We start from the raw sequence: 115343 nt of genomic DNA, 5'->3' as shown, positions 1-115343 counted from the left end.
CCGCGCTGTCGTTCATCACGCTTTCCAACTCGAACGGCAACATCACCCAGGGATACGGGCACGCCGGTACGGGTGAATAGACGTTTGACGATTGTCTAACTACAACTACCTTTCGAAAGCCTTCAGGTCGTGTGCCTGGAGGCTTTTTTATGGTTGGTTTGCCGCAGAAGGGTGAACAAAACCTCACTACGGCGCACGGGCACGCGTGCAGAAAAGCAAAACAGCGTTAGTTTTGCGGCGTGCTTCGTCGTTTGCAAAAAAGTACGTGGATTCGGGTGGTCTGGGGACTGATGGGTGTGTACCTGCTCAACCTCAGTGTCGATGCGCCTGACACAACGCCCGCCTACCTGCCCGAAGATCTGTCCATCAACGACCAGGAAAGCTTGGTGGAACTGATTCTTGAGCAGGTCCTGGGCTTCGAGGATGCGATTGCCGAATACGACGACCACGACACGGAAGACTACCAAAAGAAAAGTACGGACACGCTAGACCCTGCGGTGCTCTACCGGAGCGAGTGGTGCCTGGGCGCCGCCGAACCGTCACGCCGACGGCCGTATCCCACGTACAACGATTTTCTGACCCCGGGGCATCCCCAACGGACCACGCCGCCCCCGAAAAGCTGATTTGTTTTTGCTGCCTGTTTTCACCCCCGACGTCACCCGACGCCTCGGGAGGGCTTTTTAGTAATCATTCGTAAAAACAAATCATGAACGTCAAATCAGTTTTGATGCTGACCGCGCTGTTGGCATCGTCCTACACGTATGCGCAAACCACGAACAACCAGCGCGATAGTCTCTACATTCAGGAGGTAGAAGACAGCCGCAGCCCCGACAAAGTGCTGCACGCCGAGCCGCTGTACATCGACCTGATCCGTGACCTGGGCGCGCGCAAAGGAGAGAAGGAGTGGAACATCGGCCTGGGCCTGACCGACAACCTGCGATTCGATTCGTACGAAGCGCTGATCGAGTACGAGTGGGCCCCCGTAGACCGGCTGGGGTTGGAAGTGGAGCTGCCCTTTACGTTCTATTCCCCACTGAACGGTACGCCGCAGGATTCCATTCCTGCCCATCGGCTGAATAGCCTGAAGGTCGCGGCGCAATGGTCTTTTCTGGTCGACGAGCCCCGGGCCACTTCGATGGCCATTGGCTACATCAACGCGTTCGAACTATCGGACTTCAGGAAGTTCGGCGCGCCGCTGGTCCGGGCCAACCGTTACAATCCGTTTCTGATCGTAGCGAAACGCTGGGGGCAAAACTTCCATTCGTTGCTGTACACGGGCCCGCTGATCGAACAGCACTTTCAGACCCGCGACGTGCACGTCAGCTACGATATCAATACCAGTGTGCACTACATGATTACCGGGACGCGGAACTTCCTCGGAGTCGAGTTCAACAAAACGCTGGACCGTGGGCATTTCGACATGACCCTGCGGCCGCAGATGCGCCTTGGGGTGGCAGACCATCTTCTGGTGGGCATTGTGGCCGGCATACCCGTGAACCGGTCTCAGGAGCGCGTCAGCTCTTTTGTGCGGTTGATCTGGGAACCCGGATTCAGGAGGCATCGGGCAACGTCCACCTGACGTGCGCCCTGCCGGTCGGTAGCGAGTTCCGTTCGTCAGTGAGGGGGCCATCTGCCGGCCGTTTGAGCTAATAAGCAAAAGCGTCTCGACCTACCCAGGAGGTCGAGACGCTTTTTTGTGTGTGAACGTACGGAGCGTACTACAGCAGAATACGGACCGGATCTTCCAGCAGGTTTTTCAACGTCAGAAGGAACTCGGAACCGACGGCACCGTCGACCGTGCGGTGGTCGCACGACAGCGTCACCTTCATGACCCGTCCCGGGCGCATCTCGCCGTTTTCTACGATAACGGTTTCTTTAATGCCCCCTACGGCCAGAATGCACGAGTTCGGCGGGTTGATGATGGCCGTAAACTCGTCGATGCCGTACATGCCCAGGTTCGAGATGGTAAAGGTGCTGCCTTCCATTTCGTTCGGCTGGAGCTTCTTGCTCCGGGCTTTGCCGCCCAGGTCTTTCGCCAGCGCCGAGATCTGCGACAGCGAGAGCGTGTCGGCAAACCGGATGACGGGCACCAGCAGACCCTCGTCGACCGCCACGGCCATGCCGACGTGCACGTGCTGGTTGTAACGGATCTTGTCGTCGAGCCACGCCGAGTTGACTTTCGGATGGCGGCGCAGCGCTACACCCACGGCTTTGATCACCATGTCGTTGAACGAGATTTTGCCCGGAGCGGCAAACTCGTTGATGCGCTTGCGGGCTTCCCACGCCTGATCCATGTTGATCTCCATGGTCAGGTAAAAGTGCGGTGCCGTAAAGAGGCTCTCCGACAAACGACGGGCGATGGTTTTGCGCATTTGCGAGATTTTCACCTCCTCGAAACGCTCTTCGCCCACGGCCTGCGGAATGACCGGTGCCGGTGCGGCAGCCGCTTTTTCCTGAGGTGCCGCTTCTGCCGCTTTGGCCGGGGCGGGGGCCGCCGACGGTTTGAAGTTTTCCACGTCGCGCTTCACGATGCGTCCGCCTTCGCCCGAACCTTCAATTTTGGCAATGTCGAACCCTTTGTCTTCCGCCATTTTGCGGGCCAGCGGCGAGATTTTCACGCGGCCGTTTTCGGCACCGTTTACGCTCGTGGCGGCCTGCGCAGCGGGCTCGGGCGAAGCCGACGTAGCGTCCGTAGCCGCTTTGGGTTGGGTATCGCCTTCGGCTTCGGTTTCTTCAACAACTTCCTCGTCGCCTTCGCTGCCTTCGGCATCGAGCAGCGCCTGGTAGTCGGCCCCTTCATCGCCTACAATGGCCAGCACGCCGTTGACCGCTACTGATTCGCCCTCTTTGGCGCCGATGTACAGGAGGGTGCCTTCGTCGTAAGATTCGTAGTCCATGGTGGCCTTGTCGGTCTCCACTTCCGCCATCAGATCACCGGCCTCTACCTTATCACCTATTTTCTTATGCCAGGCTGCGATCACGCCTTCCTCCATCGTGTCGCTCATCTTCGGCATGCGTACGATTTTGGCCGGAATGCTGGAAACGTCCACCTTTTTCTTCGCCGCTTTTTTCTCGGCTTTGGGGGCCTCTTCTTTCGGCGCTTCCGCGTTGCTTTCCGCCGGTTCGGCACCGTTGCCGGCACCGCCGCTTTCTACGTCTTTCAGCAGTCCGCTGATGTCTTCGCCCTCTTCTCCCAGGATGGCCAGCACCCCGTCGACGGGAATCGATTCGCCTTCTTCCGCACCGATGTACAGGAGGGTGCCTTCGTCGTAAGATTCGTAGTCCATGGTGGCCTTGTCGGTCTCCACTTCCGCCATCAGATCACCGGCCTCTACCTTATCACCTATTTTCTTATGCCAGGCTGCGATCACGCCTTCTTCCATCGTGTCGCTCATCTTCGGCATTTTTACTATTTGCGCCATGCTTAAAAGGGTTCGAATGTTTTTTTGGAGGGTTAAAATTAGCCCGTTTCCCTTTTCGAACAAACGAATGCGGCGATTCTAGGGAGATTCCGGGGCTACTTGGGTAGAGGGGACGTCTGGGGGCCCTATACTCATTCTTTTCTTACTACTGTTTTCAACCGAGGTTCGTTTCTACCCGTGCGATATTTTTATGGAAAAGGAACGGGAACGGGTTCGCGGCGTGCGTATTTTCGGGCTATGAAGAAACACGAGTACCGCATTGCGACCCGCTGGACGGGCAACCCGGGCACCGGCACGTCCGACTACCGCACTTACCGACGCGACCACACCGTTTCGGTCGAAGCCAAACCCGACCTCTTGTTGTCGTCCGATCCTGCCTTCCGGGGCGATCCGACGCGCCATAACCCTGAAGAATTGCTGGTCGCTTCTCTGTCGTCGTGCCATATGCTCTGGTTCCTGCACCTGTGTGCGGTAGCCGGCGTGGTGGTGGTCGACTACACGGACGAAGCGACGGGCTCGCTGCGGGAAGAGAAAGACGGTAGCGGGCGCTTCGAGGAGGTGATTCTGCGGCCGCGTGTGGTCGTGACGCACCCCGACATGGTGAAACGCGCCCAGACCACCCATGCCAAAGCGCACAAGATGTGTTTCATCGCCAATTCCTGCAACTTTCCCATTTATCACGATCCGGTATGCGTCGTGCAAGGGGAGGAATAGCGCTATAACTTTTTTAAAGAGCGGCACGCAACTCAAGCACCTGGCGCTAAGCGGATCAGCCTGTAACTAATTCACCACAAAGCCAATGCGGAGCAGTTCCGGCGCGATTTCGAGGTGATGATTTTTGAGTGCCTGGGTGTTGACCTCAAACTTCAGCGTGGCGTTTTCCATCACAATGAAATTCAGATCGGCTCCTTTCTGGGCCATGCCGCCGCGTTCGGCCAGAATCAGAATGGGGTGCGTGCCGACGGTGGTCAGCACGTCGCGCAGTTCGCGACTCTTGGCGGCAGTCAGGTAAAGGAGGTGCAAGTCCTGGAGTTGCTCCAGCCGGTCGACGGGCCGCACCACAATGTCGCGTCCGTTGCCCGCTTTTTTGAGGGCCGCCATCACTTCCAGCTCGCGCAGAATGGGAGAATTGCCGTAAATGCCGATCACAAAGTCGCCGGTCTGGGCCGAGTCGGGCCAGGTGATGTACTTCGAAAAGTTGTAGATAAAGAGCGACTGCGCCCGGTAGTCGCTGCCCTGCGCCCAGCCCATGCCGCTGCGCAGCAGCCACAGCAAGGCCACCACGCCGAGGCGCTTTTTCCATCGGAACTGATATGACCGGCGACAGAAGCTCAACGGAACGGGGTTTAGTTGCGGATGCGGGCGTTTTTCCGGGGGCGAAAGGCGAAGTCGTACGAAAGTTTAACGACCCACTCGCGGGAGGGGCCGGGCAGGGCGGGTTGCAGCCCGAAGTAGGGTTGCAGAAACTGGTTATCGCCGTCGAACGCATTGTAAACTCCCGCGCCGAGCGTCAGCCCCTGGGTGAACAGGTGTTGGTAACGGACGTAAAAGTTAACCAGCATGGTGGACGGGAGCTGCTCCAGTTGCCCCGTCAGCGACATCGGGTCGTCCGGATCGGCCAGCACCGGCAAGTACGTGTAGCGGCGGCCCAGCAGCGTGCCGGTCAGGTTGAGCGAAAGGTCGGGCGTGAGGTAATAAAGCGCATTCAGGTTGAGTTTGTGAGCCGGAAAGCCCAGCAACAGGGAGCTGCTGCGCGAATCGCGTAACTGCGGGTCCAGGTCGAACTCCCCGACGCGGTAGGCATCGATGGTCTTTTTGCCGAAGGCCGTATAAAACGAATAGTTCAGGTTGACGTACCCCCAGTCGTCTTTCGTGCGGACTTCCAACTCCAGGCCCGAGGTGCCCGAGCGGTCGTAATTCTGATACGCATCGTAGCCCGTCGTCACGTCGAAGACGCGGCGGATGTCTTCGTCCGAAATCGTATTGAACACAATCGGGTTGCGGGTGTGGACGGTGAAGACGTTGGCGGTGGCGTATACCTTCGGGTTAACCTGATAGCCGAACTCCCCTTCCACCACCAGGGTCTCTTCGGCCTTCAGGGGCTTGAGGCCCAGGTTGGTGATGCCGAGGGTATCCTGCGGATTGTCGGGATTGACGACCCAGTCGTAAGTGCCGTCGTACGCCTGCGCCACGTTCCCGATGGTCGGTGCCCGAAAGGCATCGCTGGCCATCAGCTTGAAGTGAAATCGGTCGAAAGTGCGTGTCATGGCCACGCGCGGTACAAAGTTGGTGCCGAAAGCAGAGTTGCGCTCGAAACGGGCGCCGATCAGGAAATTCAGGATGGGCAGCCGGTAGATGGTCTGCCCGAACAGCGCCAGGTTGGTGTAGTGCTGATCGTCGTCACCGATCTGATATACTGCCTGGTACGTGGCGTCGGCGTAATCGGCAAAGAAATCGACGCCGCCGATCAGGTTGATGCGGTGCGTAAAATCGTATTGCGTAGTGACATTGGCGCGCAGCCGGTAAATGGCATTTTTGTCATCGTTGTCATTCGGCGGATCTGACACCGGAAACTGCCCGATGAAGTTGAGCCGGGGCGTGATGGAAAGCTGGGTGGTAGGGCGATAAACGTACTTGAATTCGGTGTACGACGTACGCACGCCCACGCGCGCCTCGGGAGCACCCGCCGAATCGGTGAACGAGACGTCGTCGTACTGGTAAAAGTCAGAGATGTTGCGGAAGCTGAAGCCGCCGCGCTGGATCGACAAGTTGCTGAAGCTGGGCTGCAGGTGCGACTGCCCCGCCAGGGCATGGTAGCCGCCCAGCGTGCCGGTCTGTGCAATGGCTTCGTCGGTGTAGAACGAAAAGTGGGGCTGATCGCTCCGGTTGCCATCCCCTCCGAAAAACGACCAGTTGACTTTCCATTTCTTCCACTGCTGGCCGGCGTAGAGGTTGAGCGTCGCGCGGCCCAGGCTCCGGGCCATGGCCCCGACGTTGACGCTTGCCGCCACGCCCCGGAAGGTGTCGGCATTGCGCGTGACGATGTCGATGACGCCGAATTCGGCAAACCCGCCGTAAATGGCCGAGCCCGGTCCGCGCTGAATTTCGATCCGCTCGATCTGGTCGACAGGGTAGTGGTTGCCCAGCAGAATGCCAGCCGTATAGATATCGTTGATTTCCTGCCCGTCGATGCGCATCAGCACTTTGCCTTCGTTGGCCCAGTTGCCCCGGATGCCGATGCCGACGCGCCCGTCGCGGTCGAACGCAATGTGAAACCCCGGCACCAGTTGCAACACGTCGATCAGGTCGCGTGCGCCGGAATTCTGGATTTCTTCCCGGGTGATGAGTGTGACCACGCCGGGGGTGTTGCGGGCAGAAAACGATTTTTGCGAAGCGACCGAAATCAGGGTGTTCAGGTACGCCTCCATCTCGGTCGAAAGGTGCTGCGAAGCTCGAATGGAGTCGAGTTCTTCAATCGACATCTCGTAAAAATGCAGTAGATCGAGCGAATCGGTTTGAGCCCGAACGCCGGACAGACTACCCAAGAGGCAAAAGAAGAAGACGGCGGCTTTTTTCATTCGTCAGCGTAGAGGAAGGCCAAGCTACCCAAACTAACAAAGAAAATCCGGGACAGACGCCATTCAAGGGGTTGAAGGACGGAAAATAGGGGTTGAAGTTCCGAATGCGCCCGAACGCGCGGTGAGCCACCGCGGCGAACGTACCCAACCGGACGGGAGTATCAGGACGCGCGTGGGCTTACAGGCGGCCGCGCTCTTTACGACGCTCGTTGTCTTTGCCCTGAAGCCAGAAGCCGATTACGGCAGAAACGCCCAACAGTGCTGCGAAAAAAGAAATACCTAAGATGCCCATGTCAACGTAAATAGAGCGGGCATGTCGCCCGGTTTCTGGTGAAATTTTGAACTGTGCGCAAAAGAACGATATTTAGGTCGGATATGAAAGCGTCTTTTTTCGAAAAACCTCCCGCCGGGTTTTGCGGTACATATAAGAAAGCAATTTTCAGAAAAAAGTCATTCTCTATGGATAGCGATTGTCGAACCGAACCGAAACTTCGTTGGCGTCCCTTCCACTTCGTGTGGATGCTGGTCGGCTTGTTCAGCGCGATGTTGCTGGCGGGATGCCAGTCAGAAACCTCCGCGCAAGAAGAAGGCCCGGAGCCTTACCAGCAGGAAGGAACGGCCTCTTATTATGCCAACATGCTGCAGGGCAACGCCATGTCGAACGGCGAACCGTACCGAAAAGACAGCCTGACCGCGGCCCACATGCTTTTGCCATTGGGCACCAAAGTGGCCGTCACCAACCTGGAAAACGACAGCACCGTAACGGTAGAAATCACCGACCGGGGACCGTACCATTCCCAGCGCATTCTGGACCTGTCGAAAGCGGCCGCCCGCCAACTGGACATGATCGATGATGGAACGGCGTCCATTCGCCTGGAGGTAATCGAACCCGCTGCGGGTTACACCGTGGCCGATTCGGTCGCTGAAGACCGGGTCGATAAGCTAACGAGCAATTAAGGACGAGGTCCCGAATACTTCCCGAAAACGCATAGAAAAGCCTTCCGTGTTCGTCGCGGAAGGCTTTCTGCATAGTAAGGCACCTGACCTTATGGCAGGCTGTTCTTCAATTCCTGGTACGTGGGCGGGTCCTGCAATTCCGTGCTGCATTTCAACTCGGTGGCTTTGGCCTGGATGGCCTCGATGCGGTTTTCCGGGTTGGGGTGCGTGCTCAGAAATTCCGGAGGGTTGGCGTTGCCTTCTTCTTCCAGCTTGATGAAGAACCCGGCCGCGCCGTCGCACTCGTATTGCGGCGTTTGCGACAGGTACACGACCGACGCGTCGTCGGCCTCGCGCTCGTAGTCACGGCTGTAGCGCAGGCTGTTCAAACTGCGGGCAATCTGGGCCAGCGTGTTGTTGGCTTGCTCGCCCAGCACGATCTGCAACAGCACATCGATGCCGTACTCTTTCGTCAGGTTCCGCGACGTATGCCGCAGGGCCGCATGCCCGATTTCGTGGCTCAGCACCCCGGCGAGCTGGTCTTCGGCGTCGAGGTACTTGATCAGCCCCGTGTATACATAAATGTAACCGCCCGGCGTTGCGAAGGCATTGAGCGTGGTATCATCGCGAATAAGGGTCACCTTCCAGGCAAATTCTTCCTGATAGGGGACCTGCCCCGAGTTCAGAATGTTGTTCGTAATCCGGCGGATGTGCTGGTACGCTTCCGGATAGTCGTTCTCGGAAAGGATTTTATAGTCGCCGCTGGTCTGGATTTCTTCATCGAGCTGAGCCCCCAACTGCTTGTCGTCCTCGACCGAGAGGATGTTCAGGTTACCGTTCCGGTCGCAGCCGGTCAGGGCCAGCGAAACGGTCAGCACGCAGCCCAGTACATAGGTTATGGTTTTTTGCATGGATTCTCTAATCTTCTAACATGATTCTCCTGTTTTAACGCAGAACACAACGCCGGGTTAGTCGGGTTTCGTATGCCGAATCACGATGGGCGGTTCGATCAGCTCGTGCCGCAGGGGCGCTTTGGGCGTGAACCACGACTGGCGGGTGCCCGGATGGTACTCCCACTGGCGTGGCACACACGGTACCTTGATCGGGTAGAGCGTGAGTCGCTCGGGGGTCAGGTGGAGGCGCAGAAAGCATTTGTGATCCTGATCGCGCAGCGACGAAAAGGCTTCGGTTTCGTGCGTGTGCAATACCAGCGTGCAGAACAACAGGTACAGGCCCATCAGCAAACTGCCGAAAAAACCGCCGACCACCGTCAACAGCAGCACGAACAGGAACGGCGCGTAGGCCCCGGGCATGCCCATGGTCACGGACGTATGGGTGATGTACTGCGCCATCCAGACGCCCACCAGCACCTGTAGGCCCTGCAACAAGCCGTGAAACAGGCCCGTCAGTTGCGCCGGAAGCTTCCGTTGCTGGCTACGGTCCGAGAAAAAGTAGACCGCCAGCAGCAGCCCGACCAGCATCAGCATAAGGATGGGATTTTTCAGCAGCGCCTGTCCGTAAATCGTAAAAATGTGCCAGATCGCCGAGGTCTCGGCCAGGTCGCCCAAGGGCGTGTGGCGGATGATTTCGTTGACCTCCGGGTCGTAGAGCACCGTGCCCGAGGCGGTAGCCAGCACCCACGAGAAAATCAGGCAAAAGGCCGACATCATCAGGCTGAAGCGCCAGTTGATCAGCGGGAACAATAGGTTGCGCCACGCCAGCCGCCGGCTCTGTGCTTTGCTGGGAAAGAACGTCTGCGCCCGGTAGGGTACCTGCGCGAGCGGGTCGGCCGCGGTTTCGGAGGCGGCGTGCCCTTCGGGTAAGGTGAGTTGATCGGGAAACGGGTGGGTCGGGTGCGTAAACGCGCCCCCACCGCCCACCGTGAATTTCCAGCGGAACGGCGGCTGTTCGGTGCGGTAGCTGGCGTAATGGTGCAGGTCGCCCGAGAGGGTAATCACCGGTCGGCGGTGCGGCCCCAGGCATTTGTCACAAAAGAATTCCAGGTTTTCGTGCGATTTCGTGGTGCCTTTGTAGGCCTGGAAAATCCACGAGGGCTCGGCCGTGCAGAGCATCACGCGGTCGTCCGGTCCCAGCTTCCGGCCAATCTCCTGAAAATAGTCGAGCTGTGGTTTGTCGATGTCGGCATTCAGCTGGATGTCGATGCCCCAGAGCCACCAGTGGTGCGGCAGTTCGACGGCGAAGTAACTGCGCGACTGTTGCGTGCGCCACGCTCCGATGGAACGTTGCTGACAGAAGAGCTTTAGAAAGGCCGTGAGGCCATCGTACCAGTCGTGGTTGCCCGGAATGGCGAAGAGCGCCGGGTTGGCCGAGGCGTGCGGCAGGGCCGCGTGGTACGGCCCCACCAGGCGATCCTGATACTCTTCCCAGGTGGCCGTCGGGTACACCTGGTCGCCGCCCATCACCAGCACGTCGCCGCGGCGGGTGGTCTGCGTCGTGCCGTCGGGCGCCACAAGCGTCAGCTCCGGCTGCGCGAGCGTGTAGGCCATGGCGTAGGTAGGATTCCAGCCGGAACCCAGGTCGGCCACAAAATCGACCACCAGTTCGTTGTGCTGAGCAAAGTCACGGCACGTAGATGGCGGAGCCAGCGACGACTGAATTTCGCGCCGGTCGATGTAGGCACCGAAGGTAGAGGAAATAAGAGCACGCAAGCCCGTTTGGGCCAGTTGCCGCGGATCGTACCAGTCGACCATCGGACGACGGCGGAAGCCCAGCTGGGCCGGATCGGGGCGGGGCGGAGAGACTTTCGGGGTAGTATGCACGAGCGATCAAAACTACACAACGGGCGGCTGTTGTGGAATGTTAAACGCCGGTAGGCAGTAAGCGACTGGATGCGGCGGTTCGTCGGTCGGATGCCCCAGATGGCCGATTGGGCAGGAAGCGAGGAAACGTTGCCGTCGCGCGGCGCGTTTGCACCATACGAACCCACTTTTTCAACTTGTTTACTTTTTCAACTAGAGAAAAGCCGTGCCTATGCTACGGCTTTTTTTGTGCTTTCCGTGTGCGTTTTTTGCTCGAAATACACCGCTTTTTCGGCCCAATCGGCACTTTTCGCCGATTGACCGGAGCGTACAACGATCCATTTCGCAATTTCGCCGGGTTCTTTGCTCAGATGGCCGATTCGGACAAACGTTTATCAAAATAAGCGCGTCTTTACAATACGAACCCACTTTTTCGACTGTAAGAAATTTTTTCAGCTTGAATAAGAAGCCGTACTTCCAGTGCGGCTTTTTTCATGCCTGACCGGCAACAAAAAAAGGCCGACGAAACCGCGGCCTTTTGGAAAGAAGTCTTTTGTTTTTATACCTCCTGAATCTTGCGCGACGACGCCACGCTGTCGCGCAGGGGCATGGTCCCGAAGACCCAGTCCCACAACGGCGACGAGACCCCGAAGGCGCGTTCGTCGTCTTTGTAATGGTGGATGCTGTGATGAATCCACAGATACCGGAACAGGTTGTTCGGTGGCCGGTAGGTGTGTACCGTGTAGTGCACCGTAAGGTACAGGCCGTAGCCCAACGTGAAGCCCGCCGTCCAGGCGAAGGCATAGGCACCGACCAGCCACCAGGAAAGTCCCACCAGCACCGCAGACAGAATCAGCACGAGCGGTAGGGGCAGGGCCAGCCGCTCTTTGTCGCGGGGCGTGACGTGATGGGCACCGTGCAATACGAACTGAACCTGTTCGTGGCGGGGCGTAGGCGTGGGAATATGGTACAGGTAGCGGTGCATCAGGTATTCGGCCAGGGTGAACGAGAGCCACCCGAACAAGAATAATCCCAGCGTCGCCAGCACCGAAATCTGGAGAAAGCTGTAGACCAGAAGCGCCAGAGCAATAACAAACACGACGGAAATGACCAGTGGCGCGTTCACTTTGGTGAAATCGCGTAAGAAGGTCATGAACGGACCGCGCTGCGTCGTAGAATTATACAGGTCTTGTTTCATGAGAGGGAAGAGGTTTTGCGCTAGTAGGGGTAAAGTTGAGTAGATTCGCTCTATCACACGAATATACTGTTGAAAAAGTTTTGCGGTGTTCTGTCGGGAACAGTTGGTGCAAATATGCTCCGAATCCCCGACATAACCAGAACAAAACTGCCACACGCTTCTGCCAAAAGGCGCTGCGCCTCTCCTGACGGATTAACACATTGATAATGTAAGGGTAACGTTTCTGCAAGGTCGGATCCCAATCTTTGTCGCACTAACCCTATTGCGTCATGTATTCTGCCTTTTCTATGCTTCAACCCTTACCTGCGCTTTGCCCCAAAGCAGGCTGGCGCGCCACGGCACTGTCGGCGTTGCTGGGCCTGTTGCCCCTCCACACGTCCCACGCCCAGGCACCCGTCGCCGTCGCCGCCGATTCCGTTGGGCTTCAGCTGCAACTGCTGAGCACCTACCAAACGGGAGTGTTTAACGAAGGAGCCGCCGAAATTGCCGCGTACGATGCCGGCTCGCAACTGCTATTCGTGATCAACGCGGGAGGTGCTACCGTCGACGTGCTCAACGTGGCGGACCCGACCAATCCGACCAAAGCTACGTCGGTCGACATCGCGGCACTGACCGGGGGCGGATCGCCCAACAGCATTGCGGTGGCCAACGGCCTGGTGGCCGTCGCCGTAGAAGCCGATCCTGCCACTGACCCGGGCGTCGTGTTGATTGGCGACGTGCTGACGGTCGCCCTGACGGGCCAGTTCACGACCGTGCCCGTCGGCGCTTTGCCCGACATGTTGACGTTCACGCCCAACGGGGCGAAAATCCTGGTGGCCAACGAAGGCGAGCCGGGCGAAGAAGTAGACCCGGAAGGATCGGTCACCATCATCGACCTGAGCAATGGGTACACCAACCCCACCGCCACCACGGTTTCGTTCGCGGCGTACAACGGTCGCGAAATGGAACTGCGCAGCCGGGGCGTACGCCTCTTCACCGAAATTGCGGCCGCCAACGATTTTGAGCCGGAGTACATCGCTGTTTCGCCCGATGGCACCACCGCGTTTGTCACCTTACAGGAGGCCAACGCCTTTGCAGTGATCGACATCGCCACTGCTGCGCTGCTCGACATCTACCCGCTGGGCTGGAAGCTCCACGACCGTGGCCGACCCGAGCTGACGGAATACACGTTCAACGAACCTGTGTTGGGACAAGACCAGCTGGGCAATGACGTGCTGTTCGGCGGCCTGTCGGGGCTCTTCTTTGAGGCGGAAGTTGATGGGAAATACCAGTTTCTGACCGTGCCGGACCGCGGCCCCAACGGCGCCGAAACCGACACCGGACGCGTTTTTCTGTTGCCGGATTACGAAGCGAAACTCTACCGCTTTACGATGGACCCCGCCACGGGCCTCATCGACGTAGTCGACACCGTTATGCTCTATCGTCCTTCGGGCGATTCTACGTTGCCCATTACGGGTTTTCCCAACCTGCCGGGCGTAGACGAAAAACCCATCGACGGTCTGGGCAATGTCCTGCCGTACGATCCGTACGGGGCCGACCTGGAAGGCATTGTAAAAGCGCCTGACGGTTCGTTCTGGATGGTCGACGAGTACCGGCCATCCCTTTATCACTTCTCGGCCGAAGGCGAACTGATCAACCGCTTTGTGCCGGAAGGCACCGCCGCGCTGGTCAACGAAGAGGCAGGCACGTTTGGTGACGAGACTCTGCCCGCCGTCTACGCAACGCGCCGCTCGAACCGGGGGTTTGAAGGCATGGCGCTCGATACCGACAACAACATCCTCTACGCGTTTATCCAAACGCCGCTGCAAAATCCCGATCGCGCTGCGTCTGATGACTCTCAGGTGATTCGCATTCTGGGCATTGATCCGACCACCGGTAGCCCCGTCGCCGAATACGTCTATCTGCTCGAAAAACCGGAACGTCGGAAGTCGCTGGTCGATAAAATCGGCGATGCCGCCTGGGACGCCTCGACTGGTCGAATCTATGTCATTGAGCGTGACTCGGACGTTTCGAGCGCCGCGAAGAAATACATTTTTGAAATCGACTTGCGGGGAGCCACGAACCTGCTCGCTAGGGAGGCACCTGAGCTGCTGGCGAACGGGGCGCTTGAGCAGTACACGCCCGATCAGCTTGATTCGCTGGGCATTCGCCCCGTGTTCAAGGCCAAGGTGCTGAACCTGCCGTCGGTGGGTTACCTGCCGAGTGACAAAGCCGAGGGCGTAACCGTGTTGCCCGACGGCTCACTGGCGGTAATCAACGACAACGACTTTGGACTGGAAGGCTCGAGCGACGTGTCGCTGGGCGTAATCCGCTTTACGGGAGGGAACGGCCTGGATGCCAGCGACGACGACGAAGCGATCAACATTCAGAACTGGCCGGTATACGGCATGTTTATGCCGGACGGCATTGCCTCGTTCGAAGCCAACGGTGAGACCTACTACATCACCGCGAACGAAGGCGACGACCGCGGCGAAGACGAACGGGTGGAAGACCTGGAGCTGGATGAAGTGGCGTTTCCCGAGGCCGCTACCTTGCAGGAAGCAACCCACCTGGGACGTCTGGGCGTCTCCAGCATCGACGGTGACCTGGATGCCGACGGCGACTACGACCGCCTGTTTGCCTACGGTGCCCGTTCCCTGACCATTTGGGATGCGTACGGAAACCTGGTATGGGACAGTGGTGACGCGATTGAGCAGGTGACGGCCGCGACCTATCCTGACGATTTCAACTCCACCAACGACGAAAACGGCTCGTTCGATAGCCGCAGCGACGCCAAAGGCCCCGAACCCGAAGGCGTTACGACCGGTGTGATCAACGGGCGCACCTATGCCTTTGTCGGACTGGAGCGCATCGGCGGCGTCATGGTCTACGACGTGACCAACCCGACGATGCCGCAGTATGCTGCTTACGTCAACAACCGTGATTTTTCGGGCGATGCGGAAGCCGGCACTGCCGGCGATCTGGGGCCGGAAGGGCTGGTCTTCATCCCGGCCGAAAGCAGCCCCAACGGCGAGCCCATGCTGGTCGTCGCGAACGAAATCAGTGGCTCTACATCGCTCTACGGCATCAAAGTCGATACACTGACAACGGCCGCCGAAGAATTGCTCAGCGCCGCGTCGGTGCAGGTATATCCCGTGCCGTTTGCGCACGAACTGCACGTACGTTTCCGCGAGCAGGCACCGCAAGAAGCCGGTGTTCTGCTCTTCAATACGCTGGGGGCCGTGGTGCTGAAAACACAGCAGCCCGTCCGGAACGGCGAAGTGCAGATCGCGACGGCCAACCTGCCGCATGGTGTGTACTTTGTGCAGCTCCACGATGCACAGACTGGCCGCCTGTTGCGCAGCGTTCGGGTCGTCAAGTAGTCTGAAAAGCTGCGTTCTTTCAAGGAGCGCCTCAACCTTAAAAAAAGAGCCCGCCCTTCATTGCTGAAGGACGGGCTTCTCTGCTTCCTCTCTTACTTAACTTATCGTAGCGTGATCGGTGCTTTGCCGATCTCCTGATCGTCGCAATACAGCTTTACCGTGTAGTCACCGGCGGCTAACCGGGCGCTGGGGGTCCACTGCATCGTGACTTCCTGAGCGTGTTGCTCGTAGCGGATCGTCTGACGGGTTTCCGTTTCGCTGGTGACTTCTTTGCCCCGGGCATCGACCAGTTGGGCGCGGAGCGTCCGGTTTCCGGCGGGCGCCAGCACGTTTTCGGCCAGCGTGAAGGTCACCTGAATGCGGTGGGTACGTTTGGCCCGCAGGGTCGGGAAATAGCGGTCGTTGCGGCGCTGGCGTTGGGGAAGAGCCTGAATGGAATGAGCCTGGAGTCGGGTTGCCTTTTTGATGCGCCGTAGCAAATCGTCGCGTTCGGCACGAAGCGCCTCGATTTCGCGCAGCAGGCGGGTGTTGTCGGCCTGTAGTTTGCTCATGTCGCGCTGCAGTTGCGTGCCGCGCTGTTCCAGCTGGTTTTGCAGGGCCATGGCCTCGGCCAGTTTCCGTTCGTGGGCGGCGCGCTGCGCGGCTTTTTCCTGCGATGCCCGCGCCAGTTGCGATTGTTGGTTTTTCACTTCGTTGCGAGCGCTGGCCAGCAGGCCGTTCACCTGGTTCAGCTCGCCGTTGAGGCGCGAAAGCTGTTCTTGCGTAGTGGTCAGGTCCCGGTGGGTGGCCAGCTCGGCCGCGAACAGGGAGTCGCCCCTCAGGAGCGCCGCATCGCGTAATTCGGTGAGGTTGTTGTTGCGCTGGGTGAGGCGAATGTTCATGACCGACAACGCAATCAGCATCAGCAGCGCAAAACCGGCGGCCATCAGTAACGTGCGACGTGAGGGAACGGTGGCGAAATCTTTGTCCGAGAGGGCCGTAACCGTCGGGCGGAAAATAAGTGGGTTTTTCATGTTCGTAACGGGCTTTGGACGCGCATTGGGGCATCCGTGATGTTTTCGTTACGAAGATCCTGGCCCCACATTAAAGCGGGTTTAAGACCGGATTAAAAAGAAATTAAAACAATATTTACCCTGGGTTTGCGCTGGCTATGAGCGCATTTGTGGCGGAAGTCCCCACCCCGACTGCCCTCGGCAAAGTCACGGTAAACACAGAGCCCTGCCCCTCGGACGAATGCAGTGCGAGCGTGCCCTGGTGCAACTGCACAATGCGCTGTGTCAGCGAAAGCCCAATGCCGTGTCCGGCCACCCGCTGGGTGTGGTTAGCCCGGAAAAAGGGTTCGAAGATGCGCGCCTGTTCAGCCAGCGGAATGCCCGGACCTTTGTCGATGATGCGGACGCAGAGGGCCGTCGCTGTGGTGCTCAATTCAACGCCCACCCAATGTGGGTCCGAATATTTACAGGCGTTTTCCATCAGGTTAAAAAACGCTGTTTGCAGTAGCTGCTCGTTGCCTTCGCCTTCCAGATCGCCCTCGTCGACCGTACCGAACCAGAGGTCCACGCTGTAGGCCGGGTGTTGTTGCAACAGACGTTCGCGCGTTTGCCACAGAAGTTCGTCGATGCTGACGGGGCGCAGGGGGAGCGACGCCGTGGCGCCACTGACCTGGGCCAGCGCCAGCAGGTTGTTGACCAGGCGAATCATTTGTTTGTTGTCGTCCTGCACCGATTGCAACACCTCCTGGTACTCTTCGACCGAGCGCTCCTGCAGTAAGGCAACGTCGATTTCGCCCGCCATGGCGGTCAGCGGCGTACGCAACTCGTGCGATGCATTCGCCACAAAACTACGCTGGGTCTCAAACGCGGCCTGCAGGCGCGACAGCATCTGGTTGAACGTCTGGGCCAGTTGCGCAATTTCGTCTTGTCCGTTGCCCTCATTAACGCGCGCGTCCAGGTTCGAGGCCGAGATCCGCGCGACCTGATCGACCACGCGGGTCATCGGGTGCAGCACCCCCCGGGCAAAGAAAAAACCTGCGCCGATCACTACCCCCACGCACGCCAGCCACCCCAGGGCCAGAATCAGGGCGAGGTTCCGCAGTTTCCCCCGGCCGTACTGGTCGAACGCCGACGCCACCACCACAAACCGGTTTTCCGGATCGGTGTATTTGACGGCCACGACTTCGCGATTGCCCGCCCGGTAGGCGTATTCTCCTTCCAGACGCGCCTGGTTCAACACTTCCGTCGGCACAAACAGCGTGTCGGTTCCGCTCTTGTAAAGGATGTGATTCTGGTAGTCGTAAATGATGACCTCCTCGTTCGGCAACGAAGTGAGGTTGTTATGGTCGATAATTTTCAGCAGCGTTTCGTCGATCTCCTGCACGTCGATCAGCAGACGACCGGTGGTAAACGCCTTTTCGCGCAGCCGGGTCTGGAACGCCTGCAGGCTGTATTGCGCCGAAAAGAAGTAAATGGCGAGGGAAAAAACCAGTAAGATAGAAGCGGTGATGCAGGCGAAGAGGTAGCTGATTTTTTCGCGGATGGTCATGACGCACGCAGGACGTAACCCATGCCCACCACCGTATGAATCAACTTGGGTGAGAAGTCGCGGTCGATCTTCTTCCGCAGAAAGTTGACGTACACCTCAATTACGTTCGTGCCCGTATCGAACGACACGTCCCAGACCCGCTCGGCAATGTCGATGCGCGACACCACGCGGTTGCGGTTGCGCAACAGGTATTCCAACAGGGCAAACTCGCGGGCGGTCAGTTGGATGGACGTGTCGCCACGGCGCACCGTCTTTTCTTCCAGGTTCAGTTCCAGGTCGGCGACGCGCAGCACGTTCGTGTCGCGGGGCGTATACTGGGTGCGTTTGTACAGGGCGCGGGCGCGGACCAGCAGCTCCCGGAACTCGAACGGTTTTACCAGATAATCGTCGGCTCCTACATCGAAGCCCATCACCTTGTCGTCCATCGTCCCGAAGGCGGTCAGCATCAGGACCGGCACCTTGGCATCGTGCTGTCGAATGGCGCGGCACACCTCGTATCCGTTCACCTGCGGCAGGTTTACGTCCAGTACAATCAGGTCGTACGGGCGATCCAGTGCCATGCGCCGTCCCAGAAAGCCGTCGTAGGCTACCTCCACTTCGTAAGATTGCTCCTCGAGCCCTTTTTTGATAAACTGAGCCACTTTGGGCTCGTCTTCTACCAGCAGTATTTTCATAAGAATAGGACCCCAAGATAGGGGAGTGGGGCCTTTCCCCGAGAAACGAAGCTATCAAATCTCGTGCCTGTGTAAGGTTTTTGCGAAGATAAAGTTGGAAAAAAGCAAGAGCGTACGAGGGCAATGGCAAAAGCCGGGGAATTGCTTCGGCGAATCAATAAAAAGCTTCTTTCGTCCATGTGCGGAAGCGAGCCGAAACACACAATTCTTCCAGGTTAGTAATCGAAACGATACAGCAAGGCCACGTGGGAGAGGTTCAGCCGGTTCGTGCGTTCCCAGCCCACCGGGGCCAGAAGCGGGGTGCGCGGCATGTGCGCTTGTTGTGAAAGGTCGAGTTGCGTGGATGGCGCCATCATCGAACGAAGATCAGGGCATGCTTTCCGAACAGGACGTTTGCTAAAAGGATGCATCGCTTTTGAGCAAGTCACAGGCCCCTTTCAGAAATAGCGAGCAAGACACCGGTAGGAAAAGGAGTGATCGGAAATACGAGGAGAATCACCATTTGCAGGCGTAATGCTGTCTTGCGCCTGAGGTGGGTAGCGTTCCCGAAGCGAAGTCTGCCACCTGGCCGACGGGACTTTACCATGCCACCTTGGGACCTTCGTCAGGCAGAAAACCAGCGTTCCGGCACCGCTGGGCTATGGTATTCCCAAAACTTATCGACAAATTGACCCGCAGGCTGTCTGCCGGTAACGCTCCGCCGCCGCCAGCCCCCGCTGCAAAAGCCTGCACCCGCCTCGTGAGCGTTTGCAGCGGATCTTAATCGAACATCGTAATGAAGCCAGCCACCCAATACACAAAAAGTGGTCGTATCAACATTGCTTACCAGGTATTCGGCTCCGGACCGATCGACCTGGTGTACATTCCCGGATGGGTGTCGAACATCGACTGGATGTGGGCCTGTCCGGAACTGGTGCGCTTCTTACAGGAACTGGGGACCCTTGCCCGGGTCATTCTGTTCGACAAGCGGGGGACGGGGCTGTCCGACCGCGTGGTGGAGCTCTCGACCCTCGAAGAACGGATGGACGACATACGGGCCGTAATGGATGCGGTGGGGTCAGAAAAGGCCGTGTTGTTCGGGCATTCCGAGGGCGGGTCGGTGTCGGCCCTGTTTGCCGCGACGTATCCCAACCGCACCATGGCCCTCATCACCTTCGGGGTGTTTGCCAAACGACGCTACACCCCCGAGTATCCGTGGGCTCCGACCGACGACGAGCGACAGAAGGTGTACGACATGATCGAAAACAGCTGGGGAAGCGGTGACATGGGGCTGGAATCGCTGGCGCCTTCCAAAGTCGACGACAAGTCTTTTCTGGATTGGCTGGCCAGTTACTTCCGTTCGGGGGCCAGTCCGAGTGCGGCGCTGGTGCTGACCAAAATGAATACCCAGGTAGATATCATCGACATTCTGGGTTCCATCGAAGTGCCCACGTTGCTGATGCAGCGTACGCACGACATCGACGTGAAAATTGAAGAGGGACGTTTCATCTCCCAGCGCATCCGGGGCGCTAAGTTCGTGGAGCTAGAGGGGAGCGATCACCTGTTCTGGGTAGGCAATACGGCGGCGGTCATGGCCGAAATGAAAGCCTTTATTCGGGACGTGAAGCCCAACCGGAAGTACGACAAACACCTGCTGACCATTGTAGTAGGACGCCTCTCGCCGTCCGAGCCTACCGGACTGCAGCCGCGGGCGATTGTAGATCGCCTGGTGGAGCAATACCGGGGCCACGTGGTGCAGGACCACCTGCACACCTTCGTGGCCACGTTCGAAGGCCCCAGCAAAGCGGTCCATTGCTGTATCGATTTGCGCGATACGTTGCAGGGCACCAACGTACAACTGACCGTAGGGATGCACATCGGCGAGTGTGTGGTCGAGGGCGTCAATTTTTTGGGTGGAGAGGCCGTGGAGACCGTGGCTGCGATTGCGAGGCAGGCCAGCCCCTACCAGATCGTCGTGACGCAGACCGTCAAGTACCTGTTATCGGGCGCGGGCCTCAATTTCGCCCCGCATACAACTCTTTTCGAGGCTACCTCTGCCGAACCGCTGGCCCTGTTTCTGGTGATGGACCAGCTGCGCTCGCACCTGCCCTGGCACGGCAATGCGCAGCAACCTCTGCCGCAGAACGGCTCGCTTCTCGAAGATGTCTTGCAGAGTATCGACCACCATCTGGCCGACGAAGCGTTCGGCATCGAAGTGCTTTGCCAGGAAGTGGGCATCAGCGAGCGGCAACTGCAGCGTAAAATCAAATCGATCACCAACAAGTCGCCCAACCAGTTGATTCGCTCTGTACGCCTGCACCGGGCCAAGGAGCTGCTCCTGAGCCAGCAGGACAACATTGTGGAAATCGCGTTTCAAACGGGTTTTCCCAGCCCCTCCTATTTCTCCAAGTGTTTTAAGCAGGAGTTTGGCCGTAGTCCGTCGGCCTTGTTGCAGGAAAGCGTCTGAGGCTCAGGGATGTCGGAAATGTGCTAGCCTTGTCGGATTTATTATGGCGCGGTGTCGGAAATGTGATTTGATTTGCCGGGTTTGTTCTATCGGGCAGGGCCTTTGTGTGTGCATTTTTGCAGTGTAATCAGAAACACTTGCTCACTCAAGTAAACACTCATGCAAACCAGCACCTGGCTCCTTACCTTGTTCATTGTCTCTTTCTCAACTACTCTACAGGGATGGCCTCTCCATCCCATCGCTACGCGTGATCTGCGCTTAACGCCTGTGTACTCCACGAACGAGGTTACTGAGGTTACTAAAATGACCAAGCGGTCTTCACTCAAAGGGCCTAAGGCTAAAAATGCTACGCCTGTTCAGTACATGCCCGACTCTAAAATTGTTGTGACTCATCCGGTATCTGAGCGAGCCATTACCGGCCCTAATGCTAAGAACAGACCCTTGATAGTGGTAAAAGAGCATACGGTAGTAGGGGTGGGTCAATCCAACGCACAGCCAACCGGCCCCCGCGCTAAAAACCAGCGTTTCTGATAAGGCGGATCGCATCAGCAAAATCGGTCTTCAGCGAATTACAGCGCCTGTATGCTGAACTTAGCACAAATGCTTCCGGCTTGGCTTGCTCTACTCAGTACTACTAACCGTTGGCTGCATAAGACCTGCGCACGTGGCGAGGGGGGCGCTCACCCTTCGTTGCGTGGCAGCAGGCGGCCCACCTCGACCGGTAGTGGGAGGGTACCACTAAAATGTAGTTTTCGATCGCGCTAATGGTAGCGCACCACTGGTTCGAATTTTTCTGATAAAAGCCTTCTCTACGGCGTAAAACGGCCCCGCTATCAGGTGGGTTGAGGCTTCGTGCCCGTAGCAATGCTCTTTCATACTTCATTTGCGAAGTCGGTCTGTTTAGGACCTGATTTCGCGCTCCTTCACATGCTCATTTCAAATCAAATTCAATAACTCATGAACTCTTCTCTCAATTATCTCAAACCGTTGTTTAGGGCCGCTTTGGTGCTCGGCATGCTGGCCAGTTGTGAAAAGGAAGACCTGGAGGACGACCGACTCAAAATCCAGGTCGTCGGGACTAATGTGCTGGCCGACCAGAACCAGCAGTCGTTGTATTTCTTTGCAGGCGATGTAACCGGCGAAAGCACTTGCAACGGTCGTTGTGCGGAAATATGGCCGCCGCTGTTGGGCGAAGTTTACGACCTGAAACTCGGCGCGGGGCTGTCTAAAAGCGACTTTGCTACCATCACGCGCGAAGATGGCCAAAAGCAACTCACGTACAAAGGGTGGCCTCTATATTACTTCTCTCCCGAAGGCGATGGGGTGCTGGAAGCGCCCGCCGAAACTCTGGGCGACGGGCGCAACGGAGTATTTCACGTCGCCAAACCCGACTACACGGTGTTGGTAGGGCGGCAATCGGTCGCCGAAGGCGAAGATCCGGTGGTGTACCTGACGGACGACCGGGGCGTGAGCTTGTACCACACGACCGGCGACGAAGAAGGCATCAGCAACTGCAAGGGCGGCTGTGCCACCGTATGGCCGCCGTTCAAAGCGGTAGAAAACCCGGTCATTCCGTCTTCCTTAAAAGCCAGCGACTTCACGGTCGTGACGCGGGAAGATGACCTGGGACCTCAACTGGCTTACCAGGGTAGTCCGTTGTACTTCTTCTCGAACGACAACAAGGTACGGGGCAGTGTGCTCGGCCAGGGCGGCGGACCGGCTAAAAACTTCTTCGTCGCAGCAACCGGAAACTAAGTTTTCGCCTCGACAGCACATTGATTATGAAAGCAAAGATCTGGATCGCGCTGGTCGTGGTGATGAGCGTAAGCGCTTGTGGTGTGCGGTACTGCCCCACCTACTCCAAGCAAACGCAGGAGGTCCCCGAAACGAAAACAGCTAAACCGCGCGTGTAACGTGCAACCCGTTGCCGAAAGAGGCGGTGCAACGTGTGCTGCCTCTTCCGGGCAACTTTTCAGAAAACGGCCCTCGGACGCGTTACGTGAGGTAGAATCACGCCGACGATGATCAGACGAACAGACGGCCCGCCGCCTGCATTCCTCCGAAACCCGGGGCGCGGTCAGGAGGCAGCGTTAAGTAACGTGCGGCAAGCATGCCGATTCGGGAAAACGGCGGGAACTGCCTCGCCAGAGCTTCCGACGACCAAATCGGCCGCAAGCAACAGGACGACCTCTGCAGACCGCCCGGGTGGCCAGCGCAAGTTGCATGATAAGGGGTTGCATAAACCGATGGAAGAAATGACCGAACTCACACAAAACCAGTCTGCCATTGTGATTGGTGCCAGCATCGCCGGCTTAGTTACTGCCCGGGTGCTCTCCGACCACTTTACAAAAGTCTACCTGATTGAGCGCGATTCGCTCTCTGCCCTGCCTCAGTCGCGCAAAGGGCAACCCCAGGCGAACCATGCGCATATTTTGCTGGCCCGAGGGCTGGAATTGCTGCAACGCTATTTCCCCGGGTTGTCGGCCGAACTCAACGCCGAAGGTGCTACGGTCGGCGACCCGGGACACGCGATGATCTGGCACACGTACGGCGGCTATCGGGCTCCGTTTAGCTTAGGAAAGCAGGTGCTGTTTGCCAGCCGTCCTTTTCTGGAGTGGAAAGTCCGGGAGCGGGTACTGCCGTTGAAAAACCTGGAAGTGCTGAGCGGTTATTCAGCAGAGCGACTGGTGCCAGACCTCTTGCAGCAACAGGTGATGGGCGTACGGGTGACGTCACCCAGCGGCGAGACGTTCACGTGGAAGGCCGATCTGATCGTAGATGCCTCCGGACGAGGTTCCCGTTCAGGAAAATGGCTCGAACAGATAGGGTACGCGGCGCCACAGGAGGTGAAGGTGCGCTGTGGAACAGGCTATACGACCCGTGTGTACCGACGTCAGCCTAAAACATCAGGGTTGCCGAGCTGGATCGCAAGTACCCCCCATGCACCGGTCGAGCGGCGCGGAGGGGCCGCGTTTCCGGTAGAGGGCGACCGGTGGATCGTATCCCTCTTTGGCTGGCACGGCGACCACGCTCCCTGCCAGGAGGAGGCGTTTAGGGCGTTTGCCAGAAACTTGCCGACGCCGGAGCTGTACAGTCTGGTGAGTCGGTGTGAGCCGCTTTCCGACTTCTTTACCCACAAATTTCCGTACAGCCTCCGTCGTCATTACGAAAAGTTCGACAGCTTTCCGCAGGGCTATCTGGTGCTGGGCGATGCCGTCTGCAGTTTCAATCCCATCTATGGGCAAGGCATGACTTCCGCCCTGTTGCAGGCGGCTACGCTGGATGAACTGCTGCAGGAGCGGCAGGGGGATCTCTGGAATATCGCAGAACCTTATTTCCAACGTATCGCGAAGCTCATTGATATCCCCTGGCAAACGGCCGTCGGAGAAGATTTTCGCTATCCTCAGGCAACCGGTCCCCGGCGTTGGGGAACTGGCCTGATCAATGCCTACCTCTCGTGGGTACACCGTGCTACCCACACCGATCCCCTGGTCAGCAAAACCTTGGCAGAAGTCCTGAATTTGCTGGCCCCTCCGGCACGTCTGTTAACGCCCCGGATGGTGGGGCGCGTCTTGCGCAACCTGATGCGGCCCGCCCGCCTTCGGCCCAGTGCTCATCGTTCTACCCTACCCACGCTTGAACCAATCTCCCACTCCTCACTCGTAAAAGCGTAGTTCTCCCCGAACATAATCCTCCCAAGGAGGGTAGAACCAGGGTGGCTCTTAGAGTCACCCTTTTGCTTTTTGCGGGAGGTCGTATCCTACACGGAAGGGGGCGGCCATGCAAGATTAAAGGGCGCGAAGGCATAGAATAACACCAGACATCCTCGGCAGATTTCCGTTCGGAGTCCCGTTGTCGGGCGGGCCGTTCGGTAGAAGCGCGGTACGCTTCAGAACCCGAGCCTGTACCTTTTTAGGCCTAATTTTGCGCCTTTAAGCCTTTTTTAATTTGTCATTTATGTCCCTTTAATACTGCGGTGTGTGCTTTGCCAGTGAAATCATTCAACCATGAACTGGCAATTTCTTTTTCTTCTTTGTGCAGGCCTCACCGGGAGTGTGCTCCGGGCGCAGGAAACCGGAACGGCGCGTGTGCCGGAGCCGATCACCCTGGCGCAGGCCGAGCAACTGTTTCAGACCAACAACCTGATGCTCCTGGCCGGGCATTACCAGATCGAAGCGGCGCGTGCGCAGGTCGTCCAGCAGAAACTGTGGGACAACCCGCAGCTTTCCCTCGAACACAACCTCTACAACCCCACCACCGGACGGGTGCTGGAAGTTAACTCGCCGACCGCCACACAGCAGGCCGTGCAACTTCAGCAGCTGATTCCGCTGGCGGGCAAGCGGGGCTACCGGGTGCGTGTGGCCGAACTGAGCGCCCGCCAAACCGAATACGAACTCTACGACCTGTTGCGTTCGCTACGCTACGCACTGCGGCAAACGTTTTTTGAACTCCATTTCACGCAGGCCTCGCTGGCGCTGTACAACGATCAGATCGGTTCGTTGCGCCATACGGTCGCGCTGATGGAGGTGCAACAGAAAAAAGGCAACCTCTCGCTCAAGGAGTTCACGCGCGTCAAAGCGTTTCTCTTTCAACTGGAAAACGAGCGGACCGAAACGCTCAACCAACTGGCCGATTTGCAGCGCGACTTCCGGACTCTGCTGGGGCGCGGCGGCGAAACCGACTTCCGTCCGGTGGTCGATACCGACCGGTACCGCATCGCCAAACGGGGGGCTGCCGCGCAGTCGCTGGCGTTTTGCATGGAAACCGCGTCGGAATACCGCTACGACCTGAAAGGGCAGGCCACGCTGGTGGAGCTGCGACAGGCCGACCATGCGCTGCAACGCGCCATGGCGGTGCCCGACCTGACCACGGGGCTGGTCTACGACCGCATCGGGAGCGCCTTCCCGCACTACACCGGCGTAACGCTGGGGATTACGTTACCCCTCTGGAACCGCAATCAGGGCAACATCCGCATGGCGCGAGCGCTGACTGCCGCCGAACAGGGCCGCCTGGAACACCACCAGCTTACCCTCGAAAACGAAGTGGTGGCCGCCTACCAGAAGGTACACCAGACCGAAGCGCGCTACCAGAACATCGATCCCTCGTTTGCCGACGACTTCGACCGGCTGCAGGAGGGCGTGTTGCAAAACTTCGAGAAGCGCAACGTCACGCTCCTGGAATTCCTCGATTTCTACGAAAGCTACAAGGAGAGTATTCTCCAACTCTACCGCCTGGAAAACGACCGCATCCGGGCCTACGAAGAACTGAACTACGTGGTCGGTAAAACCCTCTTCAACGATGAAACGACTAAGTAATGGATTGTTTGCCGACCTGATGCGTCAGGTCGCTACCGAGCGCCTCTTTGCCGAAGAACCGCTGGTGTATCCTCATTCCGCACCCCGCACCCCGGCCTATCCCCGGCGCACCCGCCGCGCCCTCCGGTTTACCTACGGGGTGCTGGGGGCGCTGACCCTGGCGGTGGCGTTGACTTCCTGCCACAAGGAAATTACGGCGGATGGCCGCAGGGACGACCAGTTTTGCCTGACCGATACGCTGATGAAGCACCTGGAAGTGAGCCCGGTGCAACTGACTGCGCTACCCGGCGAACTGCGGCTGACGGCCCGCATCGAGCCGGACGAAAGCCGGGTGATCGACGTGTTTCCGCTGGTGGGGGGCTACGTGCAGGAAGTGAACGTGCAACTGGGCGACTACGTGGAAAAGGGCCAGACGCTGGCGGTGATCAAGAGCGGGGAGATTGCCGAATACGAGCAGCAGCTGATCGCGGCGCAGTCGAACCTGCTGATCGCGCAGAAAAACCTCGACGTGGCCGAAGACCTCTACCAGGGGCAGCTCTCGTCCGAACGCGAACTGATCACGGCCCGCCGCGAATTCGAGAAGGCCGAGGGCGAAGTGAATCGCCTGAAAGAAGTCTTTAAGATCTACACCATCGGCAAGCGCTCCGACTACGTGCTGAAAGCGCCCATCGCTGGGTTTGTGGTGGAGAAAAACGTGAACCACGACATGCAGATCCGCTCCGACAAGGCCGACAAGCTGTTCACCATCGCGCAACTCAACGAAGTGTGGGTGGTGGCCAACGTGTACGAAACCGACATCGCGCGGGTGCGCGAGGGCTTCGAAGCACGCGTGGTGATGCTGAGCTACCCCGATCAGGTCCTGACGGGCAAAGTCGATAAGGTCTACAACGTGCTCGATCCGCTGACGCGCACCATGAAAGTCCGCATCCGTCTGCCGAACCCCGACTACCGTCTGAAGCCCGACATGTTTGCCAACGTAACGATCCGCTACGCCGAAAACCGGGAGTTACCGACCATTCCGGGGCAGGCCGTCATCTTCGACAAAAGCCGCTCGTTCGTGATGCTGTACCGCGACCGTTGCCAGGTAGAAACCCGCGAGGTGGAAGTAGACCGCACCCTCGACGGACAGGCGTTCGTACGGCGCGGCCTCAGCCCCGGTGAACAGGTCATCTCCCGGTACCAACTCATGATCTACGACGCCCTCAATGATTAGCGCCAGCCGTACCACGTTGACAAGTGCATCGCCCAACGAAACGGGGTACGTCGCTCCAGCCACGCGCGGCCGCATCATGCTCCGACGCTAACACGCGGGTTCATAACTCCGCTCACTCCCTGAAATCAATTTGTAGTTTGCCATTTGACAATCAGATGCATAAGCTCATTCAAAACATCATCGGGTTTTCGCTGAAGAACCGATTCTTTACCTTCTTCCTGACGGGCCTGCTGGTCGTCGGGGGCATCTTCAGTTACCTGCATACGCCGCTGGAAGCGTTTCCGGACGTAACCAACACGCAGATCATCGTTGTGACCGAGTGGACCGGCCGCAGTGCCGAAGAGGTCGAACGCTTCGTGACAATGCCCATCGAGGTCGCCATGAACGCCGTGCAACGGAAAACCAACGTCCGCTCCTCGACCATGTTCGGCCTGTCGGTTATCAAAATCATTTTTGAAGACGATGTGGACGACTTTTTTGCGCGCCAGCAGGTCAACAACATGCTGCGCAACGTGGGGCTGCCCGACGGAGCCGAACCCGACGTGCAGCCGCCCTACGGCCCGACCGGCGAAATTTTCCGCTATACGCTGGAAAGCCCCGACCGCGACACGCGGGAATTGCTGACGTTCCAGAACTGGGTGATCGACCGGCAGTTGCGCAGCGTGGCCGGCGTGGCCGACGTGGTGGCGTTCGGGGGGCAGGAAAAGATCTACGAGATCCGTATCAACCCCGCGCGTTTGCAGAAGTACGACATCACACCGCTGGAAGTCTACCAGGCCGTGGCGCGCAGCAACGTGAACGTGGGCGGCGACGTGATCGAGAAAAACGGTCAGGCGTACGTGGTGCGTGGGTTGGGACTGCTGAACAACATCCCGGAGATCGAGAACGTGATCATCGAGAACCTGGACGGCACGCCCATTCTGGTGCGGCACGTGGCCGACGTCTGGGAAAGTAGCGCGCCGCGCGTGGGGCAGGTAGGGCAGGACGACAACGACGACGTGGTGGAAGGCATTGTGGTAATGCGCAAGGGCGAAAATCCGAGCGAAGTGCTGGCACGCGTCAAAGCGAAGGTGACGGAACTGAACGAGCAGGTGCTGCCCTCCGACGTGAAGATGGTGACGTTCTACGACCGCGACAACCTGATGGCGTATTGCACCCACACCGTGCTGGGCAACCTGACCGAAGGCATTCTGTTCGTGACCGTCATCGTGTTTCTGTTCATGGCCGACTGGCGCACCACCGTCATTGTGGCCATCATCATTCCGCTGGCGCTGTTGTTTGCCTTCATCTGCCTGCGCCTGCGCGGCATGTCGGCCAACCTCCTCTCCATGGGAGCCATCGACTTCGGGATCATCATCGACGGGGCGGTGGTGATGGTGGAAGGGTTGTTTGTGGCCCTCGACCACAAGGCCCACCAGGAAGGGATGGCGCGTTTCAACCGCCTGACCAAGTTGGGGCTGATCCGCAAAACCGGGACGGAAATGGGGAAAGCCGTGTTCTTCTCGAAGCTGATCATCATCACCGCGCTGCTGCCCATTTTCGCCTTTCAGAAAGTAGAGGGCAAAATGTTCTCACCCCTGGCCTGGACCCTCGGCTTTGCCCTGTTGGGAGCCTTGTTCTTCACGCTGACGCTGGTGCCCGTGCTGGTGTCGATCCTGCTGAAGCGAAACGTAAAAGAAAAACACAATCCGTTTGTGATATGGCTGAACCGCGTCACCATGCGCGCCTTCGAATTTTGCTTCCGGTACCGCACGGCGAGTCTGGTCGCGGCGCTGGCATTGCTGGTGCTGACGGGCTTTTCGGCCAAATTCCTGGGCACGGAGTTTCTGCCGCAACTGAACGAAGGGGCGCTGTGGGTAGAAGCAAAACTGCCGATGAGTAGCTCCCTGCGCGAAACCACCGAAATGGTCCGCATTCTGCGCCGGGAACTGAATTCGTTCGACGAAGTGAACGGCGTGCTGTCGCAGACCGGACGCTCCAACGACGGCACCGACCCCTCGGGCTTCTACTACGTGCAGTGTCAGGTGAACCTGAAGCCGAAAAAAGAGTGGCAGCGCGACATCTCGGTCGACGCACTGATCGAAGAAATGGACGCCAAGCTGCGGCAGTATCCCGGCATCGTCTACAACTACTCGCAGCCCATCATCGACAACGTGGCCGAAGCTGTGGCGGGCATCAACGCCTCCAACGCGGTCAAGATTTTCGGGCCTGATCTGGGTACGCTCGATGCGCTTGCCAACGACGTGATTGCGCAGATCAAAGACGTGGAGGGCATCAAAGACGTGGGCATTTTGCGCAACGTGGGGCAACCGGAGCTTTCCATCTTACTCGATCAACAGAAAATGGCGGTTTACGGTGTGGCCACGGCCGATGCGCAGGCGGTCATCGAAATGGCCATCGGCGGCAAAACCGCGACCCAGCTCTACGAAGGAGAACGGAAATTCGACATTCGGGTGCGCTACCAGGAAGACTACCGCCGCTCCGAAGACGCCATTGCCCGCTTGATGGTCCCCACGCTGAAAGGCACCAAAATTCCGCTCAAGGAAATTGCGGAGATCCGCACCGCGACCGGTCCGGCGTTCATCTACCGGGACAACAACCAGCGGTTCATCGGGGTGAAGTTTTCGGTCCGGGAGCGCGACCTGGGCAGTACCATTCAGGATGCCAAAGAGCGCGTCACCCAGGCCGTAAAATTGCCCAAAGGTTACGGCGTTCAGTGGACCGGCGAATTCGAAAACCAGGTACGGGCTACGCAACGCCTCACCGAAGTGGTGCCCATCAGCCTGATCGCCATCTTCTTCTGGCTGTTCATCACCTTCGGTACGGCCCGCGACGCAGGACTGGTGCTCCTCAACGTGCCGTTCGCCATGATCGGCGGCATTCTGGCCCTGCACGTGACCGGCACCATTTTCGGCATCTCGGCCGGCGTCGGCTTCATTGCCCTGTTCGGCATCTGCGTGCAAAACGGCGTGATCCTGATTTCGGTCTTCAAGAAAAACCTGGCCCTGCACATGCCGCTCGAAGAGGCCATTCGCGCCGGGGTGGAGAGCCGCGTGCGCCCCGTGGTGATGACGGCGACCATGGCGGCCATCGGGCTGTTGCCCGCCGCGCTTTCGACCGGCATTGGCTCCGAAACCCAGAAACCGCTGGCCATCGTCGTCATCGGCGGACTGATCACGGCCACGGTGCTGACGCTGCTCGTCTTCCCGATCATTTTCAGGAGAATCTACCTGCCGCTGGAGGCCAAAAGATGGGCGAAGGCCTTTGCCTGACCGGAGGCGTTGGAAAATATACGAAAACAGGAAAATTCTGTGATTTGCCCGTAAGGCATCATCCCGCTGATTTTATTTTAAATGACCATGTTACACGTGCAGGTAGTTGATTTTCTGTACATTACATCCGCTGGATATTACTTGATCTGCGCTGAGGCTTTTGTATTATCTGAACGGTATCGTTGGCTTTTAAGTAATTTCAATGCGCTGAAACCCAAGGAGGTATGCTTTGCGGGCCAGGCTTTTTCCACGCTCGTATTTGGCATGAAAATTCGCCCTCATTTGTCGCAGGCGCACCGTTTGCTGTTGCCTACGGCACTCGCAGCCCTGTGCTTTATTATCGTGATGGACGTCCTCCGTACCGTGGCCCGCGGCATGTGGACAGACGGGCAATGGTGGGATATGTACTCCTTCATAGCATCGTTCGTCAAGGACCTGGGGTATCTGTCGGTTTTTTACTTCCTGGCCCATCGGCTGGTAACACGCCTGGTGAAGCTGCAATTCCGTCTGGAAGAGTCGAACCGGAGCCTGGAGCGTACCAAGCAGGACCTGGAACAGTTCCTGTACCGTGCTACCCACGATTTGCGTGCGCCCCTGTCGTCGTTGCGGGGGCTGATGGCGCTGATCCGGCCCGTGCCTGCCCCGGAACCGCACCAGACGTACCTGGGGATGATCGACAAAACCACGCTGAAGATGGACCAGCTCCTGACCGAACTGCTGAGCCTGATCAGCGTGCGCCACAAAGACTTGCAGCCCGACCTGATCGACCTGGGAGCGCTGCTGGAAGACGTGCGTTTGTCGCTCGAGGCCGCCATCTACCTCGAAGGAGTGGACGTCACACTCAAAGGCGAACAGAAGCATCCGTTCTATTCCGATGCGTTTCACCTGCGGACCATCGCCCGCAACCTGATGTCCAACGCCCTGAAATACCAGGATCGGAACAAAAACACGCACCTGTTGAAAATCGGGTACCACACCACGCCGGAAGAAGCGGTCATCACGTTTACGGACAACGGCATCGGGATTCGGACGGAAGATCAGGAGCGCATCTTCAAGATGTTTTACCGCGCCACCGGCCAGGCGCAGGGCGTAGGGCTGGGGTTACATCTGGTCTCCACGTCGCTGGAGGGCGTTAGTGGGCAGATTCAGGTACATTCGAACTTCGGGAAAGGAACCACCTTTACCGTCATCATCCCGAATGCGACCATGGCGACAACGGGTGGCGGCCCGGCGGATGCAAAACTGTCGCCCTATGCGCTGTTTACCGAGTAGCCGAGCGGGCGTCTGAATTTGTCCGGGGAGTGTAGTCGGACGAGAGATTTGCGCTATTTTTACCTGCCTTCTTACCCAAGGCTCATTCGCACACCTCTCATCTCACTCCACCATGAACAAACCTTTATTGCTCGTTGCGCTGCTGGTCCTTTGGCTGTCCGGATGCGCCTCGGAGCGTGAACGCCACTGGGAAGCCATCGATACCCAAAACCTGCCGGACGTTCGCAGCGAAAATGCTTTTGCGCGGGTCGGCGACCGCTTCTACCTGCTGGGCGGGCGGGGCGACAAGGTGGTGGAGATGTACGATCCGGCTACCAACCGCTGGGAGAAGAAAGCGGCGATGCCCATCGAAATGCACCACTTTCAGGCCTTGACCTACGGTGACGAAATTTACGTGGTCGGGGCGTTGACCGGGCCGTATCCGCACGAAGACCCCGTGCCCAACATCTACATTTACAATCCCGAACAGGACCAGTGGCGGCAGGGCGCAGCCGTGCCCGAAGGACGTCGGCGCGGCGCCGCGGCCGCGACGGTCTACAACGACAAGATCTACGTGATCTGCGGCATTCAGGACGGACACTGGGACGGGCACGTCGCCTGGATGGACGAGTACGACCCGCAAACCAACACGTGGGAGCGGCTCGCCGATGCCCCCCGTCCGCGCGACCACGTACAGGCCGCCGTGATTGGCGATCAGTTGGTGCTGGCCGGGGGCAGAAACTCCACCGCACGTACCGGTCACGTACTCGACACCACCATCCCCGAAGTCGACGTCTACGATTTCGGAGCGGGCGAATGGCGCACGCTCCCGGCTACGGCCAACATCCCGACGCAGCGGGCAGGTTGCACCGCCGTTCCTCTCGATGGGCGGGCGGTCATCATCGGGGGCGAAAGCCCGCAGAAGCTGGCCCACAGCCAGACCGAAGCGCTCGACCTGCAAACCGAAACGTGGCTGACCCTCGACTCGCTGACCACCGGCCGGCACGGCACACAAGCCGTGCTTTACAAGGGCGATGTGTACATCGCGGCAGGCTCGGCCAACCAGGGGGGCGGTCCCGAACTCAACACCATCGAAGTGATGAAATAACCGGCCGGTTTCTGAAAACCGTGCGGCGGCAGCGCATCACCAGAACGTTTCATGCTCGTATACCTCTTCGCCTGATACCATGCATACCATCCTCGGGGCGGGCGGCACCATCGCCGTGCCCTTGGCCAAAGAACTGAGCCGCTACACCGACAAGATTCGGTTGGTGAGCCGCAATCCGCAGAAAATCAATCCGACCGACGAACTGTTCCCGGCCGACCTGTCGAAACCGGGCGCGGTCGCCAGCGCGGTCGAAGGATCGGACGTGGTGTATTTGTTGGTGGGGTTCGACTACAACATCGACGTGTGGCGCGAGAAATGGCCGCGCCTGATGCGCAGCGTGATCGACGCCTGCGAAGAGTACGACGCCAAACTGGTGTTTTTCGACAACGTCTACATGTACGACCGCGATTCGCTCGGTCGCATGACGGAAGAGACGCCGCACCGACCCACAAGTAAAAAGGGGGAAGTCCGTGCCCGGCTGCACAAGATGATTTTCGATGCCGTAGAGGCGGGCGCCCTCACCGCGATGATTGTCCGCGCGGCCGACTTTTACGGCCCGCAGAACGACAAAAGCGTTCTGGTCGAGACGGTCTACAAAGGGCTTTTGCAACGCAAGCGGGCGACCTGGTTCGGGCCGCTGGACAAGAAGCATACGTTTACCTACACGCCCGATGCCGCCAAAGCCACCGCGCTGCTGGCCACGACGCCCGACGCCTACAACCAGGTGTGGCACGTGCCCACGAGCCGCGAGGCCCTGACGGGCAAACAGTGGGTCGACCTTTTTGCGAAGGAGATGGGGCTACGCCCGAAAGTGCTGGCCCTGCCGGTCTGGCTCATCGGGGTGATGGGCTGGTTTGTGCCGTTTATGCGAGAGATGCACGAGATGATGTACCAGTACGACCGCGACTACATTTTCGACAGCAGCAAATTCGAACAGCGATTCCACAGTACGCCCACTTCACCGGCCGAAGGCGTGAAACAGACGGTCCACGCGTCGGCAGAGTAACAGGACTTACGCCCTGGCCTGCCGAACCTGTTCGTGCAGTTGTTGGGCGCGTTCTGTCAGCAACGCAAAGTTGCCTTCCGCGATGGCCTTCGGGTCGGTAAGTGTACTCCCCACGCCCAGCGCGCAGGCCCCCGCCCGAATCCATGCCCCGGCGTTTTCGACCGTGACTCCTCCGGTGGGCATTAGCCGCAGGTGGGGCAGGGGTGCCCGCACGGCCTTCAGGTACGCGGGACCGAACATCTCGGCCGGGAACACCTTGACCACATCGGCGCCCCATTCGTGCGCGGCCTGAATCTCGCCCGGCGTGAACGCTCCGGAAAAGACCGGCACGTCATGGTGATGGGCGCGTGCAATGACCTCCTGTTTCGAAACGGGCGTAACGATGAACCGGGCACCGGCCCGAACGGCCGCGTCGACCGTTGCGGCGTCAATGACCGAACCGACGCCGACACAGAAGCGGGCTTGCGCAGCCAGTTGTTCGATGAGCCGGAGGGCCTGTGGCGTTCCGATGGTTACCTCAATGGTGTGCACTCCCCCCGCGAAAAGCGCGTCGGCGATGGGCAGCACGGGGTCGGGGCGAGGTTGCCGGATGATAGCGACGATGCCTTCGTCCAGAATGGTTTGCAGGGTACGGTGACGTGACATGACTTAGCGTTTAACGCGCCCGGAGTGATCGCCTTCCGCGACTTCCAGCACTTCGTTTTCTGAAAACAAACTTAAATCGCCGGGAATGGTGTGCTTCAGCGCCGACGCGGCTGTCGCAAATTCGATGGTTTTGGCGTGGTCCCACCCGCGGCAGAGCCCGTGCAGTACTCCCGCCGTGAAGGCATCGCCGCCCCCGATGCGGTCTACAATGTGGAAGTGGTACTTCCGGCTTTCGTAGAACCGGTTGCCGTCGTACAGAAGGCCCGCCCAGCCGTTTTCTGAGGCCGACAGGTGTTCGCGTACGGTCAGGGCGATAAGCGGAAAAGGCTGCGTCCGGTAGAGTGCTTCGGCCGCGGCCCGCGTGGCTTCCACCTGCCCCTGCCAGTCGGCCGGGAGGTCGCCGCCAATGGCGAATACGTCGGCCACCGAGCCGGTGTTGGCAAACAGCACATCGATGTGTTCCATCAGCGGTAGCAAAACGGCCCGCCCTTCATCCTGCGTCCAGAGGCTTCGGCGGAAGTTTAGGTCAAAACTCACCTGCACCCCCAGCGATTTTGCGGTACGGATGGCCTGCGTTGTGGCGGTAGCACACGCCGCCGAAAGGGCGGGCGTAATGCCCGTGGTGTGGAAGTAGTCCTTGCCCTGAAGAATCTGGTACCAGTCGTACGCTTCGGGAGGGGCCAGCGCCATGGCCGAATTTTCCCGGTCGTAGATGATGCGGCTGGCGCGCATGGCCGCTCCGTGTTCGATGTAGTACGTGCCGATCCGTTTGCCCGCGCGCCGTGCCAGCCGTGTGTCGACCCCAAACTCGCGGAGGGAGTTGATGGCTCCGTCGCCCAGTGCGTGGTCGGGGAGGGTCGTCACAAACCAGGTGTCCTGTCCCAGGCAACTCAGCGCCACCGTGACGTTCGATTCGGCGCCGGCGTAGGCTTTTTGCAGGGCGTTGGTCTGGACCAGGCGTTCGTTCAGGTGGAACGGGGTGAGGCGGAGCATGATCTCTCCAAATCCGACGATTTTCTTAGGCATGCAATGGGGGTTGTTTTGTGGAGATAAACCGGACCGTATACGGTATAATGTCTAAAGAGAGCGTTTACGGCTTATAGAACGGGTGATGCTTCCTGAAGCAAACATCGACCCTGACCTGATGCGATGCGCCTTCTGTCTCATTTTGCCAGCGCCGTGGGCGTATTTTCGTCTACTTCGGAGCCGGGCGGATGCAGGCGTCGGCCCCAGTAAACCACTTGAGCCAGCAAAAGAAGGGTGATGAACGAAAGCCCCAGGGCGGTCCAGAGAAGGCGTTCGTAGCGGCGGTGACGCCGGGTAATGGCCGCGTAGGCAAGCAGCGAAAACCCACCGCTCAGCCAAACGGCCCATAGGAGTGTCCGGGCGGCGGTGACGTGATGGCTGACCAATTCGGGCGAGATGCTGTAATGCACCCGCGGTTGGCTAATCTGCCCGCCCGTGAGCCACGCCAGCACCACGGCGACCGCCGCAAAAGCCAGCGCGAGTAGCCCCACCTTCGTGTACCCGACGTGCCCGCGGCCCTGCCCCCAGAACAGCAGCACGAAGCCGAGCACAATGCCGACAAACGGAAGGTAGCCCAGCACGAGGTGGAAATAGGACATAGAGCAACGGGGTTGCGGGCAAGTTACACTGAATCTGACGATTGGCTAGCGACCCGCGGCCGGCAGCCCGGCCTTCGCGACCTTCCACCAGTCGGTGCGCATGGCATCGGCCTGCACCTGGGTGTAGACCCAGATCGTACGCGGTTTGTTTTCGGGCGGAGTCTGAACCTGTCGTTCCGTCGCGAGCGCCGGTCGGGCTACGGCTTCGACCAGAGCCAGGTCCCAGAAAACACGCTCGTCGGTATCGGGGCCGTTCGAAAGCCAGCGGGCCGCCAGGTAGTCGGCGACCGGACCATGCCCGGCCAGCTGGTCGAGCGTCGACTGCAACTGAAAGGTGAACCCAAACAGCACATTGATGGGCATAAGGTGCAGCTCCAGCCCGTCCAGATTGAACAGATAATTCATGGCATTCAGGTCGTTGCGCACGTTGAACTCGTCCTTGTCCCATACGTTCCGGTCGGCGTAATAGCGACCGCCCAGCGCATACACCGTGATGTTCGGCACGATGTCGGGGGCCAGCGCCAGAGCCGATGCCAGGTTAGTAACCGCCCCGAGGCAGAGGATCGTCAGCTTTTGCGAAGCGGGCAGGGCGCGTGCCAGGCGGATCATCAGGTGCGCCGCGGGCGAGTCGCTGGGTTCGGTGCCGCCCCACGGTTTGCCCATGATCATCTCGGCGCCCAGCGGGGCGGGGATGTCGGTACGTTGCATCAGCCGCAGCAGGTCGTCGTTGATGCGTTGGCTTTCCTGCACGGTGTTCGGAGGGGAGAGGCGGTGGTTCCATTGGGCCGACGCCAGCCCCCGGACGTCGAAGTCAGGCTCCAGCAGCGCCCGTACAATGGCATACAGGTCGTCTACTTCGTTGGCGGTGTCGGCATCGATCAGGACCGTGCGGCGTCCCGGCGGCCGCTGTGCTGGGGCGTCGAAAGGAAAAGCGGTGAGCAACGGCAGCGAGGCGGCCACTCCGGCGTGCTTCAGAAACGAACGGCGGTGCATAGGCAGAAATCAGGTTTGCGGCGAAGATAACTCCTTTGACTTCGTCGCAAAACCAGGCTGATCGGGGAACTGCGCGCTCCTGCGCGTAACACTGACGAGCTGACGCCGCGCCTGCCTCTCCGACACAAGTTTTTTGCGACGGGCGAGCGGGTCGAAAGGATCGACAAAAAAAGTTGATTTGTAGATGCGGCTTGCGCAGAAAAGGCCGCCTTTCGGGTATGTTTAACTATTTTGACGTAGTTGCGTTAAGTTTAGGATATTGCAAGAATAGAGCAAGCGTTTGCTCTGGCAGCTTACGCCCCTTTGTGGGGTTCCCACCACCCATTTCCGTTGTCCTATGCCTTTGGTAGGAGTCATTGCCCCGGTCTGTCAGCGGAGCGATGGCGTTGATCCGACCCAGGGCTGGGAAGCGATGACTCACACCGGAATGGAGCTGCCTTCAGACACCAGAGTCAGGCTTTACCGCTTTTGTCCATGACAAGTACTACCGTAGAAGGAGAACGGCTGGCGCAATCGGCCGATAATAAAAATTGGAAAATCTGGGGCCCTTACCTGTCGGACCGGCAGTGGGGCACCGTTCGTGAAGATTACAGCCCCCACGGCGACGCCTGGAACTGCGTGCCCCACGACCACGCCCGGAGCAACGCCTACCGCTGGGGCGAAGAGGGCATCGCCGGGTTTTGCGACAACCGGCAGATTCTGTGCCTGGCCCCGGCCTTCTGGAACGGGCGCGACCCCATTCTGAAAGAGCGCCTTTTTGGGTTGACCAACGGGCAGGGAAACCACGGCGAGGACGTGAAAGAACTTTACTTCCACCTCGATTCCACGCCGACGCATTCGTACTGCAAGTTTCTCTACAAGTATCCGCAACGCGAATTTCCCTACAACGAACTGGTGGAGAAGAACCGCCGCAGTCGTTACGAAGTGGAGTACGAACTGCTGGATACGCAAGCCTTCGACGAAAACCGTTACTTCGATTGCTTTGTAGAGTATGCCAAAGGAGGCATCAACGACATTCTGATGAAGATCACGGTGGTGAACCGCGGGCCCGATCCGGCGACGATCCACGTGCTGCCGCACCTCTGGTTTCGCAACTACTGGCGGCACAATTCCCGCTATACGGCTCCGTACATGCGGGCGTATTCCGACCAGATCATCCAGGCCTCGTCGAAGCGAAACGGCCAGTTTTTTCTGCACCATGAAGGCGGCGAGCAGTTGTTCTGCGAAAACGAAACCAACGGGCAGCGGCTGTACGGCGTGCCCAACCAGTTTCCCTACGTCAAAGACGGCATCAACGACTACGTCGTACAAGGGATACCCGCCGTCAACCCCGAGAAGGTAGGCACCAAGTCGGCCGTGTGGATGAAGGCTACGGTGCGGGCCGGCGGCACGCGTACGTTCCGGGTGCGCCTGAACCGCGACCGCAAGGGCAATCCCTGGGCGGATTTCGACGCCGTGTTTGCGCAGCGCCAGGAAGAGGCCGATGCCTATTACGAAGCACTTTCGCCCGCGTCGCTTTCGCCCGTGCGGAAAAAACTGCTCCGCAGCACCATGGCGGGTCTGTTGTGGACCAAGCAGTTTTACTACCTCGACGTGTACAAGTGGCTGAACGGCGAACCGGGACAGGAGCCGCCGTTCCGGCACTGGAAACGCAACAACGACTGGCAACACCTGACCAACCGGAACATCATTTCCATGCCCGACAAGTGGGAGTATCCCTGGTATGCGGCGTGGGATCTGGCCTTCCACGCGACCTCGTTCGTACACGTCGATCCGGATTTCGCCAAGCATCAGCTCCTCCTGATGCTGCGGGAGTATTACATGCACCCGAACGGCCAAATCCCGGCCTACGAGTGGAACTTCAGCGACGTGAATCCGCCCGTCCACGCCTGGGCGGTCTGGCAGGTTTACGCGATGGACAAACAGAAAACCGGCGTGCCCGACTGGGATTTTCTGGAGCGGGCGTTTCAGAAACTGCTGATGAACTTCACGTGGTGGGTCAACCAGAAAGACGTCAACGGCACCGACCTGTTCGAAGGAGGCTTCCTGGGGCTGGACAACATCGGGGTGTTTGACCGCAGCCGCATGCTGCCCGGCATCCGGAAGATGCAACAGGCCGACGCCACGAGCTGGATGGCCATGTTTTCGCTGAACATGCTGGTGATGTCGCTGGAGCTGGCACACCGCAACCCCGCTTACGAAGAAGCGGCCTCTAAATTCTTCCGCCACTTCCTGAACATCGCCTGGGCCATGCACCACATCGGGAAGAAGGACATCTCACTCTGGGACGACAAAGACAACTTCTATTACGATGCCGTGCAACTGGAAGACGGCAGCTCGCACCGCCTGCGCATCCGTTCCCTGGTGGGCATCATTCCGCTCCTGGCGGTGGACATCATCCATTCCGACACCTTCGAGCAGATGCGGGAGTTCCGCAACCGGGCCATCAGCATCATCCGGACGCGTCCCGATCTGGCGGAGCTGATCTCGCACATCGATCAGAAAAACGAAACCGGCGACCACCTGTTCTCCATCATGCGGGGCTTCCGGCTCGAGCACCTTCTCAAGCGGATGCTCGACGAAGCGGAGTTTTTGTCGGACTACGGGGTCCGCTCGCTTTCCAAAATTCACCTGGAGCAGCCCTACACGTTCGAGTTCAACGGCACCAGCCACGTGATCCATTACGAACCGGGCGAAAGCACCACCTCGATGTTCGGCGGCAACTCCAACTGGCGCGGTCCCATCTGGTTCCCGCTCAATTACATCATCATCAAATCCCTGCTGAAGTACTACCGATTCTACGGCCCGACGTACATCTACGAATTTCCGGCCGGTTCTGGTAACAAACTGAACCTGAAGCAGATTGCCCGTGAGTTGACCCTCCGTCTCCTGAAGATTTTCGAGCCGGACCAACAGGGGCATTACCCCTACCACGCGCCCTACAAGCAGTTTCTCGAAGATCCGCACTTCCGCGACCATTACCTCTTCTACGAGTTTTTCCACGGCGACTCGGGACAGGGCCTCGGGGCTTCGCACCAAACGGGCTGGACGGCCCTCATTGCCAACCTCCTTCTGGAAATCGATCTGGAAGGCAAGAAGGAGCCTAAAAAGCGCAAGGCCAAAGCCAAGCCTAAGAAAAAGAAGGTGGTGAAGAAGACGTAGAGGTTAACGCTCTTCTTGTAGAATCTCTCTGATTTTGCGAACGAGGATGATTCCAAAAACACCCATCAGCGGCAGGGCCGTACGCTGATCCTTTTCCCAGGCCTGGGAAATCAGGATACCAAAGAGCATCGGAAGCAGGTAGTCAAAAATTTTTGCCACTATGCGATACCGCCGCTTTGCGGAGGGAGACTGCCACACGCCGGACTTTTGAACAACCGGACCCAAGACGACTTCAAGTATACGGAGAGCAATCAGAAACAAGCCGAGGCCGCTGAGAGAGACGAGCCACCACCTTTCACTGCCGTGCTCTGTTAGGGCGTGGAGCAGAAACGCTCCGACATAACAGGCCGCGGTCAGCAGCAAAAGCGAAAAGATGAGGTAGCGCGCTATAACGCCTAAAAACGTTTTTCTGTCCATGCTGCACTAGGCTGTGTCTGATGAATCGATAAGAGCCATCGAGACGTAGACTGGTATATGAGACGCTATGAATTGACAGACGAACAGTGGGCGCAAATCTCAAAATTCTTTCCGCAGAATGAAGGGCAACGGGGTGGACAGTGGCGTGACCATCGACAAGTGTTAAATGGGATGTTATGGATCTTAAGTACTGGTGCTCCTTGGCGGGATCTGCCCGAACGATATGGCCCCTGGAAAACGGTATATGATAGATTCCGTCGCTATCGCATCAGTGGCTTGTTGGATGAGATTGTAGAGTACTTGCAGATCCAACTTGATGAAGAAGGTTATATCGATTGGGAACTTTGGATGGCGGCCGCCGCTGCGGTGGACTCAACGGTAATCAGAGCACATAAATCAGCGGCAGGCGCCAGTAAAAAGGGGGCACGTGCCAACGTTATGGCGATTCCAATGAACCCTTAGATCATGCTTTAGGACGCTCCAGAGGTGGATTTTCCACGAAAATTCATTTGGTAACCGATCAGTACCACCATCCTCTATCGGTGACGTTAAGTGCCGGTCAAGCCCATGATGTCAATTATTTGGAAGAGGCACTTGACCAGGTCCGCATTCCACAAGCAAGAGGTCGCCCTAGAACACGACCTGTGGAAGTAGTAGCTGACAGGAGTTATGATGCAGCTAGAGTCCGAAAGGCACTACGGGGCCGAGGCATCCGAGCCATGATCCCAGAAAAGCGGTTAGCCAAAGGGAGAAAACGAAGGAAAAAAGGCCCTCACCATCGATTTGACCGACAGGCCTACAAGAAGCGAGGGGGGATTGAGCAAAGCATCGGATGGCTGAAAGAAAACCGGCGAGTAGCCACACGCTACGACAAGACTGCAGTTAGTTTCAAGGCGATGATTCAGTTAGCAATCATCAAATTTTTCCTCAAAAGGTATTCATCAGACACAGCCTAGCGTAGAAACTGACTTACTCGCCCAGGGCAACGGCCTCTTCGGGAGCGGCGGCGTTTTCCTGCCGGATCAGGTCGTCGTAAATCTGGTAGCGTTTGAAGATGTCTTCTACGTAATTGTGGGGCTCTTCGCCACGACAGTACCCGTGTTTGACCACCGGATCGGAGTAATGTTTCTTCTGGGCCTTCAGCAGGATGCAGTCGGCCACGTTGCCGGTCCAGACGTTCGGGTCTTTGCCCAGCTTTTCGGCGAGGCGGCGGGCGTCGCTAACGTGACCGGGCCCGGCGTTGTAGGTGGCCAGCACAAACTTGATGCGTTCCAGCGAGTCGGGCACGTCTTCGTAAAGCTTCGCCAGTTTCTTCAGGTAGGTCACGCCCGCCTCGATCGACTCGCCCGGGTGCGTGAGGTCGTAGTCGCCGAGTTCCTGCGCCGTTGACGGCATCAGTTGCATGAGGCCAGTCGCTCCCGCCCACGACGTGGAGCTGGGGTCGAAATGGGACTCCTGGTAAATCTGGGACGCCAGCAGCTTCCAGTCCCAGCCGAGCTGCCCCGCTCCCCGCTGGATGAGGTCGTCGTAAGCAGAAATTTTACCGCCCGTCAGCGAGAAGTATTCGCTGTTGACCCGCCGCCGGAAGCGTTTCCGGTTTTTGTAATACTTGTTGTAGATGGCGTAGAAATCCACGCCCTTCTTTTCTTCCGCCAGCCAGGCGTTGACCGCCTTGCGCAGCTGGGGCGAGGTTTTGCGCACCATCCAGGCCTGCCGTTGTGGAAAGCTGACGGCCGTCCCGACGTCCAGGTCCTGGTAGTAAGTGGCGTTGATCTTCGCGAGGCTCTCGTCCGCCACGGTGTAGTCGATTTCGCCTTCGGCTACTTTGCGGATGATCTCGTTGGTTTCCAAGTTGCCTTCGATCGGTTCGATCAGTACGTCGCCGCCCATTTCCTGCGAGAGGTTGTAGAGCCGCCGGTAGTAGGCGCTGTTTTTGCGTACGTGCACCTCTTTTCCAATCAGGTCGAGCGGATCGCGGATCAGCACCTTCTCGATTTCGTGACGCTTCATCTGCCGCCATCCCTCCGGCTTGCGCTGCACCAGCACCTGCCGCGTCACGGAATAATGGTCGGTGAAGTCGACGTGTTTTTTGCGAGGTTTGGTGATGCTGAGGCTGTGCGCGACCAGATCGCCCTCGCCCGTGTTGAGCATTTCGATGAAGTTGTCGAGGTTGTAGGCGATCCTGATTTCCAGGTCCAGGTCCAGGTAGTCGGCCAGGCGTTCGAGAAGTTCGTACTCGTAGCCCATCGGCTCGCCGCGGTACAGGAAATAGCTCGTTGGGCTGTAGCTCGTGATCGCCACCAGCTTGCCCCGCTTGCGGATCTCCGGCAGGTCTACCGCCACGGGCGGGCTGTACACGACTTCGTCGGGGCCGTCGTCGTGTGTGCGTTGGGCCTCGTCGTCGGACGAAGCACACGCCACCAGCAGCGCGAGGGAAACGTAGGACAGGTACCGCGGGAAAGGTCGACGTAGCATCTGGATTAACATGTGGTGGACATACGTACCGGGGACGTTGCTCAATAAAACATAGGAATATAAGGAAGGATGGACAGAAATGCTAACGCATGCGGCAGGTGCCTTCCGGAATAGGATTATGTGCTTCTGAAAGGCACGTAATGCTTGCCGAATAAAAAATAGGGACAGCAAAGCCAAGGTGCTGAAGTTCAGTTTGCTACTTTCGGGGGGAAGGGGCGCCTGGCCCGAAACCGGCCGCTGCCTTGTGTTTTTCCACGACAAACTTGCGCGTTTGCAATGCGTATAATTTTCGATGTTCAAAATACGTGTGATCCAGAGTAGCTCCTTCCCGGCCTCGAAAGAGCGGCTCGACCAGGTACAGGAAATTTTCCGCCAGAGTTTCCCCTCGCTGACCTATTATGCCGACCGGCTGCCGTCGTTACTGAACGATCCGGTATACCACGGTTACAACAGCGTGCTGTTCGTGGCCGAACGCCCCCTGGGACGTCTCGACGCCTTTGCGCTGTTTCTCTACTTTCCCGAAATCAAGTTCGCGTTTCTCGATTTTATCGCCGTACGGCCGGGCATCCGGGGGGCGGGGTTGGGCGGCGCGCTCTACGAAGCCGTCCGCGAGTACTGCCACCGGATCGGGGCGAAGGGGTTGTTTATGGAAGTGCAGCCGGACGACCCCGAGCTGACGCCCGAGCCGCAGCAACTGAAGGAAAGCCAGCAGCGCATTCGTTTTTACGAGGCCTACGGCGTGCGGCCGGTCTGGAACACGGAATACGACTACCCGGTGGGCGACCCGCCGACGCACGCGTATCTGCTCTACGACAGCCTGGGGAAGGAGAAACCCCTGCACCGCGCCGACGCGCAACAGGCGGTGCGGATGATCCTGACGAAGCGCTTCGGCCATGTGGTAACCACGAAAGAGGTCGACCGCATTGTGGCCTCGTTCCGCGACGATCCGGTTCAGTTGCGCCCCGCGCGTTACCGCAAGCAGTCGCCACCGGCCGCGGAGGTGCGTTCGCATCGGCTCGACAACCCGTACGCGCTGGTGCACTCCGAAACGCACAAGGTGCATCACGTGCCGGAACGGGGGTACGTGGAGCGCCCCATCCGGGTGGAGGCGCTGCTGGAAGTGCTGCAACCGCTCCCGTTTTTTACGACCCTGAAAACCAAGCATTACGGCGAAAAGCCCATTCTGGCCGTGCACGACCGCGACTTGGTCCACTACCTCCAGACGGTCTGCGCCAAACTGAAAGAAGGGCGTCCGGTCTATCCCGACACGTTTCCGATCCGCCTGCCCGAACGCAAGCCGAAAGAGCTGGCCGTACAGGCGGGGTACTACTGCATCGATTCGGGTACACCGCTCTACAAAAAAGGCTACGTGGCCGCCATCAGCGCGGTCGACACGGCCCTCACCGCGGCCGACGAGATTCTGGCCGGTCGGCGCATGGCCTACGCGCTGTGCCGCCCGCCGGGGCACCACGCCGGGCGGAAATATTTCGGCGGCTTCTGTTACTTCAACAACGCAGCCATCGCGGCGCAGCACCTCAGCCGGCACGCCAAAGTCGCGGTACTCGACATCGACTACCACCACGGCAACGGCACCCAGGACATCTTCTACGACCGCGCCGACGTATTTACCGTCTCCATTCACGGCCATCCCGACTACGCTTACCCGTACTTCACCGGGTTTGAGGAAGAAACAGGCACCGGGGCGGGCCTGGGGCACAACCTGAACCTGACCGGCAAGCCCGGCACCGGCGAAGAGGCGTACCTGAAGCTTTTCCAGCGGGCGCTGGACCGCGTTCTGAAGGCGGGTACCGAAATTCTGATCGTCGGGCTGGGGTACGACATCCTGAAGGGCGACCCGACCGGCCTGTTCGCCCTAAAACCGGAGACGTTGCGCAAAATGGGGCAGTTGCTGACCAGTCTCAATTTGCCGCTGTTGGTGGTGCAGGAGGGAGGCTACAACATCCTCAACATCCGCCGGGGCTCCGTTGCGTTCTTCAAGGGCATAGCCGAAGGGCTGGCCGTACGCTAAACGGCGGCTCTTCCTCTTTTTGATAAAAACTTCGCAGGGTGTACATTGACGAGGCTCAGGTTAGTTCCGGAGCATGAAGCAAGCGTGAAAACGTTGCTCCAACCCCGGTTAATTACGCGCACAGGCCACTGGCAGTAGAGTAAAATAATCCTCAGCAAACAAAATAACTCCTATGGCAACAACCCCTAAACACGATGAGCGGATCGCCACCATGACCTTTGCCTCCGTGTATCCTCATTACCTGACGAAGGTGGAGAAGAAAGGTCGGACGAGAGAAGAATTGCTGCAAGTGATCGAATGGTTAACGGGCTTCGATGAGCATAAGCTGCAAGAACTCATCGAGCAGAACGTGACTTTTCAGGAATTCTTTCAACAGGCGAAGCTAAACCCGAACGCGCAACTGATTACAGGAGTGATCTGCGGTTACCGGGTAGAAGAAATCGAAAATCCGTTGACACAACAGGTGCGGTATTTGGACAAGTTGGTGGATGAATTGGCGAAGGGCAGGAAGATGGAAAAGATAGTAAGAGCGTGAATGAAAAGGGATGCCGCTACCTCTAAAACGAAGCCCTGTTAAGTCTAGATTTAGAGAGAAGGAAACTACTTTTCGATTTAATAAAAACCACTAAAACACAGGGGCTTTTCGGTAGCGTGATTTTGTAGAAAGCGTATGGGTTTCTTTCTAAGCTCAGCGCGTTCTTGTCCGATTCCTGTTGTTGACCTGCATCTGGTCGGTTACTACCGTGCGTCCCGATAAAAACGGCGGCTGGTCGGGTATCTCGTGTGGCGCAGGGGGCCTTCGTCGCTCAGGAGCGGATGCCAGTCCGAACGGAGCACACGCCTGACGGTGGTGGGTTTGCCATCGACCCACACGCGGCGCTGGAGCAGCCGGATGCCGTGACTGTAATCGACCCAGTCGGGGCGGTGGCCGTTGTAGAGGGGTTGGATCGCCTTCCCGTTTGGCCGGTGCCAGCCGTAAATCACTACCCTTACGTTTCCCCGTGCATTGACCATACGGTCGGAGAGCACTACGTCTTTTTTGTGACCCGCCACCAGCTGGCCGAGTGGCGCCTGTCGCAGACTTGAGTCGCGTTGCGCTTGCACCATCGCGTTGTGTTGTACCAGCACCGTCACCGACGTCATCGTGTCCGAAGGCGGGATGGGTTGCGGCCGGAGTCGCAGGGCGGCCTCCTGGTACAGCCGGTCGGATACGCGGCGCGTCACCAGGCGGCACTTCAACCGATTCGCGACGCGCTGGGCCAGCATGCACGTCATGGGACAGTACACGTAATCGTCGTTGGAACCAAGGGCCAGAAAATCGGGCAGAACAAAGTAGCGGATCTGGTGCCGTTCGCCTGCCACCGTGGCGGTGTCGGTCACTTCTACCAGTTGCCGGTAAAAGTCGGGGACATTTCCGGAACGGATCTCGCGGAACATGCGCCGTTCCCGCTCCCGTAACGAGAGGGACGTGTCTTGGAGGGACGCCATGAAGGCGGTGCCGGAAAGGGCATTCGGTTGGCGAGAGCGCAGGTGCAACGTCTGTGCCTGGAGAGGAGCCGCTGCCAGAAGCCACAGAACAACAAGGTACTTCACCCGACGAAACTACGGCAAAGCGCTAAAAGCCGGGTGAGGGGAGGGGCGCTTATAACAATAGATAGCAATGTGGTAAGGCCCGCGCTGCGCGCCGGGAAAACCCCTGTGAAACGTCGTTGGAGGCGATTTTTACGCACCATGCCGTGGATGCCCGCAAGCGGGAACGTAATTTTAATTTTCTTTTAATTTTCCTGATTCTTCTAATCCCAAACGCTATTCTTATGTTTGGGGAATGATTCACAAAGGCCTGGCAATGCGGCAGACGAAACACGAGAAAAAAGGGCGTTGTGAGATGTAGTTGGCTGTTTCTGAGGAGTTTATGCGGTCAATCCATTCAACTTCAAAAACACCAAACGTCACCTGATTTTGTTACCGGTTACTTTGCATTATTCGTAGATCGCCGGCGGGTCAGGCAGCGCTTACCATCCTACCACCACCTAGTAAATGCACACGTACGTAGTTAACTACTCTGCATGCTCGTAACGATTCGCAGTGCTTCTGTGCCATTGACGTGAACTAATTCGGATAAAGACGATGAAATTCGTAGTGAGATGTATTCTGGTAACGTTTGTTCTCCTGTTGAGCGGGTTCGGCTACATAGCCGCTCAATCCGTACAGGAGGAGAATGGGCCTGCCCCAGAAGCCGGTCTTGCCACGGCAGCCGCCGTCGAAACAACCCTGCCCGCACACCCGCACTCGCTTGTCCTGACGCCGGTAGCGTCGGCTTTGAAAAAAGGTATTCCGAGCCTGGAAGTGCGGGAGAGCGAAGACAAAGAAGACGAATCAATTTCGGTCAAAAAATACCTGAAGGGCAGTGCTTACCTGGTAGCGCTTTTTTGCGCGCTGACCCTCAGTTCCCTCTTTCGTTACCTGCATACGTGTGTCGCTTCCCGCACCCACGTGGCCTCCTTCTCCTTCGGCAGACGGTACCTCCTGCTCCGGGTCATCCGGGTATGAGTGGAGGCCGGGTAGCCCCTGCGCTGCCGTTCTTCCTGCCTTTTCCTCCCACCACCCTGTTGTTTTGCATTCAGTAGCGCATCGCCGGCGCAGACCGGGCCGATGCTTCGCGTAGCGTCTTGCGTTTTAAAAATCAATAAGAAAAATCGTATTGCTGTGCCGTAGTGGTACTCACGACATTGTTGCCTGCGCGCTTGCCTGGCAAGCCGGGGCCTCCGATCGGCAACGGGCCGGAGCTGATCCGCCCACCTTACGGACCTTACCCTTACCACCCCACTACCAACAAAAGCAAAATTGTTAATTGTTATGAAAAGAGTTGTGATGCTCATGGGTTTGGGCGCCGCCCTGGCGAGCCAGACAAGCTGTGAAACGAAAAGTGAAGCCAAGGAGATGGAAACCAAGTTTTTGGTGACCAGCCCGGTGAGAATGGATACGTCCATCACGGACGAGTACGTGTGTCAGATCCGTTCCATCAACCACATTGAGCTGCGGGCCCTGGAAAAAGGTTACCTGGAGAAAATCTACGTCGACGAAGGGCAGTTCGTGAAAAAAGGCCAGTTGCTGTTCAAAATCATGCCCGTGCTCTACGAGGCAGAGCTGCAACGCGCAAAAGCCGAAACCAGCTTCGCCGAAATCGAATACCAGAACACCAAAAACCTGGCCGACAGCAACATCGTAGCGCCAAACGAACTGGCGATGGCGAAAGCCAAATACGACAAAGCCAGGGCCGAACAGGCGCTGGCGCAGGTGCACCTGGGCTTCACCGAAATCCGGGCGCCCTTCGACGGCATCATCGACCGCTTTCACGTGCGGCTGGGGAGTCTGGTGGACGAAGGCGAGTTGCTGACCAACCTGTCGGACAACAGCAAAATGTGGGTCTACTACAACGTACCCGAAGCCGAATACCTGGATTACAAATCGCAGGTGGGGACCGACACCGGGCGCACGCAGGTGCAGTTGCTGATGGCCAACCACAAGCTGTTTCAACATTCCGGCATGGTAGAAACCATCGAAGCCGACTTCAACAACGAAACCGGTAACATTCCCTTCCGGGCAACTTTCCCGAATCCTAGCGGCCTGTTGCGCCACGGTGAAACCGGCAGCATCGAGATGAAGGTGCCGCTCGAGAATGCGCTGATCATCCCTCAGAAAGCCACCTTCGAAGTGCTGGAGAAGAAATATGTATTTGTGATAGACGACGAAGGCGTGGTGAAATCGCGCGAGATCACCATCGGAGAAGAAATGCCCCACCTGTATGTCGTGAAAAGCGGTCTGGACGAAAACGACAAGATTCTGCTGGAAGGTCTGCGCCTTGTCAGGGAGAACGAAGAGATAGAAACGGAGTTCCTGGAGCCCGATTCCGTCATTACGCATCTGGACCTGTATGCGGAATAAGTTAAGTACTGTAAAACACGAACAATGTTTAAAAACATCATTCATAGGCCGGTCTTTGCCATTGTCATTTCGGTCCTAATTGTCTTTGTCGGTTCGCTGGCCATCAAGCAGCTGCCGATCTCTCAGTTCCCCGACATTGCCCCCACCACTGTTAACATCTTCATTGCGTACCCTGGTGCAAGCGCCGATGTGCTGGTAAAATCGACGCTCATCACCCTGGAAAACGCCATCAACGGCGTGCAGGACATGCGCTACCTGGCGACCGACGCCACCAGCGCGGGGGAAGCCACCCTGCGGGTGATTTTCGAGCCGGGCACCGACCCCAACCAGGCGGTCATCAGGGTGAAGACCAGGGTAGACCAGGTCATGCCCCTACTGCCGGAACTGGTGCAGCGTGAGGGGGTCATCATCACGCCGATTCAGCCCAGTATGTTGATGTACGTCAACCTGTATGCGAAAGACACCACGATGGACGAGAAGTTCCTGTACAACTACGCGAACGTCCAGATGGTGCCGGAAATCAGCCGGATTCACGGCGTGGCCAGTGCACAGATCCTGGGGAGCCGCCGGTACGCGATGCGCATCTGGCTGAACCCCGACCGCATGCGGGCCTACGACATTTCGGTCGACGAAGTGATGGAGGCGCTGGCCGAGCAGAGCATCGTGGGGCGTCCCGGCCGGATCGGGCAGAGCTCGGGGATCAAAGCCCAGTCGCTGGAATACGTACTGACGTACAAGGGCCGTCTGAGCGAGCCGCAGGAGTACGATAACGTGATTATCCGGGCCAATGCCGAAGGAGAAAGCATTCACCTGAAAGACATTGCGACGGTAGAGCTGGGGAGCGAATTTTTCGACATCTATTCCAACCTGGACGGCCACCCTTCGGCGGCCATTGTCCTGAAGCAGAACTACGGAAGTAATGCCAGTGACGTAATTGCCGACGTAAAAGAAAAGCTCAAAGAGCTGGAAGGAACGTTTCCTCCCGGCATGGATTACAAAATCAGCTATGACGTTTCGCAGTTCCTCGACGCTTCGATCGAGCAGGTAATTCACACCCTGCGCGACGCGTTCATCCTGGTGGCCCTGGTGGTGTTCATCTTCCTGGGCGACTGGCGCTCCACCCTGATTCCGATTCTGGCGGTGCCCGTATCGTTGGTCGGTGCCTTCTTCGTCATTCAGTTCTTCGGACTGTCCATCAACCTGATTACGCTGTTTGCGCTCGTGCTGGCCATCGGGATTGTGGTGGACGATGCCATTGTGGTGGTGGAGGCCGTCCACGCCAAAATGGAAGAAAAGCATTTGTCGCCCTACCGCGCCGTGCGGGAGGTGATGGGCGAAATCAGCGGCGCAATTATCGCCATCACGGCGGTGATGGTGTCGGTGTTCCTGCCCATTTCGTTCATGTCGGGACCGGTCGGTACGTTCTACCGTCAGTTCTCCATCACCATGGCCAGCTCCATCGTAATCTCGGCGATCATCGCCCTGACCCTGACGCCGGTGTTGTGCGCCATGATCCTGAAAAATACGCACGGGCAACCCCGAAAGAAACACCTCCTGAACCGGGCCATCGACAGCTTCAACCGCGGATTCGACACGGCAACGGGCAAATACGTGGGCTTGCTGAACCGGATCGTTAACTGGCGCACCGTAACCTGGACCGTGCTGGTGGTGTTCTGTGCGGGCATTGTGGTCGTCAACAAGGTGCTGCCCGGGGGCTTTATCCCGAGCGAAGACCAGGGCACGATCTACGCCATCATCCAGACCCCTCCCGGGTCCACACTGGAAACGACCAACGCCGTGTCGCGGCGACTTCAGAAAATTTGTGAAGAGGTGGATGGCGTCGAATCCGTGTCGTCGCTGGCCGGTTACGAGATCATGACGGAAGGACGGGGCTCCAATGCCGGAACCTGTCTGATCAACCTGAAACCCTGGTCGGAGCGGCACGAGTCCGTCACCGAAATTATGGAAGAACTGGAAGAGAAGTCGAAAGGCCTCGGGGCCATCATCGAGTACTTCGAGCCGCCGGCCATTCCGGGCTTCGGGTCGTCCGGTGGGTTCTCGTTGCGCCTGATCGACAAGAACCCGTCGACGGACTACGCCGACTTCGACAAGGTGAACAACGAGTTCATGGACAACCTGCGCAAGCGCAAAGAGCTGACCGGGATCTTCACCTTCTTCGCGGCCAACTACCCGCAGTACGAACTCTTGATGGACAACCAGGCCGCCATGCAGAAAGGGGTGTCGATCGGAAAGGCGATGGAAAACCTGGACATCCTGATCGGGAGTACGTACGAGCAGGGATTCATCCGGTTCGGCCGCTTCTTCAAAGTCTATGTGCAGTCGGCACCGGAGTTCCGCAAGCTGCCGTCCGACATTTTGAATCTGTTCATTAAAAACGACCACGGCGAAATGGTGCCTTACTCGTCGTTCATGTCGCTCAAAAAGGGGCAGGGGCCGAACGAGATCACGCGCTACAACATGTACAACTCGGCCGCCATCCGGGGGCTGCCGTCGTCGGGCTATACCACGGCCGATGCGGTGCAGGCCATCAAAGAGGTGGCGGCAACCACATTGCCGCGAGGCTACGACATCGCCTGGGAAGGGCTGTCGTACGACGAAGCGAACCGCGGAAACGAGTCGCTCTACGTGTTCCTGATCGTGGTGGTGTTCGTCTACTTTGTACTGGCTGCCCAGTACGAGAGCTTTATTCTGCCACTGGCCGTTATTTTCTCGCTGCCGGTCGGGGTATTTGGTTCGTTCCTGATCCTCAAAGCGTTTGGGCTGGCCAACGACATTTACGCGCAGGTCGGGTTGATCATGCTGGTGGGGCTTCTGGGTAAAAACGCCGTACTGATCGTGGAATTTGCGGTGCAGAAACACCGCCAGGGCGCTACCATTCTCGAAGCAGCGATCGAAGGCGCCAAGGTGCGTTTCCGTCCGATCCTGATGACCTCTTTTGCCTTCGTGGCAGGTTTGATTCCGCTAGTGATCGCGACCGGGGCCGGGGCCATTGGCAACCGAACCATCGGCTCTTCGGCACTGGGCGGCATGCTGTTCGGAACCATTTTCGGGGTCATCATCATCCCCGGGCTTTACTACATCTTCGGCAGACTTGCGGAAGGCCGGCAGCTAATCAAAGACGAAGAGGAAGTTCCTTTAACCGAAGAGTATGTCCACAATGTTTAAAAGAGTAGTCAGTACCTGTGTAGGAGTAACCGGCCTGTTGTTTCTGGTGTCGGCCTGTACCCCTACCTTGATCAATAGACAAGCCAATACGGCCACGCCTGCGCGGTACAGCAACGCGCAGGCGCAGGACACCACCAACTCGGCCACCATTCAATGGCAGGCGTATTTTACGGACCCGTACCTGAATGCCCTGATCGATACGGCCCTGCACAACAACCAGGAGCTGAACATCACGTTGCAGGAAATCCAGATTTCCCAGAACGAAGTGCGCATCCGGAAAGGGGAGTATCTGCCCTTTGTAGGGCTGCGGGGCGCGGCCGGGGTCGAAAAAGTAGGCCGCTACACGCGTCCCGGCGCGTTGGAAGCGACCACCGACATCCAGCCGGGCACCGAAATGCCCGATCCGCTGCCGGATTACATGCTGGAAGCGTATGCCACCTGGGAGGTCGACATCTGGCACAAGCTGCGCAACGCCCGGAAGTCGGCGGCCCAGCGCTACCTGTCCAGCGTAGAGGGGAAAAACTTCATGGTTACGAACCTGATTGCCGAGATCGCCAACTCGTATTACGAACTGCTGGCGCTCGACAACCAACTGGCGATCGTGAAGCAGAACATCGAGATTCAGAGCAACGCGCTGGAGATCGTGCGGATGCAAAAGCAGGCCACACGCGTAACCGAGCTGGCGGTGCGCCGGTTCGAGGCACAGGTGCTCCACACCCGGAGTTTGCAGTACGACATTCAGCAGCAGATCGTCGAGACCGAGAACCGGATCAACTTCCTGGTGGGGCGCTATCCGCAGCCGATTGCCCGAAATTCAGAGGCGTTCATTGACCTGTTGCCCGATACCATTCACGCGGGCATTCCGTCGCAACTTCTGGCGAACCGTCCCGACATCCGGCAGGCCGAACTGGAGCTGGCCGCTTCCAAACTGGACGTGCAGGTGGCGCGGGCCAACTTTTACCCTTCGCTGGACATTTCTGCGGCCGTCGGCGTGCAGGCGTTCGATCCTACGGTGCTGATCACCGCCCCCGAATCCATTCTGTACGGACTGGCGGGCGATCTGATTGCGCCGCTGATCAACCGGAATGCCATCAAGGCCACATACAACAGCGCCAACGCACGACAGATGCAAGCCGTGTACGATTACGAGCGTACGATCCTGAACGCTTACATCGAGGTGGCCAATCAGCTGGCCAACATCGACAACCTGCAAAAGAGCTACGAAGCCAAGTCGCAGGAAGTGCAGGCCCTAACCCAGTCGATTACCATTTCCAACAACCTGTTCCGCTCGGCGCGGGCCGACTACATGGAAGTGCTGCTGACGCAACGCGACGCGCTGGAATCGAAGTTCGAGTTGATCGAAACCAAACGGCAGCAGATGAATGCGCTGGTCAATGTGTACCAGGCCCTGGGCGGTGGCTGGCGCTAGTAACCAAAAGTGCACACGCTGTTCATAGTTCATACCTCAAAAAGCCTTCGGAGATTTCTCTGAAGGCTTTTTCGTGGGGTAAAGGGCGTGAAGTAGATAAGCTTACTGGGCGGTTGCTGCGGTATAGTCGACAAACTCGACGCGCAGCGTTTTGGCAATATGCCGGGCTTTCCGATACGCCTTGTCGTAGTTGTCGGAACGGAAAACCTGTTGTTTTGCGCCGTCAGAAAATTTCAGAAAGGCATCGTAACGGACCAACCGATGATTACCGGCAATCCTGTAGGGGTTTGCAGTATCGTTGTGTGAGTTTGCTTTGAAGAACAGATACTCAATGCTTTCAAAGGAATACACTTCTCCACTTAAGGCAAGGCCGAATAGGCGTACTTGATCCTTGCCGATCTTTTTTCTTGTGTCCACTTCAACGTACGTGTAGGTAAACCAAAGAAAGAGGCAAGTCATGTAAAAAATCGCTCCCAGTACAAGGCCTGTTGGAGTGCCGCTGAGTAGAAAGATGCTGCCGAGCACGAACACCAGGAATCCCACGATGATGCGCCGGGCCGCTGAAAAATACCTCTTCTTGTAGATGATAGGGCGGTGCTGACGGGTGCGGGGCGATGAAGTTGCTGTGGCCATTGATGCTGATTTTTTTACAGCAAAGGACTTATCTTTTCGGCACACTTACCCGTCGGTTTCCCGCGAAAAAGCACACTTACCAGCCACCGTCCCGGTTCTTTTCGAAGTACAGCCTGCGGTGGGTCAGGTCAACCGCACAGAGGCTGCCGTACCCCTGTGCATCGTTGGCCTGCCCGAAATAACAGCCGTTGTCGATGTTCAGGACCGGATGGGTGTCGAGGTGCTCCAGGGCGGCCATGGTGCGCTGGCGCGGCTGGGGCGTGTGACCGTGGACGATGATGCGCCCGTCGAGCCACTCCCGATTCAGGTCGCCGTACCAGTCGCGAATCCAGAGCATCGCCTGTTCGTCCGCAAACGGGTCGTCCAGGCGCATGTTCAGCCCCGCGTGCACAAAAATGTAGTCTTCGGAAGCGGCGGCGGGGGCCAGGTCCGACAGCAGTTGAAGGTAGCGTTCCGGAATGGCGTCGACCTGCTGTACGCCAAAGCTCTGAAGCGTTTCGAAACCGCCGTTGATGAACCAGCCCCTCAGGTTGGCGGGATCGGCGAGGGCGTCCAGCATCATCTGCTCGTGGTTACCACTCAGGCAATGCACCTGCAATCCGTCGTCCTGCAGCTGTAGAATTTTGTCCAGCACGCCCCGGCTGTCGGGGCCCCGGTCGATGTAATCGCCCAACAGAAAGAGGTGGTCTTGTGGCGTCAGGTGAAGTTGCCGCAGCAGGGCCCGGAACGTTTGATTGCAGCCGTGGATGTCGGAAATGGCGAATACTCTCATCAGACGCGAATGTAGATATTGCGCTTGTCGAGCCAGTAGCCCACGACCCAACAGATGGCCATGATGGTAAGGGCAAACCAGAGCGACGCCTGAATGGGCGGCAGTAGGGACAGGTAGACGCTTTGGTAAATCCAGTTGCGCAGGCTTTGGTCGCCGACCGACACCAGAAAGAGGGTAATGACCAGAAACTCAGACAGCAGGTAAATGAATAAAGGGTTTTTTCCGAACACGAGGAAGAATGAAGTCCAGCGTCGGTAACTGCGCAGCTCGACGACGTAGATCAGGCAGGCGATCAGCGCGATGTCCAGTCCGCTGGTCAGGAGCACAAACGAACTGGTCCAGAGTTTTTTGTTGATCGGAAAGCTCATGTCCCACGCCCAGGCGCCCACCAGCAGCGCCGCAGCGACCAGCATCAGCTTGGCAATGGTCTCGAACGAGTTGCCCTGGCGGCGGATGTAGTCGCCCGTCAGGTAACCGGCAATCACGTTCCCGATGGCCGGGAGTGTGCTCAGTGCGCCCTCCGGATCGAACGGAATGCCTTCGCCGTGGTAGAGGTGGTCGGGGCCCATCAGCCACAGGTCGAGTTTCAGGGCAGCGTTGCCGGTCAGGCTGTACGGATCGCCCGCGTCGCCGAACAGGTACATCACGAGCCAATAGCCAATCAGCAACCCGACGCCGATCCAGACGGCGGTTTGTTTCGAGAAATAATGGAAGATGAGCGATCCGAAGAAATAACAGAGTGCGATGCGCTGCAAAACGCCCAGAATGCGCGTCTCGCTGAGGGGCAGCAAGCCAACGTTACCGGCTTCGTCGGTTCCGAAAAAGGGAAACCAGTACATCAGAAAACCCAGTAGGAAAATCAGCGCGGTGCGTTTGAGCAGCTTGCGCCAGAAGATACCCTCACCTTGTAGCTCGTACTTGCGCATCGAAAAAGCCATGGCGTTTCCGACGGCAAACAGGAACGACGGAAACACCAGATCGGTCGGGGTGAAGCCGTGCCAGTCGGCGTGGAGCAGGGGGGCGTAGTTGGTGCTGCCGCCCGGCGAGTTCACAATGATCATGAAGCAGACCGTCATGCCCCGGAATACGTCGAGTGTCAGGAAGCGGGTGGATTTTTCTTGCGTAGTGAGTGTAGCCATGGTCGTAGGTAATGATTCCGGCAAGGTATAAAAAATCGGGAAGCGCTGCCTGCCCGGCGTCAGGGTCGGTCCGGTTGCATCATCAACGCTGCCATCATGTCGATGCCGTCCCACAGGTTTTGCAAACGGATGTTCTCGTCTTCGGCGTGCTGGTTGTTGTCGAAGTTGGCAATCGGGACGGTAATGGTCGGTGCGCCGGTTTTCTCCTGAAACAGCACCAGCGGTAAACTCCCGCCTCCGGTCGGCAGTTGCACCACGGGTTGCGTCGTGGTCGACTGCACCGCCGCCACAATCTGCCGGGCTATGGGCAGGTCCATCGGGGTGCGGGCGGCGTTGTACCCGCCCGGGCGCTCCACGACTTGAGCAAGCATCGGGTACTGGGCGCGTTCTGCGTCGGTAGGCGTATGGTCGATCACGTGGTACCCCTGCCGCCGCACGTGTTGCCGTAATTTTTCGACCTGACGGACGTGGTCGTTGCCGCGCACCAGCCGCAGGTCGAGCACCGCCGTTGCCGTTGTGGGAATGACGTTACGCGCCAGTTCGCCTACGTCGCCGCTGTGCATGCCGTTGATGTTCAGCGAAGGTTGGGTGATCAGCGTCAGCAGCGCTTGCCCACCCCCTTCCGCCTGCCCGAATCCCAGGCGTTGCCGCAGTTCCTGATCGTAGGCAGGCGCTGCGGCGAGGGCCTGCCGCTCGCGTTCGCCGAGGGGTTCTACGTCGTCGTACCACCCTTCGATGGTGACGTGCCCGGTAGAATCTTTCATCGACGCCAGTAGGTTGGTGAGCCGTAACCCCGGGTTGGGAGCCCAGTTACCGTAATGGCCGCTGTGGAGCGGTGCGTTGGCGCCGTAGACCGTAAGATCCACGTTGGTATCGCCCCGCACGCCGAATACGACCTGTTTGCGCCCGCTCTGGTGTACCGGACCGTCGCAAATGATCCACGCGTCACCCTGAAACAACTCTCGGTAATGGGTGAGCAGATCGGCCAGGTGCGGAGACCCGGCCTCTTCTTCGCCTTCAAAGAAAAACTTGAGGTTGTAACGTGGCGTCAGGCGCGAGGCTCGCAGCGCCTCGACGGCCGCCAGAATGGCCATGACCCCGGCTTTGTCGTCGGATGCGGAGCGGGCATAGATGCGCCACTCGGGATCGATCGGTTTTCCGGGTTCTGGCACTGGAACGAGCTGGCTGCCGGGCAAACCCAGCTTGGCCGTGCGGAGCACAGGTTGCCACGGATGGCTGCCGTGCCACTGGGCCGGGTCGGTCGGCTGTCCGTCGAAGTGGGCGTAGAACAGCAGCGTGTGCGTGGCACCGGGTTGCGTCCACTCGCCGTAGACGGCCGGTGGCGCCTGCGGATCGGCCAGCGTGAGTAACCGGGGATTCAGACCCCGCCGATCCATCATCTGCATCAGATGTTCGGCGTTCTGCCGGATGTGGTTTTGGTCGGACGCTACGTTCGGAATCGACAGAAAATCAAGGTATTCCCGCAAAAGAGCGTGCTCGTGTGCCTTACGGTACGAAGCCACGGGGTCGGGGGGCGGACTGCCCCCCGCCAGAAGCAACAGGAACGGTACGGCGGCTAACAGACGCCTCAACTGACTACCTCGCGGAATGCGTTGGCGAAGAGCTGCATGTCGTCCATTTTGCCCATGCTGACGCGACACCAGTGCTGCCGGTTAAACTCCCAGAAGCGAATGCCGACGCCTTTGGCCATCATCTGCTGGAAAAACTGCTGTCCTTGCATCCGTAAGGGGAACAGCACAAAATTGGTGTGCGACGGGACGTACTCGTAATCCATCGCTTTCAGGGTCTGGTAGACAAACTCGCGGGCCTCCTGGTTTTTCTGGACGCAGTCCGTGACGAACGCATCGTCCTGGTAGGAGGCCAGCACCGCCCGCAGCGTCAGCACCGAAAGATCCCACCCATTGGACGCGAATTTGGAAAGGTCTTCAATCACCGCCGGGGGCGCCACCAGGTAGCCCGCCCGCAAACCGGCCATGCCGTAGACCTTCGAAAAGGTCCGGGCCACCAGCACGTTGTGCCCGTCGCGTACGCTCGCGATCATGGAGTGCGCCGGCGCGTCGCCGGTGTAATGGATGTAGGCCTCATCGACGAAGACCGGTTTTTTCTTCCCCACGCTGGCACAAAATGCTTTCAGCTGGGCAGGATCGACGATGGTCCCGGTGGGGTTGTTGGGGTTGCAGATGTAGACCAGACTAGTGTTGTCGGAGACCCGCTTCGCCATGGCGTCGAGGTCGTGGGCATAGTCCTTGGTCAGGGGGACTTTTTCCCAGCCGGCCCCCAGTTCTACGGCCGCTTCCATCAGGTCGGTGTAGCTCGGATCGGCCGACAGGATGCTGCTGCCCGGTTTGCCATAATACATGGCGGCCAACAGCAGCAGATCGGACGAGCCCGCCGAAAGCATGATGTGGTCTTCGGACACTCCTTCTTTTTCGGCGATCTGTTTTTTGAGGTCGCGCAACTCGAAAAAGGCGTAGCGGCAACTTTCGGACATTGCTTCGGTCATGGCCTGCAGGGCTTTGGGCGACGGCCCGAAGGGATTTTCGTTCGCCAGCAGACGCGCCTGCATTTTGGGCAGGTCGGGCGCCATCCGGCGGAACTGGTTGTGCGCCAGCATTTCGGCACGACGTTGCAGCACTGCCGCGGGGCGTGCCTGGAGGTCGGACCAGCGAAGGGGGGCAGCGGCCAGGCCGGCGGTAAGCAGAGCGGTGGATTTAAGCCAGGTACGGCGATCAAGGGCAGACGACATAGGGAGGAGTGTTGAAGGTGACCAGTAAATGAATGAACTCGGCAGGTTGCAACAAGCCGCTGTCTCCCAGAAGGATAGAAAGATGGTGGGGCGGAAAGGACCAATATACACTTTCGTCGGGGTATCGTGCAACTCGTGCGGCCTCTTGCCGCTAAAAAATCGGATAACGGCGGAAAGCGTCCAGAAAAAAGCCCTGTTCCATTTCTGAAACAGGGCTGGATCTACACGATATGGTTCTGTACAAAAAAAGCGTATTAATCTTGCCCGAACCAACTCAGGGTGTTCGAGACAAAAGGTGCGTAGGCCGACGCGTGGGTGCTGTCTGCAAACGGCACAAACGACACGGACGTGGCGCCCTGCGTTTGCGCGTGGTTATACAGGGCTTCGGCATTGGACGACGGAGCCACCTGATCGGCGGTGCCGTGGTAAAGGCGCAACCGCGTTTGCGGTAGCCACCGGTGCTGACTCTGATCGCGCAACGCCTGCTTGAACACAGGCTCGCCGTTGCCCTGAAAGTCGGCCAGAAACTGAGGCGTGAGTAACGCATTCACGTGGGGTGTGAGTTGGGCCTCGATGGCGTCCAGGGCCTGCGTACCGTCGAACAGCCCCGCCGTAATCCGTTGGGCGTACGGTTCTTGAAATACCGTTTCGGGAGCGCGCTCCCACGTATAGAGGGCGTTGTAGCTAACCCATTGCAGGGCCAGTCGCGCGGGGCTTATCAGTGGGCGGGTGGTATCCTGGAGGTGGCTCTGCATTGTGCCGAGCAGATCGTAGGCGCCACCCCCCACGGACGACGCGATAAGCTGCCACTCAAATTCTTCTTCGTCTTGTTGTTCCAGAAGTTTCAGGGTAGCCAGCGTCGCGTACGCGCCGGCGTCGTATCCTGCCAAAAACAGCCGATCGCTGTGTGGCATCTGCATTTTGTAGCAAAACTCCTGAGTGGCGCGCAGCAGGTGGAGCATGTGGGTCGCCGATGTGGTGGCGTGGTGGTAGGCCAGCGACGTGACCGAAACGTCTGGAATGACTGTGATAAACCCGTTAGACGCCATCACTTCCGCAATGCGTGCCGAAGTGCCCGGCTTGAAATGCGAGGGGGATTCCAGGTCGTTGCCGTTCAGCGGGGCCTGAAAAATCAGTACCGGATGGTCGCGACTCGCGCGAGGGACCAGAATGGCTGCCGACGACGTAACTGAATCGCCTTGGGTGTTGGTGGTGCGGTAGGTGATGCGGTACAGGTCGATGTCGTAGTTGAGCGAGCTGACCAGATCCGGCCATTTTTCGGCCAGTTGTTCGTGCGTAAGCAGGCTGCTTTGTTGCGTCTGAAGTAGGTAAAGATTCGGGGCACCCGGGTAGATGTGCGTCAGTTCGGGGGTGCACCCACACAGCGCCAGCATGGTAAGACGTATTCCCAGAAAAGCGAAAATCTTCTTGTAAGTCTTCATAACACCGCTTCTTGGTTTATATAATGTTAAATATACGAACGAAGCGATGGATGTCCCTACTGCCCAGGAAAGGCGGGAAGTAATTGAAAATCAAAAAAATAACGGGTACCTACGGCAGAAATGGATAAATCGTCTGTTTCTCCTGGTTCGTAGAAAAAAAAGACGATTCTGTCGGAGGTGAATTTGTTGTGGAACTGCCTTGCAATCAGGCAGATAGACTAGAGTGACCACAATCTGATGCTGGACCTTACATGAGGTCATTCGGTCGCAAAAAGCCAGTTTAGGCGTTCACTTTGTCCTTCTGGCTCTTCTTTTTGTGTTTCGCACGGTTGCGCTCTAGGTACTCCACTATTTTACCGGCAACGTCCACGCCGGTCGCCTTTTCGATGCCTTCCAGACCGGGCGACGAATTGACTTCGAGGATAAGCGGGCCTCGCGCCGACTGCAACATGTCCACCCCGGCGACGCCCAGCCCCATGGCCGACGCTGCTTTAATGGCCGCGCTCTTTTCGGCACGCGAGAGTTTGATGACTTCCGCCGAGCCCCCGCGGTGTAGGTTAGAGCGGAATTCGCCTTCTTTCGCCTGGCGCTTCATCGCGCCTACCACTTCGCCGTCGACCACAAACGCACGGATGTCGGCCCCTTTTGCTTCTTTGATGAATTCTTGTACGATGATCCGCGCCTTCAGGCCGTTGAATGCTTCAATGACCGATTTGGCGGCTTTCTGGTTATCGGCCAGTACTACGCCCAGCCCTTGGGTGCCTTCCAGCAGTTTGATGATCAGCGGTGCACCGCCCACCTGCTCGATGATGTGATCGACGTCTTTCGAATAGTTGGTGAAAACCGTCTTGGGCAGGCCCAGCCCCGCACGCGAAAGGATCTGCAAGCTGCGAAGTTTGTCGCGCGAGCGGATCAACGCCTGCGATTCTACCGCCGTGAAAACCTTCATCATTTCGAACTGACGCACCACCGCCGAGCCGTAGAACGTAACCGAGGCCCCGATGCGCGGAATAACGGCGTCGAAGTCGTTCAGGTAACGCCCCCGGTAGTAGATGGTAGGATTTTTCTGCTCGGCAATCAGGTCACACTTCAGGTGATCGATGATTTCGGCGTGGTGACCGCGTTTGCGCGCAGCTTCGACCAAACGGCGAGTAGAGTACAAGCTGGCGTTCCGCGAAAGGATGGCGATTTTCATAAAGTAGGAAATTAGGTAAGAGAACCTGGCCTTGCGGCCAGGCCATAAATCAGCAAAAGCCGCGCTTATGCGTTGCCTTTTACGATGAATTTGCCGTTCATCTTCTGCCAGTGCCCTGGGTAGGTACAGACAAATTCGTACTCGCCGGCGGCAGGCGCGGTAAACGTAACGGTGACCGATTCGCCGGGTTTGGCCAGCTTGGTGTGGGCGATTACCACCGGATTGTCAGGCACCCAATCGTTTTCCTGGCCGGCCTGAATGCCCGCCCGGGCAATGCCTTCCATCTTTCCTTTCTCTACAAACACAATGTTGTGCACCATCGACGCATCGGTGGCTTCGTTGACGAGCGTAACGGTTACTTCCGCACCCGCCGGCACGGTAATCTCTTCCTGGTCGTAATCCATTTCGGCCATGTTGTTGCCGATGGCGCGTACGGTAATGGTGACAGGGCCGGCGGCGGTGCTTTCGTCCTCGATCGCCGACGAAACGACCATTTCATCTTGTTCGGTGTTGCGGCTGCGGTCTTCGTTGGCACAGGCACCAAAAATCAGCAGCGCGAGGAGGGGAGCAAAAGTCAGAAAACGGTACTTACACATAAGATAGGCTAATAGTTTATCTTACAAACGTACCCCCGCCCCAGTGGTTTGCCAAACCTCGGGGAAAAAATCCAGAAGAGGGTAAGAGGCCGGAATGGCGCAGCATGCTCTGGCCCTGTTCATGGATAGCCGCCTCGAAAACCCCGGAGTATTTTGGATGCCAGGAGCATCCCGGTCAATCTAGCCCACCATAACGTAGCCGGTCGGGTAGCGGTACTGCGAATTGGCCACCCGGCTGCTGACGGCCAGCGCCAGCGTAATGGTGCCGACCCGTCCGATGAACATCGAGGAGATGATGATGAGCTTGCCCAGCGGCGAAAGCGAACTGGTGATGCCCATGCTGAGCCCAACCGTCGCGAAGGCCGAAACCTGTTCGAACATGATGGCGATGAGGGGTTTGCCCCGTTCGGTGATGGTCAGCAGAAAGATGCCCAGCAGGTTGTAGGCGATGCCGAACGCGAAGACCGAAAAGGCTTTGGCCAGCAGTTCGCTCGGAATGGTGCGCCCCGCCACCTCCACGGCCGTGCGTGTGCGGATGGTCGACAGGGCCGAGGCGGTAATCAGAAAAAACGTGTTGGTCTTGATGCCGCCGCCCGTCGAGCCGGGACTGGCTCCGATGAACATCAGCGCCAGAAACATAATCACCGTTGCTTCGGACAGCGCGGCCATATCGACCGTGTTGAACCCCGCCGTGCGAGTCGTCACCGACTGGAAGAACGACGTAATCAGCGCCGGCACCAGGGCGTGGTCGGCCAGCAGGTGGTTGCGCTCCAGGGCCATAAACAGCACCGTGCCCACCAGAATCAGCGCGAGCGATACGTACAGCGCCAGCTTGGTGCCCAGCGTCCAGTCTTTCCAGGGCTTTTCCAGGCGTTCGCGCAGGGCGCGGATCGAGAACAGGTCGTTGATGACGTTGAAGCCCAGTCCGCCCAGAATGATGATGCCCGCGATGATCACGTGCAGGACGTACGCATTGCGCACGGGAAGTTCGTAGAGGCCGTTGGAGAAGAGGCTGAACCCGGCGTTACAGAAGGCCGAGATGGAGTGAAAAAGCGAGAAAAAGATCTTTTGCCGACCGGAAGCAAATTCTACCTCTTCACCCCAGGTCAGAAAGATCAGCACGAAGCCCAGAAATTCGATCAGGAGCGTGATGGTCACGACGCGCCGCAACAGCCCTTTGGCTTCGAACAAGGTTTCGCTGCTGAGGTGCTCACGGATGATGGACTGATGTTTCAGCCCCACCTGTTGCGTGAGCAGTCCCGCAAAAAACGTCGCGAACGTCACAATCCCGATTCCCCCGAGTTGAATCAGTCCCATGATGATCCACTGGCCTTTCAGCGTAAAGTAAGTGGCCGTATCGACGACGATCAGCCCCGTTACGCAGGCGGCACTGGTGGCCGTAAAAAAGGCGTCGAGAAACGGCATGCTGCCGGGGGCGGTCGTCATGTTGGGCAACATCAGCAGACCTGTGCCCAGCGAAATCAGCAGCAGAAAGCTGGCGATGAACAGCGTGGCGGGTTTGATCTGAATGTTCGAAATCTGGAGCGAGGCCTTGGTCAGTTCGAAGCTGCTCAGCAGCAGAATGAACAGAGAAATGACCAGCTGGTACGTCCGGTCCGACTGCGAGATGTTGAAAGTCCAGAGCAAAATCTCCAGCACGCGGTCGCCCGTGACGAATTTAATAAGTCCCCCGACGGACAGAATAGACACCAGAATGCACTCAAACCACGTTTCGCGGATAAACGCAGCCCGCTCGAAAGCGTAAAATACCCGCACGAGGTAGATCACCACGAACATGGTGAAGATGATGTCGAAGCCGCGCAGCAGGGCGATGCTTTCGACTCCGCTGAGGGCAAAGCCGTACCGGTACGTCAGCAACAGCAGCGCTCCGGTAACGTTCAGAATGGTCAGGTAGCGTAGAAAATCGGCTACAAAATCGCGACTGCTGTAGAGGCGTCGGTTCAGCTGCTCAATGCCCATGCGTTGCCGTACTGTGTTGAGAAGAGGAATAGTGGCGGAATAACTGGTTGCGTTCTGCCTCCGCAAGGAACTGCTGCTGCGCAATGGGCACCACGCCTACCGCCTCGCAGACCAGCCCTCCGGCCAGGTTGGCAAGTTCGAGCAGCAGGCGTCCCGGCAAGGCCAGCGCCAGGCAGACCGCCGCCACACTCACGACCGTATCGCCCGCCCCCGACACGTCGGCAATGGTCCGCAGGTGCGCCGGGACCCGGTGGTGTTCCTGATGCGTTTGCAGGTACATGCCATGCTCTGAAAGGGTGAGCAAAACGCCCTCCAGGTCCATTTGCTCTTGTAGCTGTGCCACGGCCGCCGCCAGGCTCTCGGGGCGCTGCGGATGCAGGTCCAGGTGCATGCCCTCGCGCAGTTCTTTCAGGTTAGGCTTGAACAGCGTCGCCTGCCGGTACGCCCGGAAGTTGCGTTTTTTCGGATCGACCACCGTCGGGATGGCTAGCCGCCGTGCTGCCGCAATAACCTCCTGAATCAGTTCTTCGCCCAGCACGCCCTTGTCGTAGTCTTCGAAAATCACCACGTGGCAATGAGGAAGTTGTGCGAGGATAATGTCCAGCAACCGCTGCCGGTCTTCCGGAGGCAGGGGCGAATCGTCTTCCGAATCGATCCGGAGCATGTGGTGCGAACCTGAGATGATGCGGTGTTTGATGGTCGTAATCCGCGAAGCACTGCGCGCAATGGCTTCGGTGGTGAGCTGCTGTTGCGACAGCAACTGAACCAGTTCGTCGCCGTCGGCATCTTCGCCTATGACCGAGGCCAGCATCGGGGTTGCCCCAAGGGCCTGTACATTCAGCGCGACGTTGCCGGCACCGCCGAGGCGTTTCTCTCGTTGCTTGACGCTGATGATGGGAACGGGCGCTTCAGGCGAAATCCGGTCCACCTTTCCCCAGAGGTACGAATCCACCATCACATCCCCGATGATCAACACCTTCAGGTTACGGAAGGCATCGAAGACATCACGGAGAGAAGTGTAGGGCATACAGAAGATACAGTTAGCGTTGCAGATCCCGGTCGAGGTCACCCCGGAGGAGGCTGATTACGAAGGGGCTGTAAAAATAATAGCGACGGATGGGTCCGTCGCTATTCTACACAATTATTTCCGAAAAGGAGAGACGCGTACTAGCTCAGTTTGCCGAGCGCTTCGCGAATCCGCCGCATGGCTTCCCGCAAATCTTCGTCCGAAGCCGCAAACGACATCCGGATGCAGTTCGGATTCCCGAACGCTTCGCCTGGCACGGTCGACACGTGCGCCTCGTTCAGCAGGTACATCGACATATCGTCGGCATTCCGAATCACCTGGTCGCCGTTGCGCTTCCCGAAAAATGCGCTGATGTCGGGGAACAGGTAGAAGGCACCTTCCGGCAGGTAGGTCTTCACGCCCGGCACGTCTTTCAACAGTTCCAGCACCAGATCACGCCGCCGTTTGTAGGCTTCGGCCATCTGTTTGGTGGCTTGCATGTCGCCTTCCAGCGCCACGATACCCGCCCGCTGTGCCATCGAGTTTGCACCCGAAGTCACCTGACCCTGGTATTTGTCGCAGGCTTTGGCCAACCACGTGGGGGCCGCGATGTAGCCCAGGCGCCAGCCGGTCATGGCAAACCCTTTGGCAAAGCCGTTCACCACGATCACGCGGTCTTTAATTTCTTCGAATTCGGCAATGCTGGCGTGGTTCCCCGAGAAGTTGATGTACTCGTAAATCTCGTCGGAGATCACAAACACATCTTCATGACGGGCCACAACGTCGGCCAGCGCCTTCAGTTCGTCGCGCGTAAACACCGATCCTGTCGGGTTGCAGGGCGACGAGAACATGATCAGGCGGGTTTTGGACGTAATGGCCTCTTCCAGTTGCTCCGGCGTCACCTTAAACTGATTTTCCAGCGAACCGCTCACTTCCACGGCTTTTCCTTCGGCCAGTTGCACCATGGCCAGGTAGCTCACCCAGTAAGGCGTAAAGATGACCACTTCATCGCCCGGATTCACCAGCGACATAACAACGTTGAAGAGCGACTGCTTCGCACCAGTCGACACCACGATATTTTCCGGTTTATAGTCGAGGCCATTATCCCGTTTCAGCTTGTTGACAATCGCTTTGCGCAGCTCGGGATACCCCGGAACCGGCGAATAGCGTGTATAACCGTCGTCAAGCGCCTTTTTGGCGGCTTCCTTAATGTGGTCTGGGGTCTGAAAATCAGGTTCGCCCAGGCTAAGGCTGATGACGTGGATACCCTGAGAAGCCAATTCGCGGGCTTTCTGGGCCATGCCGATGGTCTGTGACTCTTCCAGATTAGCAATCCGGTCGGCGAGGGGAAAGGTTTTAGTCTCGTTCATTGCAGATTGGTGCGTAAGCAAACGGGCGCAAAAGTAAACCTTTCTTCAACAACCAACAACGAAATCATCCCTCCGATTTTACAGAATATTCTTTGGCCTACCACTGCGCCCTTTGTACCAATGCCTGCCCTTCCTTGTAAAAAAAGGAGCCGCCGTTTGCAAATGCGTCAGCCCGCCACCTATATTTGCACTCCCAATTCGAAACGGTCCCGTAGTTCAATTGGATAGAATGTCAGATTCCGGTTCTGAAGGTTGGAGGTTCGAGTCCTCCCGGGATCACCAAAAACCCGCTTTCATGCAAATGAGGCGGGTTTTTTCTTGGTTCGGGACAAAGTTCGGGACAGTTTCCAAGAGCATTGGTAGATCTAATGGATGTGCGCTCAACTTGCTGCGCTTTTTTTCTGGCTTTTCGACCAATGGATCATTCCTCTCGGAGAGCGAATTAGCTGCCTTCCCCTCGGCAACATAAATTTTGCCTGCCCTTGAGTTCTTTAAGAAGTATACTTACCGCTGAAGAGCGTGGCTCTCCGCTAGCCTTTGCTCGCATTCCTATAAAAGGAACTTTAATGCTTGCTGGGCCGCTATCTCCTCACCTAGGCAAAGATGCTGGTAAGTGGCGGCGATCGCTTGTCGAGCTTTCGCGGCGGCTTGCTCATAATTCCCTTCTGCCCACGCGATGGCCGCTTCGGGCGCAAACGTGTCTTGCTGATCCATCAGGCGGAATCGTGCTTTTTGCAGGTAGACCCGTGCTTGGCGCGGGTTGCGGACATAGCGGGCTTCAAAATAGGCGGCTTCTATCCACAAACCATGCTGGTAGAAAAAGGGTATGGACTCGAGTTGGACTAAAAATTTTTGTCGATACACATCGGCCTGGGATATAGTTCCTTGGTCAAGTAGATGTGCGTAACGCAAGGCCGCTTCACTCACCGCAAAGAAAGGCGAGGGAGGATCCTGTGGCTGGCAAAGACGGGCGAGGGTAACGGCATCCCATTGGGCAGGACGTAGCCCTTGGTAATAACGGCCCACGAAGTTCATGTGCAGGAGTAGGTACTCGGTCATCGGGTGATGGCGGATCAACTGATGAAGCAGGGCACTATCAGTAGCAAAGATTCCGGCGTTCCGATAGGACACCATTGAGTAGCTCAAGGAGGACGCGGGTGAGCGCGCTCAGGCCCAGAAGTAAGGCGAGGAGGAGTTGATGCGCCTGCCTGAGTTCGGAGTGCCCCCAGAGCCCGAGGGCCGTTAGAAAACCCCTAAGGGACCGCCTAGGATGTAGAGAATCATGCTCTTTCGGCTAGCGGGTGCGCGACCGGGCAGCTTGGAGACGAAGCCCGCCTGGTCACCCAGAGGATTGTAGTAGCACTGCACGCGTAGCCCCTTCGTAGTGCGCCTCCACATAATAGGGCCGACCATGAGGTCAATGAAACGAAAGCCGACGGCCTTTCCGACCAGTAGATGCCCCAGCTCATGCAGGCTGGTATGAAGAAAACGGGCCCAGGGAAAAATGAGCAGTAAGAGGAGAAACCCCAGCCCAACCGGAGGGACAAAGAACGCCACCAGCTTGATAAACCCCAGCAGGTAGAGGATGCCACCTCCTAGTATCAGGAGAAGCGATCGCGTTCGGGTGGCAGAGGCGTTGTATGTCGAAAGCATTCTGCCTCATTGGTCAGATGATCTGCATAGGGGTTCTATCCATAGACAAGGCATTCGGTAGATCGTAAATTTAGCTTACTATTTTGTCCATGATAATCATGGCGGGGTAACCTGCCGCCGAGCGTCTAGCTTGACCATGATCACTGGGCTTTAGCACCGCCCCGCTGTTAAGGGGATTGGTGGACCGAACCGGAACAGAAGGGGCAAGAAGCCTTACCATGAGCTCCTGAAACTTTGGACATGGGGGTGTACCAGGCGGGCCGTTTGGCGATACAGACCTCTATGGCGGGCTCAGCGTGCGCAACATAAAAAAGTTTCAGGAGAACCATCCCTGTATTACTAATATGGTTTTACAAGCTTCAAAGGCCTTGCGAACAGCTGGGCCAGCACTTTAGAAGTCCTTGGCAAGTGCTTTTGAAGCGTTTGGCTGTCATTTCTTTTACATGTTGTCTTAAAATAGGCAATACGCAAGTCTAGATTCAATCACCTCCTTGACCTAACCTGGTATGCGTGTTTATTCGGCCAGCCAGGAAGGGCACTGCACTTCTATGCGATGACATTTCCGATTTTGACCGATTGAAACTTCAGATTCGCATGAGGTTCACACTTCTAATATGGGCGTGAGGGTAGTCGAAAAAGTCATGCTGTTGTATAAGGGCCTTTAAAGTATAAACGTTTCCAAAAGACGGTCTTACTATTCTACTAGAAGCTGGACAGATGGCTCTTAAAGACATGCTAGGCTGACACGCTCGTATCAGCCATCAGCCGCTTCGAGGCTGTCCATCAAAGCCTATCCGATTACGTTTCGGTTCGCTCAACCCAGCCATGTGGTTAGGTATAGCGGCCGACCGCTGCCATTTAGTACGCCGGCCCGCATGGAGGTTAGGTTCACGCGGGGCTTCCTGCACGGCACCTTTTACGTAGGACAATTCGAAAGGTCAGCATGGGCCGCCCCACGTCGGTGCGGGGCCATGCGTTGGCAGTGTCGTCCAGCACACGTCCGTTTTCCTGATTAGCTTCAGGCTTGTCCCACGGGTGCCTGAAACCCCGCTCCCCTGAACGGTAGTAAGTCCAGTTGTGCGTTATGTATGCTAAAACCCAAGGCGGTGCCGCTTGGGGATTAGTGCACGACCAGCTTGCCGGTCAAAACGGCTTGGTCTTGTCTGTGGAGGCGATACGTATACGTACCTGCTACCAAGGCGGGCAGCTGAACTTCCCAGGGGGCTGCCCCCTGTTCGGGCATGGTGTGGTCTACCGTGGTGACGGCCACCCCGCGTACATCGTACAAGACCAACCGGTAGTGACCCGGATCGAGTCCACGGATATATACGGGGCCTGGCGTGCGCAGGAAGGTCGGGTACAGGTAAGCATACGGGCCCTCCGAAGGAATCTCGACCACTGCGATCGGGGAGAAATGGTCAGTGCCATCGTGATCGGTTTGCCGAAGGCGATAATAGGAGGTACCCACATACGGGTGCCGGTCCTGGATAGCATACGCCTGGCGTTGGTGTGAGGTACCGGCACCGTCGACCGAAGCCACTCCCTCAAACCAGGTCCCGGACCGGCTTCGTTCTACGGTGAAGTAAGCGTTATGCTGTTCGCTGGACGTGGCCCAGGTGAGGTCCACACGGCGCTCGGGGGTGGGGGTAGCTCGGAAGAAAAGTAGGGCCACCGGCAGCGGCGTCGCCCCGTCGCTGAGTGTGATCCGCTGGAGGGTCTGGAGTCCCTCGACGTCCACAAAATTGTCGGCCTTGCTACGTCCGGCAACCGCCTGGGCGGTCCATTCCGTGCCGTCGGCCGAGGTATAAGCGGTCAGCAGGTCTTCGTCGAGGTGGTTGAGTTCGGCCTCCAGATAATAGAAACGCACCGCCATCTGCATGTCTGACGCCTGCGTGGGCTGCACTTGAAAATACCGTCGGAGCCCGGTCTGACCGGGGCCTTGTGGGGTATGGCTGCGCAGCACCACCGTCTGCCCCAAGGCTTGTGTAGAGGTCAATTCCAGGCCCAGATGACCCGGATTAACCCCTGCAGGCGCATTCAGGGTCGCCACAGCCACCAGGGTGCCGGGGCCCAGGGCCCGGCTGGTTTCCTGTTCATTTGCCAGCTGCCCGGTCCTTCCTAACTGAAGTTCGCGCCCTTCGGCCAGCAGCAGGTGTCCTTGCTGAAAGCGTAGGGTTCCTGCCACCGATACGCCGTCGCGGTCCAAGACGAGGGTATCGGCCTTGTGGAGAGCCAACGTATGAAAGGTGACCGCCCCGGTGCCGGTGCCGCCAATCCGCTGCCGTTCTGCACCGACCAGCTGAACCTGTCCGGGGATTACCACCAGGGGCGTGGCGCTTTCCTGGAGCAGATCACCGGTCAGGGAGAGGGTCCCTGCGTGATGCAGTTCCCCCCCCTCGGCATGGAGGAAGTCTCCGTCAACGTAGAGGTGCGCCCCGTCGGTGACGGAGAGTGGTCCCGTGAGTGTCAGGGCAGGGGAGGCAGGTTGTGCCAGGGCCGGCAGCGTAACCAACAGCAAGGGGATACAAACGAAACGCATGCGTGGGAAGGTTAGCGGGTGGCGGTAGACAACCGGGTTTCGAGGGCTTGCAGGCGGGCTTCCAGTTGCTGCAGGTGGGCGGGGTCGGCTTGCGCAGCGCGTGCCTCCTGGCGGAGGGCGGCGTTCTCCCGGCGGAGTTGGGCCAGCTCGGTCTGGAGCTGCGTCAGTTGCGTCTGTTGCTCCTGCACGGCCCGCACGAGCGGCACCACGAACGAGGCGTAGCTGAGGCGGTAGTGGTCGGCGTCGTTTTCGGGCGGGAGCACCCCGCTGAAGTCGTAGCCGATGGCCTGCGCGGCGGCTTCTACCTCCTGGGCGATGAACCCCGTCTCGCGCCGGGCCGGGCCGGTGGTCTCCGGGGCGAGGTCCGTGTGGGTGAAGCGCGCCAGGGCGGCCCGGTCGATCCGGTAGCTGACAGGACGCAGGCGGCGGATGAAGTCCAGCCCCGGCACGTCGGCCTCGACCTGTTGCTTGAAGCGGGCATCCGAGAAGTTGCTCCAGGGCGCATAGCCCCCGATGGAGGTGATGCTGGTGTTGCCGATCACAGCGCGGTTGCTGACCGCCACACGGGCCTGGTAGCCAATGGCGATGGCGTTCTCCAGGTTGGAAGCGCCCGGGGAAGCATCCGCGTACGTACCGACGAACGTATTGCGCCGACCGGTGCTATTCGTCGCTCCCGATTGGTAGCCGATGCTGGTGTTGAGCGAGCCGGTGGTGTTGGCAGAGCCGGCCCGGTAACCGTCGAAATGGTTGCCCTCTCCCGAAGTAGTATTATAGCCTGCCATATAGCCGGCGAAATGATTGTAATTGCCGGTGGCCGCATAACCAGCCTGATAACCCGTAAAGAAATTGTTGTCGCCCCGGGTGTTGTATCCCGCCTGATGCCCTGCCACAAAGTTGCGGGAGCCGGTGGTATTATTAATCCCCGCTTCATACCCTGAGAAATGGTTTTTTTCGCCGGAGGTGTTCAGCTTACCGGCCCTGTTTCCTACGAAGTGATTGGCAGTGGCCTGGTTCTCGTGTCCCGTCTCATAGCCCAGAAACAGGTTTTCGTTCCCGTCAGTATTGTCGTGCCCCGCTTCGTACCCTATAAATAGATTCGCTACGCCCTTCACATTTCTGATGCCTGCCCTCATCCCGGAAAAGTAGTTTCGAGAGCCGGAGCTGTTGGCATACCCGGCACCTACCCCTGCAAAGAAGTTCTGCTCACCGGTGGTATTGCTGTACCCGGCTGAAGAGCCTATAAATTGATTGTAACTACCGGTCGTGTTGGCGAAGCCGGCCTGGTAGCCGACAAAGAAATTGACCTCTCCGGAGGTGTTCAGGTACCCAGCCTGATACCCAGAGAAGTGGTTCCAGTCGCCCTCCGTGTTGTAGCTGCCTGCCTCATGCCCCGAAAAATAATTTTTTTCGCCGGTACGGTTGCTGTACCCTGCCCGGTAGCCCACAAAGTGATTGTCATCGGCTTGGTTTAGGGCGCCAGCCAGAAACCCGATAAACACGTTTTGAGCGCCTTCTTTATTGGCTCTCCCGGCCTCCATCCCGATAAACAGATTTCGGTGTCCTTGGGTGTTGCTGACTCCGGCCTGGTAGCCGGAAAAGTGATTCTGACTACCGCTTATATTGCCAGCTCCTGCCGCAAATCCGGTAAAGAAGTTGTAACTCCCTGACGTATTACGGGCTCCTGCCCTGTAGCCGGAAAAGTAGTTCAGGTACCCCGTGGTATTCTGAAAGCCGGCTTGAAAACCACTGAAATGATTGCGTACGCCGGTGGTATTGGCATAACCCGCCTGATAGCCCGAAAAGTAGTTGGAATCGGCCGTGTTGTGATAGCCCGCCAGGTAGCCCACCGCGTGATTCGCATTACCGGTCTGGTTGCCGGCTCCTGCTTTATATCCTACAAACAGGTTCTCCTGGCCCGTTGTGGTTTGGAAGCCTGACTCCATGCCTGTAAACTGATTCCGCTTTCCGCTGGTGTTGCTGTATCCGGCATTAAACCCTACAAAGAGATTGGTGTGCCCTTCGGTGGTATGCAAGCCGGTATGGTCTCCAATAAATAAATTAAACCTGCCGGTGGTAAGACTTACGCCCGTCGCTGGGCCCAGCAATAGGTTCTGGAGACCTTCTACCTTCTTAAGGCGCACGACCGGAATCCCTTCGATGCGGTAGGCGCTGTCGGGCGCAATGTTGACGCTGCCGTTCACGTCGAGGGTATGCTGAGGCGTGAGAGTGTTGACCCCCACCCGCGACTGCGCCAGGGTGGTCAGGGGCAGGAGGGCAATCAGCAACAGAAGTCGGAAGAAGTCAGTGTAGCTCATGATGTGGGATGTTTCATGAGTAGAATCGAAAAGCCAATCCGGATTGGCTCACGGCTCCAGAGAATTTTAAACGATTCAGAGGTCGTCAACGGTCTTCGGGGTGCTGGTCAGGAGTTTACACTACGCAGCCTGCAGACTCCCTACGGTCGGTAAAATTTCTTTCATAAGGGCTTCTATGATAAATAACTTAAAGATAGGTAGATGATAAAAGTTACTACCGGATTACTCAGACCAAACAGCAAGACGCGATCCGATCGTTGGTAGCTGGCAAGAGTTAGAGTTACAGCGGAAACGCTCCTTTATAAATCAATGTATATCAACTTTGCTTGAACCGCTACAGGCCTGTTCTACCGTAAGTAGGAATGGATACATTCAATACTGTCGTAAGGGATATATCACTGAGTTTCACTTTAGGAGTAGGGAATTATACCTCAAGTATTATATTAAGATGCTAAAGCCGAACTAGTCGTTTAACCTACTACCACCATGTTACCCTCCCCGTCAGACGACACTGCGTTGTGGAACCAGTTTTTACAGGGTGATCGAGACGCACTATCCCATATCTTTCTTTCTCACCATAAGGAGCTTATGCAGTATGGACGCCGAATTCATCCAGAGGAAGAAACCATCAAAGATGAAATTCAAGAACTTTTTGTAGACCTGTGGAAAAACCGGGACGGCTTGAGTCGTAACATCGAGAACGTTCGGTTTTATTTATTTCGCGGCTTACGCCGACGATTGATTCGATCCGGTCAACGTCAACGACGTTCACAAAAAATTTCGCATCAACAAGAAATGGGTGGAGAAACACAACCTTCAGCAGAGTATAGACTGGTGGCTATGCAGCGTGAAGAGGCATTACAACGGCAATTGTACGATTGGATCGACGACCTGCCTCCCCGTCAGCGCGAGGCTATGTATATGCGCTTTTTTCAGGAGATGCGTTATGAAGAAATTGCAAGTATCATGGCGGTCCATGAACAATCAGTACGGAACCTGATCCATCTAGCCATCAAAACACTACGTAAAAATGCCGTATACCCCTTGCTTTGTGGCAGTTTACTATGGCAAATGGCTGCTTTTTAAAATTTTTTTATCTCTAACCAGTACAAAAAAATTTGGCTTGCCCTTCTAAGAATGTAAGTCTACTCTCATGGAGGATCATCACGTACAGGTTGAAGCTTTGATGATGGACCAGCGTTTCCAGCGCTGGGTACAGCATGGTGCCCCTGCCGATGAAGCGTTCTGGCAACAGTGGATGACACAACACCCCGACCAGCGCGAAGCTGTGCAAGAAGCACGGAAGGCGATTCGGAGGATGGCATTGCGAACTACTACAGTTACGTCGGCCGAGACAGAGCAGCAGCTGGCACAGTTGAATAAACGGTTAGATGCACTTTCCACCCCGACACGAACCTTAATCCGTTGGCCAATCGCCGTAGCCGCTGCGATTACTTTAGTGTTAATGACCCTGGGTGGGTGGGTATTTCTGCTGACTCCTGTACGTTACGAAACCGCCTATGGCGAGATACAAACGGTGTCTCTTCCTGATGGCTCAATCGTTACTTTAAACAGTCACTCCCAGTTATCTCATGCGCGCTTGTGGCGGGATGATACAAGTCGTAACGTGACATTGGAAGGCGAAGCCTTCTTTCAGGTAAGTCATCAGGAACAGGCCGGTCGCCCTGTGAAATTTATCGTTACGACCCCCGATATTCAAATACAGGTAATCGGCACAGAGTTCAACGTCAATACACGTCGGAAACGTACGCAAGTGGTGCTGGAAAGTGGCCATGTGGAGTTAGCGCTTGCCAACGGTACGGGAGTAGCGATGCAGCCCGGTGATTTGGTAGAGTATTCCAGTCAGCAACAAGCGCTGACAAAGCAGGCCGTTAACCCTCAAGATTTTATCAGATGGCGTGACCACATGCTGCATTTCGACCATGTTACACTAGCTGAGTTGGGAAAGATCATTGAAGAGAAATACGGCCAACCCGTGGTAGTCATTGACAGCACGCTGCGCCAGCGTAACATCAGCGGAACGATACCGGCTGACGACCTAGAGTTTTTATTAGAAGCCTGTAAAGAGACCTTTGGTATCCAGATTCAGCACCATAACGACACGCTTTTCTTGCGGTGACAGTCCAATTATAAAATAACCTATCTTATTATGTGCCACGTCGACTCCTTTTCCCCTTGGGGGAAGGCGTACAGGATTCTTATTGCCTTCCTTTTTTTGAGCAATAGCCTGTCTGCCCAATCCCTCGCGAGCCTAACCCCCTCACACAATCCATTCCAAACTCAGGAAAAACAATTTACACTCGAGCAGGAATTAAAGAGATTAGAAAAACAGTATCGGATCTCGATCTTTTACGAGAGTGATCTGATAGATCGAAAGGTGACCAAAGAAACGCTTCCCCCTTATGAGAACCCTAAAGAAGCCCTTCAGCACCTTTTGCATCCTTTCCATCTTGACTTGAAAGAGTTGAAACCGGGCGTGTTTGTCATCATTAAATCTACGCCCATTAAACCGACCGAGTCGTTGGTACCAAAGTCTGCAGCAACGTTCCTTGCTCATGTACCACATCGTGGGCTTTCGCCCGTATCGACTCGTCCTGTAAGATCCTCTGTAGCTATCCTATCGGGGCGGGTCGTAGATCCCGAAGGTGAGGGAATTCCAGGCGTAAACGTGTTGGAAAAAGGCACGACAAATGGGACCATTACCGACGTAGATGGCAGGTTTACGCTGAACGTAAGTGAAGGCACCACGTTGGTGTTCAGTGCTGTGGGCTATTTGCCTCAGGAAATTGCCGTTGCCGGACGCGCCGCTCTCGAAATTACGCTGGAGGAAGATGTCAAAGCTCTCGAAGAAGTGGTGGTGGTCGGATACGGCACCATGAAGAAGTCGGACCTGACCGGGGCCGTGGGGCAGGCCGATTTACAGGCGCTGCAAAATTCGAACCCGGTCAACGTGATGCAGAGTCTGAAGGGGGTGATTCCCGGCCTGAATATCGGCCAGGTGACCAGAGCGGGGGATAACCCTACCATCTCCATTCGTGGCCAGAACTCCATCTCAGGGACGACCAGTCCGCTTATTGTGTTGGATGGCATCATCTACCGGGGTGCTTTCACCGACATCAACCCCAACGACATCGAGTCGATCGACGTGCTGAAAGATGCCAGCAGCGCGGCCATCTATGGTTCACAGGGGGCCAACGGCGTCATTCTGATCACCACGAAATCTGCCGCTAAAAACCTCGGCAAGCCCATCATCGAATACAACGGCACTTATTCCTTGCAGCGGCTCATCAACAACAAGCTGAAGCGCCTCGATCGAGAAGGATTCATCACGCAACTGGAAGATGTGTACATCAGTCAAAGCCGCATGGGAGATGACCTGACCCAAACAAATCCGGACTTTGATGTGGTCTCCATTTTCCGGGATGAATCGGTGGCTGCGGGGTATGTCGATGGCACTAACGTGGATTGGTGGGACCTGTTGTCGTATGACCACCCCTACATCCAGAACCATAACCTCAGCCTGAGAGGTCGGGGCGACCGGTCCAGCTATTTCATCTCCTACGGCTTTACCGACCAGAAAAACTTGGTCAGGAACGATACCTACCAGAGGCATTCCCTCCGCATTAACCTGGATGCGGATGTGACCAATTGGTTGAAGCTCGGTACCCAGTCGTATTTCGCCGCGAGCGATTTTTCGGGCAACAATCCCGGCTTTGGTGCGCTGAATACCTTCCCTGCCCTGGTGAACCCGTACAATACGGATGGAACTTTGAGGAGACAGGTGTATCTGGGAGGAATCAATCCTTTGCTGTACATCAATAATCCGGATAAAGATACCCGTTACAACCTGAACGGTAACTTCTACACCATCGTCAGTGTCCCCTGGGTGCAGGGGCTCAGCTACCGGGTGAATTTCTCGAACAACCTGACCCTCTTTAAGGACTTTAACTTCGATCCCTACGCCAATAACTTTCTGGGCCAGGGAAACAAGCGGAATTCCTGGACTACCGCGATGACACTGGACAACATCGTGACCTACAAGCGTGATTTTGGCCCTCACTCCTTCAACGGCACGTTCCTCTACGGGGTAGAAGAGCGGACGTACGAGAATACCGACGCTGCAGCCGGTTTCTTCACCGATCAGACGTTGAACTACAACAGCCTGGAACTGGGGCAGGCCGATCAGCAAAGAGTCTATTCAGATGCCTGGCGCGAAACCAGTTTGTACACAATGGGCAGATTGGTATACGCGTATAACAGTCGTTACATCTTTACCGGTACCATTCGGCGGGATGGCTTCTCCGGCTTTTCTGACAAGTACAAATACGCCATCTTCCCGTCGGCAGCCGTGGCCTGGAACATCAGCGATGAGCCTTTTTTCAAGGGCAGTCTGGTCTGGGTAGACAACTTAAAGCTGAGATACTCCTTCGGGCAGGGCGGGAACCGGACCGTGGGACGGTACCAGACCCTGGCCACGATGGGGCTCACGTTGCCCAGCGACCTTGCCAGCGGTTATCTCTACGGCGACGGCGCCACCGGAGAGCGGGGTCAGGCGGTTCGTACCAACTCGAACCAGAATCTGAAGTGGGAAACCACGACTGCCTCTAACTTCGGCATCGACTTCTCTTTTCTGCAGGGCCTCATCTCCGGTTCTTACAACTTCTACGCGTCCCAAACCAAAGACCTCCTCTACAACATCGCCTATCCGAGTGTAAACGGAACCTATCCGAACGGTACCGGGTCGATCACGGTACCGACCAACATCGGAAAACTTCAAAACACGGGGCATGAGCTAAGCGTGGCCGCCTATCCGGTGTCGAAGGGCGACTTTTCGTGGTCGGTGGCGGCAAACTTCGCCCGTAACCGCAACAAGGTGAATACCATTCTTGGCATCGACGCCGATAGCGACGGTAAAGAAGACGACCTGATTGCCAGTGGTCTCTTCATTGGCGAGCCGCTCAACACCATCTATGATTACGAAATCATCGGTATGTGGCAGGTGGACGACTTCCAGGCGGGGGACATCCCTACCGGATTTACCTATGGCACCTACAAAATTGCCGATCTGGATAACAGCGGCACCTACACGGCCGATAAGGATCGTAAAATTCTGGGCTACCGCGATCCCTCTTACACCGTCAGCTTCATCAATACCTTCAGGTATAAAAACTTTGAGCTGAAGGCTTTTCTTTACTCCATTCAGGGGGGCAAGAACCGTTACCTGGGGCAGCCGGCTGCCCAGCTCCCTATTCCGGATCACCTGACCAACAGCAGCTACCTGAAGTTCGACTACTGGACACCCGAAAATCCGGATGCAAAGTACCGTCAGCTGGGGGCTTACACCAACGCCTTAGGACCCGGTTTCTCGCCTTACGTCTCGCGTAGTTTCATTCGCATGCAGGAGCTGTCGCTTGCCTACAACCTGCCGGCCCCTTTGTTGAGTCGTTACAAAATTAACAACGCCCGAATCTGGGTCAGCGGCTATAATCTTTTCACCCTTACCCAATGGGATGGATACGACCCGGAAGCCGACCAAGGGCTGACTTATGATTTTATTCCCGACGTTCAGTCCTATCCGACCATGAAGAGTTATACAGTGGGCCTCAATTTAGCATTCTAACCACCACGATTATGAAACCACTCAAACATATCCTTATCACGCTCCTCCTGATTGGCGTTTGTGCCTGTGATGCCGATGAATGGCTGGAGGAACAACCACTCGATTTTTACACGACGCAGAACTCGTATAACACGGTCGCGCAGTTCCGGCAGGCGCTGAATTTTGAGTATGATCTGCTACGGGAAATGTACTGGCGGAACGGTGACCAAACCGTCTTGATGTATTTCGCCGATCTCGGCTTCGGTGGCACTGACTTTCCCGATGCCAAGTTCAACAACTTTCAGACCTTTCTTACCCCGACCACCTTTGTGTCGGGTTCTTACTGGAACCGCGCCTATGTGGGCATTGCCAACACCAACACCATCCTGAACCGGCTAGACCTTGCGGATGAAATCGGCGAGGACAGCAAACAGGCCATCCGAGGAGAAGCCCGGTTCTTCCGAGCCTACTGGTACACCTTGCTGGCGCACCTGTTCGGAGGGGTGCCGATCGTGCTGGAGGAAGAAGAGTCGCCCCGCAGAGACTACGAGCAGGCCACGCGTGAGGCGGTGTATGCCCAGGCCAGAATAGACCTGGAAGAAGCCATCAGGCTACTTCCCAATATTGAAGATGTAAAAGACGGGATGATCAGCAAGCAGGCCGCTCAGCACCAGTTGGCCGAGGTACTCCTTTCCTTGAACGATCACGCCGGAGCGGCGGCAGCGGCCACTGCGGTCATTGATCACCCGGGGATGGCCCTGATGACTACTCGCTTCGGCACCTATGCCAATATGCCTCGGGATCCTTACTGGGATCTTTTTCAACATAACAACCAGAACCGATCCAGTGGAAACACCGAGTCGATTTTAGTACTGCAGTACGATTACCAGAACTCCGGTTCCACGTACAGCTTTGATCATCCTCGCTTTATCCTGCCGTTTTATCCGAACTGTCGGGTGGCCGATTCTAATGGTGAGCTTGTCAACGCTTTCCTGAGCCTTACCGAGGATAAAGGAGGTCGTGGCATCGGCGTGGTCCATCCCAGCTATCATTTTCGAGAGGAAATCTGGGGAGAAGACGGCACCAACGACTACCGGAATGCTCCTTACATGATTGTAAGAGATTTCAGAATTGACAATCCGGCGGCGGCCGGCTTTGGGGAGTGGATTGTGGAAGACGGGTGGCTCAGGGAGGCCGATACACTGCGGATGTTTTATCCGTTCGTTATGAAATTCGCACGCAATTTTGATCTCCCCGATGAGGTCTACGCGAAAAACGCAGATGGTTCGATCCAAGAAACCGCTTTGGGAGAGAAAGTGATCAACTACTCGTTTGGTAGCATCAGTGCCAATACGTCCATCAAAGACGAGTACTTGTTCCGGCTGGCAGGCACTTACCTGCTGCGGGCAGAGGCGTATGTCAGAAGCGGTCAGAACGCATTGGCACTCAATGACATCAATGCCCTGCGCACCAGGGCGAATGCGACCCCCGCTACCCTTGAGGAGATGAACCTGGATTACATTCTCGACGAACAACTGAGGGAGCTCTATTTTGAGGACTTCCGGGTCGTGACGCTCTGCCGCATGGGGAAACTGGTAGAGAGAACAAAAAAGTATAACCCGACTGGTTACAACATCGGGGAGCACCAAAATTTATGGCCGATTCCCTACTCTGAAATAGAAAGAAACGTTCTGGGAACTATCGAGCAAAATCCAGGTTATAATTGATTTTTTCCATACACCGTGATGAGGTTCATACCAAAGGGGGCTTATGCCCTTTTGGTATGAAACACCTGGCCGGATCATAGCACTTCTTAATTTTTTCTCACGGATGATGTTTCCCCCAAAAGTGTGGAGCACCCACGGCTTCAGGAGGTGAAGCTCAAGCCTAGCATTGAATAACGAAATGAACAAAGCAACTTTGGTCAGCCGATTGAAAAATAGGTGCCTGTCGGCGCTAGGACTCGTCGCCTGCATGAGTCACTCGAGTCTGGCCCAACCCGCTGCCACGCGTAACCAACCCCCGCCAAGAGAGCGCATCTCCATCAATGCCGACTGGCGATTCTATAAATACGATGCAGGCGAAACTGCCGATGGCCTGATCTATGACCTTCGACCCGAAGTACAGAATTTTAGAGATGATCGACCGGCCGATGCTATGCCTACGGAGGCGGTCGACCTGGAAGCAGCGGACCATGTGCTCAAAAGGTGGATCCTGCCAACAGGCAATGAGTTCATCAAAGACCCTTCTCGACGATTTGTCCGGCCCGAGGGGAGTCCAGGCGGGGATTTCGCATTTACGCAAGCTGATTTTGATGATAGTGCCTGGCAGCAGCTGAATCTACCGCATGACTGGGCGGTGGCAGGGCCCTTTTACGAAGGCGAGCGGGCAGAAGTGGGCGGAAGTATGGGTCGCCTACCAAGTCATGGCGTCGCCTGGTACCGTAAAAAACTGTCCATCCCCGCCGGCGATGCCGGCAAGCGCATCTTTCTGGATCTGGATGGAGCGATGGCTTATACGATGGTATGGCTCAACGGACAGTTAGTCGGGGGGTGGCCCTATGGGTACAACGCCTTCCGGCTGGATCTGACACCTTATGTCAAGCCAGGCGCTCAAAATCAACTCGCCATCCGACTGGACAACCCTCCTAACTCGGCCAGGTGGTATCCGGGCGGCGGCATCTACCGAAACGTGTGGCTTACCAAAACAAATCCCATTCACGTGGGGCATTGGGGCGTGCGTGTTCAAACCAGCACTGTTTCCCCAAAGGAAGCGACGGTTGAGCTGACCGTGACCGTGGACAACGACGCAACAAAACAGTCGGATGTGTTACTTCAGGTCGCCCTCTACGAGTTGGATGCCAACGGGAACAAAGGCAAAAAACCAGTGGCTACCTTTCGCCCGGTAAACGCTACCCTGAAGCGGGGGGAAAGCACCGATCTGAAAACCTCTGTGAAACTGAGCAATCCCAAGTTGTGGGGACCGCCGCCCACGCAGACGCCCCACCGCTACGCCGTGGAGGTCACGCTGGTCGGCCAGAAGGAAGTGGTGGATCGGTACGAAGAAAAATTCGGGATCAGAACGATAGAGACGAATGCGGACAAGGGCCTTTTTGTGAATGGTGAGCACATCTACATCAAAGGGGTCAATCAGCACCACGACCTGGGGGCTCTGGGGGCCGCCTTCAACGTCAGAGCTGCCGAACGCCAACTGGAAATGCTGCGCGAGTTAGGTTGTAATGCCATCCGCATGGCCCATAATCCACCCGCCCCGGAACTGCTCGCCATGACCGATAGCCTGGGATTTCTGGTGGTGGACGAGGTGTTCGACGTCTGGGCAAGAAAAAAGCCGCCGCTTGATTTCCATTTGATCTTTCCCGACTGGCACGAACAGGACCTTCGCGCCATGATTCGACGAGATAAAAATCATCCGTCGGTAATCATGTGGAGTTTCGGAAATGAAGTCGGTGAACAATATACGGGCGACGAAGGAGCACAGGTAGGGCAGCGGTTGCACGACATTGCCAAGGACGAAGACCCTTCCAGACCCGCTATGGCTTCGATGAATTATGCCAAACCCGATATGCCCTTCCCTGAAACTATGGATGTGCTCAGTCTCAATTATCAGGGCGAAGGCATTCGAAATGCGCCCGCCTATGCGGGACTGAGAGGCATTAATACTCCTCCGCTCTATCCGGCATTTCATGAAAAATTTCCGAACAAAATGATCATAAGTAGTGAAAATGCGGCGTCTTTAAGCAGCCGGGGCACCTATCTGTTTCCGGTAGAGGCGGGCTACAGTGCACCTGTGAAGGATAGTTCAGGAGGTGACCCTAAAACTCGATACGTCAGTGCTTACGAGCTTTATACGGCTGACTTTGGTTCTTCCGCCGATAAAGTGTTTGCTACCCTGGACCAACATCCTTATGTGGCCGGTGGGTTTGTCTGGAGCGGATGGGATTATCTCGGCGAGCCTACCCCTTACTATTTGTCGCGCAGCTCCTACTTCGGCATCATCGATCTGGCAGGATTCAAAAAAGACCGGTTTTATCTCTACCAGTCAAGATGGCGTCCGGAATTGCCCATGGCACACATTCTTCCGCATTGGAACTGGCCCGATCGCCAGGGAAAAGTAACGCCGGTCCATGTGTTTACTTCGGGCGACGAGGCAGAATTGTTTCTCAATGGCAAATCCCTCGGTAAAAAGAAAAAAGGCAAATTTGACTATCGCCTTCGCTGGGATGAAGTGACCTATACGCCCGGGACACTGACCGTAACCGCTTATAAGCAGGGAAAGGTGTGGGCAGCAGACACTGTCCGAACCACAGGCCCACCCGCCAGCTTGGTAGCTTTGGTCGACCGGAATCAAATCTTGCCTGATGGTAACGATCTGGCATTTGTCACCATTCAGGTGCAGGATGCGCAGGGACTTGCGGTACCTACGGCTAACAATGAATTGTCTTTCTCCATCCGGGGGCCGGGCGAAATTATAGCCACTGACAATGGCGACCCTACCGACATGGTTGCCTTTCCTTCTTTGCAGCGCCAGACTTTTAATGGCTTGGCCTTGGCCATTGTTCGTTTTAAGCCCGGAGCGAAAGGCGACATTACCGTAGTAGCCGACTCGCCAGGGCTGCAGTCGGCACGTGCTGTAATCAAGTCACTTGAAACAAGCAAGTAACTTAGGAGGTACAACCCGCAGTAGGAGTAAGGCTTCCCTCATTTCGATCTTACCCTACTTTGCTTGGAGTCGCAATTTTTAAAAGGGGCAAGTTTATGCAGTGGTTTTTCACCATCGCCTGTACAGGGGATAGTAAACTCCTCCACCTTTCAAAAGTAGACTAGGGCGTGTATGCAAACTCCCAATACGGTTATGAATCCGAGCAAAATGCATTGCAAAATCATTCTTTGGTTCGAGGAAATGATACTTAGTGATAGGATCCGATTGTGACTGACTGAGTTTGCATACACGCCCTAGTTAGTTTAAGACAATGCTTACCACGCAAGTCCAAAAAGTCAACGGCAGCATTCGATTACTGGACGTTGAATACTTGACAGGGTTATTAGACCGATCTGCATCTCAACATCAAGCTTGAGAAGGCAGGGTAAGGGTAGGTCAAAAAAAGGAGGGGTTTCTGGGCGCTTTTTCTTTTACGCTTGGAGGAGAGAGAGAATCTAACATCTGCCGTTTTTTAAAAATACTTATTTTTCAGTATTGACCTTAATAGAAAATTCAGGTCACTTTCTCCACAGAGTTCAATACCCGTGAAGTAGAACTATCATATAGTATTTAATACAACGGGTATTGGCTAACAATATAAAGTCCTTGCAAAAAGATCTAGCGGCTGAATACTTACTTACTCTTTTACAGAGGCAGAAGCTAGCGTTTTGACTAAGCAGGTTAGTCATCTATTTTTATTCAATCTCGAATGCAATTAAAATATTTTATTTAATTGTATCTATTTAATATTATTATTACATTTTTTATATAACTTTTTTTGCAATGATTTGCTAATGAGTCTTACAGCCGAGCAAGTTCTACAACACATGCAAGTACCTGACGCAACGGGAATTTATGTTATTGGTGCATTCGAAAAGCGAGTAACACTATATTCCCAACAAGTTCGAGCACTTAATCTTATTTGGGCGTTACATAGTCTTAACAGACTTGCAGGAGTCGGTGGTGACCCACCAAAAATTTGTGTTATCGGTGCAGGTCCAGCTGGCATGACTGCTGCGTTGGCAGCGGCAAGTGTTGGCTGTAGTGTTGAACTATTAGAGGAAAATGATACAATAATCCCAACATTATATGGGAATAAGACAAGATGGATTCACCCTCATATTTACGAATGGCCAGAGCCCATTGCCTATGAGAGCCAAGCAAAACTGCCTATATTAAACTGGAAGGAGAACTGGGCTGGTGAAGTTCGAGAAATGTTGGTTCGCGAATTTGGAGGGCATCGATTTAGAAACAGTGTTGGAATTCGTCTGAATGTCAACAATATAGAAGTAGATAGAGCACAGCGTAATGGTTCACGTCGGGTAAGGTGGAATTCTTATGGAAAAGCTGGTTCCACTGGCTCCTTCGCTGCGGTGCTTCTTGCAGTTGGCTTTCGTCAAGAACGAAACGTTGGAGCTCTTCCAAAGCTAAGTTATTGGGACAACGATTCCCTAAACCAACCTCGAATCAAGGGTAAGGTTCTTATTTCAGGAACAGGCGATGGTGGGCTAGTTGACTTGGTCAGAGTTTGTATAAGCGACTTCTCACATGATCAATTACTGCAATTTGTAAATCCAGATTGGGCACCTGATGCTGGTCATACAGAGGATATTAAAACTGAATTTGAGCAACTCTGCCTAAGTCTTCAAGCAATCGAGAAGAAAGCCGCTGCGTTAACCGCAGGAGAGGCAAGTGATGCAAGTGAGTTTATTTCCTCAGAATACAATAAGCTTGTGGCACCAACCCTTGATGCCCGAATAAAAACAAGGCTTCGATCATCGGTCCACGTGACTCTCAATGGAACCAGTTTTGATCCTTTACATCTCAACAGTAGTATTCTTAATCGTTTATTTGCTTCACGTCTAATAAGCGGACTTGAGGCAGTAACCTATAAGTCTGGAGAGATCAAAAGTGCAGATTTTAATGGCCGATCTTATAAGGTGACAATCGGACAGAACCCACCTGAAGAATTTGATCATGTAGTAATTCGTCATGGTGTAGAGCGAGAACCTCCTAAATTTCTAGGATGGATCTGGGATAAATGTGCTCCGATGCGAGCAAGAAATGCACTTGATCAGACGCGTGAACCAGCGTGGGGAAATTATTTTGGTCCTGACGCCCCCTTAGAAGCAGTACTGAAATTACATGACGTTTCTAGCGTTGAAGGTTCTGAAAAGGCAATCTTTGGTAGCTTTTTCAATACACTAGGAGGCCCTTTAGTTTTCGTTTGCCCGCGTTTTGCTGCCCCTGGGCCAACAGCACGACCTATTGTCGATACAAATACAGATTCAACAAGCAGTGATAGTGTAGTGGATGAACAGTTGATAAATGCAATTCCAGCGGTAGAATTTGAATGGGGAGAAGGAAGGCCAGTTACTGTGGAAGGTGACTCAGCTGCAATGGAATCAGTTCACGATATTTTTCTGAAACACGGGGAAAAACCGCCCAAAAAGCGTGCTGTTGACGAACTTACGAGTGATCTTGCCGGAAGAACCTTTATTTCAATTGGCCTTTTCTCAAATGCTTATACATTAAAGGCAGTACGAGAAACCCTTGCGAGTAAAGCTGAGCTTGTCCAACATATAGTTGAGCGTTGGTACGCAATTAGAGTGCCAAACCCTCAAGATATTCAAAAGACAGCGCTGTATACAACTGAGCCATCAGGAATTGACTATGCAATGATTGCTCGAATTCATTATGAAGGTAGAACCGTCGTTGTTGTGGGTGGCATGACTGCAGAAGGAACCCGTCGAGTTGGAAAGCATTTTGCTGAGAATTGGCGGGAGATTGCCGAGCAAAGCCGAAAAATCGAGAATTTCTTTCAGATTTATCGAGTTCCTCTCGATTTCGGTCCACTTGATGTTGTTGCAACATCAATGATTGAAATGAGCGAATTAGGCTCATAAAAGCTTTCTATTTAATAAAGTAGGTAGTACTAAAGAAGTAATTAGTAATTATAGATAAAAAAGGTAGCAGCTGAGGTAGTCGTATTAGACAAGATAGCTTTTCGGATGGCTAAGTTCTCTTTAAAAGATCAATAGGGTGAGTATTATTAAGAGGGTGTTAGAAAATTAGAAAGGGGCAAAAAAGGCCATCGGTGTATCCTGTAAGCGACTAAAACAATAAGTATTTAAAAACTCATATAAATCTCAAGAGTATAAGCTTTAGTAAGCTTCATCGTTATGCAGAATCGCACCAGTACAAGCATCCCCATTGAGTTACAGGTAGCAGCATTTACTGCACTTCGAGAAGAAATCTCAAGACGGAGTAATGCCCAGCTCCAACTCATGACCATTTCGCTTTTAAGCTTTAGCACGCTTGCAGGGTTAATTCTTTCATCGGAACAAAAGCATCCTTATGAGCTGCTTTTGTTGGTACCCCTTATATCCAGCGCAACGGGCCTTCTTTGGCTTGATCACGATCGGCGTATCCGCGAAATTGGTGATTATATTTATGATAAGATCTTCAAAAAAGAAGAAGGAACTTTTGAAGAGCGAGCCGACGAATTAGAAAATAAGTGGCTCACCCGATCGCTTGGCTTTCTGGCCCCTACAATGCTGTTATTTGATGGGCCAACTATTGCCGCTTTATCTTGGGCGCATAAAGAAGGTCTACATACAGCATTACCGGTTTTTTGGTGGATTGGATTAATACTCGGCATATTCTACACACTAGGGCTAGGAGTAGTGCTATGGTTAAATGCAAGAGCTCGTGCCCACTCTCTAAAAGAGACGGCATTGAACTAATTTTTTTCCTTAAGCGGTAAGTTAAAATAAATTGCCCTTATGCAACTGTGATGGATAACGTAGCTTATGTGACACAGTTTCCACTTTAATCACTCCGGATCCCATGCCCAGCCCTCAGACCCCTGCCGAAAATCTGCCTACTTCTGTGTCTCATAAGATGTTAGCGCCCCACGGCGAGACGCTCGACCCTCAACATGTCCTCTCTGCCTGGATCCAGTTTTATTTGGCCGTGCGTGTGCAGGGCGGCTCGGAGCACACCCGCCGCGCCAAAGAAAGTGATCTCCAGAAGTTCTTGCGCTTCTTTGTAGATCAGCTGGGCACCGAGCGGGTGGACTTCTGGACGCCTTCTATGAGCAAGGCGTTTTTAAAGTGGTTGCACACCGCCCCACGTCGGGAAGTGGGGGCGGCGGAACGGAGAAAAGGGGAGGGGGACCGGCCGCTCGCGGCCACCTCTGTCAACCGGATCCTAGCTACATTGCGCCATTTCGGCGGCTGGCTCCACGGCCAGCGCCCGCTGCCGACGGGCCATCCCTTCGAGGGCGTCAAGAACCTGGCCATCGACGAACCTGCCTGGAACGGGTTGACCGTTCGCGAGGTCACCCGCCTCAAGATCGCTTGTGAACAGCGTCTGGCCCTCTGCACCCGCGCCGATCAGAACGCCCTGCTGGAAACGGCCGTCTTTTACTGTTTGCTTTTCACGGGCCTGCGGGAAAGCGAGCTGGCGGCGCTCAACGTGGGCCAGTACCATCACCGTGGCTTTCACCAGGTGAAACGCAAGGGCAGTAAGATTTCTGGAAAAGTCTCCGTGCCAGCCGAAGCCAAAGCCTGGCTCGATCGCTACCTGGAGTCGCGGGAAGGGGAGTTGGCTGACCAGGAGCCGCTGTTTGTCACCCGGTACAGCAACCGGATTGCGCGCAAAGACATCTACCGCATCGCGCGGCGCATCTGCGATCAGGCCAACGCCACGGGGGACGGCATCCGCCTCACCCCCCACATGCTGCGCCATACATTCCTGAAACGAGTAGCTAATAAACATGGCGTGCACGTAGCCCAGGAGATAAGCGGCAACATTAGCATGCGTGAAATTTTCCGCTATACCAAGCCCAGCCAGGAAGAAAAAGATAGACTTGCTGTAATCCTTTTTTAGCTTCTAACAGATATTTCCATTCAATAAAAATAATTTGAAAGCAAATACCAATAAACAGAATTTGCCGTCATATCGTATCTGTTCACCTAATGATTTAGGCGGGCGCATTGCACGCGAAGGATTCGATTACCAAGATCACATCGGTGTAAGCTTCTGTTTAGATTTATGCGATAAAGAAGCGCTTCACGAAGTTTGGTTTGAACACCACGATGATATAGTTCTCTTTTGGAACAGTGGAATTGAAATCGTAGAAATGGTGCAGGTGAAACACGAAAATCTTCCATCTCGGTATTCTATTGCAGTTCTTACAAGGAGAAAGGAAGGTTTAGGAAGTTCATTGTTAGAGCGATCACTTGCTAGAAGTAACGGATGTGAGGAAACTTACTTCCGGATAGTGACTAGTTACAGCGTTGATTCTGAGTTAGAGGTACTTACACTTACTCTTGATGACCCTCAACGTACTGCTAGGGAAGCAGAACTTACTCTTATAAAAGAGAAAATTAATTCAAAATGCCCAGATATTAATTCGGCTCCTGACGGAACGACTGTGCCTCAGTGGGTAGATCGCTGTTTCTGGGACAAAAGACAAGAAAGTATTCAAGCAGTAAAAGATAGAAATCTAATTCGACTTGAGAATATTCTTTCCACACTTGGCTTTGCTGTATTATCTGACCAGCGTGACGAATTATATAATAATCTACTTCTCATGGTAAAGCAAAAGTCTGGACCAGAGGGCATTTCAGACTACAAAGTAACACAAGATTATCTTGAAGAAGTTATAAAAAACTATCTAATTAGACAAAAAGAAGGAGCGGCAGGAGCAAGTAACTTAGAGTTTAAATTAAAAGAAGCTGGTCTTGGTGATTTTGTCGAGAGTGCCCGAGAACTTTACATAGCCCATCGGCTTAACACGCTTACAAATAGATATAGTCAACCAAAAGAATTGACCGAGGTTGAAAATGAAGTAACGGCAGTCCTCTCACGGTTAAAGGGGAAAATGTATGCGAATGAGATATCAGGCGGACTCTCCTTCTATAATCTTTGCATCAATGAATTAGAAGAAATCCGTAACAAATTTGGCAAATCGCTTGTCTCTGAGGCTTCAATTCAAGGAATGATGTACATGCGTACTAACCGATGTATCCATCGCTTTACGAGACCAAAAGTATGATTTCAGCAAGAAATGTAGGTCGTTTGCCAACTGGCATGTCTCTGGTATCTGATGACGTAGTTGAATTTCACGCAGCGCGTCTCATCCTGCTATTGTACATATGTGGAACCGAAGAGAGTAATAATCGACGTAGAATCGATGGACTCACAAAAATTGCTAAACTAGATTTCTTCGTTAGATATCCAAGCTTCTTTATACGGGCAGCTGAAGTTCTGGACAAGTCAACCTCTATTGAAGATACTGAGCCTGACTCAAAAATGATTCGATATCATTATGGTCCCTGGGATCAAAGATATTATCATGTTATACCCTTTATGGAGGCACGATCTCTTATCAACGTTGTGAAGGATCCAGGAAAGAATCAATATAAATTCTACCTAACACCAGATGGAATTTCTCTTGCAAAAGTGCTTCTTGATCTCCATGAATTTGATGAGCTAAAAGCTAGAATGCTTGAAGTCAAGCGCGTCCTTGGACGTAAGAATGGTCATCAGCTCAAGGAGCTTGTGTATAAATTGTTTCAAAAAGAAGTTGGAGACCTTTCTCTAGGTGAAATTATAGATTAATGGCAAAAACAATTCTAATTAAGAAACTTTATAGAGATCTAGCTGAAGGTGGAAGGGAAGAGCTTGATTTCCAGCGGGGTGTCAATTTAATTATTGGATCTCCCAATACTGGTAAGACTGTCTGGCTGAAAATGCTCGATTATCTCCTAGGTGATACAGGAGGACCTGAGACTGCTATAGACGAAGAACTCGTAACTAAATACATCGCTATTGGAGCACTATTAGAAATTAGTGATGAATATATAGAGCTTGAGCGCCGATGGGATAAAGGTCCAAAAACAAAGATTAAAGTGGGTGATACTTTACTTGATTCTGAAGGCTTTTCAACCTTTCTATTGAGCAAACTGGAGATTCCATCCATAAATTATCCAAAAGGTAATCCTTTTGCTGAAAGATCTTGGCCAACCTTAAGTTGGCGAGAACTTCTTCGTCATATTTATAGACAAGAAAGATTTTGGTCAGGGATTGCACCTCAACAACCAGAAGCAACTATACATGCAGCACTTACTCTTTTTCTAGGACTTGCAGAGAAGATTTTCTCACCGCTTTTAGGGGAATTAATTAGCAAGCGTAGCGAATTATTCAAATTAAAGGCTCGAAAAGAGCAATTTATAGAGACTATTAATCAAATTGCTTCAGATCTGATGTCTGAAGAAGATCGCGATGAGAACCTTAACGTTCTGACATTAGAGGGACGGATTCTAGGTCTTGAACAAAGGGTTGAAGACTTATTGATAAAACGTGAATCTGTATTAAATTCATCTAATCCTGATGAGTATGATGAAGCCCTTTCAAACCTAGTCAATCAACGATCAACCCTTCTAACCTCTCTGGAGAGAATACAAGGGCAGAAAAAAGTTCTTATAAAAAGGTTGGATGAGATACAGAGCTTGGTTACAGCAGTCGGTCGCGAAAGAACTCAACTAAACCGCGTATTAGTAGCTGGGAATGCGTTCGCTGATCTAAAAATCACACACTGTCCGGCTTGTGATCAGAAAATACCGTCCTGGTCTAATTTAAGTGATGAATGTTTTCTCTGTCACCAGCACCTCAATTCAGACAGCGCCAGCAATCGGATACAATATGAATTAGACCAACTTGAGCAGGAACAAAACGAATTAGTAGAACTTCGCAAAAATCTTGCCGCAGAAATTACTGAACAGGAGCGTGTAGAAACTAGTACAAAAGAACGCCTTGATATGGTATTGCGAGACTTACGTCCTGCACAAAATCGAGTATCCGCTATTATAACTACAGAAGTGAGTCGCCTGGATGCTGAAAGAGGGCGAATTGAAGAAAGAATTCGTCAACTTGAGAGATTTAAAACGATACTAAACTACCGCGATGATTTGAATACTTCAATTGATGCTCTTGAGAAAGAGATTCAACATCTTGAATCTAGGTATTCTGAACTAGAATCAGACATTAGCTTTGAAGGAGCGAGTTCTTCTATCGAAGATTCGATGAATCATTATATCAACCTACTTAATCAAGGCATTAATAAATACGGGATAAGTGAAAGATTCAGGTGGAATCATGGAGGAATATCACTCGATATCAATGAAAGAATTTCCCGCTTCCGGGTAAAAAACCAAAACTGGACTGTTAAACTAGGGGCTACTGTTCAAGTTCATTTTCTTCTCGCATACCATTATGCATTACTTCGGTTATCTCTTGAAGAGGGAAGAAATTATCCAGGAATTGTTATTCTCGATTTTCCTCCAAATCTCCTTGATTCTGATACAATTGGGGATAAAGAAAACTACCTAATTGATCCTTTTGTTGAGTTGTGTAAAAAGAGTGAATTGCCTCTTCAAGTAATTGTTGCCGGGCGTGCGTTCGAGGGTCTAGAAGCAAGCGCCATCATTCAACTTGACCTTGTGTGGCCTTAAAGCCTTATTTAGGTGAATTTCCATTGCTCTGCCTATACGATAAGTTATTGTCGATTTCACCTTCTAATTCTTGACTGGTTTTTGTTTCCTGTATTTTGCTTAAAAATCTAGTTGCCTGGCTCGCTTTACTGGCCGCTGTGAAAATTGCTTTCTTGTCGCCTTTCAGCATTGTCAGCCAGTTTGATAGATAGGCTGCATGATCCAGGCGCGGCTGTGGCGACACACCCAGTTCAGCGCTGAGAAAAGCGCTGCCTAACTCGGCCACCAGTTCTTCCATCGCGTAGTTTGACCAGACAGGTCCCCGGTTCAGGCGTGATTTGTGACCGCTCCAGCCAGTTCAAATCCTGCTTACTTTAGGATGCGGCGGATATTCCGTGCATATCTCGATGTAATCGGCCAGCTCATATAAAGCCGTTTGCACCTCGGCCCGGTTGATTTCGTGTTGGCACCATTCCGTAGAGAAGTGCGCCCACGTCATGTACTACTTGTGGTTTTTAGAGAACATAACAAGAACAGATTAGTGGCATAATTGTTACAACATTTACTTTGTTATGTAATGATAATTTATGCTAAGTAATATAACCGCTTGCATCATCTAACTACAAGGATAAGTCTCCATACCAAATTATCTACCCGCCTTCACGTGCCACTCTTCATCCTCGCCTTGAAATAGCGCCGTCGGTCTTACATCTAGCCGTCCTCGTGGCAGTTTCCGTCTTTCACAACAGGAGAGCTGTAACTATTTGCTTTTTAACTTTATTTAGCTGTACTTGTATTTGCTGTTGATTATATTAGTTACGGATACACCCCATAATCGGGATATATCCGCAATTTGTCTCGTGATGAAAGCTGAAATTACTTCTATTGTTTTCAGAGGGGAACCGCGCTTGGCGGTGCGATTTCCTAAAGACTGGACCATAATTGCGCATGTAAAACGCATCCCGGGTGCCCGCTGGAGTTACACTTTGCAGGCGTGGCATCTGCCGCCAACCGAAGAAGCCCGCAAAGCCGCACAACAGGCATTGGGGGAGCTACTATCGTATCGGCCGCTGTAGATACCAAAACTGAGTCATCGTCGACTGAAGTATCTATGCAACATAGGGTGGCTTCTCCTGCTCCCACACCCCGATCGGAGGCGATGCTTACGCAGGTGGGCAAGCAGTTCTGGTTGTCTACGCTGCGGGATGCAGCTGATGAAGCCTTGGTGCGGACGCTCTTCTATGCTCGCTGGAATGCTTCCATGGGATGTTGGACGATGCCGGCCCGCGAGGAAACGCTACAAAAACTGGACACACACTTCGGAGCTCGTCTCCGGCAAGTGTTGCCGGAAGCCTTTCCGCCGCCTCCGACCCGCAAAAATGCAAAAGTAGTGGTGCCTACTTTACAGGTAATTGTGGGGAGCAACGGGCGGTTACGACTACAATTCCCGTTTCATCCCCACTACATCGCCGCCGTCAAGAAGTTACCCTACGCCCAGTGGGATCCAGCCAACCGCTGGTGGTCGGTGGCGGACGCCCCACACGTGCGGGAACAATTAGCCTCTTGGTCTCAGGAATGGAAGTTGCCGCTTCACTATGCGCAGGAGCCGGAGAAGGCTAAGCCTCGGCCAGTTCGGCAGGGCATACGTGAGTGCCCACCCCGCTACGAGGAGAAACTCAGTTTACGTCGCTACAGCCCCCGTACTATCAAAAGTTATACGGCGCTCTTTCGAGAGTTCATCAACTACCGCGGCGGCGGACCGCTATGAGACACGACCGGTTGATGAAATTACAGAGGAAGAGATCCTGGCCTACATGCGATACCTGGTACAAGAACGAGGAATTTCTATTTCCTATCAAAATCAAGCGATCAATGCCATCAAGTTTTACCGCGGCGGCGGACCGCTACGAGCAGGTCCTGGGCGGCACTCGAAAGGCGTATCGGATTGAGCGTCCCAGGAAGGAGCAGCGATTACCCGTCGTTCTCAGTCAAGAGGAAGCACAGAAGTTATTGCAAAGTGTAGATAACCTCAAACATAAGTGTATTCTCATGCTTACCTATAGCGCAGGATTACGGATAGGGGAGCTTCTTCGCTTGCAATTGACAGACCTGAACCTGGAGCGCAAACAGATTCACATCAAGGGGGGGAAGGGCAAGAAAGATCGGGGGCGCCCAGCCGGATGACTTTGCTTTCCGAGAAGATCAAAGTATATTTAATGGAGTATCTGAAAACATATAAGCCACGGAAATGGGTTTTTGAAGGAGCCACAGGAAAGGCTTATTCAGCCAGCAGTTGTCTCGCAATTCTGCGAAAGGCTACTGCACAGGCATGCATCGAGAAGCATGTGACGATGCATACGCTCCGTCATTCCTTTGCCACCCATTTACTGGAGAATGGTACAGATCTGCGCTACATTCAGTCCCTATTAGGGCACGAGAGTTCGAAGACCACAGAAATCTATACGCATATTACCACCAAAGGCATGGACCAGGTTATAAGTCCGCTCGATCGATTGGAATTATGAATAAAGTAAGATTAGTTGCCTTTTTTAAATTGATTCTTTGTCTTATTTCAAGATATTTGGATCTTCAACCATATAGGATATATCCTGAATAGTGTGACTATACAGGTGTTGTAAGCCATTGAAAAAATGAACAATCAGAATATTTCAGAATTAAAACCTAATACCATTATTGGTGAAGACCATGACGGATGGATCAAACTACCTGCATGGAAGGGGTTTCAAACAAGAAATGGAGCTTATGGTGCCAGAAATTCTGAAGAACCTTCAGATGGAATAATTAAAACTCACACAATTGGTGTATTGGTTGATTATGTTCATCTATTGTCACAAGCACAATTTGAATCTATTCAATACCTGACTAATAACTCTGAGATTGTAAGAGACTCACTTTTAAACAATCTTTTAAAAGATTACCCAAACACAAAAGAAATTTATGAAGAATTAATGCCAGAAATCAATTCCATCGAAGAATACAAAGAGCATTTAGGACTGTCGTTTCTACACATTATGGATAGCGAGAAAGACGGATTTGCCTATTATGGGTTTGAATTAGGATGTAGTTGGGACGATGAACATGGTGTTGGAGTAATGATGCATAAAGATAGAGTGATTGAAGTAGGTCTTGCGGAAGAATCATTTAATCACTGGACAACATATGATGACAATGGAACTTCTGAACAAGAACAGAAAAATTGGGAAAAGGCAAATGAACAACTAGCTCGTGAAAGGAAAAAGTGGTGGCAATTCTGGAAATAAAAAAAACGGCTTACAACACTGTATATAGCAGATAGGGCTTCAGTGGTTTAGTAAAGTTTAGTTCTATTTACAAACACCGCCAAATCGTTGATTTGGCTTTTAAGAATGAATAAATTAAAAACAAAATACAACGCTTTGGCTCAGTGCAAACTTGAAAGTTTATCGCTTTCTACTGCCCTACTTGCCATATACTAACCGTTGCGAGGGCATGATGAAGCTGCGCTACCATGCCCTCGCAACGAGGCACGGCTAATCACCATGGTCTCACTCTCGATACTTCGTATCTTCGTTCGCCACGGTGATTAGCCGTGCCTCGTTGTAGCACATTGGAAACCGCCATGAATAAACTTCTTCTGATAGTTACCTTGATTGCAGTTGTTTCCTGTGATCCACCGAACGTCTTAATTGTTGAGAATAGAACTGGTGATACGCTGGTATTTTCTGTGAATACAACTCGACCAATAACTTTTGAGTCGATACATGTTGCAGATAGCTTGATTCCTGATGAACTAATCAAATTGAACTCAATCCCAACTTATTTTAACAGAAAACTAGATATTGAAATCCGAGACTCTTTGAATTATTTTTTTAGCCTTTATCCGAACAACGAGGTGCTAATTTCACCTTCAACTATTGGAATGCCATTCAGAACTGTAACATACATGCAGAATGGCACTGAAAACACTCTTATAGGTGAACGAACAACTGAGGATCTAAATGTTGAACTCAAACATAAACCTTTAAGAACAACAATAGTCAAGTTAAAATGACGTGCTACAATATCGGCTATAGCAAATGCGGGCTGACTGCTCAAAATGAGGAAATTGCAACTAATCTAAACTTACGGTTGGCGAACAAGAAAGCGGTTTCAAAATCCCCCACTTGCCATAGCCAGGTCCGTTGCGAGGGCATGATGAAGCTGCGCTACCATGCCCTCGCAACGAGGCACGGCTAATCACCATGGTCTCACTCTCGATACTTCGTATCTTCGTTCGCCACGGTGATTAGCCGTGCCTCGTTACAGCCCATTAAAAAAATGAAATGTTACTTTTTGGATTAATAATTCTTTTAGTTGGTGTACTAGGAATAATTGTGACATTGACATTATTTGTAACAGCATTATTCTCAAAAAGCAACAAGTGGTGGAAGCGAATTGGATTTAGCATACTAACAACAATAACTTTAGTTATAACTTTAATATTGATACAAGAGGTATTTGTATTCCCTCCAAATCCAAGAACTGACGAACTCGTAATGTCGGCTTATAGAGAAGCCCCAATAGGAGGTATTTGGCTTGGACTTTATTCTGACTCAACCTGGGAGTTAGGAAATTCATCACGGGAAATCAGATTAGGAGGAACTTATACTATTGATGGAGATAAATTGAACTTAAAGGCTTTAAAAGGCACCACTTTCAGTAACGGCGAACTAAATAATTCCTTTTTGATCAATCAAACTGACCTGATTGAAATTGAAAATACTGGGATAAATGGTTTGGAAATAGGAATCAATAGAATGAATAAAAACGGGCTGTAACATCGGGCAGCCAGCAGCCTAGTATTATTTAGCATGAGCGTTTGTTGCGCCAAGCACGAAAGTTGTAAAACGCAAACAACCCCGGCCGACCGGCTCGCCCTGGTCGTTATAGGCAAGCAAAAACGACACTAGAGCAATGAATTATAAAACTAGCGCACTTAAATGGAACCGGTAACACTTACAATAATTACTTATGTCTCTCTTAAATGTGTTGACCAATTTATTAAGGAGGAAGGTTATGGCAGGTTCAAAAAAATACTATTCCCTGAGAAGAAGTACAAAAATCAGCTAGTAAAAATCATCTACGAAACCATCGAAGATTTTGAGCAAAACCATAAATACGATAGTTCCAATGGTATGTTCCCTTTTTACCATTCCCAAATATTCTTTGAGCACTTAACATTATATGTGTTATTTAAAAAAGGGACTCTAGACGAAATCAAAGGCGACTTCAACAAATTCCCTAAAATCATTCAACCAACCCCAAAAGACTTAGAAGATTTTTACTCGCTATTCACAGAAAAGGTAAATGCTGACACCGTTTTAAAAAAACTATTTATTGATGAAAATTACAAAAACCAAATCTTTGATATTAGCAAGGCAATAGAAGAAGTTACAGCATTAGTTGTATCCGTAAAAACGGACACAACTTCAATCAGAACTTCTGTTGAATCTTTGGTTGCAGATAATGAGAGCAAGAAACTTACACCTGAGAAAATTTCACAAGCATTAAAGGCACAAGTAAACAGACAACTTAAAAAACAAATCAACTCTGGGAAGTATCTTCAAAACACTTTCATTGAGACAGGAGAACAGAAAGATGATTTGAGATACTTGTGCGATTCTGTTTTCTATTCAGAGAAATGTTTTTATGAAAGTAGCATACTTGATTTCCGCTACTTTAACAATTTCCTTGCAAAGAAAAAGCACTCACCATTCAATTATGATTTTGAAAAGTTGAAGCCAGCGAATGGAGAAATGACTGTAAGCAACTGCACAGCACTAATTTCAAAGTGGCACGATTACTTAGTTAGCAAACGGCAAGAAATAACAGACATAAAAATTGGCTCAAATGAGAAATATAAATTTGAATCTAAGTTCAGAGACAGAATTGATGATTTAGAATTTCTAAGAGCAAGGGTTGCTTTGATTACAGAAACAGCAGGACAAGGAAAGACAAATTTCCTTTGTGATTTTTCTGAAAACTTTTTACTCAAAAGAGAAATACCAACAGCTTTTCTCACAGGAACAGAAGTCAATGCAAACGATTTAAGGCAGTCGTTACTGCAAAGAATTTTTCCCGACTCACCGAACTATACTTTTGAGGAATTCCTAAACAACCTTAAATCCTTTTGTCATGAACAAAGGAAATTTTTCGTTTTAGTTATAGATGGCATCAATGAAAACTATAACTCAAAAGTGTTAAGCCAAAATTTAGAAACTTTCGTTTCTGAATTGCTTGAACATGATTTTGTTAAGGTTGTTCTTAGTTGCCGAACTGAATATTACGAGCAGAATTTTTCCAATCTTGAGGCATCTTCATTTAAGAAGGAGACAAAAAAAATAACTTCACTACTTAGTCAACGTCCAGACGATGATTTAAAGAAAAAACTGCTGCACATATATTTCAATCACTTCAAAATTGAACATCATGGAATTTCTAACAAGGCACATGAACAACTTGTAGAAAATTTTCTTCTGTTAAGGATTTTTTGCGAAGCATACCAAAACCAGAAACTTGAAAGTATTGAAAATATTTACAAAGAGGAACTGTTTGAAAAATACTATGAAATAAAAAGTGAGGAAATAAACAAGCGATTAAAGAGCAATGATGAATTCAAAGTATCAGGCAATTTTGACATCAAGAATTTTATTCAAAGTGTTGTTGGATTTATGATTCAGGAAAAGACCTATGTGAATGTTCCTCTTGATAAAATTATTGCCGACCCTAACGACAGAGAAATGTATGTCCGATTTTTGGATGAAAATATACTTGTAAAAAGAGATATTCAAACTGACGAGAAAGGAATTTTTACTTCTTCCGAAGTTGTAAATTTTACATTTGATGAGTTTAGAGATTTTTTAATCTCACGATACTTAGTTGAAGTTCTTTTCAAAACATCAGTTGAAGAATTTGCTTCCTTTATTGAAAGTCAAGTTAACGATAAATCCCCATTACTTGAAGGGTGCAGCACCTTTCTGTTTTATGTATCAAGAAAAGGTTTAGATAAATCACTCCATGAAATCCTAATCAAGCAACCTTGGTTTGAAGCAGTATTTTCAAAATGTATTTTCTCACTTAAAGATTCTCAGGTAACCAAAGAGGACAAGAAAATTCTAAAGGAAAAATTGTTAAACAATGAACGATATAGTGATTCCATTATATGGAATCTCATAATCCGATACAATACCGCCTACTATAAAAACCTAAGTATTGAATTTCTTTTTGAGTTGTTAAGAGAACTTAACTCAGAGCAATATGCAAATTGTTTTGTAAGCAAATTTGGAACAGACAGATGGGGACATTCAAGATTAATAAGTCAAGAAAATTTGGTTAAGCAAATAGATGACATTTTGGAAAAGAGAGAAGCAGATGATGTATTGTATTATGAAAAACTTTTTGAACTCTTGATTTACATGTTTACTAATAAAGACCGTTGGAATATTCAATCAACCTATGAGAAATATTTTTTCAGACATGCTGAACAAGGGAAAATACATCTCACCAAAGCATTGGAAAGTAAAAACGAAATATTGATTAAAGCAATTAAACAATTTATCAGTTCGTATGAAATTAGGTTATGACTTTTATAAATCACTGCTGTTGATTAATAAGAATTTGACAAAGGAAATTTTTATTGAACGGACTGGTGCGAAAGATGGATATTCACTGAATATGTTTTCAAGAATGTATGACAGTATAACTTCGGAGTTGATTAATGTAGACAAGGAGTATGAGAAATATTATTCATTTGAATATGAATCAATGGAGCATTTCCTTTACAGAAAATATAATCTTAAAGGCAAATACATTGTTGAACTAATGGAAGCAAGTAAGAACAATCCCAATTGTTTACTTTACCGAAAGGATGACAATTCATATGGTGACTATGGTATTGCCCAATTCACATTTTCAGATACAATGTATGACAGAGTAATGGACATAATTATGCTTAAAAATTAAAGTAAATGAAAATAAGATATGACTTCGTAACAAATAGCTCTTCAACTTCATTTGTGATAATCAGTGATGGTGAGTTCAATTTTAAAGACTTCATCGAAGCAATTGGAATAAAAGATGATTCAAATTTCTTAGATATATACAAATCTTTATTCAATGCATTTAAAGATGACATGGAACCAGCAAGAGTGTATTATGAAAAACACTATTCTGGCGCCTACTCCACATTTGAAGAGTTTATAGAAGAAAGGCTTTGGAAAAGTGGCAAAGAAGTATTACCCAAAATTCTTGAAGCAGAAAAAAATGGCAAAAATGTTTATATAGGTAAACTAAGCAGTGATACTGATGAAACTGAATGCTTCTTTTGCACCGATGATTTCATTATAGAAAGTAGTAATTTATATATCGATGCTCAAGAAGATGGTTGGTAAAAACAAAAATATAGTTCATAAAAAGTATGCAGAGCAGCATTATTCAGTTTTATTTAATAAAAAGACTGGATATTTTGTACGTGCAGAGGAAAAAGGTTATCCAGAACCTCTTTGGGCTATGCACGGCCCAGAATTATTGGATATAAGTATTACTAATTGGTGTGATCAAGGTTGTTCTTTTTGTTATAGAAAATCAACACCAAAAGGAAATCACATGCTGCTTAGCGATTACAAATTAATCATGGAGCAAGCAAAGGAAATGGATGTTTTCCAAGTTGCACTGGGTGGTGGAAATCCAAATCAACATCCCGACTTTATAAGGATACTTGAGACTACTGTTGAACATGGAATTGTTCCATGTTACACCACAAATGGTAGAGGGCTTACCCCTGACATTTTGAAAGCAACAAAAGAATTATGCGGCTCTGTTGCTATTAGTGCTTACGAACCATACACCGAGTTCAGAAAACATCTTGAAAAACTATTTGAATATGGAATAAAAGCAAATGTTCACTTTGTAACAGATAGTCAAACTATCAATACAGCAATTGAATGGTTAAGAAATCCACCAGCATTCTTGGAAGGAATAAATTCTCTGATATTCCTGAACTATAAACCAATCGGAAGAAAACCCGACATGACCTTGTTACTTAAAGACAAGGTAAAATTAAAAGAATTCTATGGTTTAGTAAACCAAAGTAAAGGTGCTTTGAAAATTGGCTTTGATAGTTGTAGTATCTCAGGAGTAGTAAAATATGTGAATGTGAATTCAGAATTTTACGAGGGTTGTGATGCTGGAAGGTTTTCTGCTTTTGTTGATGAAAATTTAAGAATGATGCCTTGTTCTTTTATGACCAATACTGATTGGTTTGGAGACTTAAGAACAGAAAAAATGATTGACATTTGGCAGAACAATGCCTATTTCAAAAAGTATAGAAATAATATTCTGAACAATGGTTGCACTTCTTGTGCCTTCCAAAAGACTTGCATGGGTGGTTGTCCTTTTATTGAAGAACTATCACAATGCGATTGGAAAGATGAAAGACTTGGGTTCTCATTTGCTCAATCTACACCAAAGTGAAGAAAACATCTATTAATGATTAAAGAATCATGAAGTTGAAATAAAGCCTGCCTATAACAAGGTATATAGTGCATGGCTTCCTAACGTCAGCCACGACACCATATACAGACCGTTGCGAGGGCATGATGAAGCTGCGCTACCATGCCCTCGATCACATTTTTAAAATAAGTTTCTCGCTCTTTTGGGTCTCCCCCGCTTGAATCCGGTTAATTTTACAAACCTTTAATGGCCTCCGAAGGTCTGACAAGCGAGCAAAACCGTTTAGATGGGACTTGTTTCATTATGTAGAAGGTCATTGAAAGAGAGAAACGCCACCGAAAGCTCTCGGTGCTGTGGCTAACAGTTGCCTATAAATTCGTAAATTTGGTAAGAACCTAGCTGCAGCGCCATGAAAACCTTAACGATCCAGTTGCCCGATGAAGTCAATGAGAAAGAGGCGAAGATGACCGTGGCGGCGGCCCTGTACGATAAAGCAATTCTTACCTCGGGACAGGCCGCCAAGTTTGTCGGCATTTCCAAGCGTGCGTTTCTGGAAACCGTCGGCCAGTATGGGGTTTCTATTTTCGGTGATACTGAAGAAGAGCTGCGTCACAAGTAGATGAGGCTACATATTATCGCCGATGCCAGTTGCCTGATTGTGTTAGACCGAATTGGCCAATTGGATCTGTTGCGTGATTTGTTCCTTCCCACCAACGGTGGAGACAAGGCTTCTGCGATCCTGACCACCCCGGAAGTACAAGCCGAATTTGGGCAATCCTTGCCGGATTGGCTCCAAATCGCGGCGGTTCACGATAAGGCACAACAACAAGTTTTGGCGGGAATGCTGGATCCAGGAGAAGCGAGTGCCATTGCCTTGGCGCTGGAAATGGAGAGTCCTCTCCTGATTCTTGATGAGAAAAAAGGCCGTCGAGAAGCTCAACGCCTGCAATTACCCATCATGGGCACCTTACGCGTGCTGCAACTGGCTCATCAAGCCGGGCTTGTACCTTCTTTAACTTCACTGATCGGCGAGTTAGAAAAAGCTGGCTTCCGCCTCTCAAAACGAGTAATCGAGGAGTTGCTCAACGAAAACCGCAACAAATAATATTTCTCAACTTCGCTTCCATTGCTTTACTCAAAAGCGTTCGCTAGGCTTCAATAAGCAGCAAAGACCAATCGAAGAGCTCCTTTGTCTGATGTTTTAGAGAAAGCCGATCTTTTGGCCCTCCTGTGTTTCTTCTGTGAATAGGGTGCGATAAGACCCTATTATTAGTGCTTATTCAGAGGGTTAGAGTACAACAAAGCATTTCGTTGCTATATCGTCCCTCAAGGGACGATATAGCAACGAAATGCGGCAATTCTCCCTTGCATCGACATAAAAGGCATTTCACTCTTCTATAAAATGCTAGCAATCCTTTGCCGAAAAAAGGTATAGCTCGATAATGCTTTGCTAAATTTCTCCGCCTCCCTCTACCCATTCAGAGGAAAAGGTTATCTGAGCTATAACTCAATGAGGTGGGTGGTCACAGATTCATGAGGGTATGAGAACGTAGGCTAGGATGGGGGGCTTTCAAACAGAGGAGGGTCAAGCGATACGTCGAGGACGACCGTTTCTCTCGATACCGCTGCCAAAGCATCCACCCTACCAAAGCTAATAGCAGGAGCCAAAGGAAAAAGGTCAAGCCCGATAAAGCACGTTGACTTATGCCAGCATCTCTTCTGTAGAATGTAGTACCTACTTCTTCAATCGGGACGGTCTCGAAGCCAAGGGGTGGTTGATAGTGCTTCATAATTTTTTCAGGACAAACGTTTTTCGGTCTTCTGTATACAGGAGGAAGTCATACAAGTGTAGGGCGTGTCGGCCTTCCCGGTCCTTCACGCCGAATCCCGACACGGCAAAGTTGAATTTCGCCTGCACGAGGAATTCCCGGCTCACCACACGCTGGTGAAGGCGGTCGTAGAGCAGGGAGATGATTTCTCGGTTATGCTGAAGCGGGGCTTCGAACGCCCGTTGCTCTTGCACTTTTCGGTAATGGGCCGGATTGTGAAAGGCATTGCTACATTTTTTACAGCAAAAGCGTTGCTGGGCGGTACGAGGGGTGTACGCCTGCTGGCAGGCAGGATTCTGGCATGTCCTGACGGTGGCTGGTGTGCGTTCCTGACTCATCACCCACGACGATTAACCCGTGAGCGAAGCGGCTGGCGGGACTGAGCCGATAAGGCCGCCACGACTTCCGATTTTTTAAAGAAAACCCGCCGCCCGATTTTATGGGCCGGGAGTTTGCCTTGCCGCTTCCATTCGTAGATGGTTTGTTTGCTAACGCCCAGCAAGGCGGCCACCTGGGGAAGCTTGAGCAATTCCTCCTCAGTGGCCCCCTTTTGATCCTGGTATTCCAGCAGTACTTGCCGGACGGCTTGTTTGACGAGTTCGGACAATTCCTGGGTAGGCACGGGAGCCAGTTCCAATCGTCCTTCAGGGTGCGCAATGACGCGAAAGTAATTCATATGCTTGTTAATCTTTCTTGAGACATTGCTGCGAAGGAAAAGGGGGGGAGAGGTCAGTTTCAAGCTTACCCCCCAAAACGGACCCAAAATACCCTCTTGCAAGTAAGGTTTGGCGCAAATGCGTACATTTTGCCAGGAGATAAGAGGAGGACTGCCCTTACTTTTCGATACGTAGCGGTAACCCTTCTACGGGTAAGGGCCTGGTGCATCTCTTCTGAAAGCTGAGCACTTTTTCGACGTAGGCTCGATTCAAGAGCTGAGGACCTTCCGGGGTTATCACCCGGAAACAGTGGCATAACCACTGGGCAAGCTTTGCTTTCGTTCCGACGATCCAGCCTTGGTGATGAGCGCGAAGGAACACATCCACGAGCTGATTGGCGTAGCCTTGAAAGATCAAGGTCTGGGAAAAGGTACCGCCCCGCAAGACTTCGGCAAAGGCATCGGAGGCTTCCTCCGGCAGGTAGTGATATGCCAGGAAGGCATAATGCAACGCTTCGTGGTAGTCCGCTTTGATTTTAATGGGAGCTTCCGCTGCTTCTAGCCACTCGATTCTCTGTCGATTGAGCTCCAGCCAGTAGCCGGTTTCTTCCAGATGATCCAGCAAAGAACGTTGGGCAACTAGGTGGGATAACCTTTGCTGGATCATCTCCAAGGTCTGTCGCAGGTCAAAGAGCGCGTCTACCGAGAGGGGAGAAGGGTGCTGCTCGCGCCAGGTACTATTCAATTGTTGGGCCCGGCGGGTGCCCCGTTCAATTTCTTCCCGCAGGGCATTGGAGACCTGTGTGGGCCACCATACCTGCACGGGATTCCGTGCCATCAGGTCGGTGCCGCCGGGGCGTTTTACCAATTGTAAGAGACGCGTTTGGATCTGCTCGGTGAGCAAGGCATCGATTTGTTGCCACGCCGCAAATGCCCGGCCACATTGCTGAAACAGGGGTTCGAGTGGCTGGTCATGCTCGACTTCCCACTGCATATGAAGGGTACGCTCTAAGTCAAGGAGCTCTCTGTGGCGGGCCTTCCAACGATCCTCTAGCCAGTGGAGCCATTGGTCCGGTTCGTGGCTGAATCGGGCGCGCTTCTGTTCGATCGTGTTGGCGGAGGCAGGGGCATGGGCCTGATACCCTTCAGTAAAAGCGCGGACCAGCGAGGGATCCGTTAACAAGTGTTCGGATAAGGGCAGGTAAGTGGACTGCCACTGTTGAAATGTGGAAGAAGCGTTCATAGGATGGCTTACGGCGTTGGACCTTTAAAAGCTACCCTAACACGCCAGAAAAGACATGCCTCAGCGTTGCGTTTCCGTGAAAATCATGTCTTCGGTGATTTTGACGTAGCGCATCAGGGTTTTAATATCCTTGTGGCCGGTCATCTGCATGATGACTTCCGGGCGGATGCCGCGGGCCAGCGCCAGGGTGACAAACGTGCGCCGAGCGGTGTGGGTGGAGATCAGCTGCCACTTGGGGACGGTTTGCTCCTTTCGCTGATTACCGGAGAAATGAACCAACTGAATGGGCGTCAAGAGTCCGATTCGTTGTGCCAGCTCCTTGAGGTAATCGTTCATCTTCTGATTGGAAATGCGTGGTGGCAGGTGGCCTTCATATTTGCGAAGGATTTCCACCGCCCGGGGAAAACTTTGCAAGGGAATCAACACCCGTCCTCGGGTCTTGATGGCCGTTAAGCGCAGAGCCAGGCAGACTCCGTGCGGATCGTACTGGATATTTTCCGGCTTTAGGTTTTCCAAGTCCGAGTAGCGTAGCCCGGTTTCACACTGGAAAACAAACAGGTCGCGGACATGCTCTAAGCGAGGCTGATCCGAGAAGTCCGTCTGGTAGAGAAGCGTCAACTCGGCTTCGGTTAAAAAGACCACTTCGGTATCAGCAGAAGGCTTTTTAAAGCGTTGGAATGCGGGATTCACTGCATAACCATGTTCCAGGAGGTAGTTGAGAAAGACCTTCAGTTGTTTGATCTGGTTGCCAATCGTATTGTTAGAGAGCTTTTGCTTGGTGAGGTAAAAGCGAACGAGTTCATCGTAAAACTTCTTGTCGATGCCTTGCAGAGTGATCTTGCGTTGTCGCTCTTGTTGGAAGGCTTCCAGGTGGTGTTTGGCGGTGCGGTAGTGCTTGAGGGTGCCTTTGGCTTTCTGGTAGAGATTGGCTTGGATCCACTCCTCGAACAAGGCAAAGAAATCAGGTTCGGCGCTGACTTCCGGGGCATAAGAAGGAAGCAGATCGTTTTGTTCTTGCAAAAGATAGGTTTGCAGCCCCGGTTTGGTGAGCGGCTGTCCCGTTTTACGGAGTTCATTGCAATACGCTTTGGCCTTCAGTTCGATCTCGTCCAGTTCGAGGTTGATCTTGACACTCTCGGAGTGCTGTGACTTGACGCGTTGCTTCCGACTGCCACGGGCGGAGTTCTGTACCCAGTGGCGAGGCGCAAGGGCATGACCCGTGGGGAGTTTGAGCCGCTGGCCGCCGAACATGACCAGGAGGAGCACGCGACAGGGGACCTCCTCCAAAGGGCGGCCTGCATTTTCGGCCAGTTCACGCTGCCGTTTGGTGAGCGAATCGAGGTAAAAGTTGATCGTCATAGAAGTTGGGGAAAGATGACTACCAAAAGTAGAGAGTTCGGGACAGGTTCGGGACAGTTTTTCGCCGAGTTACCTGAATGCTAGCTGGACCCCAACGATAAAAAGATCAAGAAAAAGGGCCCTTACGAGTAGTAGAGCCTAGTCTTGTAGTACAGATAAGATATGCTGAAGTAAGGAAACGGACTCCTCCCGGGATCACCAAAAACCCGCTTTCATGCAAATGAGGCGGGTTTTTTGCTATATCGGGTCGTAGATAGGGTCGTGAGAGGAAACCATTCCACCGCACCAGCTATGACTATAACGGCAGCGTATAATCACTAGCTCTGTCTTCAAAATCATAAATTCGCTTCAATAACGCAGTCAATCATAAGAAGAACTTCCCACAGCCACGCAGGAAGGCCGCCATAGTTTCGGCGTCTTACTCAATGGCGAAGTGTGGCGTCCTAAGGGTTCTACAGGTCGATTTGGGCAAGGAAATCTTACCGCTTACTATCAGTCCGATGGTACTTTTAATATTAGTGCTTACCGAAGGGAGGGCGAAATAGAGTCCGCTATGGCGCTCTATTCAGATAGCATGTATGCAGAGGGTGTTTACCGTCTACATAACCCTGCCCGCCAGTCGGTAAGTTATTTGCCCTTGGTGTGCTCTTACGATCAGGACAGTACAGTTTACCATGAGGGAACGCTGACCATCACCCGATTTGATTTAGAAGCTAAGGTAATCTCTGGTACCTTCGAATTTGTCCTGGCTCGCCCAGACTGCGACACGATTCATGGTACCCAGGGGCGCTTTGACATCCGCCTTTTTTAAGTTTCCCTCTTTTTCTTTTCTCTAACCCCACTACTCCCTTCCATGAAAACGTTTCGTTGGCTAGCGATCAGTAGGATGAATACTACTTGAAAGATCACCTGGGAAATTTGCGCGTAGCCTTCTGCGCTGGGACGGATGCGTACCTGGCCACCATGGAAGAAGTGGCCAGCGAGAAGCCGGAATTTACTAATTACGGGGTGGTACGCAAGTGCGAAAGAGTCGGGGCAGAAGGTGAGCCGGACGGTCCGGTAGCTGCTTATAATGGTCACTTTGTCATTGCATTAAACCCCAAGCGGGGCATTGTGGCCGGTCCTGAACTTACCTTCCCGGTGCAGGCGGGCGATCGGATCGCCATGCAGGTGCAGACGATATACCAGCTCGAAGAGAACGCATCCTGTTGGGAGGGGGCGCTGGCGTACCTGGCCAGTTTCTTCCTGCACACCAACCCAAGTGGGGGAGACGGCTCGGGTCCCGACCTCTCGATTCTGACGGCGGGTTTGCTTTACCGGTAGTGGTGCATGAGATCACAGCGGACGACGTACCACAAGCCTACCTGGAGTGGACCTGGCAGGATGAGGAAGGACGGGAACTGCGCCGGGACTACCGGTTGATCCCGGTGCAGGGGTCTTCTGTAGATTGGCTTCCCCTGGTGGCGGAGTCGGTGGCGGAACGGGGCGGACTGGTGACGGTCAGACTGGTCAACCAGAGCGGGTTAGAGGTATGGTTCGATGATTTCAAAGTGGATCATCATTGGCAGAAGGTAGTGCAGGAGAATCACTACTATCCCTTCGGCATGAACCTAGCCGGACTGGACATACAAGGTACTCCCGATCACCGATTCCAATACAATGGGAAAGAAAAGCAGGAGGCACTAGGCCTGAACTGGATGGATTATGGCGCACGTTATTATGATGCGCAGCTGGGAAGGTGGCATGCCGTAGATCCAGCAGCGGAATTAATGCGACGCCACTCAACGTATAATTATGCTTTCAATAACCCCATTCAATTAATTGATCCAGATGGTTTAGCTCCGTCTGATTGTCAGACTAAAAGTAGCAATTGCTTTCCAGTTTTAAATGTATTTGCCAATGAATCAAGTGCAGCAAATTCTAATAGTAATACATCATCAAATGATGATGCCAGGAAAGTTACTTATATTGCATATGGTATTAGGATGGTGGGTCCAAACGGAGATGATGTTGATCTTTTAGTTGTAGTTGCTGATATCATTGAGGTGCCTAGGGTGGTGTTTGATGTATTTAATTTTGCTATCAAAAAGAACCCTAAAAAAATATTCCAAATTACGGAGATCGAAAAGCTGTACTTGACAAAATAAAGGACCTGGGGTAATGATGAATTGCTGAATTCCAATACAAATGAACCGCCACCATCGGATCAAGAATTAGATACCATAAGATTAAATTAATTGATGGCCAAAAAGTCCAAGGAGTATTGGATATAGGGTCAAAAAAAGGATAGAGATAGCTCATGTGTTTAGCCTCATGAATGATAAATCAATGCGGATATTTGCTATATTGATATTTTTATCAGTAGCTTCTTGTGTGAAAAAAGAAGTTGTAAGTGATGTGTATTCAAATGGGCAAGTTAAATATGAAATAGAGGAAATTGCTGGTGTTAGAAATGGTTTGAGTATATATTATTATGATAATGGAAATATTGAGTGCATTATTAGTTACAGAGATGGTGTTGAAAATGGAGATGCTGTTTTTAAATATAGATCAGGCGGCATTAAAAACGAGTGTAGATATAAAAATGGCGAATTACATGGTACATCAGTGTTGTATACAGAGGAGGGAGCCATAAATCAAAAGAAATATTATAAATATGGGGAATTGAAAAAAGCGGAGTTTTTTATTAATAATAAAATAAAAGAGGTTCAATATTTTGAAGATGGTCTTTTAGTTGACTATGAAAAGTATGGTATTAACGGTGAGCGACAAAGCGACCTATCAACTAAGAGTGTTCTATTTGTTCCTGGAAAAGAAATTAAATTGGGGGGTGAGAATACTATGGACACTATCCCTGATACTTTGAGTTTAGGAGATACTTTAAGGTTAAAGCTAATTATAGGAAATCGTACTTTGGGAAATGCTAAATACAATATAATTAGTGATGAAAAAATATTTAAAGATATTAATAGTAGCGTGTTTCTGCAAGATAGTATTTTTGATGATAGTCTGAGCGAGTTGCATACGTTTGACAGTGTGACGGCTTTTATTAATGATATTCCTGAAAAAGAAGGTGATTTTTTTATTAAAGGAGCGGCGTTTGAATACGAGGAATTAGGATCTAAAGATGGAGATTCTGTGATATATGGATTGATATTATTTAGTTATCATTTGTATGTTAAGAGGTGATTTTTGCCATAAGCAGGTAAGCAAAAGCATATTTCCCAACATGCTCTAAATGGTGCTAATGTGTCGAATTGAAGGCAAGACTTTGAAATAGGTCTTCCGGGTAGGGCAGCAGACTTGTTAGGAAAGTAAGCTGTGGTTTTGCTATAGTTCATTAAGTAATAGTTGGTTGCAGGTTGAAATCTGAGATCAATACATAATTTTTAATCCATATGCGAATTACCGTTAATATTTTTGTTGTTTTCTCCTTCATGCTTGCAATTGGTAGCTGTTCAAGCGGAAATAACGAAGGGCAACAGCAACGTGTTTTTGAAATGTCCGGAGATCTTAGCTATCAAGATTTAATAGATAGAGGTTTTGAGATAAATAAAATAAGAGGTTTTGAGGGCTCTGGTTATTCTCTTGCAAAGCTTATTTCTGATACGTTGGTTACCTATGTTTTAGACAATAAAAAATAGATATAGAAGGGGTTTGTGGTTATTGATTTAAAAGAAAAGAAATGTCAAGATTTAAGGGCATATCTGTTAGAGTCAAGATTTTCAAATGTGTCGATTCATAATGATAAAGATTGTAAAGATCATATGCTCGTTTATAGAAAGCTAAATAAATTGTATGTTCAGAGTTGCTCAAAAGATAAGTTATTGTTGATGCATTATTTTGATAAAAGAGGATGAGCAAATGAGGTGATTTTTATTGGTGCTTTGGGGGTAACTAGGGCGTGTATGGAAACTCCAAAAGCAGTGTAACTTAGGGGAATGCAGCGAAGCGATGCCCCGCCGGGACACGAGCTTACCGATCGTCAGTGGGCACGACTCAGCCAGTGGTTGCCAAAGCAGCAGCCAGCTACAGGGCGGCCCTCTAGTGACCACCGACTGATTTTAAATGCCATCCTTTGGGTAATACGTACTGGTGCCCCCTGGCGAGATCTACCTGAGCGTTATGGTAGGGGGGGGCGCTTGGTCAACGGTCTATAGTCGTAACCAATGTTGCGGTTCCGCGCGGTGGTCGCATCAACCGGCTTAAGAAGTTCAGACGAGTGGCTACGAGATACGAGCCGCTAAGTATGAAGCGGTCATCTTTATAGCTGCCATCAAACTTTTCGCTTAGTTTGCATACACAGCCTAGTACTGTAATTTATCCTCCCCATAGATCAACCCCACAATTAAAGCCTGATACAGTAAGACACTACAAGTAGAAATGGTTAAATACGCTCTTTTTCTCTTAATATTTGTCATGACTTCGTGCAGTCGGAACCCTCAACGGATTCAGGTTAACTACGAAAGTGGAGAGACTCACTATGTATGTGAGATGAAAGATTCTTTAATGCATGGGAAGTGTATAGAGTATTACAGAGATGGTACAGTAAAAGGCGAAAGCTACTATCAAGATGATACAATACAAGGTGAAGTGATACTCTACCACCCTGACGGTTCTATTAAAACGCGTATTCTGTATAAAGATGGCAAAAAAAATGGGCAATTAACACACTATTATTCCAATGGGCAAGTGAGTGAAACCGTGTTAATGGTCGATGGAAAGCGAGAGAGACAATTGACATCGTATTACGAAAATGGCTCTATTCACCGTATAAGCAATTATGATCACGAGAACCGAGATGGTGAAGAGGTAGAGTACTATCCGGATGGAACGCTTGCTTTAAAACGGGAGTGGGTAACTGTGCAAAAACGATATTCAGACAGCTTGATTAACCTCGTGAATTATGAGGTAGAATACGATTCTCTAGGAAATATTATTAGTGAAATGCATCATGCGGAAGTAGAGCTTCCAGATACCGTTCAACTCAACGATAGTTTAACAATAAGGGTAAATTTTTTAAAACCACATTATCAAGAGGCATATATAGTAGTTGGAGATTACGATGAACAGTATCATAGTAAAGGTACGTTAGAGTTAGATACCATTCAGATGGTAAATAATCAGGCAACATTTCAATTGAAAGCCCATCATCTCGGAGAGAACTTAAAAAGAGCCATCATATGCGACTACACAAAGAGCATATTAAAAGATGGAGGGACAAATACAACTTTAACTGACTATTACTTTTCATTTAGCTTTTTCGTGAAAAGTGATACTGTTATCTAGCTTGGAGGCAATAAATAAAATACACGATTTGCTGATTTTTACTGTAGCCTGTTAAAGGCTATGGATATATAAATCATCGGTAGTCCTAAAGTTGTAATGTGTCATCACAAACCTAATCGCATCGACATGTCGCGTCAGCTTTTTGAAAAAGGATAGGCTCCGCATCGGCGGCCCAATTGTAGGCGTTCCAATCGTCTGTGTAAAAGGTAGCATGTTGGTGGTAGCGCAGTAGTAATGACTGCCATAGCCCTCTCGCGCGCCGTTGACACTTCTGTCCCCTACGAACAGGGCCGCGCCACGGTGCCTATTACCTGACGACTATTTCGATCTAAGGCGATCCCAAACCATTGCTGGTGGGCTCTCCAACCTACGAAACCGCCCGGGCGGCCCCGTCCAGAGTTCATCCGCTTCAAAATCCACTTGAATGAGTTGTATATCGGCTTGTTGGCTGACAGAACAAGCCAGGTCCTCAGGAATCTCGTTGTACAATTCGTCCATATACCGATAGCGTTGATGAGCTTTAATCTGCATGACGCGCGGTTCCCCGCCGGGGCAGATTGCTTCCAAGGCGATCCGTTCCGCTAGGAGCAGTTCAATCCGACGCTTAGATTCTTTAGAGAGAGGCAGGTAGCGACGGTGATGGACGGGGTGCCTCGCACGAACTGACGACCACAGCGCTTACATTTCAAGCGCGTAATAGGTGATGAACCCGTTCTTGACCGCACAGGCGGCTCTGTAGGTTTGTCGAGCCGCAGTTTGGCCAGTTATGTTGAACAAACATGATCTGTAGGTTGAGTTTGGCGACCCAAAACTACGGCCCGGCTGCGGCCTTTTCTACCCATCATTACTTCTTCAGGACTACCCTTTATTTTAAGGTATTTGTCTTGTGAAAACGCCGATGGGCTATATGAATCGAGCGTTTTTTGCTTTGGTGTCAAGTGCTGTGGTTGACTGTTACTTTCCCTGAAGTACTTTCTTTAATCAGGCCAGCATTACCGTTTGATGAGGCGCTGGGCAGGTTGCCCGTCGGCTTTTAGGAGATAGATGCCGGGGGGCAGATGTCCTATCGAAAGTTGCATGTGCCCTTCCACCAGATGAGAAAGCACTTCGACGCCCAGCACATTGTAGAGTCGCACGTGCGTGGCCACTGCTGAGGCTAGGGTCAGCTGGTCCTGTGCCGGATTGGGATAGAACTGGAGTGGTCCTTCAGCCCCATCTGCGATCGTCTCGAACGCCCGCATCGGCACGGAACCACACTCAGGAGGAGAGGCCCCAACGCCGCTGGGCAAGGCCGGCTCAGTACTGACGTACATTTTGTCGAGTTGCGTGTGGGGTTCACGGTATCCGAAGTCGATGGTATGGACGCCTGCTGCCAGCGTAACGGTGGCCTGTGGAAGTGCACTCCACACGTAACCGCTACCGTAAGGCCATTCCACAGCACCCAGTCGCCTTCGTCTATGCGCACCCAAAACGAGTTGCTGTTTACGCCCAGGCTTCGGACACGCGCATACAGGTAAAACGGAGCGGTTGCAGTTACGTTTAGGCTGAACCGTACGTAATCGGCCGGGTCGTTGCTGGGTTGGTAGCCGTAGCCCCCTCGCTTTACGACAAACGAGCCCGCCGAGGCCAGCGAGCTGCCCCACACGTGCGACCAACGTTCACCAATCTGTGCACAGGCGTCTTCCAGCCAGAAGGTCTGGGGTTCTGCCGGAGCGGGTGTCCCCTGGCTGTAGCGCGCAACCCACGTAGGTCCGCTGTTCGGGTCATACAAACTTCTGCCGATCAGGTACAGCGCCCCGGAGGTGTCGGCCCGCACGTGCTGGACTACTTCGCGACTTGCGTCAGAAAACTCCAGTTCGGTAGGATTCTGGTACGTAGTGGCCCATCGAAAGGTGCCATCCGGTTCGTACGACAGCAGCGCCAGGTCGGTAGAGGTTACGGGTACCATTTGCCCGGCCACCACGTAGGCCCGGCCGGCGGCGTCGGTCGTGACGATGACCTTAGGGACGATGCTGCCCTGGGGCGGGGTATAGGGCTGCGACCACAGGACATCACCGGCGGCATTGTATTTGAAGAGCCGCAACGAAGAAGGTGCGGAACCAGAGGCGGACTGGAAAGCGCAGGCCACGTAAACTTCGCCCTGTTGGTCGGTCGTGATGGCAGGATTTGCGTAACCGCTTCGGAAGAAACGTACCCACTGTTCCGTGCCATCTGGGCCATACTTTATTGTGTAGACGGTGTCGGCTCTGTAAACGGCGAGGTACACGGCACCGGCCGCATCCGCCCCGATGCCGTGTCCGACGAGGCCTGGATACTGCCGACTCCGCACGAAATTCCCCTCCGCATCGTAGGTAACGGTCAACGCCACGCGCTTGTAGTCCCAGTCGTGCGAGTCGCCCGTCACGTGTATGCGCCCGGCGGGGTCAATCACCAAACCACTGGGTCGGTCGTTTATAGGCCGTGGATCGCTACCGACCCTGCCATAGCGCTGCACCCACAGCGCTGTGCCGTCGGGTGCGTATTTAAGGAGAAGGTAATCGCTACTTAGCTCTTCCAGGGAATCGGTTCGGCTCTCGCCCGCTACGTAGAGGTTCCCCGCTTCATCCAGGGCAATCTGTGTGCCCACATCCCACCGGCCTGGGCCTGCGTAGTTCTTCACCCACAGGAGTTGGCCGGCGGTATCGTATTTGAGCGTCGTGGCCTGGCCTCCATAGGGATAGGGGTCGCCATACTGGTAGCGCTGGTCTGAAAATCCGGTCACGTAGAGCACTCCGTTCTCGTCGTCCAGCACCATCCCGAAGGCCGCATCGTCGTAATGCGCAGGGCCGTCGTAGATGCGTTTCCAGAGCTCGGTGCCATCCGGCGCCAGCTTGTAGAGCATGATGTTTTGCCCGCGGGGTTCCTCAATGTTCACGATGTAGCCCGCGGCGTAGACATTCCCCGCGCCGTCTGTCGCCAATCCGGTAAAGCTGGCGACTTCGAGGCCATCGATGTTAGTGCCTTCGTAATACTGTTGGACCCACTCCAGGGTAGGGGCGGGCATGGTTTGTGCCCGGAGGCAATTGCGTTGCGAGGCGATGCTCAACAGAAGCGTAACGCATAAAAAAGTTTTCATAGCGGAGAAAGTTGTGATAGAACGTCAGGCGAAAGCAATCGGACATCGGTAGCGGGCAGAAGTGCCACAAAGCACTTCGGTAAAAAATGGCGTAGGGGGAAGTCGGACGAAGAGGTAGCTTTTCAGGGGG

Annotated in this window: 93 protein-coding genes, 1 tRNA gene and 3 pseudogenes (1 of these 97 only partly in view); 58 read left to right on the top strand and 39 right to left on the bottom strand. The window is 53.7% G+C overall.

Features of this window, described 5'->3' with window-relative positions; all coding sequences use genetic code 11:
- The 3 genes from BLR44_RS13815 to BLR44_RS13805 form a co-directional block, all read left to right on the top strand.
- Positions 1 to 80, top strand: partial view of a RagB/SusD family nutrient uptake outer membrane protein gene (locus BLR44_RS13815; protein ID WP_089682791.1) — the 3' portion only. The gene continues 2032 nt to the left of window position 1, outside the view; 80 of the gene's 2112 nt are visible here — the last part of the coding sequence; the start codon falls outside the window, past its left edge; the stop codon is at positions 78 to 80.
- Between the two features lie 171 nt (positions 81 to 251).
- The gene (locus BLR44_RS13810; RefSeq protein WP_089682789.1) at positions 252 to 623 is read left to right on the top strand and encodes a hypothetical protein; all 372 of its coding nucleotides are present in this window, start codon (positions 252 to 254) and stop codon (positions 621 to 623) included.
- 83 nt (positions 624 to 706) lie between these two features.
- Positions 707 to 1579, top strand: a complete 873-nt coding sequence (locus tag BLR44_RS13805) for an HAEPLYID family protein (protein ID WP_089682787.1) — start codon at positions 707 to 709, stop codon at positions 1577 to 1579.
- A 139-nt stretch (positions 1580 to 1718) separates the two neighbouring features.
- Here BLR44_RS13805 and BLR44_RS13800 read toward each other — a convergent pair whose 3' ends face one another.
- On the bottom strand, positions 1719 to 3422 hold the full coding sequence (locus tag BLR44_RS13800; RefSeq protein ID WP_089682785.1) for a pyruvate dehydrogenase complex dihydrolipoamide acetyltransferase: 1704 nt from the start codon (positions 3420 to 3422) through the stop codon (positions 1719 to 1721).
- A gap of 237 nt (positions 3423 to 3659) precedes the next feature.
- Between BLR44_RS13800 and BLR44_RS13795 the strand changes: the two genes are divergently transcribed.
- Positions 3660 to 4136 (top strand): OsmC family protein, encoded by a 477-nt coding sequence (locus tag BLR44_RS13795; RefSeq protein WP_089682783.1) that lies wholly within the window; start codon positions 3660 to 3662, stop codon positions 4134 to 4136.
- Positions 4137 to 4202: 66 nt separating this feature from the next.
- Here BLR44_RS13795 and BLR44_RS13790 read toward each other — a convergent pair whose 3' ends face one another.
- Both BLR44_RS13790 and BLR44_RS13785 read right to left on the bottom strand, forming a co-directional pair.
- Entirely contained in the window at positions 4203 to 4757 is a 555-nt protein-coding gene (locus BLR44_RS13790) for a YfiR family protein (RefSeq protein WP_143017283.1), read from the bottom strand.
- An 11-nt stretch (positions 4758 to 4768) separates the two neighbouring features.
- The gene (locus BLR44_RS13785) at positions 4769 to 7000 is read right to left on the bottom strand and encodes a TonB-dependent receptor plug domain-containing protein (protein ID WP_089682779.1); all 2232 of its coding nucleotides are present in this window, start codon (positions 6998 to 7000) and stop codon (positions 4769 to 4771) included.
- Positions 7001 to 7459: 459 nt separating this feature from the next.
- Here BLR44_RS13785 and BLR44_RS13780 point away from each other — a divergent pair, with 459 nt between their 5' ends.
- Entirely contained in the window at positions 7460 to 7957 is a 498-nt protein-coding gene (locus BLR44_RS13780) for a septal ring lytic transglycosylase RlpA family protein (RefSeq protein ID WP_176956038.1), read from the top strand.
- Between the two features lie 89 nt (positions 7958 to 8046).
- On the opposite strand, the gene BLR44_RS13775 is transcribed toward BLR44_RS13780, so the two are convergent.
- From BLR44_RS13775 to BLR44_RS13765, 3 genes are all read right to left on the bottom strand, one after another.
- Positions 8047 to 8847, bottom strand: a complete 801-nt coding sequence (locus tag BLR44_RS13775; protein WP_089682775.1) for a M48 family metalloprotease — start codon at positions 8845 to 8847, stop codon at positions 8047 to 8049.
- Positions 8848 to 8904: 57 nt separating this feature from the next.
- On the bottom strand, positions 8905 to 10716 hold the full coding sequence (locus tag BLR44_RS13770) for a metallophosphoesterase (RefSeq protein ID WP_143017282.1): 1812 nt from the start codon (positions 10714 to 10716) through the stop codon (positions 8905 to 8907).
- Positions 10717 to 11254: 538 nt separating this feature from the next.
- Positions 11255 to 11893, bottom strand: a complete 639-nt coding sequence (locus BLR44_RS13765) for a sterol desaturase family protein (protein ID WP_089682771.1) — start codon at positions 11891 to 11893, stop codon at positions 11255 to 11257.
- Positions 11894 to 12180: 287 nt separating this feature from the next.
- Between BLR44_RS13765 and BLR44_RS13760 the strand changes: the two genes are divergently transcribed.
- Positions 12181 to 15255 (top strand): choice-of-anchor I family protein, encoded by a 3075-nt coding sequence (locus BLR44_RS13760; RefSeq protein WP_143017281.1) that lies wholly within the window; start codon positions 12181 to 12183, stop codon positions 15253 to 15255.
- Between the two features lie 101 nt (positions 15256 to 15356).
- Here the strand turns inward: BLR44_RS13760 and BLR44_RS13755 are convergent, their stop codons facing one another.
- From BLR44_RS13755 to BLR44_RS28900, 4 genes are all read right to left on the bottom strand, one after another.
- Complete coding sequence (locus BLR44_RS13755; RefSeq protein WP_089682767.1) at positions 15357 to 16268, bottom strand: hypothetical protein; 912 nt, start codon at positions 16266 to 16268, stop codon at positions 15357 to 15359.
- Positions 16269 to 16383: 115 nt separating this feature from the next.
- Entirely contained in the window at positions 16384 to 17796 is a 1413-nt protein-coding gene (locus BLR44_RS13750) for a HAMP domain-containing sensor histidine kinase (RefSeq protein ID WP_089682765.1), read from the bottom strand.
- Positions 17793 to 18470, bottom strand: a complete 678-nt coding sequence (locus tag BLR44_RS13745) for a response regulator transcription factor (protein WP_089682763.1) — start codon at positions 18468 to 18470, stop codon at positions 17793 to 17795. Before BLR44_RS13745 ends, BLR44_RS13750 begins: the two co-directional genes overlap by 4 nt.
- A gap of 215 nt (positions 18471 to 18685) precedes the next feature.
- Positions 18686 to 18826, bottom strand: a complete 141-nt coding sequence (locus BLR44_RS28900) for a hypothetical protein (protein ID WP_218127071.1) — start codon at positions 18824 to 18826, stop codon at positions 18686 to 18688.
- 419 nt (positions 18827 to 19245) lie between these two features.
- Between BLR44_RS28900 and BLR44_RS13740 the strand changes: the two genes are divergently transcribed.
- From BLR44_RS13740 to BLR44_RS13695, 10 genes are all read left to right on the top strand, one after another.
- Positions 19246 to 20916 carry an alpha/beta fold hydrolase gene (locus BLR44_RS13740; protein WP_089682761.1) on the top strand — a complete coding sequence of 557 codons (1671 nt, stop codon included), beginning with the start codon at positions 19246 to 19248 and terminating at the stop codon, positions 20914 to 20916.
- Between the two features lie 957 nt (positions 20917 to 21873).
- The gene (locus BLR44_RS13730; RefSeq protein WP_089682757.1) at positions 21874 to 22671 is read left to right on the top strand and encodes a hypothetical protein; all 798 of its coding nucleotides are present in this window, start codon (positions 21874 to 21876) and stop codon (positions 22669 to 22671) included.
- Between the two features lie 26 nt (positions 22672 to 22697).
- Positions 22698 to 22829, top strand: coding sequence for a hypothetical protein (locus BLR44_RS29270; protein WP_262482286.1), 132 nt, complete (start codon positions 22698 to 22700; stop codon positions 22827 to 22829).
- A gap of 342 nt (positions 22830 to 23171) precedes the next feature.
- Positions 23172 to 24590, top strand: a complete 1419-nt coding sequence (locus BLR44_RS13725; RefSeq protein WP_143017280.1) for an FAD-dependent oxidoreductase — start codon at positions 23172 to 23174, stop codon at positions 24588 to 24590.
- A 333-nt stretch (positions 24591 to 24923) separates the two neighbouring features.
- Entirely contained in the window at positions 24924 to 26231 is a 1308-nt protein-coding gene (locus tag BLR44_RS13720) for a TolC family protein (protein WP_089682753.1), read from the top strand.
- Positions 26215 to 27444, top strand: a complete 1230-nt coding sequence (locus tag BLR44_RS13715) for an efflux RND transporter periplasmic adaptor subunit (RefSeq protein ID WP_245706056.1) — start codon at positions 26215 to 26217, stop codon at positions 27442 to 27444. Before BLR44_RS13720 ends, BLR44_RS13715 begins: the two co-directional genes overlap by 17 nt.
- Positions 27445 to 27599: 155 nt before the next feature.
- Positions 27600 to 30716 (top strand): efflux RND transporter permease subunit, encoded by a 3117-nt coding sequence (locus BLR44_RS13710; protein WP_089682751.1) that lies wholly within the window; start codon positions 27600 to 27602, stop codon positions 30714 to 30716.
- Positions 30717 to 30980: 264 nt separating this feature from the next.
- Positions 30981 to 31988: a sensor histidine kinase gene (locus tag BLR44_RS13705; protein ID WP_176956036.1), complete on the top strand. Its 1008-nt coding sequence runs from the start codon at positions 30981 to 30983 to the stop codon at positions 31986 to 31988.
- A 112-nt stretch (positions 31989 to 32100) separates the two neighbouring features.
- Complete coding sequence (locus BLR44_RS13700; protein ID WP_089682747.1) at positions 32101 to 33075, top strand: Kelch repeat-containing protein; 975 nt, start codon at positions 32101 to 32103, stop codon at positions 33073 to 33075.
- A 79-nt stretch (positions 33076 to 33154) separates the two neighbouring features.
- Positions 33155 to 34081, top strand: coding sequence for an NAD-dependent epimerase/dehydratase family protein (locus tag BLR44_RS13695; protein WP_089682745.1), 927 nt, complete (start codon positions 33155 to 33157; stop codon positions 34079 to 34081).
- A gap of 6 nt (positions 34082 to 34087) precedes the next feature.
- Here the strand turns inward: BLR44_RS13695 and BLR44_RS13690 are convergent, their stop codons facing one another.
- From BLR44_RS13690 to BLR44_RS13675, 4 genes are all read right to left on the bottom strand, one after another.
- A complete protein-coding gene (locus tag BLR44_RS13690) occupies positions 34088 to 34726 on the bottom strand; it encodes a bifunctional 4-hydroxy-2-oxoglutarate aldolase/2-dehydro-3-deoxy-phosphogluconate aldolase (protein WP_089682743.1) in 639 nt (212 codons plus the stop codon).
- A 3-nt stretch (positions 34727 to 34729) separates the two neighbouring features.
- Complete coding sequence (locus BLR44_RS13685) at positions 34730 to 35752, bottom strand: sugar kinase (RefSeq protein WP_089682741.1); 1023 nt, start codon at positions 35750 to 35752, stop codon at positions 34730 to 34732.
- Between the two features lie 137 nt (positions 35753 to 35889).
- Positions 35890 to 36351: a hypothetical protein gene (locus BLR44_RS13680; RefSeq protein ID WP_089682739.1), complete on the bottom strand. Its 462-nt coding sequence runs from the start codon at positions 36349 to 36351 to the stop codon at positions 35890 to 35892.
- Positions 36352 to 36396: 45 nt separating this feature from the next.
- Positions 36397 to 37344: a nucleoside hydrolase gene (locus BLR44_RS13675; protein WP_089682737.1), complete on the bottom strand. Its 948-nt coding sequence runs from the start codon at positions 37342 to 37344 to the stop codon at positions 36397 to 36399.
- 474 nt (positions 37345 to 37818) lie between these two features.
- Between BLR44_RS13675 and BLR44_RS13670 the strand changes: the two genes are divergently transcribed.
- Positions 37819 to 40506 (top strand): MGH1-like glycoside hydrolase domain-containing protein, encoded by a 2688-nt coding sequence (locus tag BLR44_RS13670; RefSeq protein WP_089682735.1) that lies wholly within the window; start codon positions 37819 to 37821, stop codon positions 40504 to 40506.
- Between the two features lie 3 nt (positions 40507 to 40509).
- Here the strand turns inward: BLR44_RS13670 and BLR44_RS13665 are convergent, their stop codons facing one another.
- Positions 40510 to 40923, bottom strand: a complete 414-nt coding sequence (locus tag BLR44_RS13665) for a hypothetical protein (protein ID WP_089682733.1) — start codon at positions 40921 to 40923, stop codon at positions 40510 to 40512.
- Between the two features lie 57 nt (positions 40924 to 40980).
- Between BLR44_RS13665 and BLR44_RS13660 the strand changes: the two genes are divergently transcribed.
- Positions 40981 to 41385: an IS5 family transposase gene (locus BLR44_RS13660; RefSeq protein ID WP_089682731.1), complete on the top strand. Its 405-nt coding sequence runs from the start codon at positions 40981 to 40983 to the stop codon at positions 41383 to 41385.
- Positions 41386 to 41408: 23 nt separating this feature from the next.
- Positions 41409 to 41879, top strand: a pseudogene (locus BLR44_RS29375) (IS5 family transposase); the annotation flags it as partial.
- A gap of 13 nt (positions 41880 to 41892) precedes the next feature.
- On the opposite strand, the gene BLR44_RS13650 reads toward BLR44_RS29375, so the two are convergent.
- Positions 41893 to 43398, bottom strand: coding sequence for an MltF family protein (locus BLR44_RS13650; protein ID WP_089682867.1), 1506 nt, complete (start codon positions 43396 to 43398; stop codon positions 41893 to 41895).
- A 292-nt stretch (positions 43399 to 43690) separates the two neighbouring features.
- On the opposite strand from BLR44_RS13650, the gene BLR44_RS13645 reads away from it, so the two are divergent.
- A complete protein-coding gene (locus tag BLR44_RS13645) occupies positions 43691 to 45427 on the top strand; it encodes a histone deacetylase family protein (protein ID WP_089682727.1) in 1737 nt (578 codons plus the stop codon).
- Positions 45428 to 45599: 172 nt separating this feature from the next.
- The gene (locus tag BLR44_RS13640) at positions 45600 to 45962 is read left to right on the top strand and encodes a DUF2200 domain-containing protein (RefSeq protein ID WP_089682725.1); all 363 of its coding nucleotides are present in this window, start codon (positions 45600 to 45602) and stop codon (positions 45960 to 45962) included.
- A gap of 203 nt (positions 45963 to 46165) precedes the next feature.
- On the opposite strand, the gene BLR44_RS13635 is transcribed toward BLR44_RS13640, so the two are convergent.
- Positions 46166 to 47020, bottom strand: coding sequence for a hypothetical protein (locus BLR44_RS13635; protein ID WP_143017279.1), 855 nt, complete (start codon positions 47018 to 47020; stop codon positions 46166 to 46168).
- A gap of 534 nt (positions 47021 to 47554) precedes the next feature.
- Here BLR44_RS13635 and BLR44_RS13630 point away from each other — a divergent pair.
- The 4 genes from BLR44_RS13630 to BLR44_RS13615 all read left to right on the top strand — a co-directional run bounded on the left by BLR44_RS13630 (position 47555) and on the right by BLR44_RS13615 (position 53987).
- Complete coding sequence (locus BLR44_RS13630) at positions 47555 to 47977, top strand: hypothetical protein (protein WP_143017278.1); 423 nt, start codon at positions 47555 to 47557, stop codon at positions 47975 to 47977.
- Between the two features lie 306 nt (positions 47978 to 48283).
- Positions 48284 to 49372: an efflux RND transporter periplasmic adaptor subunit gene (locus tag BLR44_RS13625; RefSeq protein WP_089682719.1), complete on the top strand. Its 1089-nt coding sequence runs from the start codon at positions 48284 to 48286 to the stop codon at positions 49370 to 49372.
- Positions 49373 to 49396: 24 nt separating this feature from the next.
- Entirely contained in the window at positions 49397 to 52558 is a 3162-nt protein-coding gene (locus BLR44_RS13620; protein ID WP_089682717.1) for an efflux RND transporter permease subunit, read from the top strand.
- Positions 52551 to 53987: a TolC family protein gene (locus BLR44_RS13615; protein WP_089682715.1), complete on the top strand. Its 1437-nt coding sequence runs from the start codon at positions 52551 to 52553 to the stop codon at positions 53985 to 53987. Before BLR44_RS13620 ends, BLR44_RS13615 begins: the two co-directional genes overlap by 8 nt.
- Positions 53988 to 54089: 102 nt before the next feature.
- Here the strand turns inward: BLR44_RS13615 and BLR44_RS13610 are convergent, their stop codons facing one another.
- From BLR44_RS13610 to BLR44_RS13555, 11 genes are all read right to left on the bottom strand, one after another.
- Positions 54090 to 54620, bottom strand: a complete 531-nt coding sequence (locus tag BLR44_RS13610) for a hypothetical protein (protein ID WP_089682713.1) — start codon at positions 54618 to 54620, stop codon at positions 54090 to 54092.
- A 76-nt stretch (positions 54621 to 54696) separates the two neighbouring features.
- A complete protein-coding gene (locus BLR44_RS13605) occupies positions 54697 to 55392 on the bottom strand; it encodes a metallophosphoesterase family protein (RefSeq protein WP_089682711.1) in 696 nt (231 codons plus the stop codon).
- Positions 55392 to 56531 (bottom strand): acyltransferase family protein, encoded by a 1140-nt coding sequence (locus BLR44_RS13600; protein WP_089682709.1) that lies wholly within the window; start codon positions 56529 to 56531, stop codon positions 55392 to 55394. The genes BLR44_RS13605 and BLR44_RS13600 overlap by 1 nt, the downstream gene beginning before the upstream one ends.
- Positions 56532 to 56590: 59 nt before the next feature.
- Positions 56591 to 58123 (bottom strand): M20/M25/M40 family metallo-hydrolase, encoded by a 1533-nt coding sequence (locus BLR44_RS13595; protein ID WP_089682707.1) that lies wholly within the window; start codon positions 58121 to 58123, stop codon positions 56591 to 56593.
- On the bottom strand, positions 58120 to 59298 hold the full coding sequence (locus tag BLR44_RS13590) for a pyridoxal phosphate-dependent aminotransferase (protein WP_089682705.1): 1179 nt from the start codon (positions 59296 to 59298) through the stop codon (positions 58120 to 58122). Before BLR44_RS13590 ends, BLR44_RS13595 begins: the two co-directional genes overlap by 4 nt.
- A gap of 254 nt (positions 59299 to 59552) precedes the next feature.
- On the bottom strand, positions 59553 to 60740 hold the full coding sequence (locus BLR44_RS13580) for a lipase family protein (protein ID WP_089682701.1): 1188 nt from the start codon (positions 60738 to 60740) through the stop codon (positions 59553 to 59555).
- A gap of 280 nt (positions 60741 to 61020) precedes the next feature.
- A complete protein-coding gene (gene rimK / locus BLR44_RS13575; RefSeq protein ID WP_089682699.1) occupies positions 61021 to 61935 on the bottom strand; it encodes a 30S ribosomal protein S6--L-glutamate ligase in 915 nt (304 codons plus the stop codon).
- A gap of 65 nt (positions 61936 to 62000) precedes the next feature.
- Complete coding sequence (locus tag BLR44_RS13570; protein WP_089682696.1) at positions 62001 to 62531, bottom strand: plastocyanin/azurin family copper-binding protein; 531 nt, start codon at positions 62529 to 62531, stop codon at positions 62001 to 62003.
- Positions 62532 to 62711: 180 nt separating this feature from the next.
- Positions 62712 to 64511 (bottom strand): TrkH family potassium uptake protein, encoded by a 1800-nt coding sequence (locus BLR44_RS13565; protein WP_089682694.1) that lies wholly within the window; start codon positions 64509 to 64511, stop codon positions 62712 to 62714.
- A complete protein-coding gene (locus BLR44_RS13560; RefSeq protein ID WP_089682692.1) occupies positions 64501 to 65538 on the bottom strand; it encodes a bifunctional heptose 7-phosphate kinase/heptose 1-phosphate adenyltransferase in 1038 nt (345 codons plus the stop codon). Before BLR44_RS13560 ends, BLR44_RS13565 begins: the two co-directional genes overlap by 11 nt.
- 140 nt (positions 65539 to 65678) lie before the next feature.
- Positions 65679 to 66887 (bottom strand): pyridoxal phosphate-dependent aminotransferase, encoded by a 1209-nt coding sequence (locus BLR44_RS13555; protein WP_089682689.1) that lies wholly within the window; start codon positions 66885 to 66887, stop codon positions 65679 to 65681.
- Positions 66888 to 67092: 205 nt separating this feature from the next.
- Here BLR44_RS13555 and BLR44_RS13550 point away from each other — a divergent pair.
- A tRNA-Arg gene (locus tag BLR44_RS13550) sits at positions 67093 to 67169 on the top strand.
- A 267-nt stretch (positions 67170 to 67436) separates the two neighbouring features.
- Here the strand turns inward: BLR44_RS13550 and BLR44_RS13545 are convergent.
- From BLR44_RS13545 to BLR44_RS13530, 4 genes are all read right to left on the bottom strand, one after another.
- Positions 67437 to 68033 carry a hypothetical protein gene (locus BLR44_RS13545; protein ID WP_218127070.1) on the bottom strand — a complete coding sequence of 199 codons (597 nt, stop codon included), beginning with the start codon at positions 68031 to 68033 and terminating at the stop codon, positions 67437 to 67439.
- 96 nt (positions 68034 to 68129) lie between these two features.
- The gene (locus tag BLR44_RS13540) at positions 68130 to 68540 is read right to left on the bottom strand and encodes a hypothetical protein (protein ID WP_089682685.1); all 411 of its coding nucleotides are present in this window, start codon (positions 68538 to 68540) and stop codon (positions 68130 to 68132) included.
- 1120 nt (positions 68541 to 69660) lie between these two features.
- Positions 69661 to 71079 (bottom strand): hypothetical protein, encoded by a 1419-nt coding sequence (locus tag BLR44_RS13535; protein WP_143017276.1) that lies wholly within the window; start codon positions 71077 to 71079, stop codon positions 69661 to 69663.
- 11 nt (positions 71080 to 71090) lie between these two features.
- On the bottom strand, positions 71091 to 73394 hold the full coding sequence (locus tag BLR44_RS13530; protein WP_089682681.1) for a tail fiber domain-containing protein: 2304 nt from the start codon (positions 73392 to 73394) through the stop codon (positions 71091 to 71093).
- A 486-nt stretch (positions 73395 to 73880) separates the two neighbouring features.
- Here BLR44_RS13530 and BLR44_RS13525 point away from each other — a divergent pair, with 486 nt between their 5' ends.
- The 11 genes from BLR44_RS13525 to BLR44_RS13475 all read left to right on the top strand — a co-directional run bounded on the left by BLR44_RS13525 (position 73881) and on the right by BLR44_RS13475 (position 92255).
- On the top strand, positions 73881 to 74480 hold the full coding sequence (locus BLR44_RS13525) for an RNA polymerase sigma factor (protein WP_089682679.1): 600 nt from the start codon (positions 73881 to 73883) through the stop codon (positions 74478 to 74480).
- A 67-nt stretch (positions 74481 to 74547) separates the two neighbouring features.
- The gene (locus BLR44_RS13520; RefSeq protein ID WP_089682677.1) at positions 74548 to 75534 is read left to right on the top strand and encodes a FecR family protein; all 987 of its coding nucleotides are present in this window, start codon (positions 74548 to 74550) and stop codon (positions 75532 to 75534) included.
- 30 nt (positions 75535 to 75564) lie between these two features.
- Positions 75565 to 79035, top strand: coding sequence for a SusC/RagA family TonB-linked outer membrane protein (locus BLR44_RS13515; protein ID WP_089682675.1), 3471 nt, complete (start codon positions 75565 to 75567; stop codon positions 79033 to 79035).
- Positions 79036 to 79046: 11 nt separating this feature from the next.
- Positions 79047 to 80741: a RagB/SusD family nutrient uptake outer membrane protein gene (locus BLR44_RS13510; protein WP_089682674.1), complete on the top strand. Its 1695-nt coding sequence runs from the start codon at positions 79047 to 79049 to the stop codon at positions 80739 to 80741.
- Positions 80742 to 80919: 178 nt separating this feature from the next.
- Positions 80920 to 83694 (top strand): beta-galactosidase GalB, encoded by a 2775-nt coding sequence (gene galB / locus BLR44_RS13505; RefSeq protein ID WP_218127069.1) that lies wholly within the window; start codon positions 80920 to 80922, stop codon positions 83692 to 83694.
- 866 nt (positions 83695 to 84560) lie between these two features.
- Positions 84561 to 86639, top strand: coding sequence for an FAD-dependent oxidoreductase (locus BLR44_RS28635; protein ID WP_176956035.1), 2079 nt, complete (start codon positions 84561 to 84563; stop codon positions 86637 to 86639).
- 276 nt (positions 86640 to 86915) lie between these two features.
- Entirely contained in the window at positions 86916 to 87479 is a 564-nt protein-coding gene (locus BLR44_RS13495; protein ID WP_089682670.1) for a hypothetical protein, read from the top strand.
- A 157-nt stretch (positions 87480 to 87636) separates the two neighbouring features.
- A complete protein-coding gene (locus BLR44_RS13490; RefSeq protein ID WP_218127068.1) occupies positions 87637 to 88626 on the top strand; it encodes a tyrosine-type recombinase/integrase in 990 nt (329 codons plus the stop codon).
- A gap of 34 nt (positions 88627 to 88660) precedes the next feature.
- Positions 88661 to 89797, top strand: coding sequence for a dsDNA nuclease domain-containing protein (locus BLR44_RS13485; RefSeq protein ID WP_176956034.1), 1137 nt, complete (start codon positions 88661 to 88663; stop codon positions 89795 to 89797).
- On the top strand, positions 89794 to 90363 hold the full coding sequence (locus BLR44_RS13480) for a hypothetical protein (protein ID WP_143017274.1): 570 nt from the start codon (positions 89794 to 89796) through the stop codon (positions 90361 to 90363). Before BLR44_RS13485 ends, BLR44_RS13480 begins: the two co-directional genes overlap by 4 nt.
- Positions 90363 to 92255 (top strand): coiled-coil domain-containing protein, encoded by a 1893-nt coding sequence (locus tag BLR44_RS13475; RefSeq protein ID WP_089682660.1) that lies wholly within the window; start codon positions 90363 to 90365, stop codon positions 92253 to 92255. The genes BLR44_RS13480 and BLR44_RS13475 overlap by 1 nt, the downstream gene beginning before the upstream one ends.
- Positions 92256 to 92259: 4 nt before the next feature.
- Here BLR44_RS13475 and BLR44_RS13470 read toward each other — a convergent pair.
- Positions 92260 to 92574 (bottom strand): annotated as a pseudogene (locus tag BLR44_RS13470) (zincin-like metallopeptidase domain-containing protein); the annotation flags it as partial.
- 574 nt (positions 92575 to 93148) lie between these two features.
- On the opposite strand from BLR44_RS13470, the gene BLR44_RS28895 reads away from it, so the two are divergent.
- The 14 genes from BLR44_RS28895 (at position 93149) to BLR44_RS13425 (ending at position 102828) form a co-directional block, all read left to right on the top strand.
- Positions 93149 to 93310, top strand: a complete 162-nt coding sequence (locus tag BLR44_RS28895) for a hypothetical protein (protein ID WP_176956033.1) — start codon at positions 93149 to 93151, stop codon at positions 93308 to 93310.
- Positions 93311 to 93345: 35 nt separating this feature from the next.
- Complete coding sequence (locus BLR44_RS28630; protein ID WP_143017273.1) at positions 93346 to 94002, top strand: hypothetical protein; 657 nt, start codon at positions 93346 to 93348, stop codon at positions 94000 to 94002.
- 46 nt (positions 94003 to 94048) lie between these two features.
- Complete coding sequence (locus BLR44_RS29370) at positions 94049 to 94183, top strand: hypothetical protein (protein WP_410493078.1); 135 nt, start codon at positions 94049 to 94051, stop codon at positions 94181 to 94183.
- A 61-nt stretch (positions 94184 to 94244) separates the two neighbouring features.
- A complete protein-coding gene (locus BLR44_RS29365; RefSeq protein ID WP_410493080.1) occupies positions 94245 to 94418 on the top strand; it encodes a tyrosine-type recombinase/integrase in 174 nt (57 codons plus the stop codon).
- The gene (locus tag BLR44_RS28620) at positions 94415 to 94759 is read left to right on the top strand and encodes a tyrosine-type recombinase/integrase (protein ID WP_143017271.1); all 345 of its coding nucleotides are present in this window, start codon (positions 94415 to 94417) and stop codon (positions 94757 to 94759) included. The genes BLR44_RS29365 and BLR44_RS28620 overlap by 4 nt, the downstream gene beginning before the upstream one ends.
- Positions 94760 to 94885: 126 nt before the next feature.
- Positions 94886 to 95515, top strand: a complete 630-nt coding sequence (locus BLR44_RS13455) for a DUF6985 domain-containing protein (protein ID WP_089682653.1) — start codon at positions 94886 to 94888, stop codon at positions 95513 to 95515.
- A gap of 338 nt (positions 95516 to 95853) precedes the next feature.
- Positions 95854 to 96285 carry a hypothetical protein gene (locus BLR44_RS28615; RefSeq protein WP_143017270.1) on the top strand — a complete coding sequence of 144 codons (432 nt, stop codon included), beginning with the start codon at positions 95854 to 95856 and terminating at the stop codon, positions 96283 to 96285.
- Positions 96286 to 96556: 271 nt separating this feature from the next.
- A complete protein-coding gene (locus tag BLR44_RS28610; RefSeq protein WP_143017269.1) occupies positions 96557 to 97051 on the top strand; it encodes a hypothetical protein in 495 nt (164 codons plus the stop codon).
- A 162-nt stretch (positions 97052 to 97213) separates the two neighbouring features.
- Positions 97214 to 99856 (top strand): NACHT domain-containing protein, encoded by a 2643-nt coding sequence (locus tag BLR44_RS13450; protein ID WP_089682651.1) that lies wholly within the window; start codon positions 97214 to 97216, stop codon positions 99854 to 99856.
- Positions 99840 to 100235, top strand: coding sequence for a hypothetical protein (locus BLR44_RS13445; protein WP_089682649.1), 396 nt, complete (start codon positions 99840 to 99842; stop codon positions 100233 to 100235). The genes BLR44_RS13450 and BLR44_RS13445 overlap by 17 nt, the downstream gene beginning before the upstream one ends.
- Positions 100236 to 100240: 5 nt before the next feature.
- Positions 100241 to 100663, top strand: a complete 423-nt coding sequence (locus BLR44_RS13440) for a hypothetical protein (protein ID WP_072860561.1) — start codon at positions 100241 to 100243, stop codon at positions 100661 to 100663.
- Complete coding sequence (locus BLR44_RS13435; RefSeq protein ID WP_072860560.1) at positions 100641 to 101744, top strand: radical SAM/SPASM domain-containing protein; 1104 nt, start codon at positions 100641 to 100643, stop codon at positions 101742 to 101744. The genes BLR44_RS13440 and BLR44_RS13435 overlap by 23 nt, the downstream gene beginning before the upstream one ends.
- Positions 101745 to 102132: 388 nt before the next feature.
- Complete coding sequence (locus BLR44_RS13430) at positions 102133 to 102342, top strand: UPF0175 family protein (RefSeq protein WP_089682647.1); 210 nt, start codon at positions 102133 to 102135, stop codon at positions 102340 to 102342.
- On the top strand, positions 102343 to 102828 hold the full coding sequence (locus BLR44_RS13425) for a PIN domain-containing protein (RefSeq protein WP_089682645.1): 486 nt from the start codon (positions 102343 to 102345) through the stop codon (positions 102826 to 102828).
- A 681-nt stretch (positions 102829 to 103509) separates the two neighbouring features.
- On the opposite strand, the gene BLR44_RS28605 is transcribed toward BLR44_RS13425, so the two are convergent.
- The 4 genes from BLR44_RS28605 to BLR44_RS13405 form a co-directional block, all read right to left on the bottom strand.
- Complete coding sequence (locus tag BLR44_RS28605; RefSeq protein ID WP_143017268.1) at positions 103510 to 103890, bottom strand: hypothetical protein; 381 nt, start codon at positions 103888 to 103890, stop codon at positions 103510 to 103512.
- A complete protein-coding gene (locus tag BLR44_RS13415; RefSeq protein WP_089682640.1) occupies positions 103890 to 104228 on the bottom strand; it encodes a helix-turn-helix domain-containing protein in 339 nt (112 codons plus the stop codon). Before BLR44_RS13415 ends, BLR44_RS28605 begins: the two co-directional genes overlap by 1 nt.
- 157 nt (positions 104229 to 104385) lie before the next feature.
- On the bottom strand, positions 104386 to 105450 hold the full coding sequence (locus BLR44_RS13410) for a hypothetical protein (RefSeq protein ID WP_143017267.1): 1065 nt from the start codon (positions 105448 to 105450) through the stop codon (positions 104386 to 104388).
- Between the two features lie 60 nt (positions 105451 to 105510).
- The gene (locus BLR44_RS13405; protein WP_089682637.1) at positions 105511 to 106809 is read right to left on the bottom strand and encodes a site-specific integrase; all 1299 of its coding nucleotides are present in this window, start codon (positions 106807 to 106809) and stop codon (positions 105511 to 105513) included.
- 433 nt (positions 106810 to 107242) lie between these two features.
- Between BLR44_RS13405 and BLR44_RS29360 the strand changes: the two genes are divergently transcribed.
- The 7 genes and pseudogenes from BLR44_RS29360 to BLR44_RS13375 all read left to right on the top strand — a co-directional run bounded on the left by BLR44_RS29360 (position 107243) and on the right by BLR44_RS13375 (position 112098).
- The gene (locus BLR44_RS29360) at positions 107243 to 107620 is read left to right on the top strand and encodes a Riean_0653 family protein (RefSeq protein ID WP_410493077.1); all 378 of its coding nucleotides are present in this window, start codon (positions 107243 to 107245) and stop codon (positions 107618 to 107620) included.
- 86 nt (positions 107621 to 107706) lie between these two features.
- Positions 107707 to 108132: a hypothetical protein gene (locus BLR44_RS13395; RefSeq protein WP_089682633.1), complete on the top strand. Its 426-nt coding sequence runs from the start codon at positions 107707 to 107709 to the stop codon at positions 108130 to 108132.
- 2 nt (positions 108133 to 108134) lie between these two features.
- Entirely contained in the window at positions 108135 to 108956 is an 822-nt protein-coding gene (locus BLR44_RS13390) for an RHS repeat domain-containing protein (protein WP_245706053.1), read from the top strand.
- Between the two features lie 226 nt (positions 108957 to 109182).
- Positions 109183 to 109998 carry a toxin-antitoxin system YwqK family antitoxin gene (locus BLR44_RS13385; RefSeq protein WP_143017266.1) on the top strand — a complete coding sequence of 272 codons (816 nt, stop codon included), beginning with the start codon at positions 109183 to 109185 and terminating at the stop codon, positions 109996 to 109998.
- A gap of 209 nt (positions 109999 to 110207) precedes the next feature.
- Complete coding sequence (locus tag BLR44_RS28600) at positions 110208 to 110453, top strand: hypothetical protein (protein ID WP_143017265.1); 246 nt, start codon at positions 110208 to 110210, stop codon at positions 110451 to 110453.
- A gap of 297 nt (positions 110454 to 110750) precedes the next feature.
- Positions 110751 to 110939: pseudogene (locus BLR44_RS29075) on the top strand (transposase); the annotation flags it as partial.
- 364 nt (positions 110940 to 111303) lie between these two features.
- Positions 111304 to 112098: a toxin-antitoxin system YwqK family antitoxin gene (locus BLR44_RS13375; protein WP_176956032.1), complete on the top strand. Its 795-nt coding sequence runs from the start codon at positions 111304 to 111306 to the stop codon at positions 112096 to 112098.
- Positions 112099 to 113090: 992 nt separating this feature from the next.
- Here BLR44_RS13375 and BLR44_RS29150 read toward each other — a convergent pair.
- Entirely contained in the window at positions 113091 to 113246 is a 156-nt protein-coding gene (locus tag BLR44_RS29150) for a T9SS type A sorting domain-containing protein (protein ID WP_245706052.1), read from the bottom strand.
- Between the two features lie 14 nt (positions 113247 to 113260).
- A complete protein-coding gene (locus BLR44_RS28890) occupies positions 113261 to 115213 on the bottom strand; it encodes an NHL repeat-containing protein (protein ID WP_176956030.1) in 1953 nt (650 codons plus the stop codon).
- Between the last annotated feature and the right edge of the window lie 130 nt (positions 115214 to 115343).

Origin of the sequence: Catalinimonas alkaloidigena (genome assembly GCF_900100765.1) — a bacterium.
Classification (GTDB): Bacteria; Bacteroidota; Bacteroidia; order Cytophagales; family Flexibacteraceae; genus Mooreia; species Mooreia alkaloidigena.
The sequence above is the reverse complement of the archived record's forward strand: the minus strand, read 5'-3'. Positions and strand labels throughout refer to the sequence as shown.

Bases quoted from the DNA above. Each gene is read 5' to 3' on its own strand.
- BLR44_RS13805 (WP_089682787.1), top strand. From the start codon at position 707: ATGAACGTCAAATCAGTTTTGATGCTGACCGCGCTGTTGGCATCGTCC.
- BLR44_RS13800 (WP_089682785.1), bottom strand. From the start codon at position 3,422: ATGGCGCAAATAGTAAAAATGCCGAAGATGAGCGACACGATGGAAGAA.
- BLR44_RS13795 (WP_089682783.1), top strand. From the start codon at position 3,660: ATGAAGAAACACGAGTACCGCATTGCGACCCGCTGGACGGGCAACCCG.
- BLR44_RS13785 (WP_089682779.1), bottom strand. From the start codon at position 7,000: ATGAAAAAAGCCGCCGTCTTCTTCTTTTGCCTCTTGGGTAGTCTGTCC.
- BLR44_RS13780 (WP_176956038.1), top strand. From the start codon at position 7,460: ATGGATAGCGATTGTCGAACCGAACCGAAACTTCGTTGGCGTCCCTTC.
- BLR44_RS13775 (WP_089682775.1), bottom strand. From the start codon at position 8,847: ATGCAAAAAACCATAACCTATGTACTGGGCTGCGTGCTGACCGTTTCG.
- BLR44_RS13765 (WP_089682771.1), bottom strand. From the start codon at position 11,893: ATGAAACAAGACCTGTATAATTCTACGACGCAGCGCGGTCCGTTCATG.
- BLR44_RS13760 (WP_143017281.1), top strand. From the start codon at position 12,181: ATGCTTCAACCCTTACCTGCGCTTTGCCCCAAAGCAGGCTGGCGCGCC.
- BLR44_RS13755 (WP_089682767.1), bottom strand. From the start codon at position 16,268: ATGAAAAACCCACTTATTTTCCGCCCGACGGTTACGGCCCTCTCGGAC.
- BLR44_RS13750 (WP_089682765.1), bottom strand. From the start codon at position 17,796: ATGACCATCCGCGAAAAAATCAGCTACCTCTTCGCCTGCATCACCGCT.
- BLR44_RS13745 (WP_089682763.1), bottom strand. From the start codon at position 18,470: ATGAAAATACTGCTGGTAGAAGACGAGCCCAAAGTGGCTCAGTTTATC.
- BLR44_RS28900 (WP_218127071.1), bottom strand. From the start codon at position 18,826: ATGATGGCGCCATCCACGCAACTCGACCTTTCACAACAAGCGCACATG.
- BLR44_RS13740 (WP_089682761.1), top strand. From the start codon at position 19,246: ATGAAGCCAGCCACCCAATACACAAAAAGTGGTCGTATCAACATTGCT.
- BLR44_RS13730 (WP_089682757.1), top strand. From the start codon at position 21,874: ATGAACTCTTCTCTCAATTATCTCAAACCGTTGTTTAGGGCCGCTTTG.
- BLR44_RS29270 (WP_262482286.1), top strand. From the start codon at position 22,698: ATGAAAGCAAAGATCTGGATCGCGCTGGTCGTGGTGATGAGCGTAAGC.
- BLR44_RS13725 (WP_143017280.1), top strand. From the start codon at position 23,172: ATGACCGAACTCACACAAAACCAGTCTGCCATTGTGATTGGTGCCAGC.
- BLR44_RS13720 (WP_089682753.1), top strand. From the start codon at position 24,924: ATGAACTGGCAATTTCTTTTTCTTCTTTGTGCAGGCCTCACCGGGAGT.
- BLR44_RS13715 (WP_245706056.1), top strand. From the start codon at position 26,215: ATGAAACGACTAAGTAATGGATTGTTTGCCGACCTGATGCGTCAGGTC.
- BLR44_RS13710 (WP_089682751.1), top strand. From the start codon at position 27,600: ATGCATAAGCTCATTCAAAACATCATCGGGTTTTCGCTGAAGAACCGA.
- BLR44_RS13705 (WP_176956036.1), top strand. From the start codon at position 30,981: ATGAAAATTCGCCCTCATTTGTCGCAGGCGCACCGTTTGCTGTTGCCT.
- BLR44_RS13700 (WP_089682747.1), top strand. From the start codon at position 32,101: ATGAACAAACCTTTATTGCTCGTTGCGCTGCTGGTCCTTTGGCTGTCC.
- BLR44_RS13695 (WP_089682745.1), top strand. From the start codon at position 33,155: ATGCATACCATCCTCGGGGCGGGCGGCACCATCGCCGTGCCCTTGGCC.
- BLR44_RS13690 (WP_089682743.1), bottom strand. From the start codon at position 34,726: ATGTCACGTCACCGTACCCTGCAAACCATTCTGGACGAAGGCATCGTC.
- BLR44_RS13685 (WP_089682741.1), bottom strand. From the start codon at position 35,752: ATGCCTAAGAAAATCGTCGGATTTGGAGAGATCATGCTCCGCCTCACC.
- BLR44_RS13680 (WP_089682739.1), bottom strand. From the start codon at position 36,351: ATGTCCTATTTCCACCTCGTGCTGGGCTACCTTCCGTTTGTCGGCATT.
- BLR44_RS13675 (WP_089682737.1), bottom strand. From the start codon at position 37,344: ATGCACCGCCGTTCGTTTCTGAAGCACGCCGGAGTGGCCGCCTCGCTG.
- BLR44_RS13670 (WP_089682735.1), top strand. From the start codon at position 37,819: ATGACAAGTACTACCGTAGAAGGAGAACGGCTGGCGCAATCGGCCGAT.
- BLR44_RS13665 (WP_089682733.1), bottom strand. From the start codon at position 40,923: ATGGACAGAAAAACGTTTTTAGGCGTTATAGCGCGCTACCTCATCTTT.
- BLR44_RS13660 (WP_089682731.1), top strand. From the start codon at position 40,981: ATGAGACGCTATGAATTGACAGACGAACAGTGGGCGCAAATCTCAAAA.
- BLR44_RS13650 (WP_089682867.1), bottom strand. From the start codon at position 43,398: ATGCTACGTCGACCTTTCCCGCGGTACCTGTCCTACGTTTCCCTCGCG.
- BLR44_RS13645 (WP_089682727.1), top strand. From the start codon at position 43,691: ATGTTCAAAATACGTGTGATCCAGAGTAGCTCCTTCCCGGCCTCGAAA.
- BLR44_RS13640 (WP_089682725.1), top strand. From the start codon at position 45,600: ATGGCAACAACCCCTAAACACGATGAGCGGATCGCCACCATGACCTTT.
- BLR44_RS13630 (WP_143017278.1), top strand. From the start codon at position 47,555: ATGAAATTCGTAGTGAGATGTATTCTGGTAACGTTTGTTCTCCTGTTG.
- BLR44_RS13625 (WP_089682719.1), top strand. From the start codon at position 48,284: ATGAAAAGAGTTGTGATGCTCATGGGTTTGGGCGCCGCCCTGGCGAGC.
- BLR44_RS13620 (WP_089682717.1), top strand. From the start codon at position 49,397: ATGTTTAAAAACATCATTCATAGGCCGGTCTTTGCCATTGTCATTTCG.
- BLR44_RS13615 (WP_089682715.1), top strand. From the start codon at position 52,551: ATGTTTAAAAGAGTAGTCAGTACCTGTGTAGGAGTAACCGGCCTGTTG.
- BLR44_RS13610 (WP_089682713.1), bottom strand. From the start codon at position 54,620: ATGGCCACAGCAACTTCATCGCCCCGCACCCGTCAGCACCGCCCTATC.
- BLR44_RS13605 (WP_089682711.1), bottom strand. From the start codon at position 55,392: ATGAGAGTATTCGCCATTTCCGACATCCACGGCTGCAATCAAACGTTC.
- BLR44_RS13600 (WP_089682709.1), bottom strand. From the start codon at position 56,531: ATGGCTACACTCACTACGCAAGAAAAATCCACCCGCTTCCTGACACTC.
- BLR44_RS13590 (WP_089682705.1), bottom strand. From the start codon at position 59,298: ATGTCGTCTGCCCTTGATCGCCGTACCTGGCTTAAATCCACCGCTCTG.
- BLR44_RS13580 (WP_089682701.1), bottom strand. From the start codon at position 60,740: ATGAAGACTTACAAGAAGATTTTCGCTTTTCTGGGAATACGTCTTACC.
- rimK (WP_089682699.1), bottom strand. From the start codon at position 61,935: ATGAAAATCGCCATCCTTTCGCGGAACGCCAGCTTGTACTCTACTCGC.
- BLR44_RS13570 (WP_089682696.1), bottom strand. From the start codon at position 62,531: ATGTGTAAGTACCGTTTTCTGACTTTTGCTCCCCTCCTCGCGCTGCTG.
- BLR44_RS13565 (WP_089682694.1), bottom strand. From the start codon at position 64,511: ATGGGCATTGAGCAGCTGAACCGACGCCTCTACAGCAGTCGCGATTTT.
- BLR44_RS13560 (WP_089682692.1), bottom strand. From the start codon at position 65,538: ATGCCCTACACTTCTCTCCGTGATGTCTTCGATGCCTTCCGTAACCTG.
- BLR44_RS13555 (WP_089682689.1), bottom strand. From the start codon at position 66,887: ATGAACGAGACTAAAACCTTTCCCCTCGCCGACCGGATTGCTAATCTG.
- BLR44_RS13540 (WP_089682685.1), bottom strand. From the start codon at position 68,540: ATGCTTTCGACATACAACGCCTCTGCCACCCGAACGCGATCGCTTCTC.
- BLR44_RS13535 (WP_143017276.1), bottom strand. From the start codon at position 71,079: ATGCGTTTCGTTTGTATCCCCTTGCTGTTGGTTACGCTGCCGGCCCTG.
- BLR44_RS13530 (WP_089682681.1), bottom strand. From the start codon at position 73,394: ATGAGCTACACTGACTTCTTCCGACTTCTGTTGCTGATTGCCCTCCTG.
- BLR44_RS13525 (WP_089682679.1), top strand. From the start codon at position 73,881: ATGTTACCCTCCCCGTCAGACGACACTGCGTTGTGGAACCAGTTTTTA.
- BLR44_RS13520 (WP_089682677.1), top strand. From the start codon at position 74,548: ATGGAGGATCATCACGTACAGGTTGAAGCTTTGATGATGGACCAGCGT.
- BLR44_RS13515 (WP_089682675.1), top strand. From the start codon at position 75,565: ATGTGCCACGTCGACTCCTTTTCCCCTTGGGGGAAGGCGTACAGGATT.
- BLR44_RS13510 (WP_089682674.1), top strand. From the start codon at position 79,047: ATGAAACCACTCAAACATATCCTTATCACGCTCCTCCTGATTGGCGTT.
- galB (WP_218127069.1), top strand. From the start codon at position 80,920: ATGAACAAAGCAACTTTGGTCAGCCGATTGAAAAATAGGTGCCTGTCG.
- BLR44_RS28635 (WP_176956035.1), top strand. From the start codon at position 84,561: ATGCAAGTACCTGACGCAACGGGAATTTATGTTATTGGTGCATTCGAA.
- BLR44_RS13495 (WP_089682670.1), top strand. From the start codon at position 86,916: ATGCAGAATCGCACCAGTACAAGCATCCCCATTGAGTTACAGGTAGCA.
- BLR44_RS13490 (WP_218127068.1), top strand. From the start codon at position 87,637: ATGTTAGCGCCCCACGGCGAGACGCTCGACCCTCAACATGTCCTCTCT.
- BLR44_RS13480 (WP_143017274.1), top strand. From the start codon at position 89,794: ATGATTTCAGCAAGAAATGTAGGTCGTTTGCCAACTGGCATGTCTCTG.
- BLR44_RS13475 (WP_089682660.1), top strand. From the start codon at position 90,363: ATGGCAAAAACAATTCTAATTAAGAAACTTTATAGAGATCTAGCTGAA.
- BLR44_RS28630 (WP_143017273.1), top strand. From the start codon at position 93,346: ATGCAACATAGGGTGGCTTCTCCTGCTCCCACACCCCGATCGGAGGCG.
- BLR44_RS29370 (WP_410493078.1), top strand. From the start codon at position 94,049: ATGCGATACCTGGTACAAGAACGAGGAATTTCTATTTCCTATCAAAAT.
- BLR44_RS28620 (WP_143017271.1), top strand. From the start codon at position 94,415: ATGACTTTGCTTTCCGAGAAGATCAAAGTATATTTAATGGAGTATCTG.
- BLR44_RS13455 (WP_089682653.1), top strand. From the start codon at position 94,886: ATGAACAATCAGAATATTTCAGAATTAAAACCTAATACCATTATTGGT.
- BLR44_RS28615 (WP_143017270.1), top strand. From the start codon at position 95,854: ATGAATAAACTTCTTCTGATAGTTACCTTGATTGCAGTTGTTTCCTGT.
- BLR44_RS28610 (WP_143017269.1), top strand. From the start codon at position 96,557: ATGTTACTTTTTGGATTAATAATTCTTTTAGTTGGTGTACTAGGAATA.
- BLR44_RS13450 (WP_089682651.1), top strand. From the start codon at position 97,214: ATGGAACCGGTAACACTTACAATAATTACTTATGTCTCTCTTAAATGT.
- BLR44_RS13445 (WP_089682649.1), top strand. From the start codon at position 99,840: ATGAAATTAGGTTATGACTTTTATAAATCACTGCTGTTGATTAATAAG.
- BLR44_RS13440 (WP_072860561.1), top strand. From the start codon at position 100,241: ATGAAAATAAGATATGACTTCGTAACAAATAGCTCTTCAACTTCATTT.
- BLR44_RS13435 (WP_072860560.1), top strand. From the start codon at position 100,641: ATGCTCAAGAAGATGGTTGGTAAAAACAAAAATATAGTTCATAAAAAG.
- BLR44_RS13430 (WP_089682647.1), top strand. From the start codon at position 102,133: ATGAAAACCTTAACGATCCAGTTGCCCGATGAAGTCAATGAGAAAGAG.
- BLR44_RS13425 (WP_089682645.1), top strand. From the start codon at position 102,343: ATGAGGCTACATATTATCGCCGATGCCAGTTGCCTGATTGTGTTAGAC.
- BLR44_RS28605 (WP_143017268.1), bottom strand. From the start codon at position 103,890: ATGAGTCAGGAACGCACACCAGCCACCGTCAGGACATGCCAGAATCCT.
- BLR44_RS13415 (WP_089682640.1), bottom strand. From the start codon at position 104,228: ATGAATTACTTTCGCGTCATTGCGCACCCTGAAGGACGATTGGAACTG.
- BLR44_RS13410 (WP_143017267.1), bottom strand. From the start codon at position 105,450: ATGAACGCTTCTTCCACATTTCAACAGTGGCAGTCCACTTACCTGCCC.
- BLR44_RS13405 (WP_089682637.1), bottom strand. From the start codon at position 106,809: ATGACGATCAACTTTTACCTCGATTCGCTCACCAAACGGCAGCGTGAA.
- BLR44_RS28600 (WP_143017265.1), top strand. From the start codon at position 110,208: ATGCGAATTACCGTTAATATTTTTGTTGTTTTCTCCTTCATGCTTGCA.
- BLR44_RS13375 (WP_176956032.1), top strand. From the start codon at position 111,304: ATGAAAGATTCTTTAATGCATGGGAAGTGTATAGAGTATTACAGAGAT.
- BLR44_RS28890 (WP_176956030.1), bottom strand. From the start codon at position 115,213: ATGAAAACTTTTTTATGCGTTACGCTTCTGTTGAGCATCGCCTCGCAA.